104 protein-coding genes, 3 tRNA genes, 2 rRNA genes and 1 riboswitch (2 of these 110 cut by a window edge) are annotated in these 112448 nt (G+C 62.7%); of the genes, 47 read left to right on the top strand and 62 right to left on the bottom strand.

What is annotated here, in order from left to right:
• The 4 genes from RPS27_RS17165 to RPS27_RS17180 all read right to left on the bottom strand — a co-directional run.
• Positions 1-163: ribosomal RNA gene (locus RPS27_RS17165) — 23S ribosomal RNA — on the bottom strand; it reaches 2683 nt to the left of the window's first position.
• Positions 164-549: 386 nt separating this feature from the next.
• Positions 550-625 (bottom strand) — tRNA-Ala (locus tag RPS27_RS17170).
• Between the two features lie 33 nt (positions 626-658).
• Positions 659-735, bottom strand: a tRNA-Ile gene (locus RPS27_RS17175).
• Positions 736-923: 188 nt separating this feature from the next.
• A 16S ribosomal RNA gene (locus tag RPS27_RS17180) occupies positions 924-2412 on the bottom strand.
• Together the 16S and 23S rRNA genes with 2 tRNA genes alongside form the textbook arrangement of a ribosomal RNA operon.
• A 1115-nt stretch (positions 2413-3527) precedes the next feature.
• On the opposite strand from RPS27_RS17180, the gene RPS27_RS17185 reads away from it, so the two are divergent.
• Together RPS27_RS17185 and RPS27_RS17190 are read left to right on the top strand one after the other, a co-directional pair.
• On the top strand, positions 3528-5591 hold the full coding sequence (locus tag RPS27_RS17185) for a M23 family metallopeptidase (RefSeq protein ID WP_194405871.1): 2064 nt from the start codon (positions 3528-3530) through the stop codon (positions 5589-5591).
• Positions 5592-5774: 183 nt separating this feature from the next.
• A complete protein-coding gene (locus RPS27_RS17190) occupies positions 5775-7394 on the top strand; it encodes a hypothetical protein (RefSeq protein ID WP_212065909.1) in 1620 nt (539 codons plus the stop codon).
• 293 nt (positions 7395-7687) lie between these two features.
• On the opposite strand, the gene clpB is transcribed toward RPS27_RS17190, so the two are convergent.
• Positions 7688-10327: an ATP-dependent chaperone ClpB gene (gene clpB / locus RPS27_RS17195; RefSeq protein ID WP_212065908.1), complete on the bottom strand. Its 2640-nt coding sequence runs from the start codon at positions 10325-10327 to the stop codon at positions 7688-7690.
• Positions 10328-10566: 239 nt separating this feature from the next.
• Here clpB and RPS27_RS17200 point away from each other — a divergent pair, with 239 nt between their 5' ends.
• Positions 10567-11370, top strand: coding sequence for an MOSC domain-containing protein (locus RPS27_RS17200; RefSeq protein WP_212065907.1), 804 nt, complete (start codon positions 10567-10569; stop codon positions 11368-11370).
• Positions 11371-11507: 137 nt separating this feature from the next.
• Here the strand turns inward: RPS27_RS17200 and RPS27_RS17205 are convergent, their stop codons facing one another.
• The gene (locus RPS27_RS17205; RefSeq protein ID WP_194405867.1) at positions 11508-12260 is read right to left on the bottom strand and encodes a TIGR02594 family protein; all 753 of its coding nucleotides are present in this window, start codon (positions 12258-12260) and stop codon (positions 11508-11510) included.
• Between the two features lie 216 nt (positions 12261-12476).
• On the opposite strand from RPS27_RS17205, the gene RPS27_RS17210 reads away from it, so the two are divergent.
• Positions 12477-13340, top strand: coding sequence for an alpha/beta fold hydrolase (locus tag RPS27_RS17210; RefSeq protein ID WP_211418675.1), 864 nt, complete (start codon positions 12477-12479; stop codon positions 13338-13340).
• A 129-nt stretch (positions 13341-13469) separates the two neighbouring features.
• Here the strand turns inward: RPS27_RS17210 and metW are convergent, their stop codons facing one another.
• Positions 13470-14132 carry a methionine biosynthesis protein MetW gene (gene metW / locus RPS27_RS17215; protein ID WP_194405865.1) on the bottom strand — a complete coding sequence of 221 codons (663 nt, stop codon included), beginning with the start codon at positions 14130-14132 and terminating at the stop codon, positions 13470-13472.
• A gap of 1 nt (position 14133) precedes the next feature.
• The gene (locus tag RPS27_RS17220) at positions 14134-15330 is read right to left on the bottom strand and encodes a homoserine O-acetyltransferase (protein ID WP_212065906.1); all 1197 of its coding nucleotides are present in this window, start codon (positions 15328-15330) and stop codon (positions 14134-14136) included.
• 90 nt (positions 15331-15420) lie between these two features.
• A riboswitch (SAM riboswitch) is annotated at positions 15421-15500 on the bottom strand.
• 157 nt (positions 15501-15657) lie between these two features.
• Between RPS27_RS17220 and RPS27_RS17225 the strand changes: the two genes are divergently transcribed.
• Genes RPS27_RS17225 through RPS27_RS17235 form a run of 3 tightly spaced genes read left to right on the top strand, consistent with a single transcriptional unit; the run spans position 15658 to position 18574 of the window.
• Complete coding sequence (locus RPS27_RS17225) at positions 15658-16506, top strand: chorismate mutase (RefSeq protein WP_194405863.1); 849 nt, start codon at positions 15658-15660, stop codon at positions 16504-16506.
• Positions 16507-16541: 35 nt separating this feature from the next.
• Complete coding sequence (hisC, locus tag RPS27_RS17230) at positions 16542-17639, top strand: histidinol-phosphate transaminase (RefSeq protein WP_212065905.1); 1098 nt, start codon at positions 16542-16544, stop codon at positions 17637-17639.
• Positions 17636-18574 (top strand): prephenate/arogenate dehydrogenase family protein, encoded by a 939-nt coding sequence (locus RPS27_RS17235; protein ID WP_212065904.1) that lies wholly within the window; start codon positions 17636-17638, stop codon positions 18572-18574. The genes hisC and RPS27_RS17235 overlap by 4 nt, the downstream gene beginning before the upstream one ends.
• A gap of 70 nt (positions 18575-18644) precedes the next feature.
• On the opposite strand, the gene RPS27_RS17240 is transcribed toward RPS27_RS17235, so the two are convergent.
• Positions 18645-19829, bottom strand: coding sequence for a DUF2125 domain-containing protein (locus RPS27_RS17240; RefSeq protein WP_212065903.1), 1185 nt, complete (start codon positions 19827-19829; stop codon positions 18645-18647).
• Positions 19830-19939: 110 nt separating this feature from the next.
• On the opposite strand from RPS27_RS17240, the gene RPS27_RS17245 reads away from it, so the two are divergent.
• Positions 19940-20551 (top strand): gamma-glutamylcyclotransferase, encoded by a 612-nt coding sequence (locus RPS27_RS17245; RefSeq protein ID WP_212065902.1) that lies wholly within the window; start codon positions 19940-19942, stop codon positions 20549-20551.
• Here RPS27_RS17245 and RPS27_RS17250 read toward each other — a convergent pair.
• The 4 genes from RPS27_RS17250 to ftsE form a co-directional block, all read right to left on the bottom strand.
• Complete coding sequence (locus RPS27_RS17250; protein ID WP_212065901.1) at positions 20548-21321, bottom strand: lysophospholipid acyltransferase family protein; 774 nt, start codon at positions 21319-21321, stop codon at positions 20548-20550. The genes RPS27_RS17245 and RPS27_RS17250 overlap by 4 nt on opposite strands.
• A gap of 34 nt (positions 21322-21355) precedes the next feature.
• Positions 21356-22060, bottom strand: coding sequence for a YdcF family protein (locus RPS27_RS17255; RefSeq protein ID WP_211418682.1), 705 nt, complete (start codon positions 22058-22060; stop codon positions 21356-21358).
• A 230-nt stretch (positions 22061-22290) separates the two neighbouring features.
• The gene (locus tag RPS27_RS17260; RefSeq protein WP_211418683.1) at positions 22291-23259 is read right to left on the bottom strand and encodes an ABC transporter permease; all 969 of its coding nucleotides are present in this window, start codon (positions 23257-23259) and stop codon (positions 22291-22293) included.
• The gene (gene ftsE, locus RPS27_RS17265) at positions 23252-23911 is read right to left on the bottom strand and encodes a cell division ATP-binding protein FtsE (RefSeq protein ID WP_018646542.1); all 660 of its coding nucleotides are present in this window, start codon (positions 23909-23911) and stop codon (positions 23252-23254) included. Before ftsE ends, RPS27_RS17260 begins: the two co-directional genes overlap by 8 nt.
• A 203-nt stretch (positions 23912-24114) precedes the next feature.
• Here ftsE and RPS27_RS17270 point away from each other — a divergent pair, with 203 nt between their 5' ends.
• Positions 24115-24993 (top strand): MJ0042-type zinc finger domain-containing protein, encoded by an 879-nt coding sequence (locus RPS27_RS17270; protein WP_212065900.1) that lies wholly within the window; start codon positions 24115-24117, stop codon positions 24991-24993.
• A 49-nt stretch (positions 24994-25042) separates the two neighbouring features.
• A complete protein-coding gene (locus RPS27_RS17275) occupies positions 25043-25417 on the top strand; it encodes a response regulator (protein WP_194405855.1) in 375 nt (124 codons plus the stop codon).
• 130 nt (positions 25418-25547) lie between these two features.
• Here RPS27_RS17275 and RPS27_RS17280 read toward each other — a convergent pair whose 3' ends face one another.
• On the bottom strand, positions 25548-26690 hold the full coding sequence (locus RPS27_RS17280; RefSeq protein ID WP_212065899.1) for a DUF4175 family protein: 1143 nt from the start codon (positions 26688-26690) through the stop codon (positions 25548-25550).
• Complete coding sequence (locus RPS27_RS17285; RefSeq protein WP_212065898.1) at positions 26678-28615, bottom strand: TIGR02302 family protein; 1938 nt, start codon at positions 28613-28615, stop codon at positions 26678-26680. The genes RPS27_RS17280 and RPS27_RS17285 overlap by 13 nt, the downstream gene beginning before the upstream one ends.
• A gap of 168 nt (positions 28616-28783) precedes the next feature.
• On the opposite strand from RPS27_RS17285, the gene RPS27_RS17290 reads away from it, so the two are divergent.
• Together RPS27_RS17290 and RPS27_RS17295 are read left to right on the top strand one after the other, a co-directional pair.
• The gene (locus RPS27_RS17290) at positions 28784-29167 is read left to right on the top strand and encodes a carboxymuconolactone decarboxylase family protein (protein WP_018316258.1); all 384 of its coding nucleotides are present in this window, start codon (positions 28784-28786) and stop codon (positions 29165-29167) included.
• A gap of 147 nt (positions 29168-29314) precedes the next feature.
• Positions 29315-30223 carry an NAD(P)-dependent oxidoreductase gene (locus RPS27_RS17295; protein WP_212065897.1) on the top strand — a complete coding sequence of 303 codons (909 nt, stop codon included), beginning with the start codon at positions 29315-29317 and terminating at the stop codon, positions 30221-30223.
• An 85-nt stretch (positions 30224-30308) separates the two neighbouring features.
• On the opposite strand, the gene lysA is transcribed toward RPS27_RS17295, so the two are convergent.
• The 3 genes from lysA to argH form a co-directional block, all read right to left on the bottom strand.
• The gene (lysA, locus tag RPS27_RS17300; RefSeq protein WP_211418688.1) at positions 30309-31574 is read right to left on the bottom strand and encodes a diaminopimelate decarboxylase; all 1266 of its coding nucleotides are present in this window, start codon (positions 31572-31574) and stop codon (positions 30309-30311) included.
• 23 nt (positions 31575-31597) lie between these two features.
• Positions 31598-31891, bottom strand: a complete 294-nt coding sequence (lptM, locus tag RPS27_RS17305; RefSeq protein ID WP_212065896.1) for an LPS translocon maturation chaperone LptM — start codon at positions 31889-31891, stop codon at positions 31598-31600.
• A gap of 94 nt (positions 31892-31985) precedes the next feature.
• Positions 31986-33383 carry an argininosuccinate lyase gene (gene argH / locus RPS27_RS17310; protein ID WP_194405850.1) on the bottom strand — a complete coding sequence of 466 codons (1398 nt, stop codon included), beginning with the start codon at positions 33381-33383 and terminating at the stop codon, positions 31986-31988.
• A 101-nt stretch (positions 33384-33484) separates the two neighbouring features.
• Between argH and tlpA the strand changes: the two genes are divergently transcribed.
• Positions 33485-34150, top strand: coding sequence for a thiol:disulfide interchange protein TlpA (gene tlpA, locus RPS27_RS17315; protein ID WP_194405849.1), 666 nt, complete (start codon positions 33485-33487; stop codon positions 34148-34150).
• Positions 34151-34154: 4 nt separating this feature from the next.
• Here the strand turns inward: tlpA and RPS27_RS17320 are convergent, their stop codons facing one another.
• The 6 genes from RPS27_RS17320 to RPS27_RS17345 all read right to left on the bottom strand — a co-directional run bounded on the left by RPS27_RS17320 (position 34155) and on the right by RPS27_RS17345 (position 38240).
• Positions 34155-34349: a hypothetical protein gene (locus tag RPS27_RS17320; protein WP_142250949.1), complete on the bottom strand. Its 195-nt coding sequence runs from the start codon at positions 34347-34349 to the stop codon at positions 34155-34157.
• 148 nt (positions 34350-34497) lie between these two features.
• The gene (locus tag RPS27_RS17325) at positions 34498-35379 is read right to left on the bottom strand and encodes a 3-hydroxybutyryl-CoA dehydrogenase (RefSeq protein WP_194405848.1); all 882 of its coding nucleotides are present in this window, start codon (positions 35377-35379) and stop codon (positions 34498-34500) included.
• Positions 35380-35586: 207 nt separating this feature from the next.
• Positions 35587-36531, bottom strand: coding sequence for an electron transfer flavoprotein subunit alpha/FixB family protein (locus tag RPS27_RS17330; protein WP_194405847.1), 945 nt, complete (start codon positions 36529-36531; stop codon positions 35587-35589).
• On the bottom strand, positions 36531-37280 hold the full coding sequence (locus tag RPS27_RS17335; protein WP_212065895.1) for an electron transfer flavoprotein subunit beta/FixA family protein: 750 nt from the start codon (positions 37278-37280) through the stop codon (positions 36531-36533). Before RPS27_RS17335 ends, RPS27_RS17330 begins: the two co-directional genes overlap by 1 nt.
• Positions 37281-37407: 127 nt before the next feature.
• A complete protein-coding gene (locus RPS27_RS17340) occupies positions 37408-37980 on the bottom strand; it encodes a cob(I)yrinic acid a,c-diamide adenosyltransferase (RefSeq protein ID WP_212065894.1) in 573 nt (190 codons plus the stop codon).
• Between the two features lie 65 nt (positions 37981-38045).
• Positions 38046-38240 (bottom strand): twin transmembrane helix small protein, encoded by a 195-nt coding sequence (locus tag RPS27_RS17345; RefSeq protein ID WP_183246976.1) that lies wholly within the window; start codon positions 38238-38240, stop codon positions 38046-38048.
• Positions 38241-38460: 220 nt separating this feature from the next.
• Here RPS27_RS17345 and RPS27_RS17350 point away from each other — a divergent pair, with 220 nt between their 5' ends.
• Entirely contained in the window at positions 38461-39354 is an 894-nt protein-coding gene (locus RPS27_RS17350) for a YihY/virulence factor BrkB family protein (protein ID WP_212065893.1), read from the top strand.
• Here RPS27_RS17350 and RPS27_RS17355 read toward each other — a convergent pair.
• The gene (locus RPS27_RS17355) at positions 39281-40546 is read right to left on the bottom strand and encodes an ATP-binding protein (protein ID WP_212065892.1); all 1266 of its coding nucleotides are present in this window, start codon (positions 40544-40546) and stop codon (positions 39281-39283) included. The two genes, RPS27_RS17350 and RPS27_RS17355, sit on opposite strands and share 74 nt — an antisense overlap.
• Before the next feature lie 103 nt (positions 40547-40649).
• Positions 40650-41522 (bottom strand): tRNA glutamyl-Q(34) synthetase GluQRS, encoded by an 873-nt coding sequence (gene gluQRS, locus RPS27_RS17360; protein WP_313754207.1) that lies wholly within the window; start codon positions 41520-41522, stop codon positions 40650-40652.
• Positions 41523-41729: 207 nt separating this feature from the next.
• Here gluQRS and RPS27_RS17365 point away from each other — a divergent pair, with 207 nt between their 5' ends.
• The gene (locus RPS27_RS17365; RefSeq protein WP_211418694.1) at positions 41730-42383 is read left to right on the top strand and encodes a DNA-3-methyladenine glycosylase family protein; all 654 of its coding nucleotides are present in this window, start codon (positions 41730-41732) and stop codon (positions 42381-42383) included.
• On the opposite strand, the gene RPS27_RS17370 is transcribed toward RPS27_RS17365, so the two are convergent.
• Positions 42380-43267 carry a LysR family transcriptional regulator gene (locus RPS27_RS17370; protein WP_212065891.1) on the bottom strand — a complete coding sequence of 296 codons (888 nt, stop codon included), beginning with the start codon at positions 43265-43267 and terminating at the stop codon, positions 42380-42382. The two genes, RPS27_RS17365 and RPS27_RS17370, sit on opposite strands and share 4 nt — an antisense overlap.
• Positions 43268-43446: 179 nt before the next feature.
• Between RPS27_RS17370 and RPS27_RS17375 the strand changes: the two genes are divergently transcribed.
• The 6 genes from RPS27_RS17375 (at position 43447) to RPS27_RS17400 (ending at position 50984) form a co-directional block, all read left to right on the top strand.
• Positions 43447-44421: a nitronate monooxygenase family protein gene (locus RPS27_RS17375; protein WP_212065890.1), complete on the top strand. Its 975-nt coding sequence runs from the start codon at positions 43447-43449 to the stop codon at positions 44419-44421.
• A 37-nt stretch (positions 44422-44458) separates the two neighbouring features.
• Positions 44459-45643 (top strand): ABC transporter substrate-binding protein, encoded by a 1185-nt coding sequence (locus tag RPS27_RS17380; RefSeq protein ID WP_212065889.1) that lies wholly within the window; start codon positions 44459-44461, stop codon positions 45641-45643.
• A 23-nt stretch (positions 45644-45666) separates the two neighbouring features.
• Positions 45667-47193, top strand: coding sequence for an acyl-CoA synthetase (locus RPS27_RS17385; protein ID WP_212065888.1), 1527 nt, complete (start codon positions 45667-45669; stop codon positions 47191-47193).
• Between the two features lie 151 nt (positions 47194-47344).
• Positions 47345-49108, top strand: coding sequence for a flavin-containing monooxygenase (locus tag RPS27_RS17390; RefSeq protein WP_212065887.1), 1764 nt, complete (start codon positions 47345-47347; stop codon positions 49106-49108).
• Between the two features lie 126 nt (positions 49109-49234).
• Positions 49235-50212: a peptidyl-alpha-hydroxyglycine alpha-amidating lyase family protein gene (locus RPS27_RS17395; RefSeq protein WP_212065886.1), complete on the top strand. Its 978-nt coding sequence runs from the start codon at positions 49235-49237 to the stop codon at positions 50210-50212.
• Positions 50213-50426: 214 nt separating this feature from the next.
• A complete protein-coding gene (locus RPS27_RS17400) occupies positions 50427-50984 on the top strand; it encodes an HNH endonuclease (protein ID WP_194405835.1) in 558 nt (185 codons plus the stop codon).
• 15 nt (positions 50985-50999) lie between these two features.
• Here the strand turns inward: RPS27_RS17400 and RPS27_RS17405 are convergent, their stop codons facing one another.
• The gene (locus tag RPS27_RS17405; RefSeq protein WP_212065885.1) at positions 51000-51881 is read right to left on the bottom strand and encodes a DMT family transporter; all 882 of its coding nucleotides are present in this window, start codon (positions 51879-51881) and stop codon (positions 51000-51002) included.
• Between the two features lie 149 nt (positions 51882-52030).
• On the opposite strand from RPS27_RS17405, the gene RPS27_RS17410 reads away from it, so the two are divergent.
• The 3 genes from RPS27_RS17410 (at position 52031) to RPS27_RS17420 (ending at position 55064) form a co-directional block, all read left to right on the top strand.
• Positions 52031-52252, top strand: a complete 222-nt coding sequence (locus RPS27_RS17410; RefSeq protein WP_194405834.1) for a dodecin — start codon at positions 52031-52033, stop codon at positions 52250-52252.
• 182 nt (positions 52253-52434) lie between these two features.
• Complete coding sequence (locus RPS27_RS17415; RefSeq protein ID WP_212065884.1) at positions 52435-54339, top strand: diguanylate cyclase domain-containing protein; 1905 nt, start codon at positions 52435-52437, stop codon at positions 54337-54339.
• A gap of 134 nt (positions 54340-54473) precedes the next feature.
• A complete protein-coding gene (locus RPS27_RS17420; RefSeq protein WP_212065993.1) occupies positions 54474-55064 on the top strand; it encodes an HAD family hydrolase in 591 nt (196 codons plus the stop codon).
• Positions 55065-55075: 11 nt separating this feature from the next.
• Here RPS27_RS17420 and RPS27_RS17425 read toward each other — a convergent pair whose 3' ends face one another.
• The 7 genes from RPS27_RS17425 to RPS27_RS17455 form a co-directional block, all read right to left on the bottom strand.
• Entirely contained in the window at positions 55076-56338 is a 1263-nt protein-coding gene (locus RPS27_RS17425) for an MFS transporter (RefSeq protein ID WP_259215492.1), read from the bottom strand.
• Between the two features lie 42 nt (positions 56339-56380).
• A complete protein-coding gene (locus RPS27_RS17430; RefSeq protein WP_194405832.1) occupies positions 56381-57349 on the bottom strand; it encodes an ABC transporter ATP-binding protein in 969 nt (322 codons plus the stop codon).
• Entirely contained in the window at positions 57346-58341 is a 996-nt protein-coding gene (locus RPS27_RS17435) for an ABC transporter ATP-binding protein (RefSeq protein WP_212065883.1), read from the bottom strand. Before RPS27_RS17435 ends, RPS27_RS17430 begins: the two co-directional genes overlap by 4 nt.
• The gene (locus RPS27_RS17440) at positions 58341-59258 is read right to left on the bottom strand and encodes an ABC transporter permease (RefSeq protein ID WP_194405830.1); all 918 of its coding nucleotides are present in this window, start codon (positions 59256-59258) and stop codon (positions 58341-58343) included. The genes RPS27_RS17435 and RPS27_RS17440 overlap by 1 nt, the downstream gene beginning before the upstream one ends.
• The gene (locus tag RPS27_RS17445; RefSeq protein ID WP_194405829.1) at positions 59224-60183 is read right to left on the bottom strand and encodes an ABC transporter permease; all 960 of its coding nucleotides are present in this window, start codon (positions 60181-60183) and stop codon (positions 59224-59226) included. Before RPS27_RS17445 ends, RPS27_RS17440 begins: the two co-directional genes overlap by 35 nt.
• 30 nt (positions 60184-60213) lie before the next feature.
• Positions 60214-62004: a peptide ABC transporter substrate-binding protein gene (locus tag RPS27_RS17450; protein ID WP_212065882.1), complete on the bottom strand. Its 1791-nt coding sequence runs from the start codon at positions 62002-62004 to the stop codon at positions 60214-60216.
• Positions 62005-62265: 261 nt separating this feature from the next.
• The gene (locus RPS27_RS17455; protein ID WP_211418706.1) at positions 62266-63684 is read right to left on the bottom strand and encodes a M20 family metallopeptidase; all 1419 of its coding nucleotides are present in this window, start codon (positions 63682-63684) and stop codon (positions 62266-62268) included.
• 283 nt (positions 63685-63967) lie between these two features.
• Between RPS27_RS17455 and RPS27_RS17460 the strand changes: the two genes are divergently transcribed.
• The 3 genes from RPS27_RS17460 (at position 63968) to RPS27_RS17470 (ending at position 66333) form a co-directional block, all read left to right on the top strand.
• Complete coding sequence (locus RPS27_RS17460; protein WP_211418707.1) at positions 63968-64939, top strand: S1C family serine protease; 972 nt, start codon at positions 63968-63970, stop codon at positions 64937-64939.
• Between the two features lie 34 nt (positions 64940-64973).
• Entirely contained in the window at positions 64974-66044 is a 1071-nt protein-coding gene (locus RPS27_RS17465; protein WP_212065881.1) for a phospholipase, read from the top strand.
• An 82-nt stretch (positions 66045-66126) separates the two neighbouring features.
• Positions 66127-66333, top strand: a complete 207-nt coding sequence (locus RPS27_RS17470; protein WP_194405823.1) for a hypothetical protein — start codon at positions 66127-66129, stop codon at positions 66331-66333.
• Between the two features lie 98 nt (positions 66334-66431).
• On the opposite strand, the gene RPS27_RS17475 is transcribed toward RPS27_RS17470, so the two are convergent.
• The 5 genes from RPS27_RS17475 to RPS27_RS17495 all read right to left on the bottom strand — a co-directional run bounded on the left by RPS27_RS17475 (position 66432) and on the right by RPS27_RS17495 (position 69234).
• Positions 66432-67091, bottom strand: a complete 660-nt coding sequence (locus tag RPS27_RS17475) for a DsbA family protein (protein ID WP_212065880.1) — start codon at positions 67089-67091, stop codon at positions 66432-66434.
• Between the two features lie 87 nt (positions 67092-67178).
• Positions 67179-67901 carry an LrgB family protein gene (locus RPS27_RS17480; RefSeq protein ID WP_211418709.1) on the bottom strand — a complete coding sequence of 241 codons (723 nt, stop codon included), beginning with the start codon at positions 67899-67901 and terminating at the stop codon, positions 67179-67181.
• A complete protein-coding gene (locus tag RPS27_RS17485; RefSeq protein ID WP_212065879.1) occupies positions 67898-68281 on the bottom strand; it encodes a CidA/LrgA family protein in 384 nt (127 codons plus the stop codon). Before RPS27_RS17485 ends, RPS27_RS17480 begins: the two co-directional genes overlap by 4 nt.
• 44 nt (positions 68282-68325) lie before the next feature.
• Complete coding sequence (locus tag RPS27_RS17490) at positions 68326-68802, bottom strand: PaaI family thioesterase (protein WP_212065878.1); 477 nt, start codon at positions 68800-68802, stop codon at positions 68326-68328.
• A 3-nt stretch (positions 68803-68805) separates the two neighbouring features.
• Entirely contained in the window at positions 68806-69234 is a 429-nt protein-coding gene (locus RPS27_RS17495; RefSeq protein WP_212065991.1) for an acyl-CoA thioesterase, read from the bottom strand.
• A 107-nt stretch (positions 69235-69341) separates the two neighbouring features.
• On the opposite strand from RPS27_RS17495, the gene RPS27_RS17500 reads away from it, so the two are divergent.
• A complete protein-coding gene (locus RPS27_RS17500) occupies positions 69342-69890 on the top strand; it encodes a TetR/AcrR family transcriptional regulator (RefSeq protein ID WP_211418712.1) in 549 nt (182 codons plus the stop codon).
• 46 nt (positions 69891-69936) lie between these two features.
• Here the strand turns inward: RPS27_RS17500 and RPS27_RS17505 are convergent, their stop codons facing one another.
• Entirely contained in the window at positions 69937-70428 is a 492-nt protein-coding gene (locus RPS27_RS17505) for a hypothetical protein (protein WP_211418713.1), read from the bottom strand.
• Between the two features lie 206 nt (positions 70429-70634).
• Here RPS27_RS17505 and RPS27_RS17510 point away from each other — a divergent pair, with 206 nt between their 5' ends.
• Both RPS27_RS17510 and RPS27_RS17515 read left to right on the top strand, forming a co-directional pair.
• Positions 70635-70925 carry a PsiF family protein gene (locus RPS27_RS17510; RefSeq protein WP_194405816.1) on the top strand — a complete coding sequence of 97 codons (291 nt, stop codon included), beginning with the start codon at positions 70635-70637 and terminating at the stop codon, positions 70923-70925.
• Positions 70926-71022: 97 nt separating this feature from the next.
• Positions 71023-72111: an AbrB family transcriptional regulator gene (locus RPS27_RS17515; protein ID WP_212065876.1), complete on the top strand. Its 1089-nt coding sequence runs from the start codon at positions 71023-71025 to the stop codon at positions 72109-72111.
• Positions 72112-72114: 3 nt separating this feature from the next.
• Here the strand turns inward: RPS27_RS17515 and RPS27_RS17520 are convergent, their stop codons facing one another.
• On the bottom strand, positions 72115-72654 hold the full coding sequence (locus tag RPS27_RS17520) for a disulfide bond formation protein B (protein ID WP_212065875.1): 540 nt from the start codon (positions 72652-72654) through the stop codon (positions 72115-72117).
• Between the two features lie 157 nt (positions 72655-72811).
• Here RPS27_RS17520 and RPS27_RS17525 point away from each other — a divergent pair.
• Together RPS27_RS17525 and RPS27_RS17530 are read left to right on the top strand one after the other, a co-directional pair.
• Positions 72812-72896 (top strand) — tRNA-Leu (locus RPS27_RS17525).
• Between the two features lie 211 nt (positions 72897-73107).
• Entirely contained in the window at positions 73108-74478 is a 1371-nt protein-coding gene (locus tag RPS27_RS17530; protein ID WP_006018774.1) for a tyrosine-type recombinase/integrase, read from the top strand.
• A gap of 445 nt (positions 74479-74923) precedes the next feature.
• Here RPS27_RS17530 and RPS27_RS17535 read toward each other — a convergent pair whose 3' ends face one another.
• Both RPS27_RS17535 and RPS27_RS17540 read right to left on the bottom strand, forming a co-directional pair.
• Positions 74924-75805 (bottom strand): ImmA/IrrE family metallo-endopeptidase, encoded by an 882-nt coding sequence (locus RPS27_RS17535; RefSeq protein WP_006018773.1) that lies wholly within the window; start codon positions 75803-75805, stop codon positions 74924-74926.
• A 10-nt stretch (positions 75806-75815) separates the two neighbouring features.
• Positions 75816-76130 (bottom strand): helix-turn-helix domain-containing protein, encoded by a 315-nt coding sequence (locus RPS27_RS17540; protein WP_013500416.1) that lies wholly within the window; start codon positions 76128-76130, stop codon positions 75816-75818.
• 134 nt (positions 76131-76264) lie between these two features.
• Between RPS27_RS17540 and RPS27_RS17545 the strand changes: the two genes are divergently transcribed.
• The 4 genes from RPS27_RS17545 to RPS27_RS17560 all read left to right on the top strand — a co-directional run bounded on the left by RPS27_RS17545 (position 76265) and on the right by RPS27_RS17560 (position 79184).
• The gene (locus RPS27_RS17545; protein ID WP_006018771.1) at positions 76265-76489 is read left to right on the top strand and encodes a DUF2188 domain-containing protein; all 225 of its coding nucleotides are present in this window, start codon (positions 76265-76267) and stop codon (positions 76487-76489) included.
• Positions 76490-76494: 5 nt separating this feature from the next.
• Entirely contained in the window at positions 76495-77511 is a 1017-nt protein-coding gene (locus RPS27_RS17550; protein ID WP_006018770.1) for a CBASS cGAMP-activated phospholipase, read from the top strand.
• A complete protein-coding gene (locus RPS27_RS17555; RefSeq protein WP_006018769.1) occupies positions 77508-78707 on the top strand; it encodes a nucleotidyltransferase in 1200 nt (399 codons plus the stop codon). Before RPS27_RS17550 ends, RPS27_RS17555 begins: the two co-directional genes overlap by 4 nt.
• Positions 78708-78860: 153 nt before the next feature.
• Positions 78861-79184: a hypothetical protein gene (locus RPS27_RS17560; RefSeq protein WP_192817750.1), complete on the top strand. Its 324-nt coding sequence runs from the start codon at positions 78861-78863 to the stop codon at positions 79182-79184.
• Between the two features lie 313 nt (positions 79185-79497).
• Here RPS27_RS17560 and RPS27_RS39730 read toward each other — a convergent pair whose 3' ends face one another.
• From RPS27_RS39730 to RPS27_RS17590, 7 genes are all read right to left on the bottom strand, one after another.
• Entirely contained in the window at positions 79498-79566 is a 69-nt protein-coding gene (locus tag RPS27_RS39730; RefSeq protein WP_244438006.1) for a DUF2274 domain-containing protein, read from the bottom strand.
• Positions 79567-79642: 76 nt separating this feature from the next.
• Positions 79643-80824, bottom strand: a complete 1182-nt coding sequence (locus tag RPS27_RS17565) for an NAD(P)/FAD-dependent oxidoreductase (protein ID WP_006018767.1) — start codon at positions 80822-80824, stop codon at positions 79643-79645.
• Between the two features lie 146 nt (positions 80825-80970).
• Positions 80971-81471 carry an aromatic-ring-hydroxylating dioxygenase subunit beta gene (locus tag RPS27_RS17570; RefSeq protein WP_006018766.1) on the bottom strand — a complete coding sequence of 167 codons (501 nt, stop codon included), beginning with the start codon at positions 81469-81471 and terminating at the stop codon, positions 80971-80973.
• Positions 81472-81480: 9 nt separating this feature from the next.
• Complete coding sequence (locus RPS27_RS17575) at positions 81481-82815, bottom strand: aromatic ring-hydroxylating oxygenase subunit alpha (protein WP_237863165.1); 1335 nt, start codon at positions 82813-82815, stop codon at positions 81481-81483.
• A gap of 184 nt (positions 82816-82999) precedes the next feature.
• Positions 83000-83341, bottom strand: a complete 342-nt coding sequence (locus RPS27_RS17580) for a non-heme iron oxygenase ferredoxin subunit (protein ID WP_006018764.1) — start codon at positions 83339-83341, stop codon at positions 83000-83002.
• Between the two features lie 35 nt (positions 83342-83376).
• The gene (locus RPS27_RS17585; protein WP_006018763.1) at positions 83377-84057 is read right to left on the bottom strand and encodes a glutathione S-transferase N-terminal domain-containing protein; all 681 of its coding nucleotides are present in this window, start codon (positions 84055-84057) and stop codon (positions 83377-83379) included.
• 12 nt (positions 84058-84069) lie between these two features.
• Entirely contained in the window at positions 84070-85722 is a 1653-nt protein-coding gene (locus RPS27_RS17590; protein ID WP_006018762.1) for an FAD-binding oxidoreductase, read from the bottom strand.
• A gap of 371 nt (positions 85723-86093) precedes the next feature.
• Between RPS27_RS17590 and RPS27_RS17595 the strand changes: the two genes are divergently transcribed.
• From RPS27_RS17595 to RPS27_RS17615, 5 genes are read left to right on the top strand one after another with little or no spacing between them, the layout of a single operon-like run.
• Positions 86094-87050, top strand: a complete 957-nt coding sequence (locus RPS27_RS17595; protein WP_006018761.1) for an ABC transporter permease — start codon at positions 86094-86096, stop codon at positions 87048-87050.
• Positions 87051-87054: 4 nt separating this feature from the next.
• Positions 87055-87957 (top strand): ABC transporter permease, encoded by a 903-nt coding sequence (locus RPS27_RS17600; RefSeq protein WP_006018760.1) that lies wholly within the window; start codon positions 87055-87057, stop codon positions 87955-87957.
• Positions 87958-88014: 57 nt separating this feature from the next.
• Positions 88015-89688, top strand: coding sequence for an ABC transporter substrate-binding protein (locus RPS27_RS17605; protein WP_313754145.1), 1674 nt, complete (start codon positions 88015-88017; stop codon positions 89686-89688).
• Positions 89689-89748: 60 nt separating this feature from the next.
• Positions 89749-90690 (top strand): ABC transporter ATP-binding protein, encoded by a 942-nt coding sequence (locus RPS27_RS17610; RefSeq protein ID WP_237863167.1) that lies wholly within the window; start codon positions 89749-89751, stop codon positions 90688-90690.
• Positions 90687-91727 carry an ABC transporter ATP-binding protein gene (locus tag RPS27_RS17615; protein WP_006018757.1) on the top strand — a complete coding sequence of 347 codons (1041 nt, stop codon included), beginning with the start codon at positions 90687-90689 and terminating at the stop codon, positions 91725-91727. The genes RPS27_RS17610 and RPS27_RS17615 overlap by 4 nt, the downstream gene beginning before the upstream one ends.
• A gap of 27 nt (positions 91728-91754) precedes the next feature.
• On the opposite strand, the gene glcF is transcribed toward RPS27_RS17615, so the two are convergent.
• The 7 genes from glcF to gor form a co-directional block, all read right to left on the bottom strand.
• On the bottom strand, positions 91755-93062 hold the full coding sequence (gene glcF / locus RPS27_RS17620) for a glycolate oxidase subunit GlcF (RefSeq protein ID WP_006018756.1): 1308 nt from the start codon (positions 93060-93062) through the stop codon (positions 91755-91757).
• 16 nt (positions 93063-93078) lie between these two features.
• A complete protein-coding gene (gene glcE / locus RPS27_RS17625) occupies positions 93079-94269 on the bottom strand; it encodes a glycolate oxidase subunit GlcE (protein ID WP_006018755.1) in 1191 nt (396 codons plus the stop codon).
• Between the two features lie 15 nt (positions 94270-94284).
• The gene (locus RPS27_RS17630) at positions 94285-95721 is read right to left on the bottom strand and encodes an FAD-linked oxidase C-terminal domain-containing protein (protein ID WP_006018754.1); all 1437 of its coding nucleotides are present in this window, start codon (positions 95719-95721) and stop codon (positions 94285-94287) included.
• Between the two features lie 87 nt (positions 95722-95808).
• A complete protein-coding gene (locus RPS27_RS17635; RefSeq protein ID WP_006018753.1) occupies positions 95809-96678 on the bottom strand; it encodes a hypothetical protein in 870 nt (289 codons plus the stop codon).
• A 127-nt stretch (positions 96679-96805) separates the two neighbouring features.
• Positions 96806-98260: an NAD-dependent succinate-semialdehyde dehydrogenase gene (locus RPS27_RS17640; protein ID WP_006018752.1), complete on the bottom strand. Its 1455-nt coding sequence runs from the start codon at positions 98258-98260 to the stop codon at positions 96806-96808.
• A gap of 25 nt (positions 98261-98285) precedes the next feature.
• Complete coding sequence (locus RPS27_RS17645) at positions 98286-99842, bottom strand: class I adenylate-forming enzyme family protein (RefSeq protein ID WP_006018751.1); 1557 nt, start codon at positions 99840-99842, stop codon at positions 98286-98288.
• Positions 99843-100057: 215 nt separating this feature from the next.
• Entirely contained in the window at positions 100058-101443 is a 1386-nt protein-coding gene (gene gor / locus RPS27_RS17650) for a glutathione-disulfide reductase (protein ID WP_006018750.1), read from the bottom strand.
• A gap of 202 nt (positions 101444-101645) precedes the next feature.
• Between gor and RPS27_RS17655 the strand changes: the two genes are divergently transcribed.
• Complete coding sequence (locus RPS27_RS17655) at positions 101646-102374, top strand: FadR/GntR family transcriptional regulator (RefSeq protein WP_006018749.1); 729 nt, start codon at positions 101646-101648, stop codon at positions 102372-102374.
• Between the two features lie 87 nt (positions 102375-102461).
• Here RPS27_RS17655 and RPS27_RS17660 read toward each other — a convergent pair whose 3' ends face one another.
• From RPS27_RS17660 to RPS27_RS17675, 4 genes are read right to left on the bottom strand one after another with little or no spacing between them, the layout of a single operon-like run.
• Positions 102462-103448, bottom strand: a complete 987-nt coding sequence (locus RPS27_RS17660; RefSeq protein WP_013500408.1) for a carbohydrate ABC transporter permease — start codon at positions 103446-103448, stop codon at positions 102462-102464.
• Positions 103445-104317, bottom strand: coding sequence for a carbohydrate ABC transporter permease (locus RPS27_RS17665; protein WP_006018747.1), 873 nt, complete (start codon positions 104315-104317; stop codon positions 103445-103447). Before RPS27_RS17665 ends, RPS27_RS17660 begins: the two co-directional genes overlap by 4 nt.
• A 32-nt stretch (positions 104318-104349) precedes the next feature.
• Positions 104350-105711: an ABC transporter substrate-binding protein gene (locus tag RPS27_RS17670; RefSeq protein WP_006018746.1), complete on the bottom strand. Its 1362-nt coding sequence runs from the start codon at positions 105709-105711 to the stop codon at positions 104350-104352.
• Positions 105671-106831 carry an ABC transporter ATP-binding protein gene (locus RPS27_RS17675; protein WP_006018745.1) on the bottom strand — a complete coding sequence of 387 codons (1161 nt, stop codon included), beginning with the start codon at positions 106829-106831 and terminating at the stop codon, positions 105671-105673. Before RPS27_RS17675 ends, RPS27_RS17670 begins: the two co-directional genes overlap by 41 nt.
• Positions 106832-107018: 187 nt before the next feature.
• Between RPS27_RS17675 and RPS27_RS17680 the strand changes: the two genes are divergently transcribed.
• From RPS27_RS17680 to RPS27_RS17700, 5 genes are all read left to right on the top strand, one after another.
• On the top strand, positions 107019-108266 hold the full coding sequence (locus RPS27_RS17680; protein WP_006018744.1) for a CaiB/BaiF CoA transferase family protein: 1248 nt from the start codon (positions 107019-107021) through the stop codon (positions 108264-108266).
• A 308-nt stretch (positions 108267-108574) separates the two neighbouring features.
• Positions 108575-110167 carry a GMC family oxidoreductase gene (locus RPS27_RS17685; protein ID WP_006018742.1) on the top strand — a complete coding sequence of 531 codons (1593 nt, stop codon included), beginning with the start codon at positions 108575-108577 and terminating at the stop codon, positions 110165-110167.
• Between the two features lie 330 nt (positions 110168-110497).
• The gene (locus tag RPS27_RS17690; protein ID WP_013500406.1) at positions 110498-111226 is read left to right on the top strand and encodes a LuxR family transcriptional regulator; all 729 of its coding nucleotides are present in this window, start codon (positions 110498-110500) and stop codon (positions 111224-111226) included.
• A gap of 81 nt (positions 111227-111307) precedes the next feature.
• The gene (locus tag RPS27_RS17695) at positions 111308-111937 is read left to right on the top strand and encodes an acyl-homoserine-lactone synthase (protein WP_006018740.1); all 630 of its coding nucleotides are present in this window, start codon (positions 111308-111310) and stop codon (positions 111935-111937) included.
• Positions 111938-111996: 59 nt separating this feature from the next.
• Positions 111997-112448 carry the 5' portion of a LysR family transcriptional regulator gene (locus RPS27_RS17700; RefSeq protein WP_013500405.1) on the top strand. Its footprint extends 505 nt past the window's final position, so the window shows 452 of its 957 coding nt (coding positions 1-452); it begins with the start codon at positions 111997-111999; the stop codon falls past the right edge of the window.

Raw genomic sequence — 112448 nt, forward strand, 5'->3', positions numbered from 1 at the left:
ACACAAGGTCTTGGAGTTCCGGCTATCGAAGGTGGGTTTCCCCATTCGGAAATCCGCGGATCAAAGCTTCTTCGCAGCTCCCCACGGCTTATCGCAGCGTAGCACGTCCTTCATCGCCTCTCAGCGCCAAGGCATCCACCGAACACCCTTAAGGCACTTGATTGCTCTCATTATCAATGTCCACACACTCGGCAGAATGTTGTCTGTACGATTGCCTTGCGGCGCGCACCCTCGATGAATGCTACGTACAGCCGGACATTGACTAGAAAGACCAGCTTGCTTCGTAAGATCGTTCCGATAGCGAGGCGGTCAAGCTTCGCTAAAAGGATCATTTTACAACTCGCAGCCAACCTTGCGGTCAGCGTCGAGCGCCGAAAATGATCCGGAGATAATGAAGTCTCGCGTGGCAATTGCTTGCCGCACGATCCAACTCGGATCGATCTCCTCTTTACGATGTCAGAAATCACGCAGCTTACTGTCTATCCAGACTAGTAAGTGCGAAGTGATGTTTCGCGGACGACGGTACAAGATCTCGGTGATCAAACCATCTGGTGGAGCCAGACGGGATCGAACCGACGACCTCATGCTTGCAAAGCACGCGCTCTCCCAGCTGAGCTATGGCCCCGTAACCAGAAGACGAATGCTCACTCGATGAAAGTGGTGGGCCTGGGAAGACTTGAACTTCCGACCTCACGCTTATCAAGCGCGCGCTCTAACCAACTGAGCTACAAGCCCCTAACGCATATCCTGTTAAGGACCAGGGATTCTGCAAACTTGCAGCCCCAGCGCGTGTTCGTCCGCGAAGAAAGAGAAACGAAGACGGCGAAATCCCGCCAATGCAGCTCAACGATCTGGCGATCTGTTGGCCACTGATGTTTCTAAAACGGTTCGATAGAAGCAAGCTTCTGAAGAACCATCCTTAGAAAGGAGGTGATCCAGCCGCAGGTTCCCCTACGGCTACCTTGTTACGACTTCACCCCAGTCGCTGACCCTACCGTGGCCGGCTGCCTCCCTTGCGGGTTAGCGCACCGTCTTCAGGTAAAACCAACTCCCATGGTGTGACGGGCGGTGTGTACAAGGCCCGGGAACGTATTCACCGTGGCGTGCTGATCCACGATTACTAGCGATTCCAACTTCATGGGCTCGAGTTGCAGAGCCCAATCCGAACTGAGACGGCTTTTTGAGATTTGCGAAGGGTCGCCCCTTAGCATCCCATTGTCACCGCCATTGTAGCACGTGTGTAGCCCAGCCCGTAAGGGCCATGAGGACTTGACGTCATCCCCACCTTCCTCGCGGCTTATCACCGGCAGTCTCCTTAGAGTGCTCAACTAAATGGTAGCAACTAAGGACGGGGGTTGCGCTCGTTGCGGGACTTAACCCAACATCTCACGACACGAGCTGACGACAGCCATGCAGCACCTGTGCTCCAGGCTCCGAAGAGAAGGTCACATCTCTGCGACCGGTCCTGGACATGTCAAGGGCTGGTAAGGTTCTGCGCGTTGCGTCGAATTAAACCACATGCTCCACCGCTTGTGCGGGCCCCCGTCAATTCCTTTGAGTTTTAATCTTGCGACCGTACTCCCCAGGCGGAATGCTTAAAGCGTTAGCTGCGCCACTAGTGAGTAAACCCACTAACGGCTGGCATTCATCGTTTACGGCGTGGACTACCAGGGTATCTAATCCTGTTTGCTCCCCACGCTTTCGTGCCTCAGCGTCAGTATCGGGCCAGTGAGCCGCCTTCGCCACTGGTGTTCTTGCGAATATCTACGAATTTCACCTCTACACTCGCAGTTCCACTCACCTCTCCCGAACTCAAGATCTTCAGTATCAAAGGCAGTTCTGGAGTTGAGCTCCAGGATTTCACCCCTGACTTAAAGACCCGCCTACGCACCCTTTACGCCCAGTGATTCCGAGCAACGCTAGCCCCCTTCGTATTACCGCGGCTGCTGGCACGAAGTTAGCCGGGGCTTATTCTTGCGGTACCGTCATTATCTTCCCGCACAAAAGAGCTTTACAACCCTAGGGCCTTCATCACTCACGCGGCATGGCTGGATCAGGGTTGCCCCCATTGTCCAATATTCCCCACTGCTGCCTCCCGTAGGAGTTTGGGCCGTGTCTCAGTCCCAATGTGGCTGATCATCCTCTCAGACCAGCTACTGATCGTCGCCTTGGTAGGCCATTACCCTACCAACTAGCTAATCAGACGCGGGCCGATCTTTCGGCGATAAATCTTTCCCCGTAAGGGCTTATCCGGTATTAGCACAAGTTTCCCTGTGTTGTTCCGAACCAAAAGGTACGTTCCCACGCGTTACTCACCCGTCTGCCGCTGACGTATTGCTACGCCCGCTCGACTTGCATGTGTTAAGCCTGCCGCCAGCGTTCGCTCTGAGCCAGGATCAAACTCTCAAGTTGGACTTGAACTTTGAACCGGCTGATCACAACGTTTGACGAGGTCCCACCATTTTTCCGACGACCGAAGCCGCCGAGCTGCCCGCGATTCACATCGCTGGCAACGATGGTGTTTCCTTTAAAACGTGTACCGCCGAAGTCTTTCGTCCGGTCCCGATCCAAAAAGCCGAAGCTTTCTAAATGCGAGACCCGCAAGGACTCCGCCGTCCACGTTTCTCTTTCTTCATCTTCACTTGTCAAACAGCCCGAGACCGTGGAGGCCTCAACCTTCCCTCAGGAAGGGTACCGACACCCTTACCGACGATGAATGAACTCCAACCGACTTGTGTCGGCTGTTGTGTCACTCAACAAAGTGAGGAGCATCAGTGGCGCGTTCGCTCGCCTTGGTCAGTGACCCGGCGGCGCCGCGCTCAGTGGTTGGGGTTATAGGCCCCACCTTCCGGGCTGTCAACGCCAATCGTCAACAAAACGTCGCACAGTGGATCGTCGCGAAAATTCCAGCAATTCCAGCCTATTAGTGAGGCGCGGGACGCGGCGTCGGCGCCCGCGCCGCAAAAAATCTGAAAAAAAGTTTGCGCGCCGGCGGGCTCCGGAGGGCGCTCCAGGGCCCCCTTCCCGGGGCCCTTCGCCTCCCCCTCTCCTGGCGCCCCCTTACCCTGGCGGGGCGGATCCAGAAGCGGCCCGGCAATCCCCGGCCAGAGTCCCGGCTGGATCAGCCGCTCGGCCCGGGCCGAGCTTTGCTCCCCCCCTCAGACCGGGCTTTTACGGCCTGTCATTCAGGAAACTTTTTCCATGATAGGCGCCGTACTTGAGCCACAATCCCGCGGCGTTCTGATAAGAGACAAGCTTGAATCGCGGGGGTGCCAGTGGGGGCTGCCGGCGGTTTTCATGGGGTCAGAGGAAGGCGATCTTGCAGATGACGCGGCCTTCCCCGGACATTCGAGAGACATCGAGAGCGCTTTTTCCGTCCAGCTGTTCGTAATTTCGGCCGGGCCCCTCTCGGGGTCTTCTGAGCGCGAACGCCTGTGCGGCTTGCCTTTTCCGGCGATGCCCCTTCAAGAGGGCGACACGGACAAGGTTCGGACCGGGCTTCTTGGGTCGTTGATTGGGGGACTTGAGTGAACCACAGGACGTCACGCGGCGCTTACGGGCGTGAGACCGGGATCATCGATCTCGGCCACGAGCCGCCGCTGTCCGTCGACGGTTCGGAAGCCGCCGTGATCGACCGCCGCCGCGTCTCGGTGCAATGGTTCAGCGGCACGATTCTGACCGGACTCTGCGGCGCAGCCTTGATCGGCGGCGCCGTTTTCGCATCGCTCGATGGCGAAATGACCTTCGCCAAGGTGCCGGAGCGGGTCGAGGGCGCGCTGCGCGGGGCCTTCGGCGCAGCCGATCGCGCCGCCACGCTGCACAAGAGCGACCGCCTGCCGCCGCCGAGCGAATCCACGGCGTCGCGCAACATCGTGCGCGTCTCCACGGTCGCCCGCGTCGGCAACCGCGACGTGATGCGGGTGCGCCCCTTCGTCCGGATCGCCGGCAATCTGTCGATGACGACGAGCGATCTGTCGGCGAAGATTCCGCCGTTCAACGCCCAGCGCCTACTCACCGATGTCGGCTCCGATCCGAAGACGGCCGCGGAAGACCCCAACAATCCGGAAGCCGTCGAGCCCGACGCGGAGGTCTCCTTCGTCACCAAGGACCTGTCGCCGGTGCTGCCGAAGGCGAAGATTTCCGCCGTGGTGGCGCTCGACGACATCCTGATGCGGGTGCGCGACGCCGCCAATTGGCGCGGCAATGGCGGGGTGCGCTACGCCTCGCTCGCCAACGCCGCCGCCGACATCTCCGGCGCGACCGGCCCCTCAGACATCAGGACTGCCTACGCCGCCGAGGCCTCGCCGTCCGATCCCTATGCCGGCTTCGAGACGCGCGTGGTGCCGGAAAACGTCACGCTGCTGCCCAAGACCAAGGAGCAGATCACCGGCGGCAATCCCAACGGCGAACGCGTCCATCTGGTCAAGAAGGGCGACAGCGTCGCTGGCGTGCTGCGCGATCTCGGCGCGACCGCCGACGAGATCAAGGCGATCACCGCGACGCTCGGGCCCCGCGGCCGCGACGGCGGCCTCAAGGAAGGCGAGAAGCTCCGCATCCTGATGGCGCCCGCAAGCCCCGGCGCCCGCCTGCAGCCCTATCGCGTCGTGGTTGCAAACGAGACCATGGTCGAGGCGATCGCGGCGCTGTCCGATCTCGGCAAATACGTCGCGGTCGACGTCTCCAGCATGAACACCGTCGCGGACGCCGCGGCCAGCGCCAACAGCGACGACGATGACGACGATGACGGCTCCGGCGTGCGGCTGTACCAGAGCATCTACGAGACCGCGATGCGCAACAAGGTCCCGATGCCTGTCATCGAGGACATGATCAAGATCTACTCCTACGACGTCGATTTCCAGCGCAAGGTGCAGCCGGGCGATTCCTTCGACGTGTTCTATGCCGGCGAAGACGAGGGCGTGGCGTCGAGCGAAAAGAACGACGTGCTGTTCGCCTCCCTCACCGTCGGCGGCGAGACCAAGAAATACTACCGCTACCAGAGCCCCGACGACGGCGTCGTCGACTACTATGACGAGACCGGCAAGAGCGCGAAGAAGTTCCTGGTCAGAAAGCCGGTCAACAACGCCATCATGCGCTCCGGCTTCGGCGGCCGCCGCCACCCGATCCTCGGCTATGTGAAGATGCACACCGGCGTCGACTGGGCCACCGCCTACGGCACGCCGATCTTCGCCTCCGGCAACGGCGTGATCGAGAAGGCCGGCCCCGAGGGCGGCTACGGCAAGTATATCCGCATCAAGCATTCCAACGGCTACGAGACCGCCTACGGTCACATGTCGGCCTTCGCCAAGGGCATGGAAGCCGGCAAGAAGGTGCGTCAGGGCCAGGTGATCGGCTTCGTCGGCTCGACCGGCCAGTCGACCGGCCCGCACGTCCACTACGAGATCCTGGTCAACAACCGCTTCGTCGATCCGATGCGTGTGAAGCTGCCACGCGGCCGGTCGCTCGAAGGCCCGATGCTCGCAAGCTTCGAGAAGGAGCGCGACCGGCTCGAGGGCATGATGAGCGGCCGCGGCGGGGCCATCGCCCGCATGTCGGACGCCACCGGCGGCCCGCTGCAAGTCACTAACCGGTAAGCCACTAACCGGTAAGCCGCTAACCGGTAAGCCGGCAGCCCGCCGACATCGGCCGGACATCTCCAAACACGACACGACTCTGCGTTGATCGCGCAAGGCTACTACGCGACGTCACAACGTCAAGTTTCGTTTGCCAAAGCGCCGTGAGGAGCGAATACTTTCCAAAAAACGGGAGGTCTCGCCATGAAGAACAGGCTCGCCTGCGCAGCCTTCGTCGCTGCGTTTTTCACCGCGTCGAGCGCGTCAGCCGACGGTTGGGAAGTGACAAAACTCGTTCCCGGCTCGGCATTCCATGGCGTGCACGGGCTCGGTGTCGACAAGGCCGGCCATCTGTTTGCCGGCAGCGTCGCCGGCGCGGCGCTCTACGAGGTCGACATCTCCGGCGGTACCGCCAAGGTTGCAATCCCTTCCCCGGTGGGCATGGCCGACGACATCGCGTTCGCGCCTGACGGCACCATGGCCTGGACCGGATTTTTGACCGGCGATCTCTATTCGCGCAAGGGCGACGGCCCGATTAAGAAGCTCGCGAGCGGCCTTCCCGGCATCAACTCGCTCGCTTTCCGCAAGGACGGCAGGCTTTATGCCACCACCGTCTTCCTCGGCGACACGCTCTACGAGATCGACGTCGAGGGCACCAAGCCGCCGCGTCAGATCATGGAGAAGATGGGCGGCCTCAACGGCTTCGAGTTCGGTCCCGACGACAAGCTCTACGGTCCGCTCTGGTTCAAGGGCCAGGTCGCCAAGGTCGACGTCGACAAGGCCGAGCTGACCGTCGTTGCCGAGGGCTTCAAGGTCCCGGCCGCAGTGAACTTCGATTCCAAGGGCAATCTCTGGGTCGTCGACACCGCGCTCGGCCAGCTCGTCCGGGTCGATCCCAAATCGGGCGCCAAGACCATGGTCGCGCAGCTCAAGCCGTCGCTGGACAATCTCGCGATCGACGACAAGGACCGCATCTACGTCTCCAACATGGCCGACAACGGGATTCAGGAGGTCGATCCCGCGACCGGCCAGACCAAGCAGATCATCATCGGCAAGCTCGCGCTGCCCGGCGGCATCGGCGTCACTAGCGAGAACGGCAAGGATACGATCCACGTCGCCGACGTGTTCGCCTACCGCACGGTAGACGGCGCGACCGGCGAGGTCACCGAGAAAGCGCGCATGCACGCCGCCGGCACCACGCTCGAATATCCGATGAGCGCGACGGCGCAGGGCAACGACGTGGTGCTGTCGAGCTGGTTCACCGGCACCGTGCAGGTGATCGACGGCAAGACCGGCGCGACGCGTGACATGCTGCACGGCTTCAAGGCGCCGCACGACGCGATCGTGCTCGCCGACGGCAGCATCCTGGTCGCCGAGCTCGGCACCAAATCGCTGGTCAAGGTGAGCGGCGAGCACGGCAAGGACCGCACCACGCTGATTGGCGACCTCGAAGGCCCGGTCGGGCTCGTCCGTGGCAAGACCGACGAGGTCTACGTCACCGAGGCCTTTGCAGGCACCGTGTCCCGGATCGACGGCAACGGCGAAAAGACAGTGCTCGCCAAGGAGCTGAAGATGCCTGAAGGAATCGCGCGCGGCAGCGACGGCACGCTGATCGTCGCGGAAGCCGGCGCCAAACGACTGATCGCGATCGCGCCGGAGAGCGGCAAGGTGACGGAGATCGCGGACAATCTGCCGATCGGGCTGCCGGGCGCGCCGGGTGGATTGCCGACGAACATTCCGACGGGCGTGGCCGTCGGGGCGACGGGGGTGGTCTACTTCTCGTCGGACGTCGAGAACGCGATCTACAAGGTGGCCAAGAAATAGCCTCGGCGCGTTCCCGCCTGCCGGCGGGGCCGCGCGTCGTGGCGCGATACAAGGCCCAGCAACCGCAGGTCCGCGAAGGTGCCTCGGGCCAGCGGAGGCGTATCGTGTCCACGGGTAAACCAGCTACCGACGTGTGGCGCGAGATCAACGTCAACACCCCATGCGGGCGACAGCACGCGCTGCGCGGGCTCCGGCCCGTGCAGTGAGCCTGCCGAACGGCCCTGCAAAAAACCGCCCCGGAGAGGCTGACCTCTCCGGGGCGGTTTGTCGTTTCAGGCTTCGAACACCCGCATTCAGTTCAACTTGCGTTTCGCCACCGGCGCCTCGAACTGCGCAATCTCGGCGGTCTGCGGTGCCTTGCCGTTGAAGGTCAGCACGTTGCCTTCGGAGGAGATCGCAACGGCATCGCCGTCCCTGACGTCGCCGGCCAGGATCATCTCGGCGAGCGGGTCCTGGAGGTGACGCTGGATCACGCGCTTCAGCGGCCTTGCGCCGTAGGCGGGATCCCAGCCCTTGGCGGCGAGCCAGTCGCGGCCGGCAGCGTCGAGGGTCAGCACGATCTTGCGATCGGTCAGGAGCTTCTGCAGCCGCGCGAACTGGATCTCGACGATCCGGCCCATCTCGCTGCGCTGCAGGCGATGGAACAGGATGATCTCGTCGACGCGGTTGAGGAATTCGGGGCGGAAATGCCCGCGCACCATTCCCATCACCTGCTCGCGCACGGCCGAGGTGTCCTCGCCCTCCGGCTGGTTCACCAGGAATTCCGAACCGAGGTTCGAGGTCATGATGATCAGCGTGTTGCGGAAGTCGACGGTGCGGCCCTGGCCGTCGGTCAGGCGGCCGTCGTCGAGCACCTGCAACAGGACGTTGAAGACGTCAGGATGCGCCTTCTCGATCTCGTCGAACAGCACGACCTGGTAAGGCCGGCGCCGCACCGCCTCGGTGAGCGCGCCACCCTCGTCATAGCCGACATAGCCCGGAGGTGCGCCGATCAGCCGCGAGACCGAGTGCTTCTCCATGTATTCGGACATGTCGAGGCGAACCATCGCGGTCTCGTCGTTGAACAGGTACTCCGCCAAGGCCTTGGTCAGCTCGGTCTTGCCGACGCCGGTCGGCCCCAGGAACATGAACGAGCCGGTGGGACGATTCGGGTCCTGCAGGCCGGCGCGCGAACGGCGCACGGCGGTTGCGACCGCACGCACGGCCTCGGCCTGGCCGACGACACGTTGTCCCAGCTGCTCCTCCATCTTCAGGAGCTTCTCCTTCTCGCCTTCCAGCATCTTGTCGACGGGCACGCCGGTCCAGCGCGAGACCACCTGCGCGATGTGGTTGGCGGTGACCGCCTCCTCCATCATCTCGCCTGAGTTCTCTTTCGCCTCGATATCGGCCAGCTGCTTCTCGAGCTGCGGGATCCGGCCATAGGCGAGCTCGCCGGCCTTCTGAAATTCGCCGCGCCGCTGCGCATTGGCGAGCTCCACCCGCAAACCGTCGAGCTCCGCCTTCAGCTTCTGGGCATCGGAGAGCTTGTTCTTCTCCGCGCTCCAGCGCGCCGTCAGCGCCGCCGACTTCTCCTCGAGCTCGGCAAGGTCCTTTTCCAGCGTCTGGAGCCGGGACTTGGAGCCGAGATCGCTTTCCTTCTTCAACGCTTCCTGCTCGATCTTGAGCCGGATGATCTCGCGGTCGAGCGAATCCAGCTCTTCCGGCTTGGAATCGACCTGCATCTTCAGCCGGGCCGCAGCTTCGTCCATCAGGTCGATCGCCTTGTCGGGCAGGAAGCGGTCGGTGATGTAGCGGTTGGACAGCGTCGTCGCCGCCACGAGCGCGGAATCGGTGATCCGCACGCCGTGATGCTGCTCGTACTTGTCCTTGAGGCCACGCAGGATCGAGATGGTGTCCTCGACCGAGGGCTCGCTGACGAAGATCGGCTGGAAGCGCCGCGCCAGCGCGGCGTCCTTCTCGACGTGCTTCTGGTATTCGTCGAGCGTGGTCGCGCCGATGCAGTGCAGCTCGCCGCGGGCGAGCGCCGGCTTGAGCAGGTTGGAGGCGTCCATCGCGCCGTCGCCCTTGCCCGCGCCGATCAGCGTGTGCATCTCGTCGATGAACAGGATGAAGTTGCCCTCGCTGCCGGTGACCTCCTGGAGCACGGCCTTCAGCCGTTCCTCGAACTCGCCGCGATACTTCGCGCCGGCGATCAGCGAGCCGAGATCGAGCGACAGGAGCTTCTTGTCCTTCAGGCTCTCCGGCACGTCGCCATTGACGATGCGCAGCGCAAGGCCTTCCGCGATGGCCGTCTTGCCGACGCCGGGCTCGCCGATCAGGACGGGATTGTTCTTGGTCCGGCGCGAGAGCACTTGAATCGTGCGACGGATCTCCTCGTCACGGCCGATGACCGGATCGAGCTTGCCGTCGCGCGCCGCCTGGGTCAGGTCGCGGGCATATTTCTTCAGGGCATCATAGGCGTTCTCGGCAGTCGCCGAGTCCGCGGTGCGGCCCTTGCGCAGCGCCTCGACCGCGGCGTTGAGGTTTTGCGGGGTGACGCCGCCCTTGTTCAGGATCGTGCCGGCCTCGCTGGTCTTCTCCAGCGTGAGCCCGAGCAGCAGCCGCTCGACGGTGACGAAGCTGTCGCCGGCCTTCTCGCCGGCCTTCTCAGCCGCGTCGAAGGTGCGAGCGAGCTCGGGCGCCAGATAGATCTGGCCGGCGCCGCCGCCGGAGACCTTCGGCACCTTGTTCAGAGCCTCCTCGGTCGCCTTGAGAATTGCACGGGAATTGCCGCCAGCGCGGTCGATCAGGCCGGAAGCCAGCCCTTCATTGTCGTCCAAGAGGACCTTCAGCACATGCAGGGTGGAGAACTGCTGGTGCCCCTCGCGCATCGCGAGCGACTGCGCGGACTGGATGAAGCCCCTGGAGCGTTCGGTATATTTCTCAATATTCATCTTTTCTGTCCCTCGGCCTGCCCTCGGGGCCCTCTAAGGCACCCCAAACGGCATCTTCATTGGGTTTCCGATTACCGCATTGACGTTGCTCAACCGGTAACGGTCGTCATTGACCGACGTTGCCGCCGGCCTGAGGCAGATGTGGGAAGCAGGTTGCGGGTGCGAAAGAGGCGCCTTCACAATTTCGTGCGCTGGAGCGGCGGCTTGGCGGGGACAGGGCGAATCCCTTAAGTAACGGCATGACCCCTGTCGCAAAGTCAGCCAGCCAGACCGCCGAGATCACCGGCCTCTACCGCTACCCCATCAAGGGCCTTACGCCGGAGCCCCTGCGCCGCGCCCCCTTGCGGACAGGCCAGACCCTGCCCGCCGACCGGCGCTACGCCATCGAGAACGGCCCGAGCGGCTTTAATCCCGAGCAGCCCGAGTGGAAGCCGAAGATCCAGTTCCTGATGCTCGCGCGCAATGAGCGGCTGGCGCAGCTCGACAGCCGCTTCGACGACGCCACCAACGTGCTGACGATCCGCAAGGACGGCCAGATCGTCGCCAGCGGGGACCTCGAGACGGCCGCCGGGCGTGCCGCGATCGAGCGCTATTTCGCAGAGAATTTTCAGCCGGAGCTGAAGGGCCCGCCGAAGCTGCTGTCCGGTCGCGACCACAGCTTCTCCGACGTCGCCCGCAAGGTGGTCTCCATCATCAACCTCGGCAGCGTCCGCGCCATCGAGGCCATGCTGGGCGGCGCTGCCGTGCACCCCTTGCGCTTCCGCGCCAATCTTTACGTCAAGGGCTGGCCGGCCTGGTCGGAGCTCGACCTCGTCGGCCAGACGCTCGCGATCGGACAGGCGCGGCTGAAGGTGGTCAAACGCATCGTCCGCTGCCCCGCCACCAATGTGGATCCGGTGACGGCCAAGCGCGATCTCGAGATCCCGCCCACGCTCTCGCGCCATCTCGGCCACATGGACTGCGGCATCTATGCCGAGGTGATCGAAGGCGGGGAGATCGGTATCGGCGACGCGGTCGCGGTGGAAGAGCCGAAGCTGCTGTGAGCTAACGCCGCGGCCGTAGGGTGGATTAGCTGAGCGGCTGCGCGAAGTGCAGTCGCTTAGCGTAATCCACCATGCTTCGTCGATCACCGAACGAAGTTGGTGGATTACGCTTCGCTAATCCACCCTACGGCACCTTCTCAATTCGGCATCACATACGCATAGATCTTGCCGCGCGAGACCGGCGCCTCACGGACGCGGTTGCCGTTGTTGCCGGAGATCATGATCGGATTGCCCTGCGCGTCGACGCCGGTGATGATGCCGACATGGCCGCCACGGCCGCCGCGCGACATCACCGCGATGGCGCCGACCTGCGGACCGGAGACGCGCGTGCCATAGCGGGCGAACGAGCTCGCCATGTCGGAGCCTGAGCCCTTATGGCCGGTATGCTCCAGCACCATGTTCATGAAGCGCGCGCACCACAGCCTGCCGCGCCCGGTCGGATTGCCGCCGATGTAGCGCCGCGCCTCGGAGACGAGGCCCGATCCGCCGCCAAAGCCACCGCTGCTCGTGGCGTCATTCGCCATGCCGCCGTTCGCGCTCATCGCCGCGCGACGGCTTGCGCGCGTGATCATTCGACCGCCGCCGGTGATGATCGTTCCACCATTGCCGCTCATGGCAACGCCGGGGCTATTGGTGTTCGGATCATAGCTGGCAAAAGTGCCGCCGAACCCGCTCGCCTGCAACTGCGCCGCGCTGCGCTCGAAGCGCGAGCTGCGTGCATGGTGGCGGTAATGATGATGTCTGGCGTGGTGCACGTAAGCGTGCCGCTCTGCGCTATGACGATGATGCGGCCGCGCTGAAGCCGGAGAAGCGAATGCGGCAAATGCCGCGGAGAAGATCGCCAGCGCGACAACACAACGCGACAGGCGAGACGCAAGCAACTCAAACATTCTTCATCCTTCGTTGACACCCCACTTCCCATCGGCCCGTGCAAGAGCCGACATCCGTCTGGCCGTTAAGCCGCCGGATGTGGCGAGAAAAAGACGCCAATAGCCTGCGAATAGCTGCGATGATTTTGCGCTGGCACTGGCCCAATGCTGCCGCATTGCGGACAACAGCATTAACTGCGATCCTGCAAAGGCGGCTTGAAGAGAGGGAAACGGTTAATGCCCCACGCCACGACCAGGGACAACGTCCGCATCTATTTCGAAGAGGCGGGTCAGGGAACGCCGATCATTTTTCTGCACGAGTTCGCGGCCGACTACACCAATTGGGAGCCGCAGATGCGTTACTTCTCGCGCGGCCACCGCTGCATCACCTATTCGGCACGCGGTTACACGCCGTCGGACGTGCCCGAGGGCGAGGTCTACAGCTACACGCATTTCTACAGCGACGCGCTCGCGGTGCTCGATCATCTCAAGATCGATCGCGCGCATCTCGTCGGTCTGTCGATGGGCGCCTACTCGTCACTGCAGATCGGATTGAACGCGCCACAGCGCGCGCTCTCGATGACGCTGGCCGGCGTCGGCTCGGGTTCGGAGCTCGAGAATTTGGAGGCGTGGCGCAAGCAGTGCCGCGCCAATGCCGAGCAGTTCGAGACGCTGGGATCGGTGGAAGTGGCAAAAGTCACGCGCGAGGCGCCGAGCCGGATTCCCTTCCTGGTGAAGGATCCGCGCGGCCACGCCGATTTCTACGCCGCGCTGGCACGGCACGACGCCAAAGGCTCGGCGCGCACGATGCGCGGCTTCCAGGGCGGCCGCCCCTCGATCTTTACGATGACGGACGCGATCCGCGCCGCCGCGACGCCGGCACTGATCATCTGCGGTGATGAGGACGAACCGTGCGTGGGGGCGAGCCTGTTCCTGAAGAAGCACCTTCCCGCGGCGGGGCTCGCGATGTTTCCGAAGTCCGGCCACGTGCTCAATCTCGAAGAGCCCGCGCTGTTCAACGAGACGGTGGCACGGTTCGTGACGCTGGTGGAAGCGGGACGCTGGCCGGTACGCGATCCGAGGTCGCTGGCCCCACACTAGCTGTCATTCCGGAATGCGCCGGAGGCGCTGGCCCGGACTCCATCGGGCTGCGGGCAGTGTTGCACGATGGATCCTCGGATGCGCAATTGCGCATCCGAGCTCGATGCTTCGCATCGCCCCGGAATGAGACTACTTCCCCCCGCCGCGGCTCAGCAGAAACACGCCCTGCTCGCCGAACATGTTCCACACCCACCAGGGCAGGTTCAACGGCACCGGACGGCCGTAGAGATCGAGCGCCACCGAACGCTCCATCTTGACGTTGATCTCGTCGCAGAGCTCGACGAAATCCTTGATGGTGCAGAAATGGATGTTGGCGGTGTCGTACCAGGTCGCCGGCAAATTCTCGGTGCGCGGCATGTGGCCGCCGATCAGGAGCTGGAGCCGCATCTTCCAGAAGCCGAAATTCGGGAACGACACGATGGCGCGGCGGCCGATACGCAGCAGATTCTCCAGCACCACCCGCGGCTGCCGCGTCGCCTGCAGCGTCTGCGACAGGATCACGTAGTCGAAAGCGTCATCGGGATAATTGACGAGATCGGTGTCGGCATCGCCCTGCACCACCGCAAGGCCCTTGGCGACGCAGCGGTTGACGCCCTCGCGCGACAGCTCGATGCCGCGGCCGTCGATGCCGCGGGTCTCCAGGAGCTGAAGCAGGTCGCCCTCGCCGCAACCGACGTCGAGCACCTTCGAGCCCGGCTTCACCATTTCGGCCACCAGCCGATGATCGGCGCGAAAATCACCGGACCGTCCGGTCGCAACGCCGCCCAGCGGCAATACGTCCTGCGCAGACATGCTAGCTATCCTTCAGCCCGCGGGCCTTGCCTGCCGATTGCAGGAAGGCGCGGGAGATGTCGAAGAATTCGGGAACGTCGAGCAGGAAGGCGTCGTGACCGCGATCGGTCTCGATCTCGGCGAACGACACCCGCGCGCTCGACGCGTTCAGCGCATGCACCAGCGCGCGCGATTCCGAGGTCGGAAACAGCCAGTCGCTGGTGAAGGAGACGACGCAGAAGCGCGTCTTGATATCCGCGAACGCCTTTGCGAGCACGCCGCCATGGTCGGCGGCGATGTCGAAATAGTCCATCGCGCGGGTCAGATAGAGATAGGCATTGGCATCGAAGCGCTCGACGAAAGAAGAGCCCTGGTAGCGCAGGTAGGACTCGACCTGGAAGTCGGCGTCGAACGAGAAGGTCGGCAGCTCGCGGTCCTGCATGCGCCGGCCGAACTTGCGATGCAGCGCCGCGTCCGAGAGATAGGTGATGTGCGCCGCCATGCGCGCCACCGCGAGCCCGCGATGCGGATGGATGCCGTGATCGGCATAGCCGCCGCCGTGCCAATCGGGATCGGCCATCACGGCCTGGCGGCCGAGCTCGTGGAAGGCGATGTTCTGCGCCGAGTGCCGCGTCGCGCAGGCGATCGCCAGCGCGGAGAACACGCGGGCGGGATACGCCGCCGTCCATTGCAGCACCTGCATGCCGCCCATCGAGCCGCCGACCACCGCAAACAGCGTGTCGATGCCGAGCCGGTCGATCAGCATCGCCTGCGCGCGCACCATGTCCGGAATCGTGATGACGGGAAACTCGAGACCCCAGACCTTGCCGGTGGCGGGATTGATCGACGCCGGCCCGGTCGAGCCCATGCAGCCGCCGATCACGTTGGAGCAGATGATGAAGTAGTGCTTGGGATCGATCGGGCGGCCGGGGCCGACCAGCGTCTCCCACCAGCCGGGCTTGCCGGTGACGGGATGCACATTGGCGACATGCTGATCGCCGGTCAGCGCATGGCAGATCAGAATTGCGTTGGAGCGATCTGCGTTGAGCTCGCCATAGGTCTGATAGGCGATCTGGAACGGGGTGAGATCGACTCCGCAATCGAGCCGCAGCGGCTGCTCGGCGCCGAAATGCGCGACCTGCGAACTCGGATGATCCACCTCGTGCGACCGCTCGTCGGCGCTGATCGCAGGACTCGGTATCGACTTGACGCCACCCATCTGACCATCGACCTCGTTCTCGATCAAACCTTGATCGCCACTTGCATCAGGCCATGAAAAACCCGGCCTGAACGATAGGTTCGGCCGGGATCGGAAGCGTCCCCGGCCTGTTTAGCGAGTTTTTTAACGTGGCTGCAAGCCGGCCGGCTCAAATGACCACGGAACGGATAAAAACTACCGTCTTGGGCGGTTTTCGTCAAGTCGCGGCCCGGATCGGTGCAATTCGCCTCTGTCGCGCGGGACGAAAAGGACGTCATTTCTCTTTGCTTTCGCCGCTCCGACTGCCTAATCAGGGCATTCCCCCATCGGAACGATCGACAGCCAGACATGTCCCAACGTCCGCCCGCGCCACCATCGCTGCAGGAACTGCGCAAGGAGATCGACGCGATCGACGAGGGCATGCACCGCCTGCTGATGCAGCGCGGCGACATCATCGACCGCCTGATCCAGGTCAAGCAGACCCAGGAGGTCGGCTCGGCGTTCCGCCCGGCGCGCGAGGCATCCATGATGCGCGAGCTCGTGCAGCGCCATCGCGGCATCCTGCCGCTCGACACGGTCGAGAGCATCTGGCGCGTCATCATCTCGACCTTCACCTATGTGCAGGCGCCGTTCTCCGTGCATGCCGACATCTCGGCCAGCGAGGCGGCGATGCGCGATTCCGTGCGCTTTAATTTCGGCTTCACGGTGCCTTACGTCGCCCATTTCAGCGCGCAGGCCGCGGTCGAGGCGGTGGCGAAATCCAAGGGCGATTTGGCAATGGTCTCGGCAACCTCGAGCCGCACGCCGTGGTGGCTGGAGCTGGAAGCGGACGGCGCGCCGAAGATCATCGCGCGGATGCCCTTCATCGAGCGTGCCGACCATCCGGCCGCATTGCCGGTCTTCGCGATCTCGCGCGTCGCCGACAGCGCCCTGGTAACCGAGGTCGAGACCTTCAGTGTCCGCGTGTCCGGCTGGAACGCGGAGGTCGCGCGCGCGCTATCGCCGCTCGCCGAGATCGTGGCGGTGCCCGACACCGCCTTCGACGGCGCGGCGCTCCTGGTCTCGGTCACGAGCGCGACCAGCATCGACAAAATCAGGGCTGCCCTGATCGAGGCGGGGGCCTCGGTGCGCTCTGTGGCCCTCGTCGGCAGCCACGCAACGCGCTATACGGTGCCCCCGACCGGGGCGAAATCGTAAACCGCGCGCCCGCCCCGCCATTTTCGGAGTTCAAGATGTCCCGCCCCGTGCCGAATCCCGGCATTCTCGATATTGCGCCCTACACGCCCGGCAAGAGCCCGGTCGCCGAGCCGGGCCGCAAGGTGTTCAAGCTCTCCGCCAACGAGACGCCGTTTGGGCCCTCGCCCAAGGCGATCGAAGCCTTCAAGCGCGTCGCGGATCACCTGGAAGACTATCCGGAAGGAACCTCGCGCGTGCTGCGCGAGGCGATCGGCCGCTCGTTCGGGCTCGATCCCAACCGCATCATCTGCGGCGCCGGCTCGGACGAGATCCTCAATTTGCTGGCCCACACCTATCTCAGCCACGGCGACGAGGCGATCTCGACCACCCACGGCTTCCTGGTCTACCCGATCGCGACCATGGCGGTCGGCGCCAAGAACGTGGTCGCGCAGGAGACCAACCTCACCTGTGACGTCGACGCCATCCTCAAGGCGGTGACGCCCCGCACGAAACTGGTCTGGCTCGCCAACCCCAACAATCCGACCGGCACCTATGTGCCGTTCGACGAGGTCAAGCGGCTGCGCGCCGGCCTGCCCTCGCACGTACTGCTGGTGCTGGACGCCGCCTATTGCGACTACGTTTCTCGTAACGACTATGAAATGGGGATCGAGCTGGTCGCCACCACCGAGAACACCGTGGTGACGCACACCTTCTCCAAGATCCACGGCCTCGCCGCGCTGCGCATCGGCTGGATGTTCGGTCCCGAGCACATCATCGACGCCGTCAACCGCATCCGCGGTCCCTTCAACGTGTCGACGCCGGCGATGTATGCCGCGGTCGCCGCGATCGAGGACACCGCGCATCAGGCGATGTCGAAGCAGTTCACCGAGACCTGGCGCAATTGGCTGACCGAGGAGATCGGCAAGCTCGGCCTGAAGGTGACGCCGAGCGTCGCCAATTTCGTGCTGATCCACTTCCCGACCGAGAAGGGCAGGACCGCCGACGACGCCGACGCCTTCCTCACCAAGCGCGGCCTCGTGCTGCGCGCGTTGAAGAACTACGGCCTGCCGCATTCGCTGCGCATGACCATCGGCACCGAGGAGGCCAACCGCCTCGTGGTCGAGGGCTTGCGCGATTTCATGGCCGGCAAATGAGCAAGCAGGTGCACTTCCAGCGCGTCGCGCTGATCGGCTTCGGCCTGATCGGCGGCTCGATCGCGCGCGCTGCGAAGCTCCAGGGCCTGGCCGGCGCGATCGTCACCACCGCGCGCTCGGAGAAGACCCGGGCGCGGGTGCTGGAGCTCGGCATCGTCGATCATGTCGTGGCGACCAATGCGGAAGCGGTGAGGGATGCAGATCTCGTCATCCTCTGCATTCCCGTTGGCGCCTGCGGACCCGTGGCGCAGGAGATCGCACCGCACCTGAAGCCCGGTGCAATTGTTTCCGACGTCGGCTCGGTGAAGGGCGCGATCGTGAAGGACATGGCGCCGCATCTGCCGAAGACCGTTCATTTCGTGCCGGCGCATCCCGTGGCGGGTACGGAGCATTCGGGCCCGGACTCCGGCTTCGCCGAGCTCTTCATCAACCGCTGGTGCATCCTTACCCCGCCCGAAGGCGTCGATGCCGCGGCCACCGATCGCCTGCGCGCGTTCTGGGCTGCGATGGGCGCCAAGGTCGAGGTCATGACGCCGGATCATCATGATCTCGTGCTCGCCATCACAAGCCATCTGCCGCATCTGATCGCCTACACCATCGTCGGTACCGCCGACGAGCTGGCGCAGGTGACCGAGTCAGAGGTGATCAAGTTCTCCGCCGGCGGCTTCCGCGATTTCACCCGCATCGCGGCCTCCGACCCGACGATGTGGCGCGACGTCTTCCTCGCCAACAAGGAGGCCGTGCTGGAGATGCTCGGCACCTTCACCGAGGATCTCGCCAAGCTCACGCGTGCGATCCGCCGCGGCGACGGCGAGGCGCTGTTCGACCACTTCACCCGTACCCGCGCCATCCGCCGCGGCATCGTCGAGATCGGCCAGGATTCGGCGGCGCCCGACTTCGGCCGGCAGCACGGACAGCTCGGCAATAAGCCGTAGCGACGTCTCCTCGTCATTCGTCATTCCGGGGCAACGCGCAGCGTCGTCCCCGGAATGACGCGCGAACCAATCAATACAACGGCGGGATCTGGCCGACCTTGACCGGGCCGAGCAGCACGGCGCCGTCGACGAACTTCAGCGGGAAGCTGCGCGCCTTCTTGCCTTCCAGCGTGCTCTCGGTGCCGATCGAGTTGATGCCGGCGGCAACGCCGGCATTGGCGTTCTGCTTGATGACCTTGCCGAGACCGGGCACGGCACGATCAAGCGCACCGAACAGATTGTTGAGGTCCTGCGACTTCACGCCGGGCGCGACGCGGTCGAGCGTTGCCTGCGGCACGCCCTCCTCCAGCATCTTCTCGATGCCGAGCGCCGGGATCACGCGCTCGAGGCCCGTCACGGTCATCTGCAATTCACCGTCGAGCCGGCCGTTGGCGGAGAGGCCGAGCGTGCCGGCCGCGATCGCGATCATCTCACCCTGCTGGATCCGCGACTGCACGATCTCGATATGACCGCCGGCGGCCTGGATCTCGCGGAAGCGCTGCGGCCAGGGCTTTGGCGTGAGGTCGGAGAGGCCGGTGACCTTGGCGCGGGTGTCCGCCTCGAACGGCTCGGCAAGCAGGGGATGAACGCCCTGGATGCTGCCCTGCGCGACGTGGAGCACGGTCTCGATCACGGGATGATCGGCCGGCGAGCCGTCTGCGAGGCGGCCGTGCAGCTCGATCTGCTTGGCGCGCGCCAGCGGCACCTGCACGCTGCCGTCGAGGCGGTTGAGCGAGGGATCGTCGAACACGAGGGAGGCGCGGTCCGGCACCGCCGGCAGGCCGACCACGCTGCTGCGGCCCTTGCTCCAGTTCACCACGAAGGTGTTCTGCGTGACGCTGTCGGTCAGCGTCGCGGGTGCGGAGAATTCGGCGATGACGAGCTTGGGATCGTACACCTGGGCGACGACCAGGATGTTGTCGAGCTTGGCCGTGAATGGCGTCTTGCTCGCATTCTGCGAGACCAAGGCGACGCTGGCGCCGGAGCACTGGACCTCGAAGCGGAACGGGAAGCCGGCGATCGAGCGCTTGGCGCAATCATAGATGCGGCCGGACTTGGCCTCTTGCGCCCGCCAGGCGTCTGCGGCCACTTCGGCCTGTGAGGCCGCATAGAACCAGAAGCAGCTCCATGCGACGGCAAGGATCAGGACGATAACGGGTGCGATGAAAAGGCCCCAGCGGGAGCGGCGGCCGGCTGCAACGGTCATATTGGACATGCGGCGACCCTTTGATCCCAGATTTTGGCAAATGTAAGCGAGGCAGGCCTGCGACGAAAGGCGGAGAATTTACTTCGCTTGGGGCCTTCGTTCTGGTAGCCGTGCGCGAAATGTCCGAAATCACCCTCCCCTCCGTCACGACAGCCACCGGCGACCTCTGGGTGTTCGGCTACGGTTCGCTGATGTGGCGGCCGGGCTTCGACTTCGAGGAGCGCGTTCCGGCGCGGCTGGTCGGCGAGCACCGCGCGCTCTGCGTCTATTCCTTCGTGCATCGCGGCACGCCGGAGAAGCCGGGCCTCGTGCTCGGGCTCGACCGCGGCGGCGCATGCCGCGGCATTGCCTTCCGCGTGGCCGAGAAGAACCGCGCCGAGGTCGTCGCGTACTTGCGCGCGCGCGAGCAGGTCACGTCGGTCTATCGCGAGGTGATGCGCTCGGTCTGGCTGGAGAACGACGCGCGCCAGCGCGTCTCCGCGCTCGCTTACGTCGTCGATCGCGGCCACGTGCAATATGCCGGCCGGCTGTCGCTCGCCGAGCAGCACCGTCATGTCGTCCAGGGCCACGGCCAGTCCGGCGCCAACCGCGACTATGTCACCGCAACGGTGAAGGCGATCGAGGCCGAAGGCTTTCGCGACGCGCAGCTGCATCAGCTTGCATTGATGCTGCATGGTGATGCGCATTCCCTGCACGCGCCTTTACCAAGGCAAGACCGCGAGAGTCGCTAGCGCTCCGCCGGCGTATAGCTCGGCGCCGAGCCGATCAACTGCTCCTGCTCCTTGCGGCCGGCCTCGACGAGGCGGCCGGTTGCCTCTTCGATGGCAGTTTGCACGCGGGAGAGAAACTCGTCCTTCGGCAGGCCCGTCGGCAACGGATCGAGGAACTCTACCACCAGCGTGCCGGGATAGCGCATGAAGGTGCGGCGGGGCCAGAACAGGCCGGAGTTGAGCGCGATCGGCAGGCACGGCACGCCGCAGGACGAATAGATCTGCGCAAAGCCGGTCTTGTAGTTGGGCTCAGCGCCGGGCGCGCGGCGCGTACCTTCCGGAAAGATGACGAGTTGCCGGCCGCTGCGCACTGCCTCGCGCGCGCGGCGCGTCATGTCGAGCAGCGCCTTCACGCCGGCATTGCGATCGATCGCGATCATCCCGGTCTTGACCAGGAACTGACCGAACACCGGGATCTGCATCAGCTGACGCTTGAGGATGAAGATCGGCCGATTGAAGAAGCCCGGCAGCACGAACGTCTCCCAGAACGACTGGTGCTTCGCCACGATCACCAGCGGTCCCTGCGGAATCTTCTCCGTGCCCCGGAATTCCACCTTGATGTTGCAGACCACGCGCATCAGGACCAGCGTTGCCTTGGCCCACCATTCGGCGACCGTCAGCATCGCGCGCGGCGGCAATGCGAAGGTCGGCAGCGCCACGATCGCGAGGCACACCAGCACGGCGTAGAACAGCACGTTGAACACGAGCGAGCGCAGGAAAATCAGGAACATCGACGATCCGATTATTTGCCGGTCAATTGGCGTGTCAGTTCGCCTGGGCGGTGGCGGGCCGCTTGAGCTGGTGACCTGCAGGCTGCTCCGACATCTCGGGCGAAAGGTCAATCCCGAAATCCTCCAGCCGCACCCTGATCTCGGCCGCGATGTACTTGACATATTCCGACAGCAGCAGCCGCAAGGTGGAGGCCGAGGTCCACCACGGCTCCTCGCGCCATTTGTCGCCGACCACCGCGAAGGGGATCAGCGTCGTTTGCGGCATCGCATGCGAGAATTCCACCAGCGCGCGCGGCATGTGGTAATTCGACGTGACCACGATCAGCGACTTGAAGCGGCGTCCCTCGGCCCAGCGCCGCGCCTCCGCCGCATTGCCGCGGGTCGAGAGCGCGGTGCGGTCGAGATCGACGCAACATGTCATGAAGGACTGGTTCTCCGGCAACGTCCTGGAGATGTCGCTCGCCGTCGAGGTCGGATGCACGCCGGAGATCAAGAGCCGCCTGCCGTAGCCGGCAGCGAGCAGCTCCATCGCGTCCGAGACCCGCGATGAGCCGCCGGTCAGGACCACGATGCCGTCGGCCTTGCGACCCGGCGCGACCTCGGCGCCACGCAACTGCGACAGGAACGCGATGAACCCCGCCGCAGCGGCGACGAAGGCGAGCGCAATCGTCGACACCAATGCCGCGCGCAGCCAGCCGCGCGGCAGTTTCGGCGATCGATCGTCGGTCGGCGAGGCCATGTGATGTCGTTGATCCCTTCCCTGAAGTGATTTTAGGACGTTTTGAGGCGAAGTGGAGTCTCGTTTCTGCACCCTCTCCCCTTGTGGGATAGGGTGGCTCGACGCGAAGCGGCGAGACGGGTGAGGGGTCTCTCTCCGCGAATTCGCACAGTTCTTTTGCGCCGAGATATACCCCTCATCCGGCGCTTCGCGCCACCTTCTCCCACAAGGGGAGAAGGGAAGAAAGGATCTCAATCCACGTCATTCAGCGTCGCAAACAGCGTCTGGCGCGAGGCCACTGCGGTGATGGCGCCGATCAGCACGGCCTGGACCGCGAGCACGATGTAGCCCGACGGCCGCAGCGAGAAGGTGCCGAGCAGGGCCGCGAACTGGTCGCCGACGGGGGTACCGGAAAACCAGCCGGCGATCGACTCGGAGAACCCGAACACCAGCATGGCAGCGCCGCCGCCGATCACGCCGCCCTCGAGGCCCAGGCGGAGGAAATGGCGCAGGAAGTGATTGGCGATGTAGCGGTCGCCGGCACCGACGAAATGCAGCACCTCGACGATCGGGCGGTTCGCCGCCATGGCGCCGCGGGTCGCGAACGAGACGGAGATGATGGTGGCGACGATGACGAGCGCGAGGATGCCGAGGCCGGCGAGCACGGTGGCGTTGGTCATCGAGCGCATCCGCTCGATCCAGGCACGATGATCGTCGACGCTGGCGCCCGGCGCCACCTGGGTCACCCGCGCGCGCAAGGCGCCGAGATCGAGCAGCGTCCCGGGCTGCACGCGCGCGATGATCATGCGCGGCACCGGCAGGTCGTCCATCGCCAGCCCGGTGCCGAGCCAGGGCTCGAGCAGCTTGCCGCTCTCCTCCTTGCTGAACGGCTTGACCTCGACGATTCCGGCTTGCGCCCGCATCGCCTCCGTCACCGCGGCGGTGTCGCGATCGAGATCGCGCCCCGTTTGCGGACGAACCTGGATGGTGATCTCGCTCGCGACGTCGGACTGCCATTCCGCGGCGGACGCGCTCACCAGCAACACGGTGCCCGTGGTCATCGACGCGAGGAACGTCATGATGGCGACGACGGCGACCAGCGCCCGGCCCTGGATCGAGGCGCGCGGCACGATCGGCGACATGTTGCGCGCCTTGGCCGGCAGCTGCGGACGCTCCTGTCCGAGGTCGACCAGCACGCCGCGCTCGTCTGTCCTACTCATAGACGTGCAACCGTCCCTGGTGCAGCACCAGCCGCCGGGCCTCATACTGGTCCATCAGGCCGATGTCGTGGGTCGCGATGATGACGGCGGTGCCAGATTTGTTGAGCTCGATGAACAGCCGCAGCAGGCGGCGTCCGAGCGTCGGATCGACGCTGCCGGTCGGCTCGTCCGCAAGCAGCAGCTGCGGCCGCGAGATTACGGCGCGCGCGATCGCCGCGCGCTGCTTCTCGCCGCCCGACAGGATCGGCGGCAGCGCGTCCATGCGGTCGCCAAGCCCGACCCAGCGCAACAGATCAATCACCTCCTTGCGGTAGCTCGACTCGCTGCGGCCCATGACGCGGAACGGCAGCGCGACGTTCTCATAGGTCGTCATGTGATCGAGCAGGCGGAAATCCTGGAGCACGATGCCGATGCGCTTGCGCAGATCGGCGATCTCGTCCTTGCCGAGCTGCGAGATGTCGTGACCGAACAGATTGACGAGGCCCCGCGTCGGCCGATGCGACAGGAACAACAGGCGCAGCAACGAGGTCTTGCCGGCGCCCGACGGGCCGGTGAGGAACTGGAACGAATGCGCCGGGATCTGGAAGCTGAGGTCGCGCAGGATCTCCGGCCCCAGACCGTAACGCAATCCGACATTTTCGAACCGAACCAAGCTCAGCTCCGTTCGAGAGGGGGCGCGGGACACATGGCCGCGCTCCGCCATGCGCGATCCACGGGTTTTGCCGCCGTTATGGTTTCCGGTTCGTTAACGGTCGCCCTGTAGCATATTGGTCGCATCCTGGCCGCCCGGTTCTTCCTGACGGGGTTATGGTCAGGACCTCGTTCAAGTCCTGGTTCATGCATCAAGGCTCGTCCATGCATATCGTCTGCCCCCATTGTATGACATCCTACGCCATCAAGCTTGCAAGCCTTGGGGCGAACGGGCGGGCGGTCCGCTGTTCCCGCTGCAAGGAGACCTGGATCGCCCATGCCGAGGACGCCATCGAGGAGGCGTCCGTTCCGGCCATGGCCGCAGCCAGCCAGGCCGACGACCAATCCGACCTCGCCGAGCAGTGGAACTCCTACGCCAAGGACGACAGCGCCACTGACACGCCCGTTGTCGACAGCCCCTCAATCGCCAGCGACTGGCCCGAGGAAGAGGCCAAGGAAACCGAGGACGAGTGGTCGGCGGCGGCCCGGGAGGTCGAGGAGGAGGTCGCTGGCGTGCAGCACCAATCCTGGTTCCGCGGCCTGTTCAGCCGTCGCGGGGCGCGGGTCAGCCGTCCCGCCGCCACCGCCGCTCCGCGAAAATCCTATTTTGGGCTGCCGACCGCCTGCGCCGCCATGGGCGCGCTGGTGCTGGCGCTGGTGATCTGGCGCGGCGACATGGTGCGCCTGCTGCCGCAGACGGCCGCGTTCTACAAGATGGTCGGGCTCGAGGTGAACCTGCGGGGCCTCGCCTTCAAGGACGTGAAGCTGTCCAGCGAGACCGTGGACGGTAAGCAGGTGCTGGTCATCGAGGGCGTGATCGTCGGCGAGGGCAAGAAGCCGCTCGACATCCCGCGGCTGCGCTTTGCCGTTCGCGACGCGCAAGGCGCGGAGATCTACGCCTGGAATACGGTGCTGGAGCAGACCGTGCTGCGGCCCGGCGAGCGCGCCTTCTTCCGCTCGCGTCTCGCCTCGCCGCCGCCGGAGGGCCGCAATATCGATGTGCGCTTCTTCAACCGGCGCGACATTGCCGGCGGCAGCGTATAATCAGCTTGTAGGGTCCCGCACGGGAAGGTTTGTCCCAGAGGTTGATCTGATGCCGAAAATCCTGATCGCCGACGACGAGGATTCGATGCGCACGCTCGTCGCGCGCGCCATCGCCATGGACGGCCACGAGACCGTCACCGCGCAAGACGGCGCCGAGGCGCTGGAGATCCTGAGCCGCGAGGACGGCGCCTTCGACCTGCTGCTCACCGACATCCAGATGCCCGTCATGGACGGCATCGCACTGGCACTCTCCGCCGCGCGCGATTTCCCTGATCTGACCATCCTCTTGATGACCGGCTTTGCCGACCAGCGCGAGCGCGCATCGAACCTCAATGCGCTGGTGCACGACGTCGTGACAAAACCGTTCTCGGTCGCGGATATCCGCACCGCGGTGGCGGACGCACTGGCGGCGAAGAAGGGGTAGCCACGGATTCCGCTGTCATGCCCCGGCTTGACCGGGGCATCCAGTACGTCGCGGCCCCTCGGGTGACTCACTAGCTTCTCGGAATGCTGGATCGGCCGGTCAAGGCCGGGCGATGACACCGAGTGTGCCGTCAAAAATCCTTCAGCAGCCGCTCGATGTAATCGAGCTCGATCTGCGGGCGCGAGCTGTCCCCCAAGCGGCGGCGGAGCTCTTCGAGGATGCGACGGACACGCTGGGCGTCGATCTCACCGGGGATCTTGACGGTGTAGTCGTCGCTGAGATCGCGGCCGTGCAGCGGGCGTCCCAGCGGATCGGTCTGATTGCCGCCGCTCTGCTGACGGCCGGCCCGATTGCCGGGACCATCGTTCTGCCCGTCGCCATCGCCCTGCTGCATCGCTTCGGCCATCTTCTGTGCGCCCTTGCGCATGGCGTCGAGCGCCTTGCCCTGCGAATCCACGGCGCCGTCGGCATTGCCCTCGCCGAGCTTCGAGCCGGCATCACCCATGGCGCCGTCCGCGGTGTCGAGGCTGCCATCGTCGCCGTCGTCACCGTCCTGATCGCCGTTCTGGCCCTGGTCCCCCTGCTGGCCTTTCTGTCCCTGCTGGCCTTTCTGACCCTTTTGTCCCTTCTGCGTGAGACCGCGCTTGGCAAGCTCGTCCTGCAGCTTCTTCAGGCGGTCGCGCAGCGACTGCTGATCCTGCTGCAGATCCGACATCGACTGGTCGCCCTGCTGCTTGCCGCGCGAGCGATCACGCCGGGAATCCTGGCCCTGCTTGAACGTCTTGTCGCGCAATTGCTGCTGCTTGCGGATCATGTCGCTGAGCTCGTTGAGCGCCTGCTCCATCTCGCTTTCGCCGGATTGCCCGGGCTGCGCCATCTGGAGGTTTTCCATGATCTGCGCGAGCTGCTCGAGCAGGCGCTGAGCGGCCTCTTTATTGCCTTCGCGCGCCGCCTTCTCGATCTGCCGCAACAGGTCGTCCAGATCGCGCTGCGTGATGACGTTGCGGTCACGGCTGGAGGATTGGCTCCGTTCCGTCGCCCGCTTGTACTCCTCGAGCTTCTGGATCGCGTCGGACTGGTTGCCCAGGCTCTTGCCGGATTCCTTCTGCCTGAGGCTGTCGCCGGACTCCTGCATCGACTTTTCGGCGCTGTCGAGCAGCGCGTCGGGATCCTGATCCAGCTGGGCCGCAACCGGGGTAACGCTTCCCAACAGGAAGGCGAGGCAGGCGATCGACATCGCCTTCAAGACTGGCACGCGCGCTAGCTTCCGCATTTCCGGTCCCGCGTAAACTGGTTGGTCTTGTCGTCCCCCGCCTTGTTGGCACGGTTGTTCGCCGACTTCCGATAGGCCTGAAGCTGCTCGCGCAACGCGTCCTGCTGCTGCGCCAGCTCGGCGAGCTGCTCGGGCGTCGCATGCTGGGTCTTCTGTCGCAGCTCGATCGCCTTGTCGAGAATGAGCTGGACCTCGGCCGGGAACGGCTGCCGGGCACCGAGCGGATTCTGTTCGGCGCGGCGGGCGAGATCACGCACCTTGCCGGCCATGGCCTCGCGGAGTTTCTGCGTCAACACTCTCAGCTCGTCCTCGCTGGCGCCGCGGTCGAGCGCCGCCTTGAGCGCGTCCTGCGCCGAGCGCAGCGCGGCGTTGACGCTGCCGGCGACACCATCATCCTCGATGGTGGTCGCGAAGGCCCACATGCTCGCCACCACATTGCGCAGCGCATCGTCGGTGCGGGCGGCCTCGAGCTGGCTCGCGAGGCTGCGGAGACCGAGATAGCAGCCGGCGTCCGGCGTGAACAATTCGGGTGCGATCATCAGCGCATCGAGCGCGGTGTAGACGTCCGAATTCCTGTTGGCGTCGAGCGCGAGGATGCGGCGCTGCTCGATCAGCGCGCGCGCCAGCGAGTTGGTGAAGAGACGCTCCGGCAGGCGCATGTTGAAGGGCTCGCTTCGCGCCTCGTTGCCGGCTTCGTCCTTGGCGGTGAGCGTCAGCGTGACATCGGCACCGGCATAGGGATCCTCGCTGAGGTCCTTCACGGTCTGGCCGACGCCGTTGCGGGTGCGCGCGTTCGGCAGCACGAGCGGGAATTGCGGCGGCTGGAACAGCGGCCGCGGCGCGGCCTTGCCGTCGGAATCCTTGGCTCCGTCTTTGGCGTCCGCGGGGCGCAAGGCGATGTGCGCGTCCGCGCCGGTGACGCCGTAATCATCCTCGATCTTGTAGGAGAGCTGGAGCCCGCCGCGCGCCTGGCGTTCGGGATCCTTGGCGAGCGCGATTGTCGGCGCATGGTCCGGCGTTGCGGCAAACGCCCATTGCGGCTGGCCGGAGGGCGCGCGGACATGCGCGGTGCCGTCGGTGGTGATGGTGAAATGCTTCTCGTTGGCGCCCTTGGGTGCGGCTTCCGTGGGGGCGACCTCCTTGAGGCCGCCGGAGACGACGACATCCAGGCTGCCGCCGGAGGAGCGCACGATCAGGGTGGAGCCGGCGGGAACGGCAAGCGGGCCGGAGGCGGGCAGCGCCGCGGCCTCCTTGTTGGCGGCCGACAGGATGACCGGCGGCTTGCCGGTATAGAGCGGCGGCGTCACCCAGGCGTCGACGCGAACATTCGCGGGCGCCAACACGCCGTTCCAGTCGAAGGCGGCGCCGAGCCGCATCGCGCGCTCGTCGCCGGCGGCGAAGAAGGTTGCAACCAGCATCACCATGATCAGTGCGCGCAGCGCCCAGGGGTCGTGGAGCGCAAGCCGGGGATGCGGCAGACCGGCGCGGATGCGCTTGAGCGAGGCCAGCGTGCGTTCGCGCTGCGCCTGCCACAGCGCCTGCGCGACCGGATCCTGCGAGGACAGCGTATCCGTCAGCGTCGTGGCCGGGCGGTGACGGATGCCGGAGCCGCGATCGAGCCGGCCAAGTGCCTCCTCGCGGCTCGGCCAGCGGAAGCGAATCAGGGGCAACAGGGCCGCAATGGCGATGCCGGCGAAAACGACGAGACCGATGGCACGGGCCAGGAAAGGCAGCGCCAGCCAAAGGCCGGCCCAGGACACCGCCAGGAACAGGCCGACGACGGTCAGAAGCCGCGCCAGATGTGGCCAGGCACGCTCCCACGCGATGGCATAGAGGGCCCGATCCAGGGCCTGCGCCAGCTTCAACCGCGACAGAGCGTCACTGTTGCGGATCGGGTCTGACGGGTCGGGGGTGACGCCGTTCAATCAACTCTCCAGGTTGCCCGGTGGAGCGAAGCCTATCACAACGGCAGCACTGAGGCATCCGTTCCGGTACGGGAGACACCCCTTTTCCCGCATAACACGAGGACGTGACTGGCTCGCCCCAACCCCGTAATTTCCGCGCGTGATCCGAGGGAAACGAGAGGAAACGCCATGGACAAGAAGATGCACGACAAGGGCCTGGAAGTCCGCAAAGCGGTGCTGGGCGAGGCCTATGTCAACAACGCCCTGAAGAACGTCGACGACTTCAACCGTCCGTTCCAGGAGATGCTGAACGAATATTGCTGGGGGACGGTGTGGGGCCGCGAGGAGCTGCCGCGCAAGACCCGCAGCATGCTCAACATCGCGATGATCGCGATCCTCAACCGCCAACACGAATTCCGCGCGCATCTGAAGGGCGCGCTGACCAACGGCGTCAGCCGCGAGGAGATCCGCGAGATCCTGATGCAGGTCGCGATCTACGGCGGCATGCCCGCCGCGGTCGACAGCTTCCGCATCGCGCGCGAGGTGTTCGCGGAGATCGACGGCAAGGCGTGAGATGCAGCGCCAATCTCCGCTGTCGTCCGGGACAAGCGAGCTCGGGAAAACGCGTAGCGTTGTCCCGAGCGGAGCGCAGATCCGGGACGACAGCGGGGATGGAGCGAGCACTTGAACAACAACGAAGAAGAAAGACAAGGAAACACCATGGACATCGGATTCATCGGCCTCGGAAACATGGGTTTCCCGATGGCGCGGCGGCTGATCGAGGCAGGGCACAGGCTCGTCGTGTTCGACACGCGCAAGGACGTTATGGGCAAGCTCACGGCGCTCGGCGCGACCGCCGCAACATCGCCGAAGGACGTCGCCGATCAGGTCGAGACCGTGATGGCGAGCCTGCCTTCGCTGCAGGCTTCGCTCCAGGTCGCAACGGGAGCGAACGGCGTCATCGAGGGCAGCCGGGCCAAACGCTTCATCGATCTCTCCACCGTCGGCTCGGCGATGGCCGTGACGATTCACGGCCAGCTCGCCAAGCGCAACATCGTGCAGATCGACTGCCCGGTCTCCGGCGGCGTCGGCGGCGCCGAGAAGGGCACGCTGGCGGTGATGGTCTCCGGACCTAGGACCGAGTTCGAACTGCTCAAGCCCGCGCTCGACGTGATCGGAAAGGTGTTCTTCATCGGCGAGAAGCCCGGCGCGGCGCAGACCATGAAGCTCGCCAACAATTTCCTGTCGGCCACCGCGATCGTGGCGACGTCGGAAGCGGTCGTGATGGGCGTGAAAGCCGGGCTCGATCCCGCGGTGATGATCGACGTCATCAATGCCGGCTCCGGCATGAACACGGCGAGCCGCGACAAGTTTCCGCGCGCGGTGCTGCCGCGCAGCTTCGATTTTGGCTTCGCCACCGGATTGATGGTGAAGGACGTCCGGCTGGCGCTGGAGGAGATGAAGCAGCTCGGCCTGTCGATGGAAGTCGCCGACGCGGTCGGTAGGTTATGGGAGACCGTGATCGCCGCGGAAGGCGCCGAATCCGATTTCACCGCGGCGATCAAGCCGATCGAGAAGAAGGCGGGCGTGGTGGTCGGTGGAGCGAAAGGCGGATTGGCGGGGAAGTAGCCGTCCCCATCTCCACTGTCGTCCCGGACAAGCGCGCCTGAAGCGCGTGCAGATCCGGGACCCTCACGGTCAGACTACGACACACTCACAGCCACGGCGCCGGCTTATCCATCGCGATCAGCTGCTCGACCTCGATGCGCGGGCGCACCACGGCGTATTGGTCGTCCTTCACCAGCACTTCCGGCACCAGCGGCCTTGTGTTGTAGGTGCCGGCCTGCACCGCGCCATAGGCGCCGGCGGTCATGATGGCGAGGAGATCGCCGGGCTTCGGCGTCGGCAGCGTGCGGTCGAGCGCGAGATAATCGCCGGTCTCGCAGACCGGGCCGACGACATCGGCCATGATGGTCGCCGCGCCCTTTGGGGCTTGCGTCACCGGCAGGATGTCGTGATGCGCCTCGTACAGTGTCGGGCGGATGAGGTCGTTCATCGCAGCGTCGATGATGACGAAATTCTTGCCGTCGCCATGCTTCACATAGATCACCTTGGCAACCAAAATGCCGGCATTGCCGACGATCATGCGGCCCGGCTCGAACATCAGCGTGCAGCCGAGATTGTGGCTGACGCGCTTGACCATCGCGGCATAGGCGGCCGGCTCCGGTGGCGCCTCGCGGTCCATGTAATAGGGAATGCCGAGGCCGCCGCCGAAATCGACATGGCTGATGTTGTGGCCGTCGGCGCGCAGCGTCTGCACGAATTCGGAGAGAATACGGAACGCGGTTTCCATGCCCGAGAGGTCGGTGATCTGGCTGCCGATATGCACGTCGGTGCCGGTCACCTCGATGCCCGGCAGCTTCGCGGCGCGCGCATAGACCTCGCGGGCATGCACGATCGGGATGCCGAACTTGTTCTCGGACTTGCCGGTGGAGATCTTGGCGTGGGTGCCGGCATCAACATCCGGGTTGACGCGCAGCGAGACGCGCGCGGTCTTGCCCATCTCGGTCGCAATCCGCGACAGCAGCTCGAGCTCGGGCTCGGATTCCACGTTGAGGCAGAGGATGTCGGCGGCAAGCGCGGCGCGCAGCTCGGTTTCGGTCTTGCCGACACCGGAGAAGAGGATCTTGTTTGGCGGAATGCCGGCCGCCAGCGCACGCTTCAATTCACCGCCCGAGACCACGTCGGCACCGGCGCCGAGCTTGGCCAGCGTGCGCAGCACCGACTGGTTGGAGTTCGCCTTCATGGCGTAGCAGACCAGCACCTTCTCGCCGGCGAAGGCGTCGGTGAAGACGCGATAGTGCCGCTCCAATGTCGCGGTCGAATAGCAATAAAACGGCGTGCCGACGGTCGCGGCCAGCTCGGACAGGTTCACCGCCTCGGCGTGCAGCACGCCGTTGCGGTAGTCGAAATGGTTCATGGCTTAGGCTCGGTTGTCCCGGCTTATTTTCTGCCGGGAGGTTCGTCCAGGAGCGGGTCGAGAATAAACGGTTTCTTCCGGCCCTTGGCCGCCGCCGGCTCGGCATCCGCACCTGAGCTGGGATTGAACATGCTCGACGTCTTCTGGGCTGCGGTGTCGGTGTTGGTCGAAGCTGCGCCGTTGGCCACGGGCGCGTTAGTAGCCGTCGGCGGCAGATCCAGCGGACCCTTGCGGCCGCAACCGGCAAGCGCAAGCGCCGTCAGACTCAAGACAATGATGGCCCACCCCGAGCGGGCCGGGCGAAACTTTGACGTCACGACGAAATCCCCAATACGCGGGCCGCACCATACAGAGATTGGCGCGCTCTGGCGAGAGCCCGGATGACCATGAAACATCAGCGAAATTTTGCCTTCAGCCCAATTTCCGCTCTTTTTCCAGCCGCTTCGCCCACGCTTTGGCCTGGGCCGTCACGTTCTTCGGCGCGGTACCGCCGAAGCTGGTGCGGCTCTTCACCGACGATTCGACCGAGAGCACGCCGAACACGTCCTTGGTGATTTTCGGCTCGATCGCCTGCATCTCCTTGAGCGGCAGCTCGTGCAGCGCCACGCCGCCCTCGGCGGCCTTGGCGACGATGCGGCCGGTGACGTGATGGGCGTCGCGGAACGGCATTTTCAGCGTCCGCACCAGCCAGTCGGCCAGATCCGTCGCGGTGGCGTAGCCCTCGCCCGCAGCGGCCTTCATCCTGGCTTCGTCGGGCACGAGGTCGCGGACCATGCCGGTCATGGCGCGAATCGCGAGCGACAGCGCGGCAAAGCCCTCCATCGCGCCCTGCTTGTCCTCCTGCATGTCCTTTTGATAGGCGAGCGGCAGGCCCTTCATCACGATCAACAGGCCGTTGAGCGCTCCGATGACGCGGCCGGTCTTGGCGCGCACCAGCTCGGCGGCATCCGGATTGCGCTTCTGCGGCATGATCGACGAGCCGGTGGTGAACTTGTCGCTGAGCCGGATCATGCCGACCAGCGGTGAGGTCCAGATCACGATCTCCTCGGCAAAGCGCGACATGTGCACGGCGCAGATCGAGGCCGCCGACAGCGTCTCCAGCACGAAGTCGCGGTCGGAGACGGCATCGAGCGAGTTCGCCATCGGGCGATCGAAGGCAAGCGCCTTCGCGGTGGCGTGGCGATCGATCGGGAACGAGGTGCCGGCCAGCGCGGCGGCGCCGAGCGGGGATTCGTTGAGCCGCTTGCGCGCATCCTGGAACCGTCCGCGGTCGCGCGCGGCCATCTCGACATAGGCGAGCAGATGGTGGCCGAAGGTCACGGGCTGTGCGGTCTGCAGATGCGTGAAACCGGGCATCACGGTGCCCGCGTGCTCCAGCGCGCGCTCGACCAGCGCCTGCTGAAACGCCGCCAGCGCCGCATCCGTTTCGTCGACGATGTCACGGACATAGAGACGGAAGTCGGTCGCGACCTGGTCGTTGCGCGAGCGCGCCGTGTGCAGGCGGCCGGCGGCGGGGCCGATCAGCTCGGACAGGCGGCTCTCGACATTCATATGAATGTCCTCGAGCGCGCGCTTGAATTCGAAGCCGCCCTTGCCGATCTCTGACAAAATCGTGTCTAGACCCTTGCCGATATTTTTCGCATCAGAACCCGTGATGATGCCTTGGTTGGCGAGCATCGCGGCGTGGGCCTTGGACGCGGCAATGTCCTGGGCGAAGAGGTGACGATCGACGTCGATGGAGACGTTGATCTCTTCCATGATCTCATCGGGACGTTCCGAGAACCGGCCGCCCCACATCTTGTTGCTCATGATCCCCTGCTCACGCCTTGATTTGCCGCACGTTTGCTGGCCGCCGCCAGCCGTATTAAGAGGCCTCTGATAGCCATATCTGCGACCGGATGACAAACGATATGCTCGACAAGAAGCCCTCCGCCACGCGCCGGGTCCCCCTCGTGATCGCCACCGTGGCGGTCGGGGGCCTGGCCGGCTTCGCCGCGCTGTACGGGCTGGGCCTGAGCCGGGCGCCCTCGGGCGATCCGACCTGCAAGCCGGCGGTCGCGACGGCGCAAAAGATCGCTCCCCTCGCCCATGGCGAGCTGGCGGCGCTGACCATGGCGAGCGCCCCCCTGAAGCTGCCGGACCTCGCCTTCGAGGATGCCGATGGCAAGCCGAAGAAGCTGTCGGATTTCCGCGGCAAGACGCTGCTGGTGAATCTCTGGGCCACCTGGTGCGTGCCGTGCCGGAAGGAAATGCCGGCGCTGGACGAGCTGCAGGGCAAGCTGTCGGGCCCGAATTTCGAGGTGGTGGCGATCAATATCGACACCCGCGACCCCGAAAAGCCGAAAAACTTCCTGAAAGAGGCCAATCTTTCAAAGCTAAGTTATTTCAGCGACCAGAAAGCCAAGGTTTTTCAAGATCTTAAGGCAATAGGCCGGGCCCTGGGCATGCCGACATCGGTGCTGGTCGACCCGCAGGGCTGCGAGATCGCGACGATCGCGGGGCCGGCGGAATGGGCGAGCGAGGACGCGCTCAAGCTGATCCGCGCGGCAACCGGCAAGGCCGCGGCGGCGCTTTAGAAAGTCAGGCGGTGACGTTGAGATTGCCGCCGACGCCAGGGCCGACATTAGCGAGCGAGGGCTGACCGGCACCGAGCAGCGTCAGGACGGTGGATTTCTCCATATCCGCGTTCTGCTTGCTGAGCGTCGCCGCAATATTCGACTGCAGCGCACCTTGCTGAGCGGCCAGCATGGTGCTGACCATTGCCATCATGTCCATTACGCGAACCCTCGTACTCGCCGTAACCTAGGCGCGAGAGGTTAACGCGACATGAAATGTCACAGAGGCTTGTGAAGTGGCCGTATTCCAGCCCTCCAGCGCATCGCTGACGCGCTGCGCCGCGTCGGCGGGGGGCACGAGACCACGCTTATCGCGTCGGAACCGGCTTGGCGCCGCGGTAGTCGTAGAAGCCACGCTGGGTCTTGCGGCCGAGCCAGCCGGCCTCGACGTATTTCACCAGCAGCGGGCACGGGCGGTACTTGGAATCGGCGAGGCCCTCGTGCAGCACCTGCATGATGGAGAGGCAGGTATCGAGGCCGATGAAATCGGCAAGCTCGAGCGGGCCCATCGGATGGTGCGCGCCGAGCTTCATCGCCGCGTCAATCGCCTCGACGTTGCCGACGCCCTCATACAGCGTGTAGATCGCCTCGTTGATCATCGGCAGCAGAATGCGGTTGACGATGAAGGCCGGGAAATCCTCGGAGACCGCGACCTGCTTGCCGAGCTTGGAGACGAATTCCTTGGACGCCTCGAAGGTCGAATCATCGGTGGCGATGCCGCGGATCAGCTCCACCAGCTCCATCAGCGGCACCGGATTCATGAAGTGAATGCCGATGAAGCGCTCGGGCCGGTCGGTGGCGGCCGCAAGCCGTGTGATCGAGATCGAGGAGGTATCGGAGGCGACGATGGCCTCCGGCTTCAACACCGCGCAGAGCTCATGGAAGATCTTGCGCTTGACCTCTTCCTTCTCGACCGCGGTCTCGATCACGAGATCGCAATCGGCGAGGTCGTCAAGCTTTTCGGCGGGCGTGATGCGCGCCATCGCCTTGGCCTTGTCGTCCTCGGAGACGGCCTTCTTGGAGACCTGGCGCGCCAGATTGCCGTTGATGGTGGCCATGCCCGATTTGAGGCGGTCCGCCGAGATGTCGTTGAGCACCACGTCGAAGCCGGCGAGCGCCGCGACATGCGCGATGCCATTGCCCATCTGCCCCGCGCCGATCACGCCGACCTTCTTGATCACTGCCGCCATAATGTCATCCACCGGAACGGCGCGCAGATCGCGCCTGTCTATCCCCCGAGCCGGGAGGTCTGATTTGATCAGGAGCTGATTTAATCAGAACCCGGGCTCGAAACCTAGATTGGATCGCTTCCCCGGCGTGCCCCCCGCCAAAGAAAACGCTTCAGAAATGAAACACCGGCCGGAGTTTATACCTCCGGCCGGTGTTTACGACGTCTTTTACTTGCCGAGCTTGCCGAGTTCGGTCGTCAGCTCCGGAACCGCCTGGTAGAGGTCGGCGACAAGGCCGTAATCGGCAACCTGGAAGATCGGCGCGTCCTCGTCCTTGTTGATCGCGACAATCACCTTGGAGTCTTTCATGCCGGCCAGATGCTGAATTGCGCCGGAAATGCCGACGGCGACATAGAGCTCGGGCGCCACGACCTTGCCGGTCTGGCCGACCTGCCAGTCGTTCGGCGCATAGCCGGCATCGACCGCCGCACGCGAGGCACCGACACCGGCCCCAAGCTTGTCGGCGAGCGGCTCGATGTACTTGGCAAAATTCTCACGGCTTTGCATGGCGCGGCCACCGGAGACGATGATCTTGGCCGAAGTGAGCTCGGGACGGTCGCTCTTGGCAACTTCCTCGCCGACGAAGGTCGACAGGCCCGGATCGGCCGCACCCTGAACGGTCTCGAGCGGCGCGCTGCCACCCTCGCCCGCAGCGGCGAAGGTCGAGGTCCGCACCGTGATGACCTTCTTGGCGTCCTTCGACTTCACGGTCTGGATGGCGTTGCCGGCATAGATCGGGCGCTCATAGGTGTCGGGGGCGACCACCTTGATGATCTCCGAGACCTGCATGACGTCGAGCAGGGCGGCGACACGCGGCATCACGTTCTTGAAGCGCGAGGTCGCGGGCGCGACGATCGCGTCATAGCCGGATGCCAGCGAGACGATCAGCGCGGCCAGCGGCTCGGCCAGATCGTGCGCGTAGAGGTCGCCATCGACGAGCAGCACCTTCTTCACGCCGGCGAGCTTGGTCGCGGCATCGGCCGCGGCCTTGGCGTTCTGGCCGGCGACCAGGACTTCGACATCCGCGCCGAGCGCGGCGGCCGCGGTCAGGGCCTTGTTGGTCGCATCCTTGAGCGACGCGTTGTCGTGTTCGGCAATCAGAAGCGTCGTCATCAGAGCACCCCGGCTTCGTTCTTGAGTTTCGACACCAGCTCGGCGACGTCCTTGACCTTGACGCCAGCCTTGCGGCCCGCCGGTTCAGTCGTCTTGAGAACCTCGAGGCGCGCGGCGACGTCGACGCCGTAATCGGCGATGGCCTTCTCCGCGATCGGCTTCTTCTTCGCCTTCATGATGTTCGGCAGCGAGGCGTAGCGCGGCTCGTTGAGACGGAGATCGGTGGTGACGATCGCCGGTCCCTTCAACTTCACGGTCTGCAGACCGCCGTCGACTTCGCGGGTGACCTTGAAGTCAGAACCTTCGACCTCGAGCTTCGAAGCGAACGTCGCCTGCGACCAGCCGAGCAGCGCGGCCAGCATCTGGCCGGTCTGATTGCTGTCGTCGTCGATCGCCTGCTTGCCGAGGATGATGAGGCCCGGCTGCTCTTCTTCGGCGACTTTCTTCAGGATCTTGGCGACCGCGAGCGGCTCGACTGCACCTTCCGCCTTCACCAGGATGCCGCGGTCGGCGCCCATGGCAAGACCAGTGCGGATCGTCTCCGACGCCTGCGCCGGTCCAATGGAGACCACCACGACCTCGGTCGCCTTGCCGGCTTCCTTCAGACGCAGCGCTTCCTCGACCGCGATTTCGTCGAACGGGTTCATCGACATCTTGACGTTGGCGAGTTCAACGCCCGATCCATCGCCCTTGACGCGGACCTTGACGTTGTAATCGACCACCCGCTTTACCGGCACTAAGACCTTCATCGATCCTCTTTCACTCAATTTGGGAGGGGGGTTATCAACTGGCGCGGAACCTAAAGGCCTGATCTGCCCCGGTCAACGCGCGAACGGGCCTAATTTTAGCCTTCTGAAATGCAGCGGTCTCGATGGGTCAGCGGTTCTGGCCTGGAACCCAGAGCACGTCGCCGGCGCCGTTACCGTTGGCGGCTCGGCTGGCCACGAACAGGAAGTCCGACAGGCGGTTCATATATTGGATGCCAGCCGCGCTGACCGGCTCGCCCGGCCGGGCCGCCAGTTCCACGATCACCCGTTCCGCCCTGCGGCATATCGTGCGCGCCACATGGAGATAAGCGGCGGCCGGCGTGCCGCCGGGAAGCACGAAGGAGGTCAGCGGGGTAAGCTTGTCGTTGAGCGCGTCGATGTCGCGCTCGAGCCGTTCGACCTGGCTCGCCACCACCCGCAGCCGTTCCGCCTTGCCTTCACGCTCGGGCACCGCGAGATCAGCACCGAGATCGAACAGATCGTTCTGGATGCGGCCGAGCATTGCGTCGAGTTCGGCCATGCCCCCGGTATGGAGCCTGACAATTCCGATCGCGGCGTTGGTCTCGTCGACAGTGCCATAGGCTTCGACGCGCAGATCGTATTTCGGACGCCGCTCGCCGGTTCCAAGCGCCGTCGTGCCGTCGTCACCGGTCTTGGTGTAGATGCGGTTCAACGTGACCATGGGGCCCTCTTGAGTTGAGGCATGATCCTGTCGGAAAACCGCTTCACACTTTTCCGGATCATGCCCTAGCGCCCCATGGCCCAGACCGCGGCCATCGCGATGACGATCGCCACGAACTGAAGCAGCACGCGCCAGCGCATCAGCTTCTGCGAGGTGTCGGGCGAGCCGCCACGCATCATGTTGACGAGACCGAGCAGCAGCACCAACGCCACGGCACCGACTGCGATCGGCAGGATAAAAGTACTCAGGATAGATGCCATTCGGGGGTGATAACACCATGTGCGCCGGTCCGCCATGGTGCAGCGGCAGCCGCCGGCGCCATTCTACGCGCGTCCCGGAATGACAGCGGGGCGTTTCGCGAACTGGCTTTTGGGCCAATAATGTCAGATGGTAGCGTGATGATTTCCGATTTGTGCCGATTGCCTGCCCTCCTCGCCTCTCCCTGCGTCCAGGGGGAGAGAGCAGCGGCGTAGGTGCCACGTGAAAGCCGTCCGCTACATCTACTGCGTTCTGGAGGATGCGTTCTACACGTTCCTCGCCGATGACGGCTGGGCCATCGCAAGCCACATCGCCCTGTCGACACTGATGGCGCTATTCCCGTTCCTGATCGTGCTGACCTCGCTCGCCGGCTTCTTCGGCTCCAAGGAACTCGCCGACCAGGCTGCCAGCCTGATGCTGCAGATCTGGCCCAAGCAGGTCGCCGATTCGATCTCAGGCGAGGTCCATGACGTCTTGACCACGACCCGCACCGGCATTCTGACCATCGGCGCGGCGCTGTCGGTCTATTTCGCCTCCAACGGCGTCGAGGCGCTCCGGGTCGCGCTCAACCGCGCCTATGCGGTGGTGGAGATGCGGCGCTGGTACTGGCTGCGGCTGGAATCCATCCTCTACACGCTGATTGCGGCTTTCACCGCGCTCGCCATGGCGTTCCTGATCGTGCTCGGCCCGCTCCTGATCGAAGCGGCGCGGCGCCATATCCCGCTGTTCGTCGAGTCCAACGAGAGCATCCTCACCTGGCTGCGCTACGGCATCACCATCGGTGCGCTGGTGGTGGCGCTGATCATCCTCCACGTGTGGCTGCCGGCGGGACGGCGCAGGTTTGTCCAGATCCTGCCCGGCATCATGTTCACCATCGTGGCGTCGCTGATATCGGGCATCGTGTTCGGCCAATATCTGGCGCGCTTCGCCAACAATTACGTGACGATGTATGCGGGGCTCGCCTCGGTCATCATCGCGCTGGTGTTCCTGTACTTCATCGCCGCGATCTTCGTTTACGGCGGCGAACTCAACGCCGCGATCATCAAGTCGCGGCTTCCTCACGGCGTGTCGCTTCAAGCAGCGCAGTCGCTAGCGCCCGCGGAGACACAGGCTTGACCAGGAAGGCGTCGGCGCCGGCCTCGCGCGAGGCTGCCTCGTCCTCGCCGCGACCGGACACCCCGATGATCGGGATCTGAGCCAACGGCGCGTCCATGGTACGGATCCGCCGGATGGCCTCGACGCCGTCGATGCCCGGCAGCACCATGTCCATCAGCACCGCATCGAACGCGCCTTGCGCGAGCCGGCCGACGGCGTCCTCGCCACGCCCGATGAACTCGGCATGATGGCCGAGCTCGGTCAGAATCGTGTTGAGCACGACACGGCCGAACGGGTTATCCTCGACGCTGAGGACGCGCAGCGCGGCGACCGTATCGACCTCGGCCCCGCCCTTTGTCTTGCTGGATTTGCCCGGTCCCGTGGCATCCAGTGACACCGTCAGGGTGAAGGTGGCGCCGCCGCCGCGTCGTGGTGCGACGCTGATGTCGCCGCCCATCGCCCGCGCCAATTGCTTGACCGAGGACAGGCCGAGGCCGGCGCCGCCGAAGCGCGAGGCAATGGTGACGTTGGCCTGGGTGAACGGGCGGAACAGCCGCTTGATCTCGGCCATGGTGAGGCCGATGCCGCTGTCGGACACCGCGAAAGCAACGCCGACCCTGCCTTTGGTTTTGGTCTTGCCTTTGGCAGGACGCCACGGCTCGACCGCCAGCGCCACGCCGCCCTGGTCCGTGAATTTCACGGCATTGTCGATCAGGTTCTCGAGCGCCGCGCGCAGGCGGACGGGATCGCCGACCACGAGGCCGGGGAGCTTGTCGGAGATACTGACCTCGGCCTGGAGCCCCTTGGCTGCGGCGCGCCCCGCAAGCGAATCGCCGGCGCTGCGGGCGAGCGTGCGCAGATCGAACAGGTCCTGCCGCAGCGCGCTGCCCCTGCCGGCCCCCTTGCCGCTTCTGGCGGCATCCACGAACAGCGTGGCAAGGCTCGCCAGATGCTCGGCCCCGGCCTTGATGGTGTCGGCCCAGCGCCGCTCCCGCTCGCCGAGATCGGAGGTCGCGAGCAGGTCGCTGATCGCCAGAATGCCGGTCAGGGGGGTGCGGACCTCATGGGCAAAGGCGGCGAGCGCCGCCTGGACCACGTCAGGCGCAACCACCTTCGTGCTGCGCTTGCGCACCTGTGCAGTCGCCCCGGACCGTTTCCGAGGCGGTCGGCTGGACGTCCGCGTGGTGCGCGCTGGGCGCTTCTTCGCCGCCATGAATTCCCTTCGAAGTCTCCCTTTCGGGCCCGGGTTGTTTACCGAGCATGGCACGGCGAAACACCCGGAGTCACGGCGACGTTTCGCTAACCCCCAGAGAAACTTAACCTAATCCCACCAGCTGGCGGATACCGGCAGGCGTGATGCCGGCCGCGCGCAAGGCGCGCAGACCGGTCGAGCCGCTCGATTTCGACAGCTTCCGCCCGTCACCGTCGCAAATCAGCCGGTGATGGCGGTAGGCGGGTTCGCCCAGGCCGAGCAGGACCTGGAGCAGGCGATGGACGGAAGTCGCGTGAAACAAATCCTGGCCGCGAACGATCTCGGTGACACCCTGCAGCGCGTCGTCGACGACCACGGACAGATGGTAGCTGGTGGGCGTCTCCTTGCGGGCCAGGATCACGTCGCCCCAGGCCTCCGGTCGCGCCGGGATGGCGCCGCGCTCGCCATCGCTCCCCTCGCCGAGCTCATGCCAAGTCAGGCCGGCAATCCGCTGACAGGCGGCCGCCATGTCGAGCCGCAGCGCGTAGGGCATGCCCGATGCGATGAGACGATCGCGCTCGGGAGCCGACAGCGATTTGGCTTCACCAGGATAAAGCGGCGCACCGTCGGGATCGCGCGGCCACGGGCCATCCGCCTCGCGCGCGGCAACGAGCTTCGCGATCTCGGCGCGGCTTTCGAAGGCGGGATAGACGAGACCAAGCGCCGACAGCTTGTCCAGCACGGCGCGATAATCGGCGAGATGCTCCGACTGCCGCCGCACCGGCGTCTCCCACTCAATCCCGAGCCAGGCAAGATCCTCGTCGATCGCCGCCTCGAATTCCGGCCGGCAGCGCGTGCCGTCGATGTCCTCGATCCGCAACAGCAGCCGCCCGCCACTCTCGCGCGCGCGGTCGAAATTCAGCAGCGCGGAATAGGCGTGGCCGAGATGCAGGAAGCCGTTGGGGCTGGGGGCAAAACGGAAAACGGGTGGCACCATCTGATAGATCTCGTCATGGCCGGGCGTGGCCGTCACGGCTGTGTTCCGGGACGGTCCGAAAGGACCGAACCCGAAATCTCGAGATTCCGGGTTCGATGTCCGGGTCGCGCTTCGCGCGATCCCGTCGCATCACCCCGGAATGACGGAGTAGGATAATAGATGCGTGGTCAAGCCCGCGCATGACGTCGGAGAGAGCCTGCCAAACACATGACCATCCACCTCGAAACCCAATCCGATCTCGAAGAGGCCGTTCACGCGCTGATCAAGCGCGATCCGCGCCTCAAACCGGTGCTCGAAATCGCGGGCATGCCGGCGCTGCGGCGGCGCGAGCCGGGCTTTGCGGGGCTTGCCCACATCGTCTGCGGGCAGCAGCTGTCGACCGCGAGCGCCGCGGCGATCTGGGGACGGCTGTCGTCGGCCTTCGACCCGTTCGACCATGAGGCGGTGGGGCGCGCCCGCACCGACCGGCTAGGGCGGCTCGGGCTCTCGGCCGCCAAGATCAAGACGCTGAAGCACCTGGCGCGCGAGATCCGCGCGCAGCGGCTGAACCTCGACGTGCTGGCCGAGGAAGACGCCGATGCCGCGCATCACACGCTGATCGCGCTGCCCGGCATCGGCCCATGGACCGCGGATGTCTATCTGCTGTTCTGCCTCGGCCATGGCGATGCCTGGCCGGCCGGCGACCTCGCCGTGCAGGAAGCCATCAAGATCGGTCTCGGCCTGAAGGCGCGGCCGACCGAGAAGCAGATGGCGCCGCTCGCCGAGCCCTGGCGTCCCCTGCGCGGCGCGGCGGCGCATTTGTGGTGGAGCTATTACCGTGCGGTGAAGAAGCGCGAGGGCGTGCTGGCAGGATCGAACTAGCCGCGCAGCCGCTCGCGATCGGCGCGGGCGCATTCGGCCACGAAATCGACCACGGCCCGCACCGCGGACAGCTCGACCAGATCAGGGTGAGCGAGCAGCCAGAGATCGGCGACGCTGGCGAGCTTCTGCGGCGCGACACGCACGAGGTCCGGATAGCTCTCCGCGACGAAGCAGGACAACGCGGAGATCCCGATTCCCGCGCGCACCGCCGCCAGCATGTCGCCCTGCGAGGAGCAGCGCATCACCATTGTGCCCTGCCGCGTGATCGCATCGCTCCAGCGCGCCAGCTGCGCGTTGGAGTCTTGATCGGCAAAGCCGATGACGCTGTGCCCCTTCCACTCGCCGCTGCGTTCCGGCAGGGACCGGCCCGCCGCATAGTCGCGCGAGGCATAAAAGCCGGTGCCGAGACGGCCGATCTTGCGACCGACTAGATTTTCCTCGCCGCTGTCGACCGGACGCAGCACCACGTCGGCTTCGCGGCGCCGCACGCTGGCCGGAAATGGATGCGTGATGATCTCGAGCCGGATGTGATCATGCGCGCCGAGGAAGGATCGCAGCCGCGGCATCAGCCAGTGCGAGGCCAGCGTCGCGCCGATCGACAGCTTGACGGTGCCGCGCGCCTTGCGGCCGCCGGCGCCAACGGCCGCCTCAGCCCGCAGCGCGGCAGCGGCCATCGCCTCCGCATGCTCGCGCAAAGTGCGGCCGTCGGCGGTGAGCACGAACCCCTCCGCGGCGCGCGCCAGCAACTTGGTGCCGAGCTGCGCTTCCAGCGCCGTGATCTTGCGGCTCACGGTCGGATGGCTGACATGCAGCCGCCGCGCCGCCGCGGTGAAGCTGCCGGTATCGGCGACCGCGACGAAGGTCTTGCAGAGATCCCAATCCACAGGCGCTTCCGTTCAAACCTGGATAGACACATGTTCAATATTGAACGATCCCCCGGCTGCCGTGCAACCCTATAGTGGGGCCAAAGGCGCTAGCGGACACCTCGCCGGCGCGACAATCGACATGGAAGCGCTCGACCATCGGCCGGCAGGCCGCCGACGCGCGCCGTCAGGAGGATCGGATGGCACTGCCCGCCCTGCTCAAGAACAATCTCGAGCTGCCCGTCGTCGGCTCACCCCTCTTCATCGTGTCCGGCCCGGACCTGGTGATCGCGCAATGCAAGGCCGGAATCGTCGGCTCGTTTCCCGCGCTCAATGCCCGTCCGGTCGAGAAGCTCGACGAGTGGCTGAGCCGCATCGAGGACGAACTCGGCGAATACAAATCGCGCAATCCCGGCAAGAAGGTCGCACCCTACGCCGTCAACCAGATCTGCCACGCCTCCAACGACCGGCTGATGAAGGACATGGAGACCTGTGTGAAGCACAAGGCGCCCATCATCATCACCTCGCTGCGGCCGCCCGCGGAGATCGTCGAGGCCGCGCATTCCTATGGCGGCCTCGTGTTCCACGACGTCATCAACGTCAAGCATGCGCGCAAAGCCGCCGAGCAGGGCGTCGACGGCCTGATCCTGGTCTGCGCCGGCGCCGGCGGGCACGCCGGCACGCTGTCGCCCTTCGCTTTGGTGCGCGAGGTCAAGCAATGGTTCGGCGGCGCCATCCTGCTGTCGGGCGCGATCAGCGACGGTTTCGGCATCGCCTCGGCGCTGACGCTGGGGGCCGACCTCGCCTATATGGGCACGCGCTTCATCGCGACGAAGGAAGCCAATGCCGACGAGGCCTACAAATCCGCGCTGACGCAGCACGCCGCGCATGACATCGTCTACACCAACCTATTCACCGGCGTGCACGGCAATTATCTCGGCCCTTCGATCGCCGCCGCAGGACTCGATCCGGACAATCTTCCGGCCGCCGACAAGTCGAGGATGAATTTCGGCTCCGGCGGCAACATGAAATCAAAGGCGTGGCGCGACATCTGGGGATCGGGCCAGGGCATCGGCCAGATCGTGGACGCGCCGCCGGTCGCCGAGCTCGTGGACCGGATGAAGGGCGAATTCGACCAGGCAAGACAGGATTTCCTGATGCGCGCCAGCGCCTGATGGTTCGGACTGACAGAACGAAAAACGGGAGGACACCATGAAGCTGGCAGCCGCACTGATCGGCCTGTCGTTGCTGACACTCGCCGCCGGCAAGGCCCATGCCGAAGGCAACGATGAGATCCGGATCGGGCAGACCCTGCCCTATAGCGGCCCCGCCTCCGGCTTCGGCGCGATCGGACGGACGCAGGAGGCGTTCTTCGAGAAGGTGAATGCCGAGGGCGGCATCAACGGCCGCAAGGTCAAGTTCATCACGCTGGACGATGCCTATTCGCCGCCGAAGACGGTCGAGCAGACCCGCAAGCTGGTGGAGCAGGACGAGGTGCTGATGATGTTCGGTTCGCTCGGCACCGCCACCAACAGCGCCGTGCAGCGCTACCTCAACGGCAAGAAGGTGCCGCAGCTTTTCGTGCTCTCCGGCGCGACCAAATGGGCCGATCCGCAGAAATATCAATGGACCATGCCCGGCATGGCCGCCTACGAATCCGAGGGCGTGGTCTATGCCAAGCACGTGCTGCGGACCAGGCCGGCCGCCAAGATCGCCATCCTGTCCCAGAACGATGATTTCGGCCGGGACTATGTCGCCGGCTTCAAGCGCGCGCTCGGTGACAAGGCCGCGAGCATGATCATCGCGGAGCAGACCTACGAGACCAGCGCGCCGACGATCAGCTCGCAGCTTTCGACGTTGAAGGCATCGGGCGCCGACGTGCTGTTCGGCGTCGTGCTCGGCAAGTTCACCTCGCAGATGATCAAGGGCGTCGCCGAGATCGGCTGGAAGCCCGAGCTGTTCTTCGTGCCGACATCAGCCTCGTCGATCTCGTTCCTCGAGCCGGCCGGGCTCGACAATGCGGTCGGGCTGATCTCGTCGAGCAACCAGAAGGACACGATGGACCCGCAATGGGCCGGCGATCCCGGCGTGAAGGAGTACTTCGCCTTCATGAAGCAATACATGCCGACCGCAGATCTCTCCAATTCCAACTACGCGGCCGGCTACCATTACGCGACGCTGCTGATGACGGTCCTCAAGGCCTGCAAGGATGATTTCAGCCGCGACAACATCATGCGCCAGGCCGCGTCGCTGAAGGACGTCAAGCTGCCGCTGCTGCTGCCGGGCATGTCCGTCACGACAGGCCCCGACGACTATCTGCCGTTCCAGCAGCTGCAGCTCCGCCGCTTCAACGGCAAGAGCTGGGTCGGGTTCGGCGACGTGCTGGACGATCGGTGATGCGGGCGGAACAAGGACAGGCCATGATCATCAGCGGCGAACGCCGGATCGGCTATGACGAGATCCAGGCGCGCATCAAACGCGCGGCGAGCGGGCTTCGCGGCCTCGGCCTCGCCGAAGGCGCGCCGGTTGCCATGATGCTGCGCAACGATTTCGCGCTATTCGAAGTGGTTGCGGCCTCTGCCGCGCTCGGCAGTCCGGTGGTGCCGATCAACTGGCATCTCAAGGCCGAGGAAGTCCGCTACATCCTGACCGACAGCGGCGCGAAGATCCTCGTTTGCCATGCCGACCTGCTGCCGCAGATCCGCGCCGGGATCCCCGACGACGTCCGCCTGCTCGTCGTCGCAAGTCCGCCGGAGCTTGCGGCGACGTTCGCCATTCCTCCAGGGCTGACCGAGGTTCCCGCTGGACTGACCGATTGGGACCGCTGGCGCGACGGCCACACCGAAACCCAGGAGCCGCCGCGCCGCGCCGCCGCGATGATCTATACGTCGGGCACCACGGGCATGCCGAAGGGCGTGCGGCGCATGCCGATGCCTCCCGAGCAGGCCGCCGCCTCCGAGCGCGTCGGCGCCATCGCCTATGGCATCAAGCCGCGCGAGGGCCAAATCGTGCTGATCAACGGCCCGATGTATCATTCGGCGCCGCACTCCTACGGCATGATGGCGTTCCGCAATGGCTGCACCATCGTGCTGCAGGCGCGGTTCGACGCCGAGGAACTCTTGGCGCTGATCGAGCGGCACCGCGTGACGCACATCCACATGGTGCCGACCATGTTCGTGCGCCTGCTCCGCCTGCCCGAGGCGGTGCGCCATCGCTATGACCTGTCGTCACTGCGGTTCGTCGTGCATGGCGCCGCGCCCTGCCCGCCCGAGGTCAAGCGGGCCATGATCGAATGGTGGGGACCGGTCATCCACGAATATTTCGGCTCGACCGAGACCGGAATCCCGGTGTGGCATTCGGCCGAGGAAGCCCTGAAGAAGCCCGGGACAGTCGGCCGCGCCATCGAAGGCGGTATCGTCAAGATCTTTCGCGATGACGGCAGCCCCTGCGGCGCCGGCGAGGTCGGCGAGATCTTCATGCGGCAGACGGCGGTGCCGGATTTCGACTATCACGGCAAGGCGCAGGCCAGGGCCGAGGCGGGGCGCGAGGGTCTCGTCAGCGTCGGCGATGTCGGCTATCTCGACGAAGACGGCTATCTGTTCCTGTGCGACCGCAAGCGCGACATGGTGATCTCGGGCGGCGTCAACATCTATCCCGCCGAGATCGAGAGCGTGCTGATCGGAATGCCCGGCGTGCGCGATTGCGCCGTCTTCGGCATCCCTGACGCGGAATATGGCGAGCGGTTATGCGCCTGCATCGAGCCCGACAGCGGCGCACGGCTCTCCGCCAGCGCCGTACAAGGCTGGCTGCGCGACCGGCTGGCCAACTTCAAGGTGCCGAAGGACGTTCAGTTCCTGGATGCGCTGCCCCGCGAGGCGACCGGAAAGATCTTCAAGCGCAAGCTGCGCGACCCCTATTGGGCTGACCACAAGGCGGGTGGGCCTTAGTTCACCGCCGAAGCCCGGCCTGGACATCGCCGGCACATTCCGTCCGAGCAGTGCCATATGCCGGCATCGCTGGGGTCGCTGGCTTTTGGCGGCCCGCGAAACAGGATAGCTTCGACCCGAGGAAACGCCGCGAAGACGGCCACGAGGTCGCATGCTGGACAGGACGAAGGATATCGCCGCATCCGCGCAGGCCTGGCTCGATGCATTCGAGCGCACGCTGGGCAAGCCCGAGCCCGATGCGCTCGGCCATCTCTTCCTCGCCGACAGCTTCTGGCGCGACGCGCTGGCGCTGAGTTGGAACCTGCAAACGCTCGCCGGCCGCGACACGATTGCGCAAGCGCTGGCCGCGCTCGCGCCGAGAGCGTCACCAAGCGATTTCAAGATCGCGCCCGACCGCGCACCGCCGCGCTGGGTGACGCGCGCCGGCACCAATACCATCGAGGCGATCTTCAAGTTCGAAACCGCGATCGGGCGCGGCAGCGGCATCATCCGGCTCATTCCGGATACCGCTGACGGCGACCGTCTGAAAGCGTGGACGCTGCTGACCGCGCTCGAGCAGCTCAGGAGATTCGAGGAGCGCCTCGGCACCTCGCGACCACGCGGCCAGGCCTATTCCCGCGATTTCCGCGGGCCGAACTGGCTCGATCTGCGCAACGCCTCGCGCGACTATGCCGACCGCGATCCGGCCGTGCTGGTGGTCGGCGGCGGCCAGGCCGGGCTTGCGATCGCAGCGCGGCTGAAGCAATTGCAGGTCGATACGCTGATCGTCGATCGCGAGACGAGGATCGGCGACAATTGGCGCAAGCGCTATCATGCCCTGACCCTGCACAACCAGGTGCAGGTCAATCATTTGCCCTACATGCCGTTTCCGCCGAGCTGGCCGACCTATATCCCCAAGGACAAGCTCGCCAACTGGTTCGAAGCTTACGTCGACGCGATGGAGCTGAACTTCTGGACCGGCACCGAATTCGAGGGCGGCGCCTATGACGAGGCGAAGGCATGCTGGACGGTGACATTGCGGCGCGCCGACGGGGGCAAGCGCACCATGCATCCGCGCCATGTCATCATGGCGACCGGCGTCAGCGGCATTGCCAACATTCCTGCGATTCCAACCCTCGACAATTTCAATGGGACGCTGCTGCATTCCAGCCGCTACGAGGACGGCGAGAGCTGGACCGGCAAGCGCGCGATCGTCATCGGCACCGGCAACAGCGGCCACGACATCGCGCAGGATCTCTATTCCAGCGGCGCCGAGGTGACGCTGGTGCAGCGCTCGCCCACGCTCGTCACCAATATCGAGCCGTCGGCGCAGCTTGCTTATGCCACCTACAATGAGGGCACGCTCGAGGACAACGATTTGATCGCCGCCTCGATGCCGACGCCGCTCGCGAAGAAGACGCACGTCATGCTGACCGAGCAGTCGAAACAGCTCGACAATGAGCTGCTCGACGGCCTTGCCCGCGTCGGCTTCAAGCTCGATTTCGGCGAGGCCGGAACGGGGTGGCAATTCAAATACCTCACCCGCGGCGGCGGCTATTATTTCAACGTCGGCTGCTCCAATTTGATTGTCGAGGGCAAGATCAGGCTCAGGCAATTTGCCGACATCGAGAGCTTCGTCACCGAAGGCGCACGGATGAAGGACGGCTCGACCCTTGCGGCCGACCTCGTCGTGCTCTCCACCGGCTACAAGCCGCAGGAATACCTCGTGCGAAAGCTGTTCGGCGATGCCGTCGCCGACCGCGTCGGCCCGGTCTGGGGCTTTGGCGACGGCTTCGAGCTGCGCAACATGTATGCGCGCACTCGGCAGCCCGGCCTCTGGTTCATCGCCGGCAGCCTCGCGCAATGCCGCATCAACTCGAAATTTCTCGCGCTGCAGATCAAGGCGATCGAGGAGGGAATTTTGGGGCGGACGTAATCACAATCGTCATTCCGGGACGCGCGTAGCGCGAACCCGAAATCCATGGAAACTCCGGGACCCGCGGCCCAATGGATAGAGGGCTCGCGACTTCGTCGCGCTCCGGAATGACAAGAGGAGAGATCAGTGCCAGCCATTCTCGGCAGCGGCGAGCATCGCTATCGCGTCGTCGACAATTTCGCAAAGCTGCCGGACGGCTGGCAGCTCACCGACGTCGCCTCGGTCGCGGTCGACAGCAAGGACCGCGTCTACGTCTTCAACCGCGGCGCTCATCCGATGGTCGTCCTGGACCGCGAGGGCAATTTCCTGCGCAGTTTTGGCGAAGGGTTGTTCTCGCGCGCGCACGGCCTGCACATCGACGCCGACGACAATCTCTATTGCACCGATGACGGCGACCACACCGTGCGCAAATGCACCACCGACGGCAAGGTGCTGCTGACCATCGGCATCCCCGCAAAACCGTCGCCGTTCATGAGCGGCGAGCCGTTCCACCGCTGCACCCACACTGCGCTGTCGCCGAAGGGCGAGATCTATGTCTCCGACGGCTATGGCAATGCGCGCGTGCATAAATTTACGCCGGACGGCAAGTTGATGACGAGCTGGGGCGAGCCGGGCACCGATCCTGGCCAGTTCAACATCGTGCACAATATTGCCACCGATGCCGACGGCTGGGTCTATGTCGCCGACCGCGAGAACCATCGCGTGCAGGTGTTCAACGGCGAAGGCAAATACGAGACGCAGTGGAACAATTTGCACCGCCCCTGTGCGCTGTGCTGCTGCGGCGGAGCGAAGAGCCCGACCTTCGTGATCGGCGAGCTCGGCCCCGGCATGGCCGTCAACCGCAAGGTGCCCAATCTCGGCCCGCGACTGTCGATCGTGGACGCCAAGGGCCAGCGCATCGCACGGCTCGGCGGTGAGGACGGCCCGGGCATTGCCAGCGGCAAATTCCTGGCGCCGCACGGCATCGCGCTGGATTCGAAGGGCGACATCTATGTCGGCGAGGTCGGCGTCACCGACTGGAAGACCAGCTTTCCGGACGAGGAGATGCCGGCAACGGTGCGCGCCACGCGATGCCTGCAGAAGCTGGAGCGGGTACGGGAGTAGCTGCCACGGCACGTCATGACGCGCAGAGGCAGGCAGTTCCGCGTCCGCCGCATGCCTCCGCCAGATCGCGGCTTTTTGTGCGCCTTCGCCACCCCGGCGCCGCATTGCTTGCGCCTGAATAAGTCGCTCAACGGGCTTCACAATCCCGTCACGCTGCATGTAGTATGTCAACACATGCTGCTTCGCAGCGTATATTGGAGGCCGGGAGCGTTACTTGAACGCACATGTCTCGCAAGGCAGTTGGCCGGTGTTGGTGCTGAATGCGGACTTCCGGCCGCTGAGTTACTACCCGCTGTCTCTTTGGTCGTGGCAGGACGCGATCAAGGCGGTGTTCCTCGACCGCGTCAACATCGTCGCTCACTACGATCAGGCGGTCCACAGTCCGACGCTGCAAATGCAGCTGCCGAGCGTCGTCTCGCTCAAGTCCTTCGTCAAGCCGACCACCCACCCCGCCTTCACCCGTTTCAACGTCTTCCTGCGCGATCGTTTCGCCTGCCAATATTGCGGCTCGCCCGAAGACCTCACCTTCGATCACATCATCCCGCGCAGCAAAGGCGGCCAGACCACCTGGGAGAACGTGGTCGCGGCATGCTCGCCGTGTAACCTGCGCAAGGGCAATCTGACGCCGGCGCAAGCAAGAATGTTTCCGCGCCAGAGCGCGTTTGCGCCGACCGTGCACCAGCTCCACCGCAACGGCCGCCTGTTTCCGCCGAACTATCTGCACGACAGCTGGCTGGATTATCTCTACTGGGATACGGAGCTGGATCCGTAGGAGGCGCCGGCGCCCTCACCCCCGCTGCAGGGCCAGCGTCACGCCGCCGAGCGTGAGCGCCATCGCCGTCCATTCGCGATAGCCCAGCGGCTCGCCGAGAATGATGGCGGCGGAGACGACGCCGATCACGGGTACGATCAACATGCCGGTCGAGGCCGTGGTCGGTGGCAGACGGCGCAGCGTCTCGAACCAGGTGACGTAGCAGATCCCCATCGGCACCAGCGTCATGTAGACGAAGCAGCCGAGCCCCAGCGGGGTGATCGCGGTGACGTCGGGACGCTCGAACGCGACGCCGAGGATCAGCATCGTGGCGCATCCGAGCCCGACCTGCCAGGCGACGACGACCAGCGGCGGCAGCGGCAGCGGCTTGCGGTTGAGCACGTTGCCGAGCGCGAACAGGATGGCGCAAGACAGCGCCAGCACAATACCCAGCAGCTTGTCGGCGCCGAACGCAAGACCGTTGCCGCTGAGGAGCAGCGTGACGCCGGCGACACCGAGGACAAGTCCGAAGATATCCCGCGGGGCCGGCCGTGCATGCAGCGCCGGCCAGGCGAACAGCATCGCCCAGATCGGCATGGTGTAGGCGAGCAGGGCGCCCTCGCTCACCGTCACGTACTTCATCGCGACCGTGCCGAGCCCCATCCAGGCAAAGACATTGGTGAAGGTCGCCAACACCAGCCGCGGGATCGCCTCGCGCGGAACGACGAACGATTCCTTCCGGCTCAACACCAGGGCACCAAGGATGAGCGAGGCGCAAACACCCGCAAGCCCGCGCGCGAACAAAGGCGGCCATTGCTGCAGCAGCAGCTTCATCAGCGGCCAGTTCAACGCCCAGCCGAAGGCCGTGACACCGAGGCAGAGAGAGCCGATCATCCTGTCGCGTCGTGCGGGATCCATGGATAGCGCATAGCAGGCGGCTACCGGCCGCTCCACCTCGGCCGGCGCATGCAAGCCATCGCGCAGAACGGAACTGGACCGCCCGGCGCCCGTTCAGATGAGAGCACGGCGCGCGGGCGCGTGCCGCAGCGCAACCGAGGGAGACCATCATGCCTGCAGCCGAGAAGGACCATGTCTACAAGATCCTGGACCTGGTCGGATCGTCCGAGACCTCGATCGAGGACGCGATCAAAAATGCGGTCAGCCGCGCGTCGAAGACCATTCGGGAGATGAAGTGGTTCGAGGTTGTGCAGACCCGCGGCCACATCGAGAACGGCGCCGTCCGCCACTATCAGGTGACGCTGCGCGTCGGCTTCACGCTGGAGGAATGACGCGGCTGATTTCGACGGGAACCATCTCGCGCCGTCCGCGTGAACATCCACCGGCCGCGAGGCGATCGAGAGATATCCACGACGGTCTCCGGTAGAGTACGGACCCTGCGCAATCATCGCAAATATTGCAACAGGCCGTTAAGGTCAAAGTGAGAGGTTTGCTCCGATTTGGAGCAAGCCCGATGGTGACGAGTCGCGAACTCGGCAAGACGCGCCTTCCGCTCTGGGCGGCTGGGTTCGTCGTGCTCATCTGCGTGGCGATCCTCGGCATGAGCATCTGGCGCGAATGGGAGGCACGCAATGCCGAGCTCAGGAGTGCCGAGATCGACGTCGCCAACCTCGCCCACTCCCTGATCCAGCATGCGGACGACACGTTCGAGCTGGCCGACACACTGCTGGTCGGACTGGTCCACCGGCTCGAAATCGACGGGACGGGTCCGGACACGATCACGAAGCTCCAGGCCTATCTGCCGACACGCAAATCATCGGACCGTATCCGCGGCATCTTCGTCTACGACGCCACCGGCCGCTGGCTTGCCACGACGGAGCGCCTCGACTTCTCCAAGCTCAACAACAGCGACCGCGAATATTTCCAGCGCCATCGCGACTCCCCGGAGACGGGCACGCTGATCGGGCGGCCCGTCAAGAGCCGCGCCGGGGGCCAGTGGATCATCACGGCCTCGCGCCGGGTCAACGATGCCGACGGCGGCTTCGCCGGCGTTGCCCTGCTCACGATCGACGTCAGCTATTTCGCGAAATTCTACCAGCGGTTCGACTTCGGGCCGAACGGCTCGGCATCGCTGCTCAACACCAGCGGCATCCTGCTGGCGCGCAGCCGCGACGAAGGCGACACCTTCGTCGGACGCGACCTGTCCAACACGCCGCTGTTCAGGGAGTGGGGAAGCCGACCCGCGGCGGCGATCTACTATTTCACGTCGCCGCTCGATGGCGTGAGGCGGCTGAGCTACTATCAGCGCAGCAACCGCTACCCCCTGATGGTGCTCGCGAGCAAGTCGCAGGACGACGTGCTGGCTCCGTGGCGAAGAGCGGCCGCCGCACGCATGACCTTCGTCCTCGGCCTCGTCCTGTTGATCGCGGTGATCGGCTTCCTCCTGGTCCGTCAGTTGCTGCAGCGGCAGCGGACGGCACAGGCGCTGGTCGCCCAGGAAGCGAACTTCCGCCTGCTGGCCGAGCAGTCCAGCGACATGGTGACCCGGATCGGACTGGACAACCAGTTGCTCTACGTGTCTCCGTCATGCGTGCGCATTACCGGCTGGTCGCCCGAGGAACTGTTGGGCACCTCGTCGCTCGCCGGCATTCACTCCGACGACACGGAGCGGGTCGAGCAGGCCGTCACCGCACTGAAGAACGGCGAAGCGGAGGAAGCGCGGTTCGTCTATCGCCAGCGTCATCGCGACAAGGGCGAGATCTGGGCCGAGGCTGCACTGCACGTGACGCTGGCGTCGGACAGCGGCGAGATTGACGGTGTCGTCGCAGTCGTGCGCGACATCACCGAGCAGAAGGACCTGCAGGACAAGCTCGCCTCGCTTGCAACGACCGACGGCCTCACCGGCCTCGCCAACCGGCGCGCCTTCGACGAACGTCTCGCCGACGAATGGGCGCGCGCGCGGCGCGACGACACACAGCTTTCGCTGCTCCTGATCGACGTCGATCATTTCAAGAAGTTCAACGACCATTACGGGCACGTGGCGGGCGATGGTTGCCTGCGTGCCATCGGTCGGATTCTGTCTGCCCATGCCAAGCGCCCGGCCGACCTCGCGGCGCGCTACGGCGGGGAGGAATTCGCCGTCCTGTTGCCCAATACCGACGCCGCCGGTTGCGCCGAGGTCGGTGAAGGGATCCGCCGGGCGCTGCACGAGCTTGCGCTGCTGCACGTGCAAAATCCGCCCAGCCGGCTGGTCACCGCCAGCGTCGGCGCTGCAACCGCTCGTCCGTCCCAAGTCACGACGGATTGCAGCACGCTGGTCGCCGCCGCCGACCGCGCGCTCTACGCTGCCAAGGACAGCGGTCGTGACCGCCTGGTGATGTCAGGACAGGTCGTCCCCTGGCCCGCCAAGACTGCGTGACACGGGTCCGCCTTCGCCTTCTCGCATCCGTTTGTCGCCTGCGGCCTGACGGGATATGACTCCGGGCCCGGCCGGGCGCCGGCCGACCCGAGAGTGCTGCCGTGACCGATACAATCAAGCTCGTCCTGTTCGACATGGACAACGTCCTCTGCGGCTACGACAGGGGCAAGCGTGTCGCGTGTCTCGCGGAGCTTGCGGGATCGACCAGCGACGCCGTCTACAAGGCGATCTGGGACAGTGGATTCGAGCTGCTCGGCGATTCCGGCGCGCTCGACGCCGCCGACTATCTGCGCGGCTTTGGCGAACGCATCGGCTATCCGCTATCGCTCGACGAATGGGTCGAGGCGCGGCGCCGCTCGATGCAGGCGGATCGCGCGATGCTGGAAATTGCCGCGAGCTTGCGCAAAACCGTCGATATCGCCGTGCTGACCAACAACACCACGCTGGTCGCGGACCACATCGACACGCTGCTGCCGGAGCTGCGTCCGCTGTTCGGCGCGAACATCTACACCTCGGCCCAGTTCAAGACCGCGAAGCCGGACCCGCGCTGCTACCGTCTCTGCCTGTCCGAGCTGCAGGTGGCGCCCGCGACCGTTCTCTTCATCGACGACCTCGCGCAGAATGTCGCCGGAGCGAAGGAAGCCGGTCTCCTGGCGCATCATCACACCACGCCGGAGGCTCTGAGGCAGGCGCTCGCGATGCACGGCCTGCTCGCGGCGTCGTGAGCAGAGCCGGATCAGGCAAGCTCCGCGCCGCGCCGCTCCGGAACCAGCGCGAGTAGCGCCACGACATCGAGCAAATAGAGCAGCGCCAGCGCACCGATCGCCGTCGGAAAGCCGTAGGACGCGCTGATCAGGCCGACCACCAGCGGACCGAACCCTGCGACCGCGCGGCCGATATTGAAGAACACGTTTTGTGCAGTCGCCCGCGAAGCGGTCGGATAGAGCTCGCTCATCAGCGCGCCGTAGCCGCCGAGCATGCCGTTGACGAAGAAGCCCATCACGGCTCCGCCGACCAACAGCGCGGTGGCGGCAGTCAATTGCGAATAGACCAGCACCATGACGGCTGCGCCCAGCATGTAAGTGAGGAACGCAGGTCGGCGACCGAAGCGATCGGCCGCATGGCCGAACAGAAAGATGCCAAGCGCCATGCCGGCAATGGTGACGGAGGTCCAGACTGCCGATTGGGTGAGGCCATAGCCGAACCGCGTCGAGAGATAGTTCGGCAGCCAGATCATGATGCCGTAATAGCCGAAATTCTGCACCGAGCAGAGGATGACCATGGCAAGGCTGATCTTTGCCGTCTCTCTGTCGGCGACGAGCGCGCGAAGCGAGGCGACGGCATCCGTCGTCGTGGCCCGACGAGCCAGGAAGATGTCGGGCTCGTGCAGCCTGCGCCGGATCACATAGGCAGCCAGAGCCGGAAACAGCCCGACCGCGAACATGCCGCGCCAGCCGATGAGAGGCAGGAGGATCGGCGTCACCAGCGCCGCACAGAGCACGCCGAATTGCCAGCCGAGACCGACATAGGAGGTCGCCCGCGCCCGCTTGTCCGACGGCCAGGCCTCGGCGACCAGCGCCATGCCTATGCCGAATTCGCCGCCGAGCCCGATGCCTGCGATGGCCCGGTAGATCATGAGATCCCAATAACCCTGGGCCAAGGCGCATAGTCCCGTGAAGACCGCAAACAGGACGATGCTCCAGGTCAGGACGCGGACCCGCCCGAGACGGTCGGACAGCAGGCCGAAGACGAAGCCACCGAGCACCGCCCCGACCAGTGTCGCGGTCACCAGCGAGGCAGCCTGGGGCTGCGTCAGATGAAGATCCCTAGAGATCGCCGTCAGCATGAAGCCCAGGATGAGCAGATCGAACCCATCCATGCCGTAACCCAGCGCAGATCCCCACAACGCCCGGCGCGCATCGGCGCCGATTTTGGTGGCTCGAGTCGAAAGCAGCTCCGCTTCAGTCATGATGAGACCGGTATCATGGATCTGACTCACGTTCCCCTCCCCGCACCAATCCGTCGCAATCGCCTGCCGGCGTCAGGCCAGATGACACGCCACGAAATGCCCTCCAGCGCCCTCCTTCAGCACGGGCGCGCTCTCGGCGCAGCGCGGCTGGGCAATCGGGCAGCGGGTGTGGAAGTGACAGCCCGACGGCGGCTTCATCGGGCTCGGCACGTCGCCCTTGAGGCGGATGCGCTCACGCTTCAGCTTGGGATCGGGCACCGGCACCGCCGAGAGCAGCGCCCTCGTGTAGGGGTGCTGCGGATTGCGGTAGAGGTCGCTCGCTTTCGCCAGCTCGACGATGCGTCCGAGATACATCACCGCGACGCGGTCGGAGATGTGCTCGACCACCGAGAGGTCGTGCGCGACGAAGAGATAGGTGAGGTTCAACTCGGCCTGGAGGTCTTCCAGCAGGTTGATGACCTGGGCCTGGATCGACACGTCGAGCGCCGAGACCGGCTCGTCACAGACGATCAGCTTCGGCTCGACGGCGAGCGCGCGCGCGATCACGATGCGCTGGCGCTGGCCGCCCGAGAATTCATGCGGGTAGCGCCGCATATGCTCGGCCTTGAGCCCGACCTTGACCAGGAGTCCCGCAACACGTTCCTCGCGCTCTTTCGCGGACGATGCGAGATTGTGGATGGTGAAGGCCTCGCCGAGGATGGCGCCGACCGTCATGCGCGGATTGAGCGAGGCGAACGGATCCTGGAACACCAGCTGCATGTTCCGCCGCATCGCGCGCAGATCATTGCCGCCGAGCTGACGCACGTCCTGGCCGTCGAAGACGACCTCGCCGTCGGTCGGCTCGATCAGGCGCAGCACGCAACGTCCCGTGGTCGACTTGCCGCAGCCGGATTCGCCGACGAGACCGAGCGTTTCGCCGCGGTTGACCGAGAACGACACGCCGTCGACCGCATAGACGGTGCCGACCTGGCGCGACAACAGGCCGCCGAGCACGGGGAAATGTTTCTTCAGGCCGCTGACGCGGAGCAAGGGTTCGCTCATGACGCGGCTCCCAGGTTCGGATCCCCGAGATGACAGGCCATGCGGTGACCGGGCGCGATCTCGCGCAGCAGCGGCTCCTTCTCGGTGCAGACATTCATGGCGAACTTGCAGCGCGGCGCAAAGCGGCAGCCGACCGGCGGATTGATCAGGATCGGCACCGAGCCGCCGATCGCCTCGAGCCGCGTCTTGTGCTCGCTGTCGAGATCGATGCGCGGGATCGAGCGGATCAGGCCTTGCGTATAGGGATGGCCGGGATGGTCGAAGAGGTCGTCGACGGGCGCCTCCTCCACGACCTTGCCGGCATACATCACGACGACGCGCTGCGCGGTTTCGGCGACGACGCCCATGGCATGGGTGATCAGCATCACCGCCATGCCGAAGCGCTCCTTCATGTCCTGGAGCAGGTCGAGGATCTGGGCCTGGATGGTGACGTCAAGCGCGGTGGTGGGCTCGTCGGCGATGATCAGCTTCGGCTTGCAGGCCAGCGCCATCGCGATCATCACGCGCTGGCGCATGCCGCCGGAAAACTGGTGCGGATAATTGTGCACCCGGCCTTCGGCGTTGGGGATCTGCACCAGCTTCAGCATCTCGATGGTGCGATCGAGCGCCTGCTTTCTGGTCACGGCCTCGTGGCGGCGCAGGCTCTCGGCGATCTGCTCGCCGATGGTCAGCACCGGGTTGAGCGAGGTCATCGGCTCCTGGAAGATGAAGCCGATCTCCTTGGCCCTGATCTCGTCGAGCTGGTTGCTCGTCAGCGGCACCAGGTCGCGGCCCTCGAAGATGATCTGGCCCGCCGCGATCCGGCCCGGGGGCATCGCGATCAGCTTCAGGATCGACATCGCGGTGACGGTCTTGCCGCAGCCGGACTCGCCGACGACGCAAAGCGTCTCGCCCCGGTTGATGGAGATGTCGACGCCGTCGACGGCCTGCAGGCTGCCGTCATCGGTGGAGAAGTGGGTCTTCAGTCCCTTGATCTCGAGCAGCGGCGCCATCAGATCACCCGTCGCGCATCGAGCGCGTCACGCAGACCGTCGCCGATGAAGTTGATGGCCACCACCGCGATGAAGATCGCGCCGCCTGGGAACAGCGCCCAGTGCGGGCCGATGTCGAGAAAGTCCTTGGCGTCATACAGCAGCCGGCCCCAGGTCGGCGTATCCGGTGGGAAACCGAGGCCGAGGAAGGACAGCGTCGATTCCGCGATGATCGCGGCGGCAACGTCGATGGTGCCGGCGATGATCACCGGGCCGAGCGCATTGGGCAGGATATGCCGCACCACCTGCCGCACCGGGCTGGCGCCGAGCGCGCGTGCAGCCTCGACGAACTCCTTCTCGCGGATCGACAGGAATTGCGCGCGCACGAGCCGCGCCACCGGCATCCAGCGCAGCCCCCCGATCACGAGCACGATCAGGATGAAGATGCCGCCTTCGGGGCCGAACACCTGTTTCAACCCGTCGCGGAACAGGTAGATCAGCAGGAGCAGCAGCGGCAGTTGCGGCAGCGACAGGAAGAGGTCGGTCAGCCACATCAGGCCGTGCCCGAGCGCACCGCGCGACATGCCGGCGAGCGCGCCGATCAGCGTGCCGATGAAGACCGAGACCAGCATCGCGGCGAGGCCGACCGCGAGCGAGATGCGGCCGCCATAGATCATGCGCGCCAGGATGTCCTGGCCGAGATCGTCGGTCCCGAACGGATGGGCGAGCGACGGCCCCTGCATGCCCGCGACGATGTCGATGTCGTTGATCTTCACACGCCACACGAAGGGCCCGGCCACGACGGCGAGAACCAGAATGAGGAGCAGGAAGGCGCTGACGACGGCGAGCTTGTGGCGGCTGTAACGCCGCCACGTCTCTCGCCAGGGCGAGTAGACGCGCCGCTCAGCGGAGGGAGATGCGAGGGTCAAGCCAGCCATAAAGCACGTCCGCGATGAGATTGAACAGCACGACGAGACACGCGAAGACGAAGGTAACGGCCATCACCACCGGCGTGTCGTTGGAGAGGATGGAGGAGATCAGCAGCGAGCCGATGCCGGGAATGCGGAAGATCTGCTCGGTGACGATGGCGCCGCCGAACACCGCGGGCATCTGCAGCGCGATCAACGTCACGACCGGGATCATGGCGTTGCGCATCACGTGCTTGACGATGACCTTGGCCTGCCCGAGCCCCTTGGCGCGGGCGGTGGTGACGTAGTCGAGCCGGATCACGTCCAGCATCGCCGAACGCACGAACCGCGTCATCGACGCCGCCTGGAACAGGCCGAGCACCGCCACCGGCATGATCGCTTGGCGGATCATCTCCAGCACCCAGTGGATGCCGGTGGCCTTGATGTCGGTGGTATAGACGAACGGCAGCCAGTCCAGCGTGACCGAGAAGATCAGGATGAACAGGATGCCGGTGAAGAAGGTCGGCAGCGAGAAGCCGACGAAGGCGAGCGTATTGGCGATCTGGTCGAACAGCGAATAGGGCTTGGTCGCGGCATAGACGCCGACCGGGATCGCGATCAGCAGGGCCAGGATCTGCGCCGAGCCGATCACGTAGAGCGTGGCCGGCAGGCGCTGCAGGATGAGCGTGTCGACGTTCATCCTGCTGACGAAGGAGAAGCCCCAGTCGCCGTGCAGCATGGCGCTGAGCCAATGCAGGTAGCGAAGGTGGATCGGATCGTCGAGGCCGAACTTGGCCCGAAGTGCGGCCTGCACTTCGGGCGGAACGTTCGGATTCGTCGCCAATTCGGAGAAGGGATCGCCCGGCGCAAGCGCCAGCACGAAGAACAGCACGGCCGAAATTCCGAGCAGGCTCGGAATCGCGATCAGCAGGCGACGTAGAACATATTGACTCATGAGGGAAAGCCCCCGTCTAGCGCTGGGGGATCATTCCTCGCGGTACCAGTCGAACAGATTGTCGGTCTCGTTGGCCCAGCCGGAAACGACCGGCCGCAGGTTGTTGGCGGCCGCCTCGACCTTCAGGCGATGCTGCACCGGGATGAACACCGTGTCCTGGTACATGAGGTCATTGGCCTTGATGTAGAGCGCAGCGCGCTTGACCGGATCCATCTCGCCGTCCGCGGCCTGGATGGTCGCGTCGTACTCCTTGTTGACCCAGCGCGGGAAGTTGGTGCCCTGCCACTTGTTCTCCTTGGTGGCGACCAGGGTCGAGAGATAGCGGCGCATGTGCTGCGACGGATCCGGCTGGCTCAGCGGGATCTGGAACATCTCCATGTCGGCGTAGAACTTGGAGTAGGTGTCGGGATTGCCGACGTCGGAGGAGAAGAACACCGAGGCGACGACCGATTTCAGCTCGACGTCGATGCCGGCCTTCTGGCAGGCCTGCTTGACGATCGCCTGGGTCTTCTGGCGCGGGCCGTTGATCGAGGTCTGGTAGACGAGCTTGAGCTTCTTGCCGTCCTTCTCGCGGATGCCGTCGGCGCCCGGCTTCCAGCCGGCATCGTCGAGCATCTTCGAGGCCTTCTCGATGCTGAATTCCCACGAGGTGTTCTTGGACACGAATTTTTCGGGCCCGTTGAGGAAGTTCGCGGTGGTGCGGCCGGCGCGGCCGTAGATCGCCTTCTTGACCGACTCGCGATCGATCAGCAGCGACAGCGCCTTGCGCACCGCCGGATCGGAAAACAGCGGGTGCTTGGTCTTGATCGACGAGCGTTCGCCGTCGACCTCGGTGTTGGGATCGGTGAAGTTCAGTGCGATGAATTCGGTGTCGCCGCCGACGGCATAGACGGTCTTTCCCTTGCCGCCCTTCTCCAGGCGCAACAGCACGTCGTCCTCGACCTGGATGTTCCAGCCGAAATCATACTCGCCGGTCTGGATCACCGCACGCGCGGCCGAGACCGCGTCGCCGCCACCCTTCATCTCGACCGAGTCGAAATAGGGACGGTTCGGCATGTGATAATCGGGGTTGAGCACGCCGCGAACGAGATCGCCCGGCTTGAACTCGACGAACTTGTAGGGGCCGGTGCCGACCGGCGAGAGGTTGGTCGGCGCCTCGCGCGACTTGGACCCCGTGTAGTCCTTGAACAGATGTTTCGGGATGATGGTGTTGGGCGCCCCGACGAAGGCGTCGGCCCAGAACGGCGTCGGCTTGTTGAAGACGATGCGCACCGTGAGCTCATCCACCTTCTCGACCGTGATGTCGCGGAGCGTCGCGATCGTCAGCGCGGAGGTCGCCGGATCCTTGGCGTATTCCCAGTTGAACACGACGTCGTCAGCCGTGAACGGCTGGCCATCGTGCCACTTCACGCCGGGCTTCAGCTTCCAGGTCACCGACTTGCCGTCGGCGGCGAGCAGGCCGTTCTGGATCGACGGAATCTCCGCCGCCAGCACCAGCTTCATGTTGCCGTCGGGATCCCAGCAGGCGAGAGGTTCATAGAACAGGCGCGCACCGTCCTGGTCCTTGGTGCCGGTGGCAAAATGCGGATTGAGCAAGGTCGGACCCTGCCACCACAACAGCTTCAGCGCACCGCCGCCGCCGCGCTTGGTCGGCTTGTAGGTCGAGGCGCCCTCCGCCATGGCGACGCCGCCAAGCGCGAGGATCTGGTTGGCCAGGGGGGCGGTGAAGCCGACCGCGGCCATGTGCTTGATGAAGGCGCGGCGATCCATTCGCCCGTCCTTCACCTGGCCGATCATCGAACGCAGTTCTTTATCCAGCATGGTTGTCCCCCGTCTGGTTCCCATCATGATGAAGACGGCCGTGATAAGGAGCCGCCCAATTAGCTGGCAGTAGATGGCACACCGAATGGGGGGCGCGTCAACTGGGACCGTGTGTATGCAAACGGTCTTCTGGCTGTCCGTTGGGCAAAACTGCGTTCTGCAGCCCATCCGTTCGGCAATCCAGCATCAAAACATGCTGGATTGCACGCTGCACTGCGAAAAATTTGTTCGCCGGATCAGACGAAATATCGAGGCGAAATTCTACGCCACGGACATGTCGAGCGGCGGCTCAACGTGGTCCGGCAGCGGACAGACATAAGGTGTCTTTGCCGTCCGCTTCTTCAAATCGGCCTTCGCCGCCTTGATCAGCTCCGGATCCGACAGCGCCTTGATGCCGAGACCGGCCATCGCCTTGGCCGCCTGCACCATGGCCTTGTGGGCATGCGGGCTCTTGCCCTGCGCCACCACCTGCCAGGTGTGGAAGGGCGTGCCGATTGCAACCGTCGGTGCGTGAACCTGCACGGTCGGCACCACCCAGCTGACGTCGCCGACGTCGGTCGAGCCGACCAGCGGGTTGCGTTTGGCATCGAGCGGCACTAGGAAGTCGGCCAGCGGCCGATCGGTCGGCTCCATGCCGATCGCGTAATAGACGGACGCGATGTCCTTGTCGCTCAGCGTCGCGCGGATCTGGCCGGCAAAGCTCTTGTCGGCATCATCGAAATGCGGCGGTCCGAGCTCTTCCATGACCCGGTGCAGCGCCTGCTCCAGCGGCGCGTTCGGCAGGATGTTGGAGACCGCGGAGATGATCTTCATCTCCACCTTGGTTTCCGTCATCAGCGCCGCGCCCTGCGCGATCTTGGACACGCGCTCGACCAGCTCGTTCATGCCGGGAAGATCACGTGCGCGGATCGAATAGCGCACCCGCGCATGGGCCTGCACCACGTTGGGTGCGATGCCGCCGGTGTCGAGCAACGCATAATGCACGCGCGCATCGCTCGGCATGTGTTCGCGCATGTAGTTCACGCCGACATTCATCAGTTCCACCGCATCGAGCGCGGAACGGCCGAGATGCGGCGAGGCCGCGGCATGCGAGGTGCGGCCGGTGAAGATGAAGTCCGCACGCGTGTTGGCGAGCGACGGCGTCACCGCGACCTCCCAGAAGCTGTGCGGATGCCAGGTGATCGCGATGTCGGCGTCCTCGAACGCGCCGGAGCGCACCATGAAGGCCTTGGCCGCGCCGCCCTCTTCAGCCGGGCAGCCATAATAGCGCACGCGACCGGGCACCTTGTTCTCGGCGAGCCAGTCCTTCACCGCGGTCGCGGCGAGCAGCGCGGCGGAACCGAGCAGATTATGACCGCAGCCATGGCCGTGTCCGCCGGCTTCGATCGGACGATGCTCGGCGACACCCGCTTCCTGGCTGAGGCCGGGCAGCGCGTCATATTCTCCCATGAAGGCAATGACCGGACCGCCCTCGCCCCACTCACCCATCACCGCGGTCGGAATGCCGGCGACGTTCTCGGTGATGCGGAAACCTTGATGGCGCAGCTCGGCGAGATGTTCGGCGGCGGACCGCGCCTCGGTGTAGCACACCTCGGGCATGCCCCAGACCTTGTCGCTGAGGTCGATGAAACGCGCCTTGATCGTGTCGATGCCACGCCAGATGTCGCTGCGGTTGTCCATGCTTCGATCCGTGATCCCTTGGTCAAACGAAGCGGCAATGGTTAGCAGCTTCACCGCACGGCGCCTAGCACCTCGCCGGACAGCAGCCATGCGGCACATGCCGGATCGAGGGGACGCCTGCCGCCGTGCGCGTTCCCCGCGCCTTTCGAAGATTTCACGCGGCGTTCTCACGAATTGTTGGGGAACGAGGCTTTCAAGACGGCCTCCTCCGGCCTAAATTATGCGTGCGTCGCGCGCCGCTCTGCAGCAATCCCGGAGCGATGCACTCAGCCAGGAGAACTCCATGACCACCCTGACCGAATGGAGAGTGCCGCCGGCCAATCAGCCGCGTGCGAGCGACTACGGTTTCGATCTCGACCGCGCGCTCGCATCCGTCGTCGGCCTGCACGCCATCATCCCGCCGGACGCCTTCAGCGCCGAGACGCTGGGCACCGAACGCGCCGGCAACGGCGTCGTGATTGATGACGGCCTCGTGCTCACCATCGGCTATCTCATCACCGAGGCGGAATCGGTGTGGCTGCATCTCGCCGACGGACGGGTGGTCGAAGGGCATGCGCTCGGCTTCGATTCCGTCACCGGCTTCGGCCTCGTGCAGGCGCTCGGTGCGCTCGACGTCGAGCCCTTGCCGCTCGGCAACTCGGCAGCAACCCGGATCGGCGACCGCGTCGTGGTCGGCGGCACCGGCGGCCGCACGCGCTCCGTCGCGAGCCAGATCGTGGCCAAGCAGGAATTCGCCGGCTATTGGGAATACCTGCTGGACGAAGCCATCTTCACCTATCCCGCGCATCCGAACTGGGGCGGCACCGCGCTGCTCAACGAGCGCGGCGAGTTGATCGGCATCGGCTCGCTTCAGCTGGATCGCGAACGCGACGGCAAGGCCGAGCACGTCAACATGATCGTGCCGATCGACCTGTTGAAGCCGATCCTGGAAGATCTGCGCAAGTTCGGCCGCGTCAACAAGCCGGCGCGGCCCTGGCTCGGACTGTTCTCGACCGAGATCGACAACCGCGTAGTGGTGATCGGAATCTCCGCCAACGGCCCGGCCGCGCGCGCCGAGCTCAAGACCGGCGACGTCATCCTCGCCGTCGACGGCGACAAGGTCACGAGCCAGACCGAATTCTACAAGAAGATGTGGTCGCTCGGCGCCGCCGGTGTCGACGTGCCGCTGACCGTGCACCACGAAGGCGTCACCTTCGACGTCACGGTGACCTCGACCGATCGCTTCAAGCTGTTGAAGGCACCGAAGCTGCATTGACTCCCCGCTGAAGGACGCCGCCAAGGAAGCTGCAATGAGCGAGGCCGTGATCGACGACATCGTGGCCGCGCTTCCGCCGCTGCTCAACGCGTTGGAGGCGCTCGGCTTCTTCGCCCGGCATTTGCATCCCCCGGCGTTTGCCTCCGTCATGAATGCAATCGGCACGCCGGACGAGGCGCTGCAGGCGGCACGCGCTGCGATGGGCGATTGGCCGGAGCAGTTCGCCGGCTTGCGCGCGCAACTGAATCGCGCCTGCGACGAGACGCTCGCCGCCTTTGCCGGCATCCGTGAGGTCGAGCGCGGCCATGGCGATCTCGTCGCGGTGTTCCGCGCGCTGCGCCATCTGCCGCGCGCGCAGGAGGCGCTTTATCCCCTTGCGGGGCAGTTTCCGCCGGTAAGCAGCTTCTTCCTCAACGCCGCCCATCGCGACGATGCGGACCTGTTATCCCGGCTCGAAGCCGGCACACGCGAAGACACCGGCATCTTGCACGATCACAACGAGCCCGGCAGCCGCGGCGGCTTCTCGGTCTATGTGCCCGAATATTACACGCAGGATCGCGCCATGCCGCTGGTGATGGCGCAACATGGCGGCAGCGGCAACGGACGCGGTTTTCTGTGGAGCTGGCTACGCGATGCGCGCAGCCTCGGCGCGATCCTGGTGGCGCCGACCGCGATAGGCCCGACCTGGGCGCTGATGGGCGATGACGTCGATACGCCCAATCTCATGCGCATCCTCGAAGCCGTGCGCAGCCGCTGGACCGTCGATGCCTCGCGCATGCTGCTGACCGGAATGAGCGATGGCGGCACCTTCTGTTACGTGAGCGGGCTTGAGGCCGCTTCGCCCTTCACCCATCTCGCCCCGGTCTCGGCAACCTTCCATCCGCTGATGGCGGAGATGGCGGACGCCACGCGCCTGCAGAGGCTGCCGATCTTCATCACCCACGGCAGGCTCGACTGGATGTTTCCCGTGCAGACAGCGCGCCAGACGCAGGCGGCGCTTGTAGCCGCCGGCGCCGATGTTACCTATCGAGAGATCGACGATCTCAGCCACACCTATCCGCGCGAGATCAACGCGGCGCTGATGCAGTGGCTGAATGGAAAGTGAACAACCTTTCCTTAGATGCGCCGCATGGCCGCGGAACCATCAGATCGGGCCGACGTTATCGCCCGTCACCGGAGGTTCGCAAATGCAGACGTTTTTAGGAATGATTTTGGGCGCGTTGCTGCTCGCGGGCGGCGTCTACGTCTATGATTCCATGCAGACGTCGTCCGTCGCCAACGGCCAGGTCGCGACCACCAATCGCACCATCGTGAACTGGGACGTGGCGAAGGCGGATTGGGATGCGCTGCGCGATCGCGCGCACAAGGACTGGGTCCGGATCTCGTCGAAGTAACGACGCCTTATCATGAACAAGGCGCCGTCGCGAACACCGCGGCGGCGCCTTTGTGTTGGCTGCGGTCGACGTGTCGGCGCCGATCGACGCCGTGCGCGTCAGTTCATCTTGGCCTTGCGAGCATCGGCGATGACCTGCTCGAACTCGGCCATGCTGAGCACGCCGGGCACGCGGTACTTGCCGACGATGAAAGACGGGGTGCCGTTGAAGCCGAAGGCCTCGGCCTGCTCGTTGTTGCGCTTGAGCAGCGCATCGATGTCGCTGCCACGACCGGCAAGATCGCGTTTCAGGCGGTCCATGTCGACGCCGGCCGCCGCCAGCAGCTCGTTGATGCGCGACTCGGTCAGGCGCGAGCTGACGCCCATCATGGCGTCATGGGCCTTATGATACTTGTCCTGGAATTTCGCCGCGAGCGCGGACCGCGCCGCCGTGACCGAGACCGGCCCGAGGATCGGCCAATCCTTCATCACCAGTCGCACCTTGCCGTCGTCCTGAACGACCTGGCGCAGCTCAGGCTCGAGCTTGCGGCAATAGGGGCAATTATAATCAGACCATTCGACGATGGTGATGTTGCCATCGGGATTGCCGGCGACGGGCGTATCGGGATCGCGCAGCACCTTGGCTTCGGTCAGCACCTCGTCGTCACCAGCGGCTGCCAGCGCAGAGTTGATCCCGCCCGCCGCAAGGGCGCTCGCCCCGATCAGCGTCAGAGCCGTGCGCCGCGTCGGCTCAAATGCCTTGTTCTTGATTCCGGCCATATCTCGTCCCGTTTCGGTCCCATCTCCGTCGATACGGTTCGGGACTGGGAATTGTTACAGGTCATATAGAGTGTCGCGGCGGCGATGTCATCGCACCAGCAGCGTGACGGCCAGGGGGACCAGGAACGAGGTCACCAAGGCGTTCAGGCTCATGGCGATACCCGAAAACACGCCCGCGATCTCGTCGACCTGGAACGCCCGCGCGGTCCCGATGCCATGGGCCGCAAGGCCGGCCGCGAATCCGCGGGCACGGTAATCGGTGACGCCGGTGCGGTTCATCAGCGGCGTCACGATGATGGCGCCCATGATGCCTGTGAGGATCACCGCGACGGCCGCCAGCGAGGGATCGGCATGCAGGGATTCGGCGATGCCCATGGCAACGCCGGCGGTGACCGATTTCGGCGCAAGCGACAGCACCACCTCGCGGGGAAGGCCGGCAAGCTCGGCCAGCAGCACCACCGACACCACGGCGGTGACCGAGCCCGCGACCAGCGCCACCAGCATCGGCACGATGGAGGCGACCACGCGCTTGCGGTTCTCGTAGAGCGGCACGGCGAGTGCGACGGTCGCAGGCCCGAGCAGGAAATGCACGAATTGTGCGCCGGCAAAATAGGTCGTGTAGGACGTGCCGGTCAGCAGCAGGAACGCGCCGATGATCCACATCGCATGCAGCACGGGATTGGCTAGCGGATGGCGTCGCGTCGCCAGCGACACCGCGTCCGTGGCCGCATAGACCAGCAGCGTCACGGTCAGCCAGAGCAGCGGCGACTGCGAGAGATAGACCCACAGCGAGAACGGATTGTCGCTCATGGCGCGTCCTGCTGCTTCAACAGGCGGCTGACCAGTCGAAAGGTCAGCACGGTCGCAAGCAGCGTGACGACCACGGAGAGGGCGAGCACCAGAACGATGGCGATGCCGTGGGCCGCGAGGAGATCGAGCTTCTGCACCACGCCGACGCCGGCCGGCACGAACAGCAGCGAGAGATGGGCAAGCAGGCCCTTGCTTGCCGTCTCCACGCCGTCGCCGCCGAGCGGCCCGCGCGCGATCAACGCAACCCGGTCGCGCACGAGCAGCAGGACCAGGAGCAGCAGCAGGCCGAGCACGGGGCCCGGCAGGGGCAGGCCGAGGCCGCGCACGACGGCTTCGCCGATCAATTGGCACAGCAGGATGAGGCCGAGACTTGCAAGCATGACCGCCGCATGAAGGGATGGGCCGGCAGGCTTGTCAATCGCGGCTATGCGCCGGACGGGGCCGGCGCGGGCGAGGCAGCAATGCGCGGAAGCATCGCCATCAACGTCGCTGTCATCGTGGCGATCGGCGTGATCTTGCCGTCATGCTCGGCGAACGCCCTGGCCTCGCAGAAGGTCAGCGTGCGGCCGGGCTTGACGACCTCGGCCTTGAAGACGAAGCGCTCGCCCCGGGCCGGCGCCAGCAGCGTGGTCTTGAACTCGACGGTGAGGATATCCGCCTCGCGCGGCATCAGGGTGAAGGCGGCAACGCCGCAGGCATTGTCCAGCCCGGCGGTGATGATGCCGGCGTGAACAAAACCGTTCTGCTGGGTGAATGCAGGCGAATGCAGCATCGCCAGCTCGATCTCGCCCGGTGCAAGGCGGACAATCACGATGCCGAGGGTGTGCATCGCCGGCTGGGCATCGAACATGGCGATGGCCGCTGCCCGATAGCCCGGGTTCTTCGGCTCGAACGCGGCCATGGTTCAGGCCTCGGCCGGCTCGGCAAGATGCCGCAAGGCGGTCTCGCGGACGGCATCGGTGAACGGTGCCGATTTGCGCTGGCTCCGGTCCATGTGCACGCCAGTGATCTCGCAAATCGCGGCGATCTCGCCGGTCTCGGCGTTCGTCATGTCGTGCCGGAAGCGGATCGACTTGTCGCGAACCTCGAGCAGATGGCTGCGGATCTCGACGATGTCGCCGGCGAGCAGCTCGCGCCGGTAGGTGATGTTCTGCTGCACGGCGGCCATGCCGCGGCCGGAGGACCGCAAGTAGCTCGGCGTCAGTCCGAGGCGCGCGAACAGATTCCAGTTGGCCTCGTCGAACTTGCCGACATACCACATGATGTTCATGTGGCCGACGTGATCGCACTGCCACGGATAGACCGTGCCGCGATAGGTTGCCTCCTGCTCCATCGCCATTCCCTGCCCTCGTGCGTCTTTTGATTTTGATACGGTAGCGTATCAGGGTGGCGGCGGGTTAGCAATACGGCACCGTATCAAGAATCCGAGAGGCCTACTTCATGAGCGACGGCAGGGGCGACGTCTGGGTCGAGGCTGGGTTTGCCGAGCTCGCCCGCTCGGGGGTCGAGGGTGTCAGGGTCGAGGTGCTCGCCAAGAATCTCGGCGTCACCAAGGGCGGCTTCTACCGCCGCTTCGCCGACCGCGCAGCGCTGCTCGAGGCCATGCTGCAGCGCTGGCGCGAGGGCCGCGCCGCGTCGATCGCGCAGCAGACGCGCCTCGACGGCGAGGAGCCCCGCGAACGGCTGAAGGCGGTGATCCAGCTCTATTCGGAGCGGCTCAATCCGGAAGCCATGGCGATCGAGCTCGCGATCCGGCAATGGGCCCGCTCGGACGAGACCGCCGCGGCGGCCGTGGCAAGCGTCGATGCCGCGCGGCTCAAGCACGTGGCCGAGCTCTATCGCGCGACCGGGCTCGACGCCGAGGCGGCCGAGGCACAGGCCTTCCTGTTCTACTGCTTCATCTTCGGCCAGAGCCTGTTGTTCGTCGAGCGCGGCCCGCGCAAGCGATCGCAGCTGGTGGCGAAATCGGCCGAGAAGCTGCTGGACTAAGCAAGATGGCCGGAGCTTTGCTCCGGCCATCGCGTCATGTCGAAACTCAGGCGGCGCCCTTCAGCTTCTTGGTGCATTCGCTGTAATAGCCGCCGCCCTTCTGGATCCACTTCAAGCCGCCATTGCCGTTGGTGGTCTTGTTAGCATTGTACTGGTCGACGCAGGTGTGCATCCGTGCCTTGCCGGGGGTCTCCTTGGCGTATTTCGGATCGACCGCGTTCGGATAGATCGCGGGACCGGCGGGCAGGGTCGGCGCGGCGGCGGGGGCCGCCTCCTTCTTCGCCTGCTTCGGTTCAGTGGGAGCGGCCGGAGCAGCGGGCGCAGCCGCAGTCGGCGCGGCGGCCGGCGTCGCATCCGCACCGCACTGGGCCTTGCGGAAGTCATTCCACTTCATCGTGCCGAGCGAGCCGTCCTTCTTGGCAGCCTGATATTTCGCGCTGCATTCCTGCGAGGTCAGCGCCTGCGCCGGTGCCGACAGCGCGAGCGCCGCAAATCCCGACAACGCAACCGCGCACAGCCATTTTGATTGAATGGTCATCCCTGGGTCTCCTCCTTGGTCTTCTCCCGACGGGGAAGTGAAATAACACTTGCTATCCTAGCGTGTCGGCTGCTTGCGACAAGGATGCGACGGCTTCTGCCGCCAAAATATAGTGACGGCCTCGTTCAGATTATTCATGTCGCGTTCAGCAATCCGAGCCGACGTTCGCGATCCCTCGCAATTCTCGCAAGATAGAGTGCAACACCATGACCCTCGCCTCCCGCCTCGCCGCCGTCGCCCTCGCCTCCCTGCTCGTCACCGGCACCGCCTTCGCACAGACCACCGCGCCGGCGGCCAAGACCGATGTGAAGACCGATGTGAAGACCGAGGCCGCGAAGGCGACGAAGGAGCGCACGGCCGAGTCGATCGAGTGCTCCAAGCAGGCGGACGCCAAGGGCCTGAAAGGCAAGGAGCGCAAGAAATTCCGTCGCGAGTGCAAGAAGGAAGCGAGGTCCGGCACCGCCGCGCCCGCTGCCCCTGCCGCCGACAAGAAGTAACCCTCGCGACCCTCCACGCGCGCCGGCGCGAGGCGCGCGCATTGCGGCATGACGAGCCTGCAATTGTGCGCCTCCCGCCGATTTGCGATAAGGCGGCGTGAAGCAGATCACCGCCTCCCTGCCGTTCGAATGGCCGAGCCGCGCCAAGCTCTTGAGCACGGCGGAGACGCTCGTCATCGGCACCGCCGGAGGCCTGGTGTTTCTCTTCGCCGGCCTGCCGGGCGGGCTGATCTCGGGCTCGATGATCGCAGTCGGCATCGCTGCCATCGCCGGCCGCCAATTGTCGTTGCCGCCGCTCCTGACCCAGACCGTGCTGGTGCTGCTCGGGATTTCGCTGGGCTCGGTGGTCTCGCGCCATCTGCTGCAGCAGCTCAGTGCCTATCCCCTCACCATCGGGCTGCTTGCGCTCGCGACCTTCTGCTCGACCTTCGGCTCGAGCTATTACCTCCAGCTCATCCATGGCTGGGACCGCACCTCGGCCTTCCTGGCCGGCAGCCCCGGCGCCCTGTCGCAGATCACGATCCTGGCGGTCGAGCGGGGTGCCGACCTGCCGGGCATCGCGGTGGTGCAGACCATGCGCGTCATCATCCTTACCGCCGCGCTGCCGATCGTGCTCGCGCTCGCGGGCGTCGCCCCCTCCGCCGCGCCGTCGCTGACGACGTCGATCATTGCCTCGCCGCTCGACCTCGTGGAGCTGGCCGCGGCCTCACTTGTAATGGCGCTGGTCCTGCGGCTGATCAGGTTTCCGGCGAGCTGGATGTTCGGCGCCATGATCGCCTCCAGCGTGCTGCATGGCGCGGGCTGGGTCGAGGGCGGCCTGCCGGACTGGGTGCGCGGCGTGGCGCTGGTCGGGATCGGCGCCCTGATCGGCAGCCGTTTCGCGCGGATGCGGATCAAGACGCTCGCCGGTCACCTCAGCGCGGCGCTGGGCTCATTCACGGTCGCGATCGCCGTCTCCGCCATTTTCGTCGGCATCATTGCGCTTACCACGCAGGTCAAATTCTCCGACGTCGTGGTCGCCTTCGCGCCGGGCGCGATGGATGCCATGCTGGCGCTGGCGCTGACCTTGCACATCGACCCGATCTTCGTCGGCGCCCACCATTTGTCGCGCTTCGTGTTCGTGACGATCGCAACGCCAGGCATCGTGCACCTGTTCGGACGCACCCAGGACGACGTCGACGATTGAGCTTCAGCGCTGCGCCGTCCGCACAAATCCCCACACGGCGATCGCGGCCATCAGCAGCGAGATCAGCACGTTGTAGCCGGCGAGCGAGAGGCCGAGGAAGCGCCACTGCACCTCGTCGCAGCGCACCACCTTCACGGTATCGAGCCGAGAAAAGAGATCGCCGGCGTTGCCGAGGTTGACGACGGGACCCGTGCAATCGGTCGGCCCCTTCCAGAATCCCCATTCGACGCCGGAATGGTAGGTGCCGAGCCCGGCATTGGCGAGCGTCGCGAGCGCGAGGATTGCGAGCCCCGCCAGCAGCAGCGGCCGCGGCGCGCCGCTTCGCGCGGCAAGCGCCGCGAGCGCACCGAGGGGAATCGCGAGGTAATAGGCATAGCGCTGCTCCAGGCAGAGCGGACAGGGCAGGATCTCCAGCACAAGCTGGAAGAACCAGGCGCCCGCGATGGTCACGGCTGCGATCAGCGTGACGAGCAGCGAGGCCGTCAGCGCAGGGCCGCCGGCAGCCGGCTTGAATGCAGGTATGGCGGCACTCTGGGTCGTCACGGCAGCCTCTTTCCTGGGGGTCGCGCCCTTTAGCCTCTAGCTCCGGTCCATGCGGCTGTCGAGAACGGCGGACATCACTTTGGCGCGGGTTGACCCCGCTTTGTCCATGGCTATAGTCCGCCGGCTTCGCGACGCTCCCTTCCAGGGCCGACCGAGGGCCCCTGTGGCGGAACTGGTAGACGCGCTCGACTCAAAATCGAGTTCCGCAAGGAGTGCTGGTTCGATTCCGGCCAGGGGCACCAACCAGGCTGTTCAAGCCCGTTCCGAAACGTCCGCAACCGTCCGCACCGTGCTCGGAAAGCCTTGAAAAATAGGCACTTCCGCGTACGTTCTAGTTCGTCACCGTTTGTTCTCCTCCGATCCCAGCCGCCCGATTTGCTGGTATTTTTGCTGGTATCGGGAGAACAAACGTTCACGGCGACTTTCGCTTTGCCGAATGAAGGAATTGAGCCGATGGGCGGCAAGAACGACGGCGCGTGCGCCAATCCCAAGCAGATTAAGACCGACGTCGACTGCCGCGCCGCCCGACCGAAATTCGACAATGGCGCGTGGAGTCCCGCTAAGATTTCCGACGTGACCGGCGGCTGGCTCTATCTCTTCGTCACGCCGGACGTGAGCAGGCCCGGCAACGCTGCCTCCAAGCTCTGGCGGATGGACTACCGTTTCCACGGCCGCCAGAAAACCTACTCCATCGGCCCCTACGGCAACGGCAGGGATGGCACGTTCTCGCTCGCAGACGCGCGGCGCGAGCGCGACAAGGCCAAAGACCTGCTCAAGGAAGGCAAAGACCCGAGCATCGAGAAGCAGCTCGACAAGCACAAGCAGGCCGCCGCCCGGCCTTTCGCGCAATGGGCCGATGAGTGGCTCGCCAAGAAGAAGGTGGAGAAAGTCAAGCGCGGCAGGATCGTCGCAGTGCGCGACCCCAAGACCGTCGAGGTGCTCGAGCTGCGCGTCGGCTACGTCAAGGCTCGCTTCGGCAAGCTGTGCAGGCAGGACATCAAGCGTCCCGACGTGCTCGCTTTCATGCGTTCATATGAAGCAGAGGGAAGGCTGGAAACCCGGGACCGAGTGCGCAGCATCGGCGAGCAGATCTGCGACTATGCCGACGTCGAAGGCGACGGCTACAATCCATTCCGCAACCTGAATGGACAGATGATTGCCAACATTTCGACGCCGCGTCCCGGTGTCACCGAACCACGCGACGTCACGCGCGTCTTCAAACTTATCAGCGCACCGTGGACGAGAGCGAGATTTGGTGACGTCGTTGGCCTTGCCTTGCGCTTCAATGCGCTGACCATTCCCCGCCCCGGCATGGTCAATGAAATGGAATGGGGCGAGGTCGATTGGGATGCCAAACGCTGGACTGTTCCAGCTCCCAAGATGAAGACCGGTTGGGACCATGTTGTGCCCTTGTCACGACAGGCACTCGCGATCCTGCGTAGCGTCCAGAAGCTGACCGGCCATCGCCGGTACGCGTTTTCCTGCTCGAAGGACGCGCCGCTATCAAACAATACGCTCAACAAGCGCTTGCGGCTGCTTGGCATTGATACCAAGACTGATCATTGTGCCCACGGATTCCGGACCACGTTCTCGACTCTATCTCACCACGAAGAGATCAAGGACGCCAAGGCATGGGATGGCGATGTCGTCGAGCTGCAGCTCGCACATCTCGATAACTCTACTGTGGAAGGTCTCTACAAGAAGCACGGACCCCTCGCGCTGATCGGCTCGCGCACGAAGCTGATGCAGCATTGGGCTGATCGGATCGACCACTGGCTCGATCCCAAGAAGGTGATGCCGATCAAGGGAGGCGCGCAGGCTTGAGTCGCCTATCATCAGGCCTGTTAAGTTGCCCAATTCAACCCGTCGCAAAGCTCATGTGATAATCGTCGACGCTTGTGCATCTCGTGCTGGAAGGATCGATTTCGCATCCGTTGCATCGCGTTGCGCTTGTCCGCCTGAGATAACCGCAACAGCCGTTGTCGCCTAGATCCAATGCTTTGCCGTGGCTTCGAACGGCCGGATACAATGGAGAAGCAGTGCGACGGAGAGAGTGTCAGTCAGCCCCCGCTGAAAGATAAAGCATTTTCGACCTTCCTGGACTACGGCCACGTCCGAAATATCATCTCCGGCAGCCGAAATTACCGGAAGGGTCATAATACTGTTTCGAAGAGGGGATGGTTGCGGGGGGTGCAACACCCGTATTAGTTCGAGGGCAATCCCACGGCCCGCAGCATGGCCCTGCTAATCGGCCCAATGTCGGATGTGGCTACCGGCCATAAGCGAAGCGGGGTGTCCAGCTTCGCTCCAATTCAGCATCCTCATCCTCCTCATCGAGAGGGGCTTCGGGCAGCCCCTCGCTGGTCAACACGGTCAAGGTGTAGCCGTATTTGCCAAGGCCGATGATCTCTTCATCAAGAGTGATCCGACCCGGGCCGTCGAACCATGTCGCCAAGTCGGTTTCACCAACGGCGCGTTCGGCGCGAAGGACATTCGCCGCATCCGCGTTGAACCTCTGCGTCGCTCCGTCGGGCAAAGGAGCGCCTTTTCGCAAGAACGCTAGCTTGCCGAGATTCTTGAAAGACTCCGAGGTAAACGCATATGCGATCTCGTTGCCCTTGCTGACGATGATCGCCATCGGATAGCTGCCGCACTCCGCGGCCCGAATCGCGGCAGCCGTGATCGAACAATGGGCCTTCTCAGCCAGCTTGAGAATGCCGTCGAGGCCGATCTGATAATTGGAGAGCAGGTTGCGTGTGAGATTGGACGGCAAGAGAAGGCCGCTGGCGAAGTGGTCAGCCTCCAGCTCGATCGACGTATTCTGTGTAAAATTGGCGCGGGACATGTGCGCGCCGCCGGCCTTGATAATCTCCTCGGGATGGCCCGGCAGGAACCAATGCCCCAGCTCATGGCCAATGGAGAAATTCTCGAAGCCTTCGTTGCCGTGCTCGGTGGAGTAGATGATGGTGGCCGAATCACCGGCGAAGATGATCGCGCCGGACACGCCCGTCACTTCGGCTGGTTTCGCCTGGATGACAATATCCCTGGCCTTGGCGATCTCTCGAGGTCTAACTGGAAACTGATTGAAGCCAAATTCCTCAGCGACCTTTTCGCCGTGCTGGGTTGCCATCTTCAACCGAAAGCCCGCCATGTTTCGCCCCCTATTTCTTGTCCTTAATCATTGTGTCGATGATGTTCTGAATAAAAAGTCGATCTTTTGCGCTCAGCTTGTCTTCGTCGCGAAAGGCGGTCGTCGCGGCTTGCGCCCCGAGTAGGTAGTCGGCCGAGACCTTCAGCGCCTTCGCGAGCGCTCGCACGTTGTCGAACGACGGCTTGCGGCGCCCAGCCTCAAAATGGGCGATGGCCGAAGGTTGCATGCCGGCTTCCCTGGCCAGTTCGGATTGGCTTAGCTCCCGCGTTTCGCGCGTTTTGCGCAGGCGAGAGGCGAAGTCTTTTGGTGCGCTTGACTCGGCCATGACAGATCGTATAGAGTTCCATGTCTAGATCGTCGACAGCCCCGCGGGGCTATTTCTTCGGCTCAGGCTATGACAGAGCGTATAGCTACTTATTACGATTTGCGAATCAGGTCAAGGAATCAGGAGTTGTGAGCATGGCAGGCAAGAATCAGCATGTCGTTCCGCACGGTGACGAATGGGCCGTGCGTGGCGAAAGGAATGAGAGGGCAACCTCGATCCATCCGACCCAGGGAGATGCCGAACGGGCTGCACGGGAGATCGCGATCAACCAGCAGAGCGAAGTCGTCATTCATCGGCCGGACGGTCGGATTCGCGACAAGAATTCCTACGGGCACGATCCCTATCCTCCGAAGGGCTAAGCGACATGACGCAGGTTGCAGTTCCTTCAGATAAACCGCCGATTCGTCGAATTCTCTCGATTGACGGCGGCGGCATCATGGGAACGCAGCCGGCGTCCTTTCTTACGTCTCTGGAAGAGGATCTCGACCGGCCCATCGGAGAGTATTTCGATCTGATCGCAGGAACGTCCACGGGCGGCATTCTGGCGATCGGATTGGCGATGGGTCTTCCCGCGCGTGATCTCCTTGACCTCTATGTCCGTCGCGGCCCACACATTTTTGGACAGTCGGGCGGCGCTCTGGCGAGCTTCGCCGGCGACGCGTGGCGTCGCCTCAAGCACATCGTCACCCCGAAGCATGACGCTGATCTGCTGCGGAGCGAACTCTCTACAGTTCTCGGCAGCAGGCGCATTGGGGATGCGAGAACGCGACTGGTGATTCCCGCATGGGATGCCGACCATCGCGGTGTCTATATTTTCAAGACAGCGCATCATCCCCGCCTCAAGACCGATTACAAGCGCCTCGCCGTCGATGCCGCGATGGCGACGGCCGCCGCGCCCACCTACTACAAGCGCCACCGGACCGCCGAGGATGTCGGTCTGCTCGACGGCGGCGTATGGGCCAACAACCCGATCGCGTTGGCGGTGGTCGAGGCCGTCACTTTGCTCGACTGGCCGGCCAGCAGTCTGCGAGTGCTGAGCCTGGGCTGCGTCAACGAGGTCTACATGATCGGCGAGGCGCCTGGTTGGGGCGGTCTCGCAAAGGATGTGACCCGCCTGTTCATGGACGGCCAGTCGCATGGCGCGCTTGGTATGGCGAAGTTGCTTACCGGCCATCAATACGAACGTGAGGCGATTTTCCGGTGCTGCCCGGATGTGCCGAAGGATTTCTTCAATCTCGATGACACGCGCAAGATCGCGCAACTCAAAGGCATGGGCGCCTCATCAGCTCGTAAGGAGCGTCCTCGCATTGAACCCGTTTTTCTGACGGAAACTGCCGAATCGTTCAAACCTATCTACACCGTGAAAGGAATTGAGCCATGAATCAGATGTTCACGGCGCCTCCCCAGACGCATCTGCTTTTGCGCAAAGCCGAGGTTTACTCGCTCCTCGATCAGATTTGCCAAGCGCTGGAGTTGACCGCTGCTCAGCTTGAGGCTGCGCGGACGAGCTACGAGGCTGTCGCGGAATGGCTCTCCGGGTCGGACAACCCTCTTCTGAAGTGGATCGATATTTATGCTCACGGCTCGACCGGCCTCGGCACGACGGTCAAACCGATCGGGCGCGAAGATTTCGACGTCGATCTCATCTGCAAGGTGCTGCGCTTTACCGCTGACCGGCCACCGGCAGAGTTGAAACGCATTGTCGGCGATCGCCTGAAGGAGAACGCGCGCTACGCTGCCATGCTCGAAGAGAAGAAGCGCTGCTGGCGCTTGAACTACGCACGCGAATATCATCTCGACATCTCGCCGACGATCAACAATGCCAAATGCGCCAACGGCGGCGAATTGGTTCCCGACAAGAAGCTGCGGGAATTCAAACCGACGAATCCGAAAGGCTACAAGGCGCTCTTTGAACGCAGGGCAGCCCTAATCCCCACCTTGCGGATGCAAAAGGCTCTCGCTGCCGAGGACCGTGCGGCCGTCGAGCCCTTCCCTGTGCATGGCACCGCCAAAGGCATCCTGCGGCGGACGGTGCAGATCCTCAAGCGGCATCGTGATGTGCATTTCCTGGAAGTCGTCGAGGAGATCGCACCGATCTCCATCATCATCACCACGCTCGCGGCACAGTCGTATGAGTATTGCGTCAAGAGCTTTGTTTTCGATTCCGAACTTGACGTTCTGATCGCGACCATTCGGTTGATGCCACACTTCATCGATAAGCCGGTCGTCAATGGTCGGCGGATCTATGTGGTGGCCAACGAAACCACGGTCGGCGAGAACTTCGCCGAGCGCTGGAATACTGAGCCGGCTCGCGCCGCCGCCTTCTACGAGTGGCATGCGAAGGCACTGGCGGACTTCGAGGCCCTTCCGGATTTGCAGGGCATCGACGTTATCGGCAAGAGCTTGGAAGGAAGCCTCGGGAGTTCGGTCGTTCGCAAAGTTATCGATGCTCGCACCGACAGCATTTCGCAGGCACGCACGGCCAAGAAGCTCTACGTCGCGCCGACGGTCGGGCTCACGCTGTCCAGCGCGGCCAATGCGACGCCGGTTCGCTCCAACACGTTCTTCGGTGACTAGGTGTTTTCGCGTGACCGCCCAGACCTGACGCCCGCGCAGCAGTTTATGTTTCTGCGCGCCAATCCCATCTGTACGGGGACAGGCCGGCTGCACGCGACTGGCTTTATTTGGGATTATCGTGACAGGCCGACGCCCCTTAGCCGTGAATACTCCATGCGCATTACATTTCAGCGGGGCGAAACACCAAGCGTCTTCGTCACGGACCCCGAGCTTTCGGCTTTGGCGGGTGAGCGGCCCCTGCCGCACGTCTATCATGATCCCCTGCGCCTGTGCCTCACGTTGCCAGGAACGCGCGAGTGGACCGGCACGATGCGGATCGATCAGACATTCGTACCCTGGGCCACAACGTGGCTTTACTATTTCGAGGACTGGCTGATCTCCGACGACTGGAAGGGCGGCGGCAAGCACCCCGATCCGACGGATAACGAGCGTTATGGTCGACGGGTGCGTCGCGCGACGCGGCAACCGAGGATCTGACGGCTATATTACAATACATGCGGCGTCCCCTTCTGCTTTGATGCTATCTACCTTAACTGACAACTTCCTCTCGCCTTCCGGCCCCTTATCCGCCGCCATGACGCACTTGAACATCGGCGGGACCAGCTTAGCCGGATCGGGAAGGCGCGGCTGCGAACGCGGTCCCGGCTAGAGCTTCGGAATAGGCAACGAAAACTGCGCATGGCGCGGGCCCAAACCGGCTTTACTATTCGGCCTATTGGAGAGCCGACAATGGGAACCCCGCTCTGACTCTTTCCTGAGGATGCTCTCCGAGGGCTACCCTTCGGCTCGCTTAGCGAAATGACGCACTCGGCGAGCCTTCAAAAAAGCTTCTGTCCGTCGCCATGAACCGCGCCAACATAGGCGCAATGAGTTTGGTCGAAGCCAAGCATATCGCTCGGTATCTCGGTTCTCATGATGAACACGTAATAGGAGCGCTATCTGGCGGCTCTATTGAGCAGTTTCTCTGGAATGATTCCGTCATGAAGCAAGGCACGCTTTAGCATCGAAATATCACGGCCGTTGTTCACCGCGATTGCGCCGGCAATTTTATCGTGACTATCGAGGAAGATTGCCGTCCAATTGTTCGTTTCAGGATCGTCCAGCACGACACTGCGGTCAGCATTTTGCAGCACTCCTAACGACTGAATGTTGTGTCCAAACTGGTCCGACCATAGCCACGGCGGCTCCGCATAATGCGAGTCAATCCCTGCCATGGATTTCGCCGCGACCAGCGATTGGCCCGAGGCCACCTTCCAGGACTCAAGTCGCTGACGAAACGCGCCGCCTAAGACGGGGTGTGACGTCACCTCTCCCGCAGCGAAGATCGCCGGATCAGATGTCTGGCAGCGATCATCCACGACAATACCATCATCGACGTCCAGCCCCGCGTCCGATGCAAGTTGGGTGTTGGGTTGAACCCCGATCCCGACAACGACTGCGTCGACATCTGCGAATGCATTCCAGCGCAATCGCAACGAACCATCATCCTGATGATGAATTGAATCGATCTTTGAGCCAAATTCGAACTGGACTCCGTTCAGGCGATGCAATTTCTCAGCCCAACGGCTCAGGATAGCAGGCATGCCGCGAGATAGTATCCGATCCGTCATCTCAAACAGAAAAACCTCGCAGGCCATCGCTCGAGCGGCGGCAGCAACCTCTAACCCAATGAACCCGCCGCCGATCACAGCAATTCGACGCGATTCCCGAAGCACGGATTTCAAGCGAACCGCGTCTTCAAGCGTTCGCAGATAGAGAATTTTCGAGCTTTGCCCGACGCTATCCGGCAATTTTCTCGCCCGCGATCCGGTCGCGAGGAGTAGCCGATCGTAAGCATAAGCATTTCCGCAAGCGGTTAGAATTTCGGAGCGGTTTCGATCGATCTGCGTCGCGGTTTGTCCGGGATGATACGAAATACCGTTCTCATGATAGGTCTCCGCGTTTGCCAGATAGCGCGGTGCGCCCTCGCCAAGGACTTCTTTGGACAGCGGCGGGCGATCATACGGCAGGCCGAGTTCGTCTCCGAGAATATCGATCTTGGCTTGTGGCGCCAACTCGCGAAGATGCACGGCGGCTGTGTGCCCCGCGAGGCCTGCTCCGACAATCACAAAACGCATTTTAGCGCTCCCTGTAGGGGAAGGGCACATTCGGCGCGCCCGTCCTCCTTATCCGCCGTTGACAGGCGCCGAGCACTCTCACATTCAATACCTTCAGCCGAAGGCTAGTTGGCAGATTCTGCTGATATTCATCTGCGACGCACTTGCTAGACGCTGTAGAAATCGAGCGCAGTGGCCATTTGATCGTTCGTAAGGGAAATCTTTTTGAATCCGATCAGCCAAGCCTCTCCAAGACGGCGCAGCCGAAATTCAAGGCGTCCGAAGTTGGTATGGCTTTTACAAGCGCGCGGATCGTACGTATGAACCGTGAAGCAGGCATTTCCCTCGATCGAATCCGTCGAGGCCGCATCGACCATGATGTTCGTATAGGAATGAACCGTGCGCGGAAGCGGCATCGCCGTGATGGACTTTCGCGACTGTATCCTGTCAATTCGGTCACTCAGCCCATATGAGTTCTCATGATATATCATTGAAAGCTCGCGGTTCGGATTGGACGTCGTCTCGTACTCGTCCTTCCAGGCCGGCACCCAGAAAATCGCATCGTCAGCGTAGAGCTTGACCCAATCGCGGAATTTCTTCTGATCCAGAAGTCTTGCCTCCGTGAAGAGAACGCGAGTAGCAATCTTCAGGTAATCATCCTCTGACATGTCGCTAACCTAGCCTTCCGAGGGATCACGAGTCATAAGGCGCAGCCATTCCCGGTAACCGGAATGAAAGCATGTCTCATCGCCGAACAGGGGCGCTCCATAGGTCCACCGATCAGGTGAAACCTGCAATTCGGAAGAGTAGTTGAGTGCCTCGCCGGACTTCGGCCTCAAGCCTCGCGCATACCCCTGCGTAGGACCAGCGAAACGAGCTCCGTAGCCGGTCTGGCAAAGCTCGTACATGACGTTGTCGTCGGACGTCGCAAGACCGCTCGGATTGAAGAAATCCTCATACAGACGGATGCGAACGCGGCGCGCCTCGTCACTTTCACCAACTGGGGCAAGACAGTGAGACGTAATCTCCGTCTTGTCCGGAGCCAATGGCCGCCACGTCCGCAACTGCAGCGTGCCGATATCAACGATCTGCAGGTTAGGATAAATCGTGAGATTGCGCTGACGAAACATCCACTTGAGCTTGTCTTCCCGAGTCTGCCCCTGAACCGTCGACAGAAGTTTGCCATCCTGATTGAGAGGGCGGAGCTTATAAACCCTTGACGCATGAATGGACCACATCATCGCGTGCCCCCTCGCCAGGCTGAAGCTTCCTTGCGCGTCGGGGTCGGTCTCTGTCGGATTCCACGGCTTTACTTCTAGCGGTCCTCTCCGCACTTCACGCTTCTTGAGAACGTCGATATACGAACTGTGCGTTGAAGCGAAGTGGTAATAATCAAGCCCGTTCTCGAACTGAAGCTTCCAATTGGCGTCGAACGTGTAGCTTACGTTTCCGTCAACGAACTCCAGCCCTTCGATGCCCTGATCGACAACGAGATCGATAAACGCGCGCGCGTCACCAAGATGCTCCTCTAGCGTCGGCACGTCGGGCGACACGCTTGCAAACAGAAGCCCTCGATAGCTTGCAATCTTGGGAACAGGCTTGAGGCCATGATCATCCGCAAGAAAGGACGGCGGATACTGGCCATCCTTCTCATCGGTCATCGAAACATTCTTGCCGGCACTATCGTACGACCACCCATGATAGCGACAAACATGGAATTTCTGATTGCCCTTCTTAAAGGGGCAAACGATCGCCCCGCGGTGGCGACAGGTGTTAAAGAAGCATCGAATTTCTCCAGTCCCGTCCTTTGTAATCAGGACGGGGTGGCGCCCGATGTACGTCGTCACGAAGTCATTCGGCTTGCGTAACTGACTTTCCAGCCCGACGAAAACCCAAGTCCCCTCGAAAACGTGAGTAAGTTCGCGCTCAAAAATATCCTGGTCGGTGAACACCGTCCGATCTACCCGAAATATTCCGTCATCGGGTCGATCGTCCAGCAGCTTCGAAACCATTTCGGGTGTGATTGGCCCACCTCTGACACCACCGTCGCTCGGCCTCACAGGGCTGGGTACTTCCGACCTGAAGCTGGTCAATTCGACCTCCTCTATTTTTCTTGTAGCAAAGCGGAGCGGCTATTTCGGACGAGATGGGGGCGTCACACAAAATGGCGACATCGTCGCCCCCCTTGCCGTTAAGTTAGGTTGACGCGTCGGGATTAGACGGTGCCGAGGTGACATCGATTTCCACAGCATCACCGGCGACACGAACAGGATAGGTTGCCAGGGCCGTTTCTGCTGGTGAGGTCAACGCCGCGCCCGTTCGAACATCGAAGCGGGCGCCATGAAGCGGGCACTCGATCTCGTAACCATCGAGCCAACCGTCGGACAGAAGTGCATAGGCATGAGTACAAACGTCAGACGTGGCAAAATACTCTTCGCCGCAGCGGTAGAGCGCAACTTTGCATCCGTTGATATTGAGCTGCTGAATGCTGTCATCCGACACATCTTTCGTAAGAGCGGCTTTTACCCAGTTAGTCATTCGAGTCGACGCTCGCTTTTGGATTGTTGCGAACTTCAGTTCTTTCCGAACATATTCTTCCAGGCCTCGGTGCCCGGCTTCGCTTCCCATTGTTTGCTGTCGGACAACGTATTTATGCCCGCCCTAACCCCCGGACGGTCTTTGATCGCCTGGTACCATCGATCAATGTTCGGGTACTCCGACAAGTCACGTCGATGCAGCTTTCGCGTGCGAACCCAAGGGAATGTGCTGATGTCAGCGATGGAATACTCGCCGGCGAGATATTCAAATTCGCCAAGGCGCTTCTCGAGAATGTTGTATATTCGACCAACTTCCCGATCATAACGTTCGATCGCGTAATCGATCTTCTCAGTCGCATACACCATGAAGTGGTGCGCTTGGCCCAGCATTGGACCCATCGTCGTATTCTGAAATACAAGCCACTTTAGCGTATCGTAGCGCTTTTCAGGATCCTGAGAGAGAAATCTACCGGACTTTTCCGCGAGATAGATAAGAACGACCGCGGATTCAAAAACTGCATATGGCTTGTTGTGCGGGCCATCGTGATCCACGATGGCCGGCACTTTGTTATTTGGATTGATCTTCAGAAATTCCGGATGAAACTGCTCACCTGCCGTTATATCAACCGGAACTACACGATACTCCAAGTCCAACTCTGCCAGCATTATGGCTGCTTTATACCCGTTCGGGGTTGGCCAGAAGTATAGATCAATCATCGCAGAGGACTCCTATCCGACGATCTTGAGCCCTGCTGGCTTGTCAACGATCAGCCCAGGGTTCAACATCCACTTCGGGTCCAGTTCGGTCTTGGCGGCTGCCAGCACACGGCGGAACAACGGATCGACTTCCTTGTCGTACCAAGGACGGAACGATTTTCCGACAGCATGGTGGTGCGTGATGGTTGCGCCGAGTTCGATTAGCGCGTCCGACGCAACGTCGTGGAGCATCTTATAGGCTTCAAGGCTGTTGGCGTGCGTCGAAGGAGCCATGATCGAATAGTAAGGAGCCGGGCCGTCCGGATACAGGAAGGAGAACCTGCGGCAGACGATGCCGCCGCCAAGATTTTCCTTCTGGGCCTTCCGGATGCGACGCATGATCTCGGTATCGACTTCTTCGAACCGATCCCAAGTGTAGGCAGTTTCGAACGTGAAGCTGACGATTCCCATCGCTGCGCGCGTATGCATCAACCGGGGCAGATATCTGAACTGGTGCCGCCAGTTACCCTGCGGCCCGCTACGGCTGGTCTCCAGCGCGTTGTCCGCAGTTCCCGCCTGTTGCTTCACGACGCCACCGAAGTCCTTGCAGATTTCGAGACTACGCTCCAGCCACGCGTCCACCGGATGGTCGGCGGATTCGAAGCCCAGCAACAGGACCGAATCGGTGCCGTCTCCAGCGCCGTAGAATTTGGCGTCCTGCTCGTCCAGATAGCGACAGTTCGCCGGGAACAGTCCTGCTTGGGTGATCTGACGGACGGCCTTGGCACCCTGATAGAACGTCTTGAAGGAGATCGACGCATTCGCACGGAATTTCACACGCCCCTGTAGACGCATCCATGCATCGGTGATGATGCCCAGCGAGCCCTCAGACCCGATGAACAGCCGATCCGGATTGGGTCCCGCACCCGAGCCTGGCAGGCGGCGGTTCTGGATCGTTCCCGCCGGGGTGACCACGCGCAGGCTTTCCACCATGTCGTCAATATGCGTGAGATGGGTCGCATAGTGACCGGACGAGCGGGTTGCGATCCAACCGCCCAGCGATGAGAATTCCCACGATTGCGGAATATGGCGCAAGGTGAGGCCATGCGGCTTCAGTTGTTCTTCCAGAGCCGGACCGAGAATGCCCGCCTGGATCCGCGCGCAGCGCGACACGGGGTCGACTTCGAGAATCTTGTTGAGGTTGCCCAAGTCGATTACGACGACCCCGGGAAAGGCGTCGCGCTCGGGACCCCAGAAGCCGCCGGTGACGCTCGATCCGCCGCCATACGGGATGCATGCATAACTATTTTCCCCGCACCAGTCGAAGATGGCAGCGATGTCTTCTTCGTCGCGCGGATAGGCCACGACGTCCGGAGCCTTCTTGAAATCGCGCCGGTAGATAAGGGTCATGTCCTTGAAACCCTTACCGTACGTATGAACAATTCTGTCCCATTTTTCCGAGGTACAGAAATCCTCCAGCGTTCGCGGGATCTTTATGCGCGACGCATAAAGTTCAATCTCGTCCAGAGTCGGGTCTGACAGAATTTCGATGTCTTTAATTCCAAGCCGCTGCTCCACGCGGTCTCGCATGGTTCGGATTTCGTCCTTGGAATTAGCTTCACCTTCATATCCCCACGACCAGAACTTCCTTCGCTGGCCGTAGTAGCCACTCTTTTCCTTCGCCACAGCGCTTCTCCTTCGAGATTTTCGACGTAAATCAACCATCCAGGTGCGCATGCGTTTTGGTAGACATCGCGATCTGGTTCGACCAAATTGGCATATCCAATTCGGTCGGTCAATGGTTCTCGGAGTAGATAAGCACCCCGGAGCTACGCCACCGCGACAACATTCGCCTTGACACCGCCGCCAAGAGCACGCTTGAATGGTATGACCAGATTGGATGTGCCAGATTGCAACTGATCTGCAAATAGAGAACTCACCTCATTTTTTGATGAGCGGGCGTTCAGCGGCCTTTTTCACATAGAGAGGGACAAGAGCGTGGTGCTGTCGGACCAAGCCAATCTGCATGGTGAGCGCGCCCTCCAATGGACCGCGTCATGCTGAGATATCTAATTCGTCGCCTTGTCGCCCTTGTGCCGACGTTCCTGTTAGCGAGCGTTATTGTGTTCTCGGCCATTCGCCTGATACCGGGAAACACGATCGACATGATGATGTCGCAGAACGACATCTCGGCCAGCGTCCAGACCCGCGAAGATCTTATCAAGGCACTCGGGCTCGATCAGCCGGTCCTTGTACAATATTGGCACTGGATCAGCTCGATTGTGTTCCACGGAGATTTCGGTCGCTCGCTTTGGACGGGAGATAGCGTCACCCGCCTCGTCGCCGAGCGCATGCCGATTACTCTGTATCTAGGCGTGCTGGCCATGATATTCGCGCTCTTGATCGCGCTGCCCGTCGGGATCATCTCGGCGATCCGGCAAAACAAGCCGGTCGATTATCTCGGCCGTGTCTTTGCCATCACGGCCCTGTCCGTCCCGCCTTTTTGGCTCGGGACATTAGTGGTGGTCGTGCCGGCGATGCTCTGGGGGATCGCTCCGACCGTGCAATATGTTCGGCTGACCGACGATCCCCTCCTTAGCCTCCGCCAGATGGTGCCGCCCGCCATCGTCCTCGGCATCGCCTTGTCGGGAGTGACGATGCGGATGACCCGCACCATGGTCCTCGAAGTCATGCGCCAGGATTATGTCCGTACAGCTTGGAGCAAGGGTCTCGACGAGCGGACGGTCGTCCTGCGCCATGTCCTCAAAAACGCGCTTCTGCCGGTCATAACCATCGTCGGGTTGCAGTTGCCCCTGCTGATCGGTGGCGCGGTCGTGATTGAGCAGATCTTCGTGATCTCCGGTATGGGCCAACTACTCCTGATGGCGGTGTCGCAGCGGGACTATCCGGTCATTACGGGCATCTTTCTTCTCGTGGGCGTCGGCGTAATGACGATCAACCTGCTCGTCGACATCAGCTACGCCCTCCTAGATCCCAAGATTCGTCAGGGCTGAACGCATGACTATCGAGTCACCTCTGAAGATCGAAACAGGTCCCGGGCGAGGCGCTTGGGCAGCACCCGTCAGGACTTTCTTCAGTCGCCTTTTTAAGCAGGATATCCTCGGAACGGTTTGCGCCGGCCTTCTCGCCGCGATCGTGGTCTGCGCACTCTTGGCACCTTGGATCGCACCGTACGACTTCGACGCGATCGACCTTACATCGCTGATGCAAGGGCCGTCCTGGTCGCACCACCTCGGCACAGACGAACTCGGACGCGACATCCTCAGCCGCATCATCTATGGAGCCCGTACTTCCGTTATCGTCTGTATCACCGCCGCGCTGCTATCGCTCGCCCTATCGGTCACGCTCGGGGTTCTGTCCGGGTATTTCGGCGGACGTCTCGATGCCCTGGTTCAGCGGTTCGTCGATACCTGGCAGAGCTTTCCCGACCTAATCGTGCTGATCGCGGGCGTCGCGGTTCTCGGCCCCGGGATCGTGCAGATCATCGCCCTCCTCGGCATCCTCTACGGCGTTGCCGGTTCGCGCATCGTACGCGGCGCGGTCCTGTCGGCGCGCGAGCAACTGTACGTGCAGGCGGGCCATTCCTTCGGCGCCGGTAACTGGCACATTATTCTCCGGCACATCCTGCCGACGATCGCCGCGCCCCTCATCGTGCTTTACACCACGCGCCTCGGCGGCGTGATCCTGGCCGAATCGAGTCTCAGCTTCCTTGGTCTTGGTGTGCCACCGCCCGCACCCGCGTGGGGCCGTATGCTGAGCGATGCCCGCCCTTACATGTTCGAGAACGTCTGGATGGTCGCGGCCCCTGGCCTCGCGATAACTCTGATCGTTTTTTGCGTGAACATCTTCGGAGACTCTCTCCGCGATCTTCTCGATCCACGCGGAATAGTGCGCAATTGAGCGAAAAACCATAACACTAAGGAGGAGCAAGGAATGGTAGGCCGACATCTCGGAACTATGGCGGTTATCGCGCTCGGGACTGTGATTGCGACCCAAGCCGTGAGCGCCCAGGAACCCAAATACGGTGGCACGCTGACCATCGTTCCTTACTCCCCGGGGATTGCGGCGTTGTCGTGGGATCCCGCCGACTGGAACTGGAAGGTCTCTATCGATGCTGGGCCCTACATGGAGCAGTTGATGGTGGGCGATCTAAGCAAAGGCGTACGTGGCGGCGGGAAGAACAACTTTTTCAGCGAGGCCTGGCTCAGCGACGACGTGCTGCGCGGCGAACTCGCAGAGAGCTGGGAGGTCGTCGACAAACCGCTCTCGATCGTTATCAACCTGCGCAAGAACGTGAAATGGCAGGCCTGCAAAGGCATCATGGAAGCGCGCGACTTTACCGCCAAAGACGTCGTGTTCGCGTATAACCGTCTCGTCGCTAGTCCGAAGGCGAACAAAGTCTATTTTTCCTTCATCGACAGGGCCGAGGAGACGGGACCGCACCAGGTGACCTTCTTCCTGAAGGAGTACAACTCGGAGTGGAAGTACCGCCTCGGCTACGGCTATTACGCCGGCATCTATCCCAAAGAGATCACGGAGGCCCCTAACGGCGGTGCTGGCAACTGGCAGAATGCCTGCGGCACGGGTCCCTTCCGGTTGACGCGGTATGAGGCCGGGGCCTTCGGGGATTATCAGGCTAACAAGGAGTACTGGGACCGCGAGACGATCGACGGCAAACCTTACAAGATCCCATTCGTCGATAACCTTGTGATGCGGACGATCGGGGATTCACAGACACGCCTAGCCGCCTTCCGCACCGGCAAGATCGATGTCATGGCGAATATCAACTGGGACGAACTCAAGTCACTGGCGCCGATCCAAGATAAAATCAAAGTCATCGAACACCCCGACTATGCGGGTGAGGCACTGGCAATGCGGGTCGATGCACCACCCTTCGACAACCCGAAGGTGCGTCTCGCCTTGAATCTCGCGGTCGACCGGGCCGCCATCTCGAAGCAGATCTATGGCGGCCACGCCGACTTTCCGCACCTGCCGATGGACGAAACTTGGGAAGGCTATTTCACGCCGCCCGAAAAGATGCCGAACGATGCCCGGGAGGTTCTCCAGTACGATCCGGCCAAGGCCAAGAAGCTCCTCGCCGAAGCGGGTCTTGCGAATGGTTTCGAGTTCAAGGCACAGGTTCCGAGCTTCCCTGAGCAGCTAAAGAAAGCGCAGATTGTAGCCGGATATCTGTCGGCAATCGGCGTAAAGATGACCATCGAGCCAAAGGAGTATGGAGCGTTTCTCAGTCTGATGACCACCGGCAAGCACGGCCCCGGCTATTGGCATTTCGCAGGCATGAGCAATCCGACGGCCTCAATCGAGAAACTGTACCGGTCCTCTTCCCTCTGGAATTCGGCCCGCGTCAACGACCCGAAGGTCGATGCGGCACTCGACACCATCCAGCAGGAGAGGGACCCGGACAAGGTCAAGAAGGGCGTCGCCGCGCTCACCAATGAGATGACCGCGCGAGCGCCATTCCTGTTTCTGCCCAGGCCGCGCTCGTTCACGGTATGGTGGCCGTGGGTCAAGAATTACTATGGTGAGATTTCGGTCTCCGCTCGGCGTGATGCGCCGGTCTGGGCGCGCGCTTGGATCGATCAGGATCTAAAGAAGTCGATGGGCTTCTGATCGATGCACGGAACTTTGGAAATGTCGGGGCCCCCGATACTGGATGTACGCGGGCTCTGCGTGGGCATCTGGTCGGGCAAGACGGAGCTGAGTGCTGTCGCAGACGTTTCGTTCCGGGCCTATTCAGGCCAGGTCGTGGCGCTCGTAGGCGAAAGCGGCGCGGGCAAGAGCATCACCGCGATGTCGCTCACCCATCTACTGCCAATGCCACCGATCAAGATCACGGCCGGCGAAATACGCCTCTCCGGCCGTGATATGCAGACGCAGTCACCAAAACAGATCAGGGACATCCGAGGCAACGAGGTCGGCATCGTTTTCCAGGAGCCGATGACAGCGCTGAACCCAAGCCTGCGCATCTGGCGCCAGATCGCCGAGCCGCTGGTGCGTCATCGCCGGATGTCCTGGAGCGCCGCCAAAGCGCAGGCGATCTACCTTCTCAAGAAGGTCCGCATCCCGGATGCAGAGACCAAAGCCGAGGCCTATCCTCACCAGCTCAGTGGGGGTATGCGCCAGCGTGTCATGGTTGCTATCGCGATCTCCTGCGAGCCAAGACTCATCATCGCGGACGAGCCGACGACAGCACTCGACGTCACCGTGCAGGCGCAGATTTTGACGCTTCTCACTGACCTTACCCGCGGATTGGGCGGGGCGCTGCTTCTCATCACGCACGATCTCGGCGTCGTGGCGCGCTACGCCGACTGGGTCAACGTGATGTATGCCGGCCGCATCGTCGAGACAGCGGCGGCCGACGACCTCTATCGCGATGGGCGCCATCCTTATACGCACGCCCTCCTCGCCTCCGTGCCCAAGATCGTCGGTCCGATCGCTCATCGGCTCGAGTCGATCGCTGGGCAGCCACCCGCCCCCTCCGACGGAACCGGGGGCTGCGCCTTCGCACCGCGCTGCCCACGTCGGACCGAACGGTGCGACGAACGCCCTCCGCTTAGCGGCGACGAACGCACACGGAACGGCCATCTGTTCGCGTGCTGGAATCCGCTATGAACGACGTAGCAACGAATATTCTCGAGGTCTCGGACCTGTGCGTCGACTATGCAAGCACAACCTCTTTCGGCGTAACGGGCGCCCCCTCCGTTCGAGCTGTCAAGGGCATATCCCTCACACTCCAGCGCGGCGAAACTCTCTCGCTCGTCGGCGAAAGCGGTTGCGGCAAATCCACCACGGCCATGGCCATACTACAACTGACGCCGCCGAGCGGCGGCCGGGTCGTGTTCGACGGACGCGATATCACGGGCTTCAGTCATCGCCAGATGCGACCGCTAAGGCGTGAGATGCAGATCATCTACCAGGATCCGTTCGGGTCGCTAAATCCCCGCATGACAATCGCCGACCTGATCGCCGAACCGATGGCGATTCAGGGCGTCGGCAGATCGGGCCACGAGCGCCGCGCGAAGGCTGCCGAACTCCTAGATACGGTCGGAATGGGTACTCGCTTCCTCGACCGCTATCCGCACCAACTCAGCGGCGGCCAGCGTCAGCGGGTCGCCATCGCGCGCGCCCTGTCACTGCGTCCGAAACTGCTCATCTGTGATGAGCCGGTCTCAGCTCTCGACGTCTCAGTGCAGGCCCAGGTTCTGAACTTGTTTTCCGACCTCAAGGAGCAGTTCGGCTTGTCCTATCTGTTCATCTCGCACGACCTCGGCGTCGTCCGACACATGAGCGATCGGGTCGCAGTGATGTATCTCGGACGCATCGTCGAGATCGCGACGCGCGACGACCTCTACGGCGAACCGCTCCATCCCTACACGCGCATTCTTCTCGATGCGGTAGCGGTGCCGGACCCGCAAATCGAGCGCGCCCGCGATCACGTGCTCCTTCAGGGCGAGGTGCCGAGCGTCGCCACCCCCCCGCCCGGCTGTCCATTTCACCCTCGCTGTCAGTCCGCCATGCCGGTCTGCAGCCGCGAAATTCCGCCGCTGCGGTTGCACGGCAATCGGCAGATCGCCTGCCATCTGTATGATGAGACAGCAGCCAATAAGGCAATCGAAGCCGCGATGGACGGAAATGGCAATCCAAACTAGGACGTCAGAGCGGTCGCTTGTCCGCACCTAGCCCAAGCACCCCTTTAGGACGTCAGGCAACGGGCCGCCCATCGCCCAATCGACCAACTCCACCGTGTGGACGACTGGAATGCGTGTTCCAGCACCAATCTGCGTTATGCAGCCGAGATTTCCACTCGCAATGATTTGCGGTTTGACCTTCTCAATGTTGGTGACCTTTCGTGCGCGCAGTCGATTGGCGATCTCAGGCTGCAGTACGTTGTATGTTCCGGCGGAGCCGCAACATATGTGGCCTTCCGGTACTTCTCTCACTACAAACCCCATTCGCCTCAAAAGTGACTTCGGCTGATCTCTAACCTGCTGTCCATGCTGCATCGAGCATGCCGAATGGTAAGCCACGACCTGGCCGGTAGTCCGAACACCGTCTTGAAGCGGTAATTCATGCAAGAATTCTGTGATGTCCCGCGCTAGAGCCGAGATCCGTACGGCTTTCTGAGCGTAGGCGTTATCGTTGCGAAGTAGGAAGCCATAATCTTTAATGACCGTTCCGCAACCGGACGTCGTAACCACGATGGCGTCGAGGCCGCCGTTCTCGATTTCGCGTGTCCATACATCCACGTTGTGTCGAGCCGCATCCAGCGCCCGACTTTCGTATCCCAAGTGCTGCACGAGAGCTCCGCAGCACCCTTCGTCGATCGGTTGAACTACTTCGATACCGTGACGCGTCAACAACCGGATTGCAGCCTCGTTGATGTTCTGGCCGAGGACCTGCTGGGCACATCCGCTCAGAAGCGCAACCCGACCGCGCGGCCTATCGACGGTCGCGCCCGGTAACCTTCGGGTCGGCCTTCTTCGCTTGAATGACGACGAAAGTTCAATCATCGCGGCGAGTTGCGCGCCGCCGGGAAGATTGGCGAGCCACTTTCTGATCGGCCTGCTCACGGTAGCCACGCGTAAAGCCAACCTAAGTCGGCCCGGAAACGGCAGCACCTTCGCCAACATGCCTCGAAGCAACCGATCAGGCAGAGGACGCGTATAGGTTCGGGCGATATGGGCTCGCGCGTGATCGACCAGGTGCATGTAGTGCACGCCGGACGGACAGGTCGTCATGCAGGAAAGACACGTCAGACATCGATCGATATGCTCGACGACCTGAGGGGTCGCCGGCTTTTCCTCCTCCAACATGTCCTTGATCAGATAGATGCGCCCGCGCGGACTGTCCGCTTCGTCACCAAGAAGCAGATATGTCGGGCATGTCGCAGTACAAAAGCCGCAATGCACACAGGCACGGAGGATTTTTTCTGACTCGCTTACATGTGCATCGGCCAAGGCCGTCAGCGAGAAGTTTGTTTGCATACCAGTCCGCCTCGCCTCAGATACCGGCGTACATCCTGCCGAAATTTAGAACGCGGTCAGGATCGAAAGATTTCTTGATTTCCTGCGTCAACTTGAGCACCGCAGGAGGAAGCGGCTCGAACACATCGATCCTGCGGCGAATCTCCGATGAAGCCCGTACGAGTGTGGCGTGCCCACCGGTATTGACCATAGCTTCCCGAACGACCGACGCTCCCGCATCGTCAGCGCCCACGACCGCGAGCCACACGAGACCACCGCCCCAGTCGTAGAAATACCGCACGCCGAGTTTTCGCCGGATGTCAGCAAGAGCACGCGGCGCTTTGGAGGGGGCCAAGGACAACCGCCAAATGGAACGATCCATTGGCTGAGCCAGCCAGTGCGCGTCGCGGATGCGCAACCAAAAGTTTGCGCTTTCATCCCCTTCGATCAGGTCGGGCAGCCCAAAGGAGCACCAGAGCCTGGCAAGTTCGCGGGATCCGTAGGCTACCGAGCCCTCGGACCCCTCTAGTCGAACGATCGTAGTCGAGTCCGACCCAATACTCGCCGGGATATGCGCCGCCGCCGAGACCGCGAAAGTCGACCCGAGCGCTGCGGTTAGCGCCGAAATCGCTGTCATGTCGTCCAAGCCGCGCAATCCCAGCGATAGGGAACGCGCCGGCTTCGGCAACACCTTGAAGATGGCTTCGCTCAAAACGCCGAGCGTGCCCCACGCACCGCAGGTCAGCTTGACCAAATCGAGCCCGGTGACATTCTTCATCACGCGCCCGCCGGATTTCACGATGTCTCCGCGGCCCGTGACCAAGCGAACGCCGATCAGGCTGTCGCGACAAGCTCCGACCGCGACACGACGCGGACCCGAAACATTCCCGGCGACAATACCTCCGATTGTCGGCTCTGCGCTCGTCCCGAACAACACACGATGATCCATCGGCTCGAACGGAAGCATCTGGTTGTGCTTGGCGAGCATCCGATCGATTTCGGAAACCGGCGTTCCAGGCAAAGCACCGATGACGAGCTCTGTCGGCTCATAAAGTGAAACTCCGCGCATGCGCTCGGTCGTTAGAGGCATAGCGTATCCACCCAGCGGTCGGCCCATCGCCGACTTGGAGCCGGCGCCGCGCACGACGAGAGGCATCTTTGCTGTAGCCGCATCCTTGATGGCAGACGACAGTCCGCACTCGTCGCGCGGCTTATAGCAATCGGTCATCACACTCCCGTCACCCTAACCTTGACATCGAAAATCGAGGGGAAACACCTTATCCGTATTGAGCAGCCATCGCGGATCGAACGCGGCGCGCACCCGAATCTGTTGAGCCAGATCGGCATCGTCAAACTGGCAGCGCATTAGATCACGCTTCTCGATACCGACACCGTGCTCGCCCGTCAGGCACCCACCAACTTCAACGCAGAGCCTGAGAATGTCATCTCCCGCTGCTTCCGCCTTCGACTGCTGCGACGGATCGTTCGCGTTGTAGAGGATGAGCGGATGCATGTTGCCGTCACCGGCATGGAAAACATTCGCGACACGCAATCCGTGTCGCTGTACGATCTTGGAGATCTCCGCCAAAACGTACGACAGCTTGCCGGTCGGCACCGTGCCGTCCATGCACAAATAGTCAGCGACTCGCCCGGTCGCACCGAAAGCCGACTTCCGCCCCTTCCAGATTGCCGCCGTCTCAATTGCCGACCTGCTCTCGCGCACTGTCGTCGCACCATTCGCACGAGCGATGGCGGTGATGTCCGCCAGCGTCGCGTCCATCTCGGCGTCGGACCCTTCGACCTCTACAATCAGAAGGGCCTCGACATCGAGCGGATAGCCGGCCTTGGCGAAGGCCTCGCAGATCTCGATGGCGGCCTTGTCCATGTATTCGATGGCTACGGGAATGATACCGGCGGCAATGACGTCCGCAACCGCCTTGCCCGCTCCCTCGCAAGACGGGAAACCGAACAGAACCGGGCGCGCTCCCTCGGCCGATTTCAGAATTCGGAGGGTCGCTTCGGTCACTATCCCGAGCTGCCCCTCGGAGCCGACGACCAGGCCCAGCAGATCGAGTCCAGCGCTATCGAGATAGTCACCGCCGAGATCGATGATCGATCCATCGATCAGTACCATCCTTACGCCGAGGAGGTTATTGGTCGTGACTCCATACTTCAGGCAATGCGCGCCTCCGGAGTTGTTGGCAATGTTGCCTCCGATCGTGCAGGCAAGTTGAGAGGAAGGGTCTGGCGCATAGAAGAAGCCGTTCTCCGCCACCACCGCCGTTACGCTCAAATTTGTGACTCCCGCTTCGACGCGGATGAAGCGGTCATCGTAGTTGACCGCGAGCACCCGATTCATCTTTGAAAGTCCGAGAACGACGGCGTCTTCACTCGGAATTGCCCCGCCGGCGAGAGACGTACCTGCGCCGCGCGGCACGACCTTGACGCCGGTGTCGTGACAGTATTTCAAAACGGCACTCACCTCTTCGGTCGTCTTCGGTAGGACGACGGCGAGCGGCATCTTGCGATAGGCCGTCAACGCATCTGTCTCATAAGCCCGACACTCGTCCGTCGACGTTATTAGCCCAGCGGGGTCAACAAGGCGGGTTAGATCGTTTATGATTGAATCTCGGCGCGCGAGGATTTCTCGATTTGGTTCGGTGAACCTAATTTTGCTCATCGTATCCTCGTCATCGGATATTTTTCCGATGGGTCAGTCGCGGCCTGATGCAATCGACATAAGCCCGACGCATCCACCATCGAGCTTCTATTGCACTAACGCCACGACCCTCTCAGGGTGGCCCGACCAGCGCCAACCAAGCGTCGGCCGCGATAGCCCTAGCATCATTCCGCCAAGGGCCGGAGGATGAAGCCAGAGTTGCTCCGGATCTCGACCGCTCCGCTTCTCCTCGCGCGGATCCAGCGTGTGTCCCACGTCGTCCGCCTTCGCCGATCTTTCGATGCGACCGATCTCTCGGCTTTCGGCATACGCCATATAGAAAGACGAGCCTTGGCGGGCGTGATACCTGCCGAGCGTCTTGGTGAAGTCCGTCGGCGTGATGACTTCAAATCGGTCGAGGCGATCAGGCGCGAAGAGAGTGAGGACGCCCGTATAGCCAAAGAGCTCCGAGGTAATCGTCACGAAATTCCGTGTATCAAGACGAAAGACTTCGGCGAAGCGCGTTACCGCGGCTGCCTGGTCGGCCGCGAGCAAAGTCACCTCATAAAGGAAATCAATCCCGCCGGTCGGCTCCACCGTACGCGGGGGAGAGATTACGAAATGGACCGGCTTCCCCTCGATTTCGAACCGGAGAAAATCCTGGCCATTTTCGTGCTGATGCTCAACTCCGACCGACGTGGCATGATGCACCAGTGCACGCGGGTCGAGTGAGGTCGCGCCGGCGCCGAATAGATGAGATCGCCCGCGTCTTGCCAGTTCGTCCGCGACAACGCCGTTGCCTTCCGGCTCCAACAACTCAATCTCGCCGGTCCCGGCACGCAATGTCACTCGTTTGGCGCCCAATCCCCGGACCCGATCCGCAGAGACTTGTTCCGCCCCCAATCGGCGACGCCACATCTCCGCGGCACTTTTGGCATCCGGCGTCGCGATCTGAACGCGGTCGATGGTCAACAACACTTCGCTAACTCGCTTTAGGCGTTGGATCTTTGGGCCCTAGAGTCTGGCGCGGCGAAGGACCGTCGCGAGGTTTGACCTGCGCGACGCATGCTCCGCGACGGCGTATCAGCATTGCCGATCGCGCATGCTAACCGTGCATCTGGGTCAGGAACTTAGTGTTGAGATACGCGTCCATCGCTTCTGTACCACCTTCCGAACCGTATCCGGAGTCCTTGATTCCTCCGAAGGGAGTCTCCGGTAAGGCAAGGCCTTGGTGGTTGATCGACACCATTCCACTCTCCACGATCGAGCCGAGCGCGCCGATCGTCGCCGCTGACTTCGTATACGCATATGCAGCAAGGCCATAAGGGAGCCGATTCGCTTCGACCATGGCATCCTCGAATGTCGAGAACGACGCGATTGGCACAACAGGGCCGAATGGCTCCTCGTTCATAATGCGCGAGTCCAGAGGCACGTCCGTCAGAACCGTCGGTTGAAAGAAGAAGCCATCGTTGCGCAGGCGCCTTCCACCTGTCCGGATGCGCGCGCCGCGCTGAACGGCGTCCGAGACCAGCGCGTCCATCGCCTCGACTCGACGGAGATTAGCTAGTGGTCCCATTTGGGTCGCTTCGTCGAGGCCGTCCCCGACGACGAGAGCTTTGGCAGCAGCGGTGAATTGTTCAACGAAGTCGTCGTAGACCCGTTCATGGACCATGAACCGGGTCGGAGAAACACAAACCTGGCCGGCATTCCTGAACTTTGCCGCGGACAGCAATTTTGCCGCTTGTTTGACATCTGCGTCCTCGAAGACTAGCGCAGGCGCATGTCCACCTAGCTCCATCGTAACGCGCTTCATGTGACTTCCAGCGAGAGCCGCAAGCCGCTTCCCGACTGGCGTCGAACCCGTGAACGAAATCTTGCGAATGACAGGGTGGGCAATCAAGTATTCCGATATGTCGGACGGCACACCGAAAACGAGATTGAGGACACCGGAGGGCAAGCCGGCATCGACATAAGCATTGACCAGAGCTGCACAACTTGCCGGCGTTTCTTCGGGTCCCTTCAGAATCACGGAGCACCCGGCCGCCATCGCAGCTGATATCTTTCTGACGGCTTGGTTGATCGGAAAATTCCACGGCGTGAAGGCGGCGACAGGCCCAACTGGCTCGCGGATCACGACCTGCTGTACGGCGCCGGAACGTGACGGAATGGTCCGACCGTAGGATCGACGCGCCTCCTCCGCGAACCAGTCGATGATGTCTGCGCCGAGCAACACCTCCATCTTCGCCTCGCCCAGCGGCTTGCCTTGCTCGAGCGTCATGATACGCGCGATTGAGGCGGCTCGCTCGCGGAGCTTTTCGGCAGCCCCACGCATCAATTTGTATCGCTCGAAGGAAGACGTCCTCCGCCACAATTCGAACCCGCGCACGGCCGATTCAAGTGCGTCGTCGAGATCGGGGATAGACGCGTGCGCAACTGTTCCGATCAATTTTCCCGTCGCCGGATTCAGGATGGGCTCGACCTTTCCGCTCGTTCCATCGCGCCAGGATCCATCGATGAACAACTTTGTATCGGGGTACATCTGCTCGCGACTTGTCACCATTTCCGTCCGTCCGGTCTATAATTCGTTAAACTGAGGTAGCCGCTGACAGCGACTCCTCGGCGCGCTTTTTCAAGTCGTGCTTTCTAATCTTCCCGTTCGGGGCTACCGGAAGTTGCGGCAAGACAATGATCTGCTGCGGCTTCTTGTATGGTGCGAGCTGCCGCTCCACGAGCGCGAGCAGTTCGGCCACTTCGATGGTGCTTCCAGGGGTCGGCTCAACGAAAGCGATGATTTCCTCGTTGCCCTCGATTGATCGCCCGACTACCGCGGAATTGAGAACCGCCGGATGAGAATTGAGGACAGCCTCGATTTCGGGCGGATAGACGTTGAAGCCGGACCTGATAATTAGCTCCTTCGACCGGCCTTGGACCACCAGTTCGCCGCCCGGCGACCGGCTGACGATATCTCCGGTTTTCAAATATCCTTCGCGATCGATCGCCTCCGCGGTCATGTCCGGCTGACCATAATACCCCAACATCACGTTGGGCCCGCGAACGAGCAGTTCGCCCGCTTCGCCATCGGGTACTTCCCGCCCATCAGGTCCGACGATCTTGGTTTCGATTCCCGGGATTGGCGGTCCGATGTTGATTTCGTTGCTTCCCATGGCATACAGCGTCCGACTGATGGTCGGAGACGTCTCGGTCAGCCCGTAACCATTATGAAGCACCACGCCGAACACTCGCTCGACGCTCTGTCGCAGAGACAGATCGAGCGGTGCCGTTCCGGTATAGACATAACGAAGGTTATTGGGCGTGAGCTTGATATTGTTCTGATCGACGTAAGCGATGATCCGCGACAACATCGCAGGGACGGCATTGAAGGCGGTCAACGAACCATTCACGACGGCGTCGATTGCTTGCGTGAGAGAGAACCTCGGCATGATCCGCAGGTGTGCGCCGACAAACAACATACCTTGCAGCAACGTCAACCCGTACGAATGAGAGATCGGCATAACGCAAAGCGTGACGTCCTCGGGAAAGAGCGTGTTGGTTCTTTTGCCCCGGCCCGCCACGTAAGCGAGGTTGCGATGACTGAGCATCACTCCCTTCGGGCGACCGGTAGTCCCCGTCGTGTAGATGAGAACTGCAACCTGACGGGCGGGATCCTCATAGACCTCCTCGGGAACGGCGCTCGCCTCCAACTTACCGACCTTGATCGCTCCAATCCCCGTGAACGCTTCGGCTTCCGCGCCGCGCCGGCACGCCGCAGCATCTGCTTCCGCCGATATTCCATGCGTATAGAATACGCGTCTGGGCTTGCAATCACCCTCAATGGCGTCCAGTTCGTGCGGGCCGAGCCGTGCGCTCGTCATCACTGCCCATGCATCAAGCCGGCTCGCCGCATACATCAGGACGATGGCGCCGATTGAGTTCTCGCCCACCACCATGACCCGATCACCGGGACGGATCCCTAGACGCGCCAAGTCACCTGCAACGGCCTCGATCGTATCGATCAGTCTCCGATAGGACCAAACGATGCCCCGCTCGTCAGTAAGAGCCGGCCGGGATGCTCCTGCTTTGGCCCCCTCATCCACAATGAGGTGGATGCGTCGCGGCAGGCTAGTCAAATAATCCACTTCCATGGTGGGCCCAATCTTCTTCGCCAGAACTTCCGCATCCAGCTCCTCGACTACAAGCGGCTGCGGATGGCGAGGTTAGTCTGTTGCTGGATTTTCACCGATACTGGTAGGACCAGTTTGGTATGATCACAATCGTATTGTCAAGTGCGTTTTGAGCGGCGCCGCATAACGCGCGCGCCAACGGCCTGAATTTGCACAATCGATCGAAATTGAGCTTTCTAAGCCGCCGCGTCGCGCACGTAACGTGCAGTGCGGGTACGCATAGTCACCAGTTCCTCGGCGGAGGTCGGGTGCAGCGCCATAGTGGCGTCGAAGTCCGCCTTGGTAGCCTTCATCTTTACGGCAATGGCGATGACCTGAACCAATTCGGCCGCGTCCGATCCAACGATATGGCAACCCACGACGCGGTCGCTCCCCGCGTCAACCACCAGTTTCATCAACACCCGCGACTCGCTGCCGGACAGCGTCGCCTTCAACGGGCGGAACGCCGCCTTGTAGACATCAACGATAGCGAACTGCGCCCGCGCCTGCGCCTCGGTGAGGCCCACGGTGCCGACCTGGGGCTGCGTGAACACGGCGGTCGGAATATCGATGTGATCGACCTTGACCGCCCGCTTGCCGAAAACCGTATCGGCGAAAGCGTGGCCCTCACGGATCGCTACCGGCGTCAGATTGAAGCGATGGGTGACGTCGCCGACCGCATAGATATGTGGCACCGAGCTCTGCGAGGCTTCGTTGACGACGATGCCTCCGTTATCCGGGTTGATGGCGACGCCGGCTTTCTCCAGCCCGAGATTTGCGACGGCGGGGTGACGGCCGATGGCGAACATCACCTTGTCGGACGCGATGCTGGAGCCATTCGACAGGTGCGACGTGTACCAATCGTCGTGCTTCTCAATCCCGTCGACCGTGCAACCGGTCAGGATGGTAATGCCGTTCTTCTCCATCTCATCGCGGACATGGGCGCGGACGTCGTCGTCGAAGCCACGCAGGATGTTGTCGCCGCGATAGACCACAGTCACGAGGGAACCCAGGCCCGAGAAGATGCACGCAAACTCCAGCGCGATATAGCCACCGCCCTGGATCAGGATACGCTTCGGCAATTCGGGTAGATGAAATGCTTCGTTCGATGAGATGACATGCTCGATGCCGGGAATGGCCTTGCCGTGGTTCGGTGCGCCGCCCGTGGCGATCAGGATATACTTCGAGCGCACCCTCCTGCCGCCGTCGAGCACCAGCGTATGCGGGTCCTCGAACACGGCGCGCGACTTGATCACCTGCACGCCAGATTTCTCCACGTTGGTGGTGTAGGCCGCTTCCAGCCGGGCGATCTCCTTGTCTTTGTTGGCGATCAGGGTGGCCCAGTCGAACGTCGCCGGCGGAACGGTCCAGCCGAAGCCCGCGGCATCCGCGATGTCGTGGCTGAAATGCGAGGCGTAGGCGAATAGCTTCTTCGGTACGCACCCGCGAATGACGCAAGTGCCGCCCATCCGATATTCCTCGGCGATCATGACGCGGGCGCCATGGCCAGCGGCGATCCGCGCGGCGCGCACGCCGCCCGAGCCGCCACCTATGACAAACAGATCCGTCTCAAAGCTATCCATGCTGGGAAATCAATTCTTTAGGTGGATTTGGCGCGTTTCAGATGCTTCAATTTCCTCAACCTGATATCTACTGAAGCAGGGCGGATTCGACCGAGATCCTCAAGGTTCCTCCAAAGTACTGGTCGACCAATTTGGTCGGCCATGATTAGCTACCGAGGAAATCGAAATCAAGTGGTCGGCAGGACCAGGCAGGATATTTTAGATGACTGAGCGAAATCGAACCGACAAGCTTGAGGCTCCTTCGAACGCCATCGGAAAGATCCTTTCCTTCATCCGTGAGCGCCGCTATCAGCCCTCCGAACGGTTGCCATCAGAACGCGACTTTGCGGAAAAGTTCGACACCAGTCGCGGCGCGGTTCGAGAGGCTCTGGCCGCACTTGAAACCATGCGAGTGATAGAACGGCGCCCAAATTCTGGAATCTATCTGCGAAAGATCGAAGAGAGCAGCATCGATGCTCTAGTGCTTTATGCTGAATCCGGAGTTCCATTCGAGGCCAAGGAAATCGCCGACGTCATGGAGGTCCGGCGCATGCTCGAAGGGCAGGCGGTCAGGTTGGCCTGCACACGCAGGACCGCGGACAACATTCGCGAGATCACCGCCATACTTGAAGAGACCAACAAGCGCCTATCCAAAAAGCAAAGCATAGAGCGCGAGGACGAGGCGTTCCATCTTGCGATTTTTGCTGCAACCAAGAACGACATTTTGCTGCGCGTGGCGAGATCGTTCTACGAACTGTCCAGGCATCGACGGAAGGTCTACTTTGCCGACCAAAATCGAGGTCGACAATCTTATGAGGACCATTGCACCATCTTGGAAGCGATCGAAGAGCGGCGGGTAGGCCTAGCCGAACAACAGATGAACGCTCACCTCTCGCGAACAGTGGAGGCATGGCAATCGCTTCTAGGGGAAACCAAAGTCACAAAACGTTAGTCTTGCCGGGCACCCCGTCCGCCATCTCTACGCGAAATACCCACGGTCTAGCGCGAAGCACGAGGACGTGCTTCGCTCGAACAGTGCCTAACCTTTGAGCGCACCCGCCGTCAGCCCTGCGACGAAATATCGATAGCAGAACATAAAGATAACGAACAACGGCAGAGCAATAAGGGTTGCGCCGGCGAGTATCTCACCCCAACGCAGATCTTGCGCGCCAAGCATTGATGCCAAGCCCACGGGCAATGTCTTGCGATCATCACTCATGATGAGGATGAGCGCGAATACGTAGTCCGCCCAGGACAGCAAAAACGAGAAGATGCCGACCGTAATCAAGCCGGGGGCCGAAAGCGGAAGGACCACCTTGATGAAGGCGCCGAATTGGGAACAGCCGTCCACCATTGCCGCTTCCTCCAGATCGAACGGCATCGATTTGAAAAAGCCCCATAGCAGCCACACCGCCAGCGGCAGCGAAATCGCCAGGTGAGCGATTAGCAGGCCCCACAAGCTATCGGCTAAGCCAGCTATTCGGAACAAGGCGGACATCGGAATAACCAACATCAATGGCGGAAACATGTAGGCGAACAGCATGGACGCGACCAACGTCGTTTTGCCCCGAAACCGTAAACGCGTCGCTCCATAAGCAATGAATGATGACAGCGTCGTCGCCACGGCAATCGTAGCCATAGCCATCATGACGCTATTAACGAAATTCGCCGGATAGTTCGTAAGCTGCAAGAGTGACTTGTAAGAGCTTAGATCGGGTGGCCAGAAAACCAAGGATGAATCCAGAAATAGCTTTTCGGGCGACCTCAGACTGGAGAGGATCATCCAGTAGATCGGGAAGAAGGAATAGATGCAGATTAGCGCAACCGCGGCATACAAACCGACGCGGCCGGCAATCTGCTTCAGCGACTTGCCGTAATACCGCGTCGTTTTCCCGTGCGAGACTGAAGGTGTGGAGTCTGAGATTTCTCTTCCTGAGCCGCTAGAGCTATGCAACATCCGCACCGCTCGTGAACCAACGACGACAGCGGCAGCAGAGCGGGCTTGATTTTGAGTCGACATCGTCATCGTCCCTGCTTGGCCTCGTCGATCGGAAAAACCCTGAGGTAAATCAAGATAATGCTCGCCAACATCAAGAACGAGATGGTGGCGACAGCGGCCCCCCCTCCCAAGTCGAACTCGAGAAACGCTTTTCGGTAGGCCAACGTGGGAAGCGTCTCGGTTTCGTTGAGCGGTCCGCCCTTCGTTAGAAGCCAGATCACGTCGAACTTGTTGAACATCCAGATCCCTCTCAGGAGGATGACCACGATCAACACTGACCTCAATCCTGGCAGCGTGACATGCCAGAATTGCTTCATAACCCCTGCTCCATCGACCCGGGCCGCTTCATACAGTTGAGCCGGAATGGATTGAAGGCCGGCAAGAACACAGGTCACGACAAACGGCGTCCAGATCCAAACGCTAACAAGGACAATAGTCGCCTTCGCGCTCGTTGAATTACCTCCCCAATCGAACATCCCATATCCGAATGACGCGAAGACACTCTTGAGAAGGCCGTAGTTGGGATCAAGAATCCACTGCGTGATGAGGCAGGCGACGACCGTCGGAAGAAAATACGGCACGATTGACAGCGCCCGCACGACAGTCTGCCCCACAAACTGCCTATTGAGGACGAGCGCAATGGTGACGCCGAGAACGACTTGCAGCACGATCGCCGAGATGGCGATCGTGACACCGTTTAACAGCGAGCCCCAGAACAGCGGCTCACTAAGAACCTTCACGTAATTGCCAAGTCCCACCCACTGCGGCGGGTCGATGAACGACGCCGCTGTGTAGAAGGAGAGCTTTATCGAATAGAGGAGAGGTCCGCCAACAATTGTACCGAGTACCAGTACACCCCCGATGAACAAACCGATGATTCGCCAGTCCTGTCGCATAGCCTCGGGCCTCTATTCACCAGTTCCGATGCTCAGCCAATTTTTCGGATTCGATCGGCGGCGGCTTTCACGCAGTCGCTTGACGACATGTTCTTAAGAACCCGATTTTGCAGCATCTCCGGCATAATGTTCGCATCAAAGACCTTGCACGGTCGCAGATCAAACGACGGACCCGTCATATCTATTGAGTTAAGAACCGTCTTGCTGTCTTCATCAATGAACGACTTCATCTGCTCCATCGTCGCCCAATGCTTCTGAATCATCGGATGATTTTTCCACCGTGGATCTTCGTAAATGTCCAATCGCGCCGGTTGGAAATTCATCCAGGCGGAGTGCAGCCAGCGAATATAGTGCGCGTCAATAAACCATTGTAGAAACTTAAAGGCCGCCTCAGTCTGCTTAGTCTTGTAAAGAATAAAGCCATCGAAGGCGAAGGACAGTGCGTTCTGCTTACCAGCACTGTCTGGAGAAGCGAAAATACCATACTTGTTTGCGAGGTCCGGATTGCGAGCTTCCAGCGCCTCGACTACGCGGCCCGAATAGACGGTATGCGCAACCTTTCCCGTCGCGAAAAGACTCATCAGCTCAGCATAGCTGACCGTGTTCATGCCAGCCGGCATCGTTTTATAAAGATCGGCATATAGATCGAGAAAACGGCCGGTCGGTCCGGCATTCCCCGGCGCATCGAGAACGACGTTCCACTTGTCGTCATAAAACTTCGGCGCGTCTGCAAACAAGTTGCCGAAGCTCGCCCAGTTGGTGGCACTGTCACTCGCGAGCGGTATGACGCACCCCCCTCGCTCTATGTTGCCATCCTTCGCGACAGTCAGCGCCCGGCAATTCTCAAGGAACTCGGCCCATGTGTTGGGAACCTTCAGGCCCTTCTCCTGATACAGATCTTTTCTGTAGAAAACCGTCACCAAATTGTAGTCATAGGGATAGAACCAATTTTCTCCCTTATATGACCAGGTTCCCTGCTTCCCCCACGAATATTTTTTGACAAGATCCGTCAACGGCACGATGTGACCCGCCATCGCGTATTGCAAGATGTGCGCAATGTATCCCGCCGTGGCGATATCGTAAGGAGCGCCAGCATTGATGGCCGCCATCGACTTCGCATAACCACCACTAATCGGCGTCGAGTCGACGACGATTTTTACGCCGAACTTGCTCTCGTATTCATTGCACGCATCGCGCAAGGCCGATTGGCTCGCAGCAGTCGTTTCAGCGTTCAAAATGCGAAGCGTTACCCCGGACTGTGCGTTGACATAGGGCGCGGAAAGTGAGCCCGCGATGCCAGCCGCTGCACCAGCCGTCGTTTTGAGAAAACGCCGCCGATCGATGTCGCTCACGTTAGCCTTGGAACTCGGCGCGCCTAAGCTGAGCTTGTCCATGAAGTTCTCTCCCGTTGCCATTTTCGCCTTTCGTCGAGGTCCGCCTCAGTGTCTTGCCGCTCTCGCGCGAGAACAGGTGCAACTTCTCTTGAGACAAATTCACAAAAATTCGGTCGCCCGCCCTCAGCGCATCGTCCCGAGCAAATACCGCGCGGATTTTGTTGCCATCGATCTTACCCAGCACATAGGTTTGCGCGCCGATTTGCTCGACCAAGCCGACTACCAGCTCAAAAGCCGTGGAGGTTTCCGCGCGCTCGATGTGCTCGGGCCTAATGCCAAGCGTGACATCCCTTTCCGCTTCGGAGAATGACTGGGCAGGCAAGTTGACGCTCAAACCGCCGGAGCGCATTACGAGCGCGCCCCCGTCGCGCATCAACCCGCCATCAATCAGGTTCATCTCTGGAGACCCGATGAAAGTCGCCACGAAGGCGTTCGCGGGCCGATCATAAAGGTCAAGCGGACTGCCCGCCTGTTGGATGAATCCGTCACGCATGATCACGATACGATCGCCGAGCGTCATGGCCTCGACCTGATCGTGGGTAACAAATATCATCGTCGCGCCCAATCGGGCGTGTAGCGTCGCAATCTCTTCTCGCGTCCGGACCCGCAGCTTCGCATCAAGGTTCGAGAGGGGTTCGTCGAGGAGGAATACGTCGGGATCTCTGACTAACGCGCGACCAAGCGCTACGCGCTGCATCTGACCACCCGACAATTGGCGTGGCTTGCGCTCCAGCAGGGCCTCCAATCCGAGACTTGATGCCGCGCTGCGCACCCGACGATCGATCTCCTGCTGTGGCGTCCTACGGACCCGAAGGCCGAAGGCCATGTTTTCGAAGACCGTCTTCTGTGGATAGAGAGCGTAGTTCTGAAAAACCATCGCAATGTTGCGATCTTTCGGCGGAAGCGCGGTGACGTCCCTTCCGTCGATCAGAATCTTGCCGAATGTGACGTCATCTAGACCGGCGAGCATTCGCAACGTCGTGGACTTGCCGCAGCCGGACGGGCCGACGAACACGACCAGTTCGCCATCGGCAATATCCAACGAAAAGTCCTGAACGGCCCATGGCCCTCGATCTCCTCCAAAGGATTTCGCGACATTCTGGAGAGTTACTCGCGCCATACAGCCAGACCTTCACGTTCTTCCCGGTATTTTCATTAATTGGTTAAACCAATTTGGCAGGACCGTATGTCGCGTGATGCGCGGTGTCAAGCAGCATTTGGTTTGACCAATCTGGTCGCTCCACATATAGTTAGTGCGGCCTCGCACGGCGCGCGGCTATTTGACCCGCAGACTTCAAGGAAGCGTGATGGCTGGACCGTTGGCAGGTTATCGAGTGCTGGATCTTTCGAGAATCCTCGCGGGGCCTTGGTTAGCGCAGTTGCTGTCTGATCTAGGAGCCGAGGTTTGGAAGATCGAACGCCCTGGCACCGGCGACGATACGCGGCAGTGGGGCCCGCCCTTTCTGCGGAAAGACGGTGGAATTGATACGACCGAAAGCGCGTATTTCCTGAGCGCCAATCGCGGCAAGCATTCGATATGCGTCGATATATCGACTGACGAGGGTAGCGCCATTGTGCGCGCACTTGCCCAGCAAGCCGATCTCGTGATCGAGAACTACAAGGTCGGCGACATGGCGCGTTACGGCCTCGACTACGAGGCGCTTAAAAGGGTCAAGCCTGACATCATTTACTGTTCCATCACCGGCTATGGCCAGACCGGCCCGATGAAGGACGTCGCAGGATACGATATGGCCATTCAGGCCATCGGCGGCCTGATGAGCATTACCGGAGAGAGTGATGACAAGCCAGGCGGGGGTCCGCAGAAGGTCGGGGTTCCGATCGTCGATATTCTCACTGGCATGTATAGCGCCGCCGGCGTCATCTCCGCATTACTGCATCGCGAACGCACCGGAGAAGGACAGCATATCGACATGGCACTGCTGGACGTCCAGGTCGCGGTTCTCGCCAACCAAAATTTGAATTTCCTCACGACCGGCACGCCGCCGAAACGGTTCGGCAACGCGCATCCAAACATCGTTCCATATCAGGTCTTCAGAACCAGCGACGGTTCCTTCGTGCTCGCCGTTGGTAATGATCAGCAATTCCGGAAGTTCTGTGCAGCTACTGGTTTAAGCGGCCTGGCAACCGATAGCCGTTTCGTCACTAACACCGACCGGCTTAAGAATCGTGATCAACTCATCCCCCTACTCGATGCGCATCTGATACAGCAGACGACCCAGCATTGGATTTCCATTCTGGAGCCCGTGGGCGTGCCTTGCGCACCGATCAACCGGCTGGATCAGGTGTTCGCTCACCCTCAGGTTATCCATCGGGAGATGCAGGTCAATCTTCCTCATTCTTCCGGAACAACAGCCCCTCTCGTCGCCAATCCGATAAAGTTTTCCGGAACGAAGATCGAATATGCCAAAGGACCGCCGCGGCGAGGCGAGGATACTGCAAACATCCTCAAGTCGATACTGAAGTACGACTCGGCGGCCATCCAAGATCTAAGTGAGCGACGGATCATCGATATCGGACGTCCCGAAGTCGGCTAGGGGCCAAGAGCCCATATCACTCGTCGAATCGTCTCTTGGTCCGGCTGGATGGCAGGTTTGGCAGGAGCGAGCAGCAAAACGGCGAGCCCTGCGCCGAGGAGCAGGAACGCGGCCACGATCCTCCGGTATTGAAACATGAGACGAGCTCTCCGTTGACTACCAGGCCTTCGTCGCTATAATTGGATCGACCTGATTGGTAGGACCAATTATAGTTTGGCGATGGCTTTTGCAAGTCGGGAAGGCCTGACCTTGGCGAAACTGGTCGCAAAAACGAACCGATCGTCGGCTTTTGAAATAGGGGACGGAGGATGAAGCTCTCGAAATACGATTATATCGTTGTCGGCGCAGGATCGGCAGGATGCGTGCTCGCCGCTCGATTGAGCGAAGATCCCAACGTCAAGGTGTTGCTGCTCGAGGCCGGACGTCCCTCTTCTTCAATCTTCGTTCACATGCCGGCGGGCATTCGCGTGCTCTACACGAGTCCGAAGCATAACTGGCAATTTTGGACCGAACCGCAGACCGAACTCAACAATCGCAAGATCTATATTCCCCGTGGCAAGGTGGTGGGAGGGTCGTCCGCCATCAACTCCATGATTGCGATCCGGGGAAATCCTCAGGATTACGACTCATGGGAAGCGCAAGGCTGTCGTGGGTGGGGGTACGAAAACCTCCGCCCCTACCTTAGAAAAATCGAGGACGCCGCCCAGGTAACGTCCCAGCCCGATCAGGACCGAGGTTATTCGGGTCCGATCCGACTTTCTTATGGCGTGTTGCAGCATCCAATCTCGAAGGCATTTATTGAGAGCGCCAAGTCGGCAGGCCTCCCCGAGAACAACGGCTTCAATGGTCCGTCTCAGATGGGCGCAGGCTTCTACGAACTTACGATTTCAGACGGCAAGCGTTCAGGTGCTTTCAAGTTTCTCGACCAGGGGAAAGGACGAAGCAATCTGACCATCATGGCCAACACTCAGGTTCGGCGCCTCGCGGTCGAAGGCACGCGCGTTCGGGGTGTTGTCATTGACCACAACGGGCGTGAGGTCACCGTTTCGGCCGAACGAGAAGTCTTGCTGACTTCCGGGGCCATTGGTTCGCCGCAATTACTGATGCTGTCAGGAATTGGACCGGCCGATCACCTCCGTTCACTCGGCATCAAGCCGGTGCTCGATTCCGCCGGCGTTGGAAGCAATCTGCAAGATCATTTGGATTGCGCAATTCGATTGGAGGCGTCGCAGCCGATCACACTGACGCCGTACATCGGATTGTTCAGAGGTGCCTTGGCCGGCGCACAATATATGCTCCGAGGCACGGGGCCCGGCACCTCACAGGGGGTCGAAGCCGGAGCCTTCTGGGGGCCCGATAAAACCTCATCGTGGCCTGAGTGGCAGGCTCATCTCATCGTCGCGCTGCGAAACCCGCCGCAGGGCGAGCGCGTCCCGCACGGCTTTGCCATTCGCGTATGCCAGCTTCGTCCGAAGAGTCGTGGAACGCTGCGCCTGCGGTCGGCCGATCCCTTCGTCGCGCCGGCGATCGACCCCCGCTTTCTATCCGATGAAAGTGATTTCGTCAGCATGCAAGAAGGCGTTCGGCAGATGTGCGAGATCATCGATCAGCCGGCGCTCCGAAAACACATTAAGCGCAAACTCGATATCGATCCGTTTACCAGCACGGAATCCCGCAAAAAGTGGATACGAGCCCGCGCAGAAACGATCTACCACCCGGTCGGAACATGTCGCATGGGTGAGGATCGCGACGCCGTGGTCGATAGCAAGCTTCGGGTTCGGGGCATCGACAATCTACGCGTTATCGACGGTTCACTTATGCCGACCGTGATCAGCGGAAACACCAATCTGCCGATCATGGCTATGGCGGAGAAAGCTGCAGAGTTGATTGCCGGGAAGTGACCCAATGTTCTCTCCCTCAATGGCAGGAACAATCTGAAACCCTGCCTTTCATCGCACAGGCCATCGCTTGATTTCCCGTGGTCCCGCTCGTTGTCGGCGGTCTGACGCGAAGGTGTCAGTAAATGGCAGCAAGCGCCTGAGGGCGTCCTCCCTAGACTGCCCGGGGTCCGATGACGGGTCCCGGGCTTCTTTTATGGATTTGAGTACCCTTTTGGACATCACCCGCAATCGTCAACGATGTCCGTGCTGCTCTGACCGTTCGATAAGGAAGGTTTAACCGGGACAGCCGTGCCGGAGATCAAGTACCGACGCCACCTAACCTAGCTCGACATGCATCGCATATTTCAAGACTTCATTGATCATCTTTCGAGCGCTGAAGATCAAGCAGAGCTTTCGGGAGCCATGGCCGTCACAGCCGCGGCTCTCGACCTGTCTTGCTTTGCGTACCTCGCGCTACCGCAAAAGCTCGATGGGACACCCCGTCTTATGTCGACATACCCAAAGGAGTGGACTTCACACTACCTAAGGAGCCACTACGAACGGATCGATCCGGTTATCATGCAGGCGCTACGGGACACCGAGCCGTTTCGCTGGGGAATCGGATCGACCGAACGATATCTTTCGCCGGCACAGAAGCGGTTGCTGGACGAAGCCTCCCAATATGGCATTCGGCTAGGATTCACCGTTCCTATCCATGACGGACACGGCCCCGTTGCCGCCGTCACCTTTGCCGGCAACCAACGGGAAGCTCAATTCGAACGCTTCGTCACGTCGAACCCTCGAATGCTTCAGTTGATGGCGATGTTCTTCCACTCACACGTTCGCCGCAAACTCGCGAGCGATCTTCGTGTTGATGGAGCAGCTTTGTCCGCCCGCGAGTTCGAATGTCTGGAGTGGGCCGCCCGCGGCAAGAGCGCTTGGGACATCGGACGCATTCTGGGAATATCGCATCACACTGCTATCTCTTACCTGAACAACGCGAAAGCAAAATTGGGAGTGCGAACCGTTGTTCAAGCGGCACTACGCGTGGCCGCTGCCAAACGAGAACAGCAAAACTAAGGCGAACTCCTCCCACAACTAGGGGTGATGCTTCTTAGCGTAACTTCGCCTCAAAGAATCATGGCAACCTTGGAGGATGTCATGATTCAGCTCATCACGGAGCCTTGGTACGGCGAATTCTCCCATACGCTCTTTGCAATACACCAACTACGACATCGCGTCTTCAAGGTCCGGATGGACTGGGACGTTCAAATTAGCGGCGACATGGAAGTTGACAAGTTCGACTCGTTGCATCCGGCATACCTCGCCCAACTCTCGGACGACGGCCGGGTACAAGGCTGCGTCCGCCTGCTTCCAACCAAGGGACCGACGATGCTCCGCGACACATTTCCCGCGCTTCTGAATGGTCAGCCGATGCCCATGAGTCCGCAGATATGGGAAAGCAGCCGCTTTGCGATCGACGCTAGACTCGACACACCAAAAGGAGAACACGGAATAGCTTGTGCCACCTACGAGTTGTTTGCTGGCATGGTGGAATTTGGGCTTTCGCGGCATCTGAGCGATATTGTTACCGTTACCGACGCCCGAATGGAAAGGATCCTGCGGCGCGCTGGGTGGCCGCTACGTCGAATCGGCGCTCCCTCTAAGATTGGGAACACTCTCGCCGTCGCTGGATATCTGGATATCTCCAGTGCGGCGCTCGCGAAACTCCGTGGGGCAGGCGGACTTTCCGGGCCAGTGCTCTGGGCGCCTGTATTGCGCGTCGCCTAGAACGGTCGCACAGCGGACCCCTGGGACGCAGTTTCGCCTACTGACGGGCTACAGGCATGATGGAAATCAACAACATTGACAACCAGCAGCGCACGACCGGAATGCCCGTCATCGGCCTGCGCCTGCTTCGGTTTGCAGTCGTTGCCAACGACTGTGGAAGTCTTCGGCAAGCCGCTGAATTACTTTCCATTCCACATTCTGTCGTGAGCCGCTCCATTGGCCAACTCGAGCGCCTAGTCGGGACCAGCTTGTTTGAGCGGTCGACCGCGGGAGTCCAGCCAACACTTGCTGGTAAAGTAGTCGTGCGGATCGCAAGAATGGTGCTGGAGCAGGTTGATACACTCGTTGCAACCGGCAGATCAATTGGTCGTGGCGAAACTGGCCACCTTTCGGTCGGCTTCTGCACGTCGATTTCAGCAGGCAATCTGCGGACTACCCTCCTCGACTTTAGAACGAGATTTCCTCGGATCGAACTCGCTATAGCCGAACGGCCGCGCACTTTGCTTATGAA

Origin of the sequence: Bradyrhizobium sp. WYCCWR 12699, assembly GCF_032144035.1 — a bacterium.
GTDB lineage: Bacteria > Pseudomonadota > Alphaproteobacteria > Rhizobiales > Xanthobacteraceae > Bradyrhizobium.

What these genes read in the sequence shown, in the direction of transcription:
- RPS27_RS17190 (WP_212065909.1), top strand. Translation starts at nt 5,775, where the DNA reads ATGAAGAACAGGCTCGCCTGCGCAGCCTTCGTCGCTGCGTTTTTCACC.
- clpB (WP_212065908.1), bottom strand. Translation starts at nt 10,327, where the DNA reads ATGAATATTGAGAAATATACCGAACGCTCCAGGGGCTTCATCCAGTCC.
- RPS27_RS17200 (WP_212065907.1), top strand. Translation starts at nt 10,567, where the DNA reads ATGACCCCTGTCGCAAAGTCAGCCAGCCAGACCGCCGAGATCACCGGC.
- RPS27_RS17205 (WP_194405867.1), bottom strand. Translation starts at nt 12,260, where the DNA reads ATGTTTGAGTTGCTTGCGTCTCGCCTGTCGCGTTGTGTTGTCGCGCTG.
- RPS27_RS17210 (WP_211418675.1), top strand. Translation starts at nt 12,477, where the DNA reads ATGCCCCACGCCACGACCAGGGACAACGTCCGCATCTATTTCGAAGAG.
- metW (WP_194405865.1), bottom strand. Translation starts at nt 14,132, where the DNA reads ATGTCTGCGCAGGACGTATTGCCGCTGGGCGGCGTTGCGACCGGACGG.
- RPS27_RS17220 (WP_212065906.1), bottom strand. Translation starts at nt 15,330, where the DNA reads ATGGGTGGCGTCAAGTCGATACCGAGTCCTGCGATCAGCGCCGACGAG.
- RPS27_RS17225 (WP_194405863.1), top strand. Translation starts at nt 15,658, where the DNA reads ATGTCCCAACGTCCGCCCGCGCCACCATCGCTGCAGGAACTGCGCAAG.
- hisC (WP_212065905.1), top strand. Translation starts at nt 16,542, where the DNA reads ATGTCCCGCCCCGTGCCGAATCCCGGCATTCTCGATATTGCGCCCTAC.
- RPS27_RS17235 (WP_212065904.1), top strand. Translation starts at nt 17,636, where the DNA reads ATGAGCAAGCAGGTGCACTTCCAGCGCGTCGCGCTGATCGGCTTCGGC.
- RPS27_RS17240 (WP_212065903.1), bottom strand. Translation starts at nt 19,829, where the DNA reads ATGTCCAATATGACCGTTGCAGCCGGCCGCCGCTCCCGCTGGGGCCTT.
- RPS27_RS17245 (WP_212065902.1), top strand. Translation starts at nt 19,940, where the DNA reads ATGTCCGAAATCACCCTCCCCTCCGTCACGACAGCCACCGGCGACCTC.
- RPS27_RS17250 (WP_212065901.1), bottom strand. Translation starts at nt 21,321, where the DNA reads ATGTTCCTGATTTTCCTGCGCTCGCTCGTGTTCAACGTGCTGTTCTAC.
- RPS27_RS17255 (WP_211418682.1), bottom strand. Translation starts at nt 22,060, where the DNA reads ATGGCCTCGCCGACCGACGATCGATCGCCGAAACTGCCGCGCGGCTGG.
- RPS27_RS17260 (WP_211418683.1), bottom strand. Translation starts at nt 23,259, where the DNA reads ATGAGTAGGACAGACGAGCGCGGCGTGCTGGTCGACCTCGGACAGGAG.
- RPS27_RS17270 (WP_212065900.1), top strand. Translation starts at nt 24,115, where the DNA reads ATGCATATCGTCTGCCCCCATTGTATGACATCCTACGCCATCAAGCTT.
- RPS27_RS17275 (WP_194405855.1), top strand. Translation starts at nt 25,043, where the DNA reads ATGCCGAAAATCCTGATCGCCGACGACGAGGATTCGATGCGCACGCTC.
- RPS27_RS17280 (WP_212065899.1), bottom strand. Translation starts at nt 26,690, where the DNA reads ATGCGGAAGCTAGCGCGCGTGCCAGTCTTGAAGGCGATGTCGATCGCC.
- RPS27_RS17290 (WP_018316258.1), top strand. Translation starts at nt 28,784, where the DNA reads ATGGACAAGAAGATGCACGACAAGGGCCTGGAAGTCCGCAAAGCGGTG.
- RPS27_RS17295 (WP_212065897.1), top strand. Translation starts at nt 29,315, where the DNA reads ATGGACATCGGATTCATCGGCCTCGGAAACATGGGTTTCCCGATGGCG.
- lysA (WP_211418688.1), bottom strand. Translation starts at nt 31,574, where the DNA reads ATGAACCATTTCGACTACCGCAACGGCGTGCTGCACGCCGAGGCGGTG.
- argH (WP_194405850.1), bottom strand. Translation starts at nt 33,383, where the DNA reads ATGAGCAACAAGATGTGGGGCGGCCGGTTCTCGGAACGTCCCGATGAG.
- tlpA (WP_194405849.1), top strand. Translation starts at nt 33,485, where the DNA reads ATGCTCGACAAGAAGCCCTCCGCCACGCGCCGGGTCCCCCTCGTGATC.
- RPS27_RS17320 (WP_142250949.1), bottom strand. Translation starts at nt 34,349, where the DNA reads ATGGACATGATGGCAATGGTCAGCACCATGCTGGCCGCTCAGCAAGGT.
- RPS27_RS17325 (WP_194405848.1), bottom strand. Translation starts at nt 35,379, where the DNA reads ATGGCGGCAGTGATCAAGAAGGTCGGCGTGATCGGCGCGGGGCAGATG.
- RPS27_RS17330 (WP_194405847.1), bottom strand. Translation starts at nt 36,531, where the DNA reads ATGACGACGCTTCTGATTGCCGAACACGACAACGCGTCGCTCAAGGAT.
- RPS27_RS17335 (WP_212065895.1), bottom strand. Translation starts at nt 37,280, where the DNA reads ATGAAGGTCTTAGTGCCGGTAAAGCGGGTGGTCGATTACAACGTCAAG.
- RPS27_RS17340 (WP_212065894.1), bottom strand. Translation starts at nt 37,980, where the DNA reads ATGGTCACGTTGAACCGCATCTACACCAAGACCGGTGACGACGGCACG.
- RPS27_RS17345 (WP_183246976.1), bottom strand. Translation starts at nt 38,240, where the DNA reads ATGGCATCTATCCTGAGTACTTTTATCCTGCCGATCGCAGTCGGTGCC.
- RPS27_RS17355 (WP_212065892.1), bottom strand. Translation starts at nt 40,546, where the DNA reads ATGGCGGCGAAGAAGCGCCCAGCGCGCACCACGCGGACGTCCAGCCGA.
- gluQRS (WP_313754207.1), bottom strand. Translation starts at nt 41,522, where the DNA reads ATGGTGCCACCCGTTTTCCGTTTTGCCCCCAGCCCCAACGGCTTCCTG.
- RPS27_RS17365 (WP_211418694.1), top strand. Translation starts at nt 41,730, where the DNA reads ATGACCATCCACCTCGAAACCCAATCCGATCTCGAAGAGGCCGTTCAC.
- RPS27_RS17375 (WP_212065890.1), top strand. Translation starts at nt 43,447, where the DNA reads ATGGCACTGCCCGCCCTGCTCAAGAACAATCTCGAGCTGCCCGTCGTC.
- RPS27_RS17380 (WP_212065889.1), top strand. Translation starts at nt 44,459, where the DNA reads ATGAAGCTGGCAGCCGCACTGATCGGCCTGTCGTTGCTGACACTCGCC.
- RPS27_RS17385 (WP_212065888.1), top strand. Translation starts at nt 45,667, where the DNA reads ATGATCATCAGCGGCGAACGCCGGATCGGCTATGACGAGATCCAGGCG.
- RPS27_RS17390 (WP_212065887.1), top strand. Translation starts at nt 47,345, where the DNA reads ATGCTGGACAGGACGAAGGATATCGCCGCATCCGCGCAGGCCTGGCTC.
- RPS27_RS17405 (WP_212065885.1), bottom strand. Translation starts at nt 51,881, where the DNA reads ATGGATCCCGCACGACGCGACAGGATGATCGGCTCTCTCTGCCTCGGT.
- RPS27_RS17410 (WP_194405834.1), top strand. Translation starts at nt 52,031, where the DNA reads ATGCCTGCAGCCGAGAAGGACCATGTCTACAAGATCCTGGACCTGGTC.
- RPS27_RS17415 (WP_212065884.1), top strand. Translation starts at nt 52,435, where the DNA reads ATGGTGACGAGTCGCGAACTCGGCAAGACGCGCCTTCCGCTCTGGGCG.
- RPS27_RS17420 (WP_212065993.1), top strand. Translation starts at nt 54,474, where the DNA reads ATGGACAACGTCCTCTGCGGCTACGACAGGGGCAAGCGTGTCGCGTGT.
- RPS27_RS17430 (WP_194405832.1), bottom strand. Translation starts at nt 57,349, where the DNA reads ATGAGCGAACCCTTGCTCCGCGTCAGCGGCCTGAAGAAACATTTCCCC.
- RPS27_RS17435 (WP_212065883.1), bottom strand. Translation starts at nt 58,341, where the DNA reads ATGGCGCCGCTGCTCGAGATCAAGGGACTGAAGACCCACTTCTCCACC.
- RPS27_RS17440 (WP_194405830.1), bottom strand. Translation starts at nt 59,258, where the DNA reads ATGGCTGGCTTGACCCTCGCATCTCCCTCCGCTGAGCGGCGCGTCTAC.
- RPS27_RS17445 (WP_194405829.1), bottom strand. Translation starts at nt 60,183, where the DNA reads ATGAGTCAATATGTTCTACGTCGCCTGCTGATCGCGATTCCGAGCCTG.
- RPS27_RS17450 (WP_212065882.1), bottom strand. Translation starts at nt 62,004, where the DNA reads ATGCTGGATAAAGAACTGCGTTCGATGATCGGCCAGGTGAAGGACGGG.
- RPS27_RS17455 (WP_211418706.1), bottom strand. Translation starts at nt 63,684, where the DNA reads ATGGACAACCGCAGCGACATCTGGCGTGGCATCGACACGATCAAGGCG.
- RPS27_RS17460 (WP_211418707.1), top strand. Translation starts at nt 63,968, where the DNA reads ATGACCACCCTGACCGAATGGAGAGTGCCGCCGGCCAATCAGCCGCGT.
- RPS27_RS17465 (WP_212065881.1), top strand. Translation starts at nt 64,974, where the DNA reads ATGAGCGAGGCCGTGATCGACGACATCGTGGCCGCGCTTCCGCCGCTG.
- RPS27_RS17470 (WP_194405823.1), top strand. Translation starts at nt 66,127, where the DNA reads ATGCAGACGTTTTTAGGAATGATTTTGGGCGCGTTGCTGCTCGCGGGC.
- RPS27_RS17475 (WP_212065880.1), bottom strand. Translation starts at nt 67,091, where the DNA reads ATGGCCGGAATCAAGAACAAGGCATTTGAGCCGACGCGGCGCACGGCT.
- RPS27_RS17480 (WP_211418709.1), bottom strand. Translation starts at nt 67,901, where the DNA reads ATGAGCGACAATCCGTTCTCGCTGTGGGTCTATCTCTCGCAGTCGCCG.
- RPS27_RS17485 (WP_212065879.1), bottom strand. Translation starts at nt 68,281, where the DNA reads ATGCTTGCAAGTCTCGGCCTCATCCTGCTGTGCCAATTGATCGGCGAA.
- RPS27_RS17490 (WP_212065878.1), bottom strand. Translation starts at nt 68,802, where the DNA reads ATGGCCGCGTTCGAGCCGAAGAACCCGGGCTATCGGGCAGCGGCCATC.
- RPS27_RS17495 (WP_212065991.1), bottom strand. Translation starts at nt 69,234, where the DNA reads ATGGAGCAGGAGGCAACCTATCGCGGCACGGTCTATCCGTGGCAGTGC.
- RPS27_RS17500 (WP_211418712.1), top strand. Translation starts at nt 69,342, where the DNA reads ATGAGCGACGGCAGGGGCGACGTCTGGGTCGAGGCTGGGTTTGCCGAG.
- RPS27_RS17505 (WP_211418713.1), bottom strand. Translation starts at nt 70,428, where the DNA reads ATGACCATTCAATCAAAATGGCTGTGCGCGGTTGCGTTGTCGGGATTT.
- RPS27_RS17510 (WP_194405816.1), top strand. Translation starts at nt 70,635, where the DNA reads ATGACCCTCGCCTCCCGCCTCGCCGCCGTCGCCCTCGCCTCCCTGCTC.
- RPS27_RS17530 (WP_006018774.1), top strand. Translation starts at nt 73,108, where the DNA reads ATGGGCGGCAAGAACGACGGCGCGTGCGCCAATCCCAAGCAGATTAAG.
- RPS27_RS17535 (WP_006018773.1), bottom strand. Translation starts at nt 75,805, where the DNA reads ATGGCGGGCTTTCGGTTGAAGATGGCAACCCAGCACGGCGAAAAGGTC.
- RPS27_RS17540 (WP_013500416.1), bottom strand. Translation starts at nt 76,130, where the DNA reads ATGGCCGAGTCAAGCGCACCAAAAGACTTCGCCTCTCGCCTGCGCAAA.
- RPS27_RS17545 (WP_006018771.1), top strand. Translation starts at nt 76,265, where the DNA reads ATGGCAGGCAAGAATCAGCATGTCGTTCCGCACGGTGACGAATGGGCC.
- RPS27_RS17550 (WP_006018770.1), top strand. Translation starts at nt 76,495, where the DNA reads ATGACGCAGGTTGCAGTTCCTTCAGATAAACCGCCGATTCGTCGAATT.
- RPS27_RS17555 (WP_006018769.1), top strand. Translation starts at nt 77,508, where the DNA reads ATGAATCAGATGTTCACGGCGCCTCCCCAGACGCATCTGCTTTTGCGC.
- RPS27_RS17560 (WP_192817750.1), top strand. Translation starts at nt 78,861, where the DNA reads ATGCGCATTACATTTCAGCGGGGCGAAACACCAAGCGTCTTCGTCACG.
- RPS27_RS17565 (WP_006018767.1), bottom strand. Translation starts at nt 80,824, where the DNA reads ATGCGTTTTGTGATTGTCGGAGCAGGCCTCGCGGGGCACACAGCCGCC.
- RPS27_RS17570 (WP_006018766.1), bottom strand. Translation starts at nt 81,471, where the DNA reads ATGTCAGAGGATGATTACCTGAAGATTGCTACTCGCGTTCTCTTCACG.
- RPS27_RS17575 (WP_237863165.1), bottom strand. Translation starts at nt 82,815, where the DNA reads ATGGTTTCGAAGCTGCTGGACGATCGACCCGATGACGGAATATTTCGG.
- RPS27_RS17580 (WP_006018764.1), bottom strand. Translation starts at nt 83,341, where the DNA reads ATGACTAACTGGGTAAAAGCCGCTCTTACGAAAGATGTGTCGGATGAC.
- RPS27_RS17585 (WP_006018763.1), bottom strand. Translation starts at nt 84,057, where the DNA reads ATGATTGATCTATACTTCTGGCCAACCCCGAACGGGTATAAAGCAGCC.
- RPS27_RS17595 (WP_006018761.1), top strand. Translation starts at nt 86,094, where the DNA reads ATGCTGAGATATCTAATTCGTCGCCTTGTCGCCCTTGTGCCGACGTTC.
- RPS27_RS17600 (WP_006018760.1), top strand. Translation starts at nt 87,055, where the DNA reads ATGACTATCGAGTCACCTCTGAAGATCGAAACAGGTCCCGGGCGAGGC.
- RPS27_RS17605 (WP_313754145.1), top strand. Translation starts at nt 88,015, where the DNA reads ATGGCGGTTATCGCGCTCGGGACTGTGATTGCGACCCAAGCCGTGAGC.
- RPS27_RS17615 (WP_006018757.1), top strand. Translation starts at nt 90,687, where the DNA reads ATGAACGACGTAGCAACGAATATTCTCGAGGTCTCGGACCTGTGCGTC.
- glcF (WP_006018756.1), bottom strand. Translation starts at nt 93,062, where the DNA reads ATGCAAACAAACTTCTCGCTGACGGCCTTGGCCGATGCACATGTAAGC.
- glcE (WP_006018755.1), bottom strand. Translation starts at nt 94,269, where the DNA reads ATGACCGATTGCTATAAGCCGCGCGACGAGTGCGGACTGTCGTCTGCC.
- RPS27_RS17630 (WP_006018754.1), bottom strand. Translation starts at nt 95,721, where the DNA reads ATGAGCAAAATTAGGTTCACCGAACCAAATCGAGAAATCCTCGCGCGC.
- RPS27_RS17640 (WP_006018752.1), bottom strand. Translation starts at nt 98,260, where the DNA reads ATGGTGACAAGTCGCGAGCAGATGTACCCCGATACAAAGTTGTTCATC.
- RPS27_RS17645 (WP_006018751.1), bottom strand. Translation starts at nt 99,842, where the DNA reads ATGGAAGTGGATTATTTGACTAGCCTGCCGCGACGCATCCACCTCATT.
- gor (WP_006018750.1), bottom strand. Translation starts at nt 101,443, where the DNA reads ATGGATAGCTTTGAGACGGATCTGTTTGTCATAGGTGGCGGCTCGGGC.
- RPS27_RS17655 (WP_006018749.1), top strand. Translation starts at nt 101,646, where the DNA reads ATGACTGAGCGAAATCGAACCGACAAGCTTGAGGCTCCTTCGAACGCC.
- RPS27_RS17660 (WP_013500408.1), bottom strand. Translation starts at nt 103,448, where the DNA reads ATGACGATGTCGACTCAAAATCAAGCCCGCTCTGCTGCCGCTGTCGTC.
- RPS27_RS17665 (WP_006018747.1), bottom strand. Translation starts at nt 104,317, where the DNA reads ATGCGACAGGACTGGCGAATCATCGGTTTGTTCATCGGGGGTGTACTG.
- RPS27_RS17670 (WP_006018746.1), bottom strand. Translation starts at nt 105,711, where the DNA reads ATGGACAAGCTCAGCTTAGGCGCGCCGAGTTCCAAGGCTAACGTGAGC.
- RPS27_RS17675 (WP_006018745.1), bottom strand. Translation starts at nt 106,831, where the DNA reads ATGGCGCGAGTAACTCTCCAGAATGTCGCGAAATCCTTTGGAGGAGAT.
- RPS27_RS17680 (WP_006018744.1), top strand. Translation starts at nt 107,019, where the DNA reads ATGGCTGGACCGTTGGCAGGTTATCGAGTGCTGGATCTTTCGAGAATC.
- RPS27_RS17685 (WP_006018742.1), top strand. Translation starts at nt 108,575, where the DNA reads ATGAAGCTCTCGAAATACGATTATATCGTTGTCGGCGCAGGATCGGCA.
- RPS27_RS17690 (WP_013500406.1), top strand. Translation starts at nt 110,498, where the DNA reads ATGCATCGCATATTTCAAGACTTCATTGATCATCTTTCGAGCGCTGAA.
- RPS27_RS17695 (WP_006018740.1), top strand. Translation starts at nt 111,308, where the DNA reads ATGATTCAGCTCATCACGGAGCCTTGGTACGGCGAATTCTCCCATACG.